The 81,029-nt window shown below is 45.9% G+C and carries 61 protein-coding genes; 32 read left to right on the top strand and 29 right to left on the bottom strand.

The annotated features are described in order from the left end of the window. Nucleotides 1–77: 77 nt before the first annotated feature. A complete protein-coding gene (locus Q5691_RS10915; RefSeq protein ID WP_333211504.1) occupies nt 78–515 on the bottom strand; it encodes a VOC family protein in 438 nt (145 codons plus the stop codon). A gap of 232 nt (nt 516–747) precedes the next feature. After that, nucleotides 748–1,257, bottom strand: a complete 510-nt coding sequence (locus Q5691_RS10910; protein ID WP_333211502.1) for a TIGR02652 family protein — start codon at nt 1,255–1,257, stop codon at nt 748–750. 106 nt (nt 1,258–1,363) lie between these two features. On the opposite strand from Q5691_RS10910, the gene Q5691_RS10905 reads away from it, so the two are divergent. The 4 genes from Q5691_RS10905 to Q5691_RS10890 all read left to right on the top strand — a co-directional run bounded on the left by Q5691_RS10905 (nt 1,364) and on the right by Q5691_RS10890 (nt 6,979). After that, nucleotides 1,364–1,909 carry a gamma carbonic anhydrase family protein gene (locus Q5691_RS10905; protein ID WP_333211500.1) on the top strand — a complete coding sequence of 182 codons (546 nt, stop codon included), beginning with the start codon at nt 1,364–1,366 and terminating at the stop codon, nt 1,907–1,909. A gap of 41 nt (nt 1,910–1,950) precedes the next feature. Then, a complete protein-coding gene (locus tag Q5691_RS10900) occupies nt 1,951–2,556 on the top strand; it encodes a Uma2 family endonuclease (protein WP_333058342.1) in 606 nt (201 codons plus the stop codon). A gap of 196 nt (nt 2,557–2,752) precedes the next feature. Further along, nucleotides 2,753–5,266, top strand: a complete 2,514-nt coding sequence (locus Q5691_RS10895) for a GH116 family glycosyl hydrolase (protein WP_333344815.1) — start codon at nt 2,753–2,755, stop codon at nt 5,264–5,266. 285 nt (nt 5,267–5,551) lie between these two features. Continuing rightward, nucleotides 5,552–6,979, top strand: coding sequence for a protein adenylyltransferase SelO family protein (locus Q5691_RS10890; protein ID WP_333344813.1), 1,428 nt, complete (start codon nt 5,552–5,554; stop codon nt 6,977–6,979). Nucleotides 6,980–7,059: 80 nt separating this feature from the next. On the opposite strand, the gene Q5691_RS10885 is transcribed toward Q5691_RS10890, so the two are convergent. Together Q5691_RS10885 and Q5691_RS10880 are read right to left on the bottom strand one after the other, a co-directional pair. Then, nucleotides 7,060–9,474 (bottom strand): tetratricopeptide repeat protein, encoded by a 2,415-nt coding sequence (locus tag Q5691_RS10885; protein ID WP_333211496.1) that lies wholly within the window; start codon nt 9,472–9,474, stop codon nt 7,060–7,062. Then, nucleotides 9,431–11,629: a tetratricopeptide repeat protein gene (locus Q5691_RS10880; protein WP_333211495.1), complete on the bottom strand. Its 2,199-nt coding sequence runs from the start codon at nt 11,627–11,629 to the stop codon at nt 9,431–9,433. Before Q5691_RS10880 ends, Q5691_RS10885 begins: the two co-directional genes overlap by 44 nt. A 636-nt stretch (nt 11,630–12,265) precedes the next feature. Between Q5691_RS10880 and Q5691_RS10875 the strand changes: the two genes are divergently transcribed. Both Q5691_RS10875 and mnmE read left to right on the top strand, forming a co-directional pair. Beyond that, nucleotides 12,266–12,475 carry a hypothetical protein gene (locus Q5691_RS10875; protein WP_333211493.1) on the top strand — a complete coding sequence of 70 codons (210 nt, stop codon included), beginning with the start codon at nt 12,266–12,268 and terminating at the stop codon, nt 12,473–12,475. Nucleotides 12,476–12,525: 50 nt separating this feature from the next. Further along, complete coding sequence (mnmE, locus tag Q5691_RS10870) at nt 12,526–13,911, top strand: tRNA uridine-5-carboxymethylaminomethyl(34) synthesis GTPase MnmE (protein ID WP_333211491.1); 1,386 nt, start codon at nt 12,526–12,528, stop codon at nt 13,909–13,911. A 198-nt stretch (nt 13,912–14,109) separates the two neighbouring features. Here mnmE and Q5691_RS10865 read toward each other — a convergent pair whose 3' ends face one another. Continuing rightward, nucleotides 14,110–15,648, bottom strand: a complete 1,539-nt coding sequence (locus Q5691_RS10865) for a SagB/ThcOx family dehydrogenase (protein ID WP_333211489.1) — start codon at nt 15,646–15,648, stop codon at nt 14,110–14,112. A gap of 227 nt (nt 15,649–15,875) precedes the next feature. On the opposite strand from Q5691_RS10865, the gene Q5691_RS10860 reads away from it, so the two are divergent. From Q5691_RS10860 to Q5691_RS10845, 4 genes are all read left to right on the top strand, one after another. Continuing rightward, nucleotides 15,876–16,397, top strand: coding sequence for a pentapeptide repeat-containing protein (locus Q5691_RS10860; RefSeq protein WP_333211488.1), 522 nt, complete (start codon nt 15,876–15,878; stop codon nt 16,395–16,397). Nucleotides 16,398–16,603: 206 nt separating this feature from the next. Further along, nucleotides 16,604–16,936 (top strand): hypothetical protein, encoded by a 333-nt coding sequence (locus Q5691_RS10855; RefSeq protein ID WP_333211487.1) that lies wholly within the window; start codon nt 16,604–16,606, stop codon nt 16,934–16,936. Beyond that, on the top strand, nt 16,933–19,044 hold the full coding sequence (locus Q5691_RS10850; protein ID WP_333307821.1) for a dynamin family protein: 2,112 nt from the start codon (nt 16,933–16,935) through the stop codon (nt 19,042–19,044). The genes Q5691_RS10855 and Q5691_RS10850 overlap by 4 nt, the downstream gene beginning before the upstream one ends. A 14-nt stretch (nt 19,045–19,058) precedes the next feature. Further along, the gene (locus Q5691_RS10845; RefSeq protein WP_333211483.1) at nt 19,059–20,741 is read left to right on the top strand and encodes a dynamin family protein; all 1,683 of its coding nucleotides are present in this window, start codon (nt 19,059–19,061) and stop codon (nt 20,739–20,741) included. Here Q5691_RS10845 and Q5691_RS10840 read toward each other — a convergent pair. Beyond that, complete coding sequence (locus Q5691_RS10840) at nt 20,708–22,000, bottom strand: endonuclease/exonuclease/phosphatase family protein (protein ID WP_333211482.1); 1,293 nt, start codon at nt 21,998–22,000, stop codon at nt 20,708–20,710. The genes Q5691_RS10845 and Q5691_RS10840 overlap by 34 nt on opposite strands. A 111-nt stretch (nt 22,001–22,111) precedes the next feature. Then, nucleotides 22,112–22,498, bottom strand: coding sequence for an SMU1112c/YaeR family gloxylase I-like metalloprotein (gloA2, locus tag Q5691_RS10835; RefSeq protein WP_333211480.1), 387 nt, complete (start codon nt 22,496–22,498; stop codon nt 22,112–22,114). Nucleotides 22,499–22,806: 308 nt separating this feature from the next. Between gloA2 and ilvC the strand changes: the two genes are divergently transcribed. Beyond that, complete coding sequence (gene ilvC, locus Q5691_RS10830; protein WP_333211478.1) at nt 22,807–23,856, top strand: ketol-acid reductoisomerase; 1,050 nt, start codon at nt 22,807–22,809, stop codon at nt 23,854–23,856. 850 nt (nt 23,857–24,706) lie between these two features. Here ilvC and Q5691_RS10825 read toward each other — a convergent pair. The 3 genes from Q5691_RS10825 to Q5691_RS10815 form a co-directional block, all read right to left on the bottom strand. Further along, nucleotides 24,707–26,365, bottom strand: coding sequence for an alpha/beta hydrolase (locus Q5691_RS10825; protein ID WP_333344811.1), 1,659 nt, complete (start codon nt 26,363–26,365; stop codon nt 24,707–24,709). Between the two features lie 641 nt (nt 26,366–27,006). Continuing rightward, nucleotides 27,007–29,010, bottom strand: coding sequence for a cation:proton antiporter domain-containing protein (locus Q5691_RS10820; protein WP_333307828.1), 2,004 nt, complete (start codon nt 29,008–29,010; stop codon nt 27,007–27,009). Nucleotides 29,011–29,277: 267 nt separating this feature from the next. After that, nucleotides 29,278–30,675, bottom strand: coding sequence for an amidase (locus Q5691_RS10815; RefSeq protein WP_333307830.1), 1,398 nt, complete (start codon nt 30,673–30,675; stop codon nt 29,278–29,280). Nucleotides 30,676–30,980: 305 nt separating this feature from the next. Between Q5691_RS10815 and Q5691_RS10810 the strand changes: the two genes are divergently transcribed. Then, the gene (locus tag Q5691_RS10810; protein ID WP_333211472.1) at nt 30,981–32,252 is read left to right on the top strand and encodes a type IV pilus twitching motility protein PilT; all 1,272 of its coding nucleotides are present in this window, start codon (nt 30,981–30,983) and stop codon (nt 32,250–32,252) included. Between the two features lie 197 nt (nt 32,253–32,449). After that, nucleotides 32,450–33,250 (top strand): circadian clock KaiB family protein, encoded by an 801-nt coding sequence (locus tag Q5691_RS10805; RefSeq protein ID WP_333211470.1) that lies wholly within the window; start codon nt 32,450–32,452, stop codon nt 33,248–33,250. Between the two features lie 336 nt (nt 33,251–33,586). Here Q5691_RS10805 and Q5691_RS10800 read toward each other — a convergent pair whose 3' ends face one another. The 5 genes from Q5691_RS10800 to Q5691_RS10780 form a co-directional block, all read right to left on the bottom strand. Continuing rightward, a complete protein-coding gene (locus Q5691_RS10800; protein WP_333307832.1) occupies nt 33,587–35,227 on the bottom strand; it encodes a thioredoxin-like domain-containing protein in 1,641 nt (546 codons plus the stop codon). 179 nt (nt 35,228–35,406) lie between these two features. Then, entirely contained in the window at nt 35,407–36,405 is a 999-nt protein-coding gene (locus Q5691_RS10795) for a type II restriction endonuclease (RefSeq protein WP_333211466.1), read from the bottom strand. Further along, nucleotides 36,386–37,810, bottom strand: coding sequence for a site-specific DNA-methyltransferase (locus tag Q5691_RS10790; protein ID WP_333307835.1), 1,425 nt, complete (start codon nt 37,808–37,810; stop codon nt 36,386–36,388). The genes Q5691_RS10795 and Q5691_RS10790 overlap by 20 nt, the downstream gene beginning before the upstream one ends. A gap of 256 nt (nt 37,811–38,066) precedes the next feature. Next, nucleotides 38,067–39,035, bottom strand: coding sequence for an arsenosugar biosynthesis arsenite methyltransferase ArsM (gene arsM, locus Q5691_RS10785; RefSeq protein WP_333344808.1), 969 nt, complete (start codon nt 39,033–39,035; stop codon nt 38,067–38,069). Nucleotides 39,036–39,118: 83 nt separating this feature from the next. Then, entirely contained in the window at nt 39,119–40,747 is a 1,629-nt protein-coding gene (locus Q5691_RS10780) for a hypothetical protein (RefSeq protein WP_333344806.1), read from the bottom strand. A 649-nt stretch (nt 40,748–41,396) separates the two neighbouring features. Between Q5691_RS10780 and psaA the strand changes: the two genes are divergently transcribed. From psaA to Q5691_RS10760, 4 genes are all read left to right on the top strand, one after another. Next, complete coding sequence (gene psaA / locus Q5691_RS10775; protein WP_333057330.1) at nt 41,397–43,691, top strand: photosystem I core protein PsaA; 2,295 nt, start codon at nt 41,397–41,399, stop codon at nt 43,689–43,691. A gap of 110 nt (nt 43,692–43,801) precedes the next feature. Next, nucleotides 43,802–46,030, top strand: coding sequence for a photosystem I core protein PsaB (gene psaB / locus Q5691_RS10770; RefSeq protein WP_333057331.1), 2,229 nt, complete (start codon nt 43,802–43,804; stop codon nt 46,028–46,030). Between the two features lie 164 nt (nt 46,031–46,194). Beyond that, nucleotides 46,195–47,550, top strand: a complete 1,356-nt coding sequence (locus tag Q5691_RS10765) for an AAA family ATPase (RefSeq protein WP_333344805.1) — start codon at nt 46,195–46,197, stop codon at nt 47,548–47,550. A gap of 1 nt (nt 47,551) precedes the next feature. Further along, the gene (locus Q5691_RS10760) at nt 47,552–48,088 is read left to right on the top strand and encodes a hypothetical protein (RefSeq protein ID WP_333344803.1); all 537 of its coding nucleotides are present in this window, start codon (nt 47,552–47,554) and stop codon (nt 48,086–48,088) included. A gap of 47 nt (nt 48,089–48,135) precedes the next feature. Here the strand turns inward: Q5691_RS10760 and Q5691_RS10755 are convergent, their stop codons facing one another. From Q5691_RS10755 to Q5691_RS10745, 3 genes are all read right to left on the bottom strand, one after another. Continuing rightward, a complete protein-coding gene (locus Q5691_RS10755; protein ID WP_333211449.1) occupies nt 48,136–48,330 on the bottom strand; it encodes a hypothetical protein in 195 nt (64 codons plus the stop codon). A gap of 158 nt (nt 48,331–48,488) precedes the next feature. Continuing rightward, nucleotides 48,489–48,701 carry a helix-turn-helix domain-containing protein gene (locus Q5691_RS10750; protein WP_006631308.1) on the bottom strand — a complete coding sequence of 71 codons (213 nt, stop codon included), beginning with the start codon at nt 48,699–48,701 and terminating at the stop codon, nt 48,489–48,491. Between the two features lie 87 nt (nt 48,702–48,788). Further along, the gene (locus Q5691_RS10745) at nt 48,789–49,001 is read right to left on the bottom strand and encodes a helix-turn-helix domain-containing protein (protein ID WP_242717445.1); all 213 of its coding nucleotides are present in this window, start codon (nt 48,999–49,001) and stop codon (nt 48,789–48,791) included. 183 nt (nt 49,002–49,184) lie between these two features. Between Q5691_RS10745 and Q5691_RS10740 the strand changes: the two genes are divergently transcribed. Then, nucleotides 49,185–49,655: a hypothetical protein gene (locus tag Q5691_RS10740; RefSeq protein WP_333344801.1), complete on the top strand. Its 471-nt coding sequence runs from the start codon at nt 49,185–49,187 to the stop codon at nt 49,653–49,655. 41 nt (nt 49,656–49,696) lie between these two features. Here the strand turns inward: Q5691_RS10740 and Q5691_RS10735 are convergent, their stop codons facing one another. The 8 genes from Q5691_RS10735 to Q5691_RS10700 form a co-directional block, all read right to left on the bottom strand. After that, the gene (locus Q5691_RS10735) at nt 49,697–49,903 is read right to left on the bottom strand and encodes a hypothetical protein (protein WP_172190588.1); all 207 of its coding nucleotides are present in this window, start codon (nt 49,901–49,903) and stop codon (nt 49,697–49,699) included. A 319-nt stretch (nt 49,904–50,222) separates the two neighbouring features. Beyond that, nucleotides 50,223–51,545, bottom strand: coding sequence for a CO2 hydration protein (locus tag Q5691_RS10730; RefSeq protein ID WP_333228735.1), 1,323 nt, complete (start codon nt 51,543–51,545; stop codon nt 50,223–50,225). 177 nt (nt 51,546–51,722) lie between these two features. Then, nucleotides 51,723–53,276, bottom strand: coding sequence for an NADH-quinone oxidoreductase subunit M (locus Q5691_RS10725; RefSeq protein WP_333211444.1), 1,554 nt, complete (start codon nt 53,274–53,276; stop codon nt 51,723–51,725). 111 nt (nt 53,277–53,387) lie between these two features. Further along, nucleotides 53,388–54,107: a carbonic anhydrase gene (locus tag Q5691_RS10720; RefSeq protein WP_333211442.1), complete on the bottom strand. Its 720-nt coding sequence runs from the start codon at nt 54,105–54,107 to the stop codon at nt 53,388–53,390. Between the two features lie 104 nt (nt 54,108–54,211). After that, nucleotides 54,212–56,071, bottom strand: coding sequence for an NAD(P)H-quinone oxidoreductase subunit F (locus Q5691_RS10715; RefSeq protein ID WP_333307848.1), 1,860 nt, complete (start codon nt 56,069–56,071; stop codon nt 54,212–54,214). 334 nt (nt 56,072–56,405) lie between these two features. Then, on the bottom strand, nt 56,406–57,389 hold the full coding sequence (locus Q5691_RS10710; protein WP_333211438.1) for a glycosyltransferase: 984 nt from the start codon (nt 57,387–57,389) through the stop codon (nt 56,406–56,408). Between the two features lie 331 nt (nt 57,390–57,720). Beyond that, a complete protein-coding gene (mraY, locus tag Q5691_RS10705; RefSeq protein WP_333344799.1) occupies nt 57,721–58,836 on the bottom strand; it encodes a phospho-N-acetylmuramoyl-pentapeptide-transferase in 1,116 nt (371 codons plus the stop codon). Between the two features lie 129 nt (nt 58,837–58,965). Continuing rightward, the gene (locus Q5691_RS10700; RefSeq protein ID WP_006631296.1) at nt 58,966–59,205 is read right to left on the bottom strand and encodes a DUF3134 domain-containing protein; all 240 of its coding nucleotides are present in this window, start codon (nt 59,203–59,205) and stop codon (nt 58,966–58,968) included. Nucleotides 59,206–59,616: 411 nt separating this feature from the next. Here Q5691_RS10700 and Q5691_RS10695 point away from each other — a divergent pair, with 411 nt between their 5' ends. The 10 genes from Q5691_RS10695 (at nt 59,617) to Q5691_RS10650 (ending at nt 72,695) form a co-directional block, all read left to right on the top strand. Further along, entirely contained in the window at nt 59,617–61,293 is a 1,677-nt protein-coding gene (locus Q5691_RS10695) for a glycosyltransferase family 4 protein (protein WP_333344797.1), read from the top strand. A gap of 140 nt (nt 61,294–61,433) precedes the next feature. Next, nucleotides 61,434–62,018, top strand: a complete 585-nt coding sequence (locus Q5691_RS10690; protein ID WP_333211432.1) for a PAP/fibrillin family protein — start codon at nt 61,434–61,436, stop codon at nt 62,016–62,018. A 321-nt stretch (nt 62,019–62,339) separates the two neighbouring features. Beyond that, nucleotides 62,340–62,600 carry a hypothetical protein gene (locus Q5691_RS10685; protein ID WP_333211430.1) on the top strand — a complete coding sequence of 87 codons (261 nt, stop codon included), beginning with the start codon at nt 62,340–62,342 and terminating at the stop codon, nt 62,598–62,600. 123 nt (nt 62,601–62,723) lie between these two features. Further along, nucleotides 62,724–63,392 carry a Uma2 family endonuclease gene (locus Q5691_RS10680; protein WP_333307856.1) on the top strand — a complete coding sequence of 223 codons (669 nt, stop codon included), beginning with the start codon at nt 62,724–62,726 and terminating at the stop codon, nt 63,390–63,392. A gap of 169 nt (nt 63,393–63,561) precedes the next feature. Next, nucleotides 63,562–63,864, top strand: coding sequence for a DUF433 domain-containing protein (locus Q5691_RS10675; RefSeq protein ID WP_333211427.1), 303 nt, complete (start codon nt 63,562–63,564; stop codon nt 63,862–63,864). Next, entirely contained in the window at nt 63,861–64,226 is a 366-nt protein-coding gene (locus Q5691_RS10670) for a DUF5615 family PIN-like protein (protein WP_333307858.1), read from the top strand. Before Q5691_RS10675 ends, Q5691_RS10670 begins: the two co-directional genes overlap by 4 nt. A 185-nt stretch (nt 64,227–64,411) precedes the next feature. Then, nucleotides 64,412–65,227, top strand: a complete 816-nt coding sequence (locus Q5691_RS10665) for a PD-(D/E)XK nuclease family protein (protein WP_333307860.1) — start codon at nt 64,412–64,414, stop codon at nt 65,225–65,227. 214 nt (nt 65,228–65,441) lie between these two features. Continuing rightward, nucleotides 65,442–67,997, top strand: a complete 2,556-nt coding sequence (locus Q5691_RS10660; protein WP_333344795.1) for a DHH family phosphoesterase — start codon at nt 65,442–65,444, stop codon at nt 67,995–67,997. A gap of 351 nt (nt 67,998–68,348) precedes the next feature. Further along, complete coding sequence (locus tag Q5691_RS10655; protein WP_333307863.1) at nt 68,349–70,652, top strand: serine/threonine phosphatase; 2,304 nt, start codon at nt 68,349–68,351, stop codon at nt 70,650–70,652. An 801-nt stretch (nt 70,653–71,453) separates the two neighbouring features. After that, nucleotides 71,454–72,695: a protein kinase domain-containing protein gene (locus Q5691_RS10650; protein WP_333214738.1), complete on the top strand. Its 1,242-nt coding sequence runs from the start codon at nt 71,454–71,456 to the stop codon at nt 72,693–72,695. A gap of 151 nt (nt 72,696–72,846) precedes the next feature. Here the strand turns inward: Q5691_RS10650 and Q5691_RS10645 are convergent, their stop codons facing one another. After that, the gene (locus Q5691_RS10645; protein ID WP_193973492.1) at nt 72,847–73,065 is read right to left on the bottom strand and encodes a DUF4327 family protein; all 219 of its coding nucleotides are present in this window, start codon (nt 73,063–73,065) and stop codon (nt 72,847–72,849) included. A gap of 638 nt (nt 73,066–73,703) precedes the next feature. Between Q5691_RS10645 and Q5691_RS10640 the strand changes: the two genes are divergently transcribed. After that, nucleotides 73,704–74,684 carry an aspartate carbamoyltransferase catalytic subunit gene (locus Q5691_RS10640; RefSeq protein ID WP_333214740.1) on the top strand — a complete coding sequence of 327 codons (981 nt, stop codon included), beginning with the start codon at nt 73,704–73,706 and terminating at the stop codon, nt 74,682–74,684. 137 nt (nt 74,685–74,821) lie between these two features. Here the strand turns inward: Q5691_RS10640 and Q5691_RS10635 are convergent, their stop codons facing one another. Continuing rightward, a complete protein-coding gene (locus Q5691_RS10635) occupies nt 74,822–75,223 on the bottom strand; it encodes an SH3 domain-containing protein (RefSeq protein ID WP_333228709.1) in 402 nt (133 codons plus the stop codon). 636 nt (nt 75,224–75,859) lie between these two features. On the opposite strand from Q5691_RS10635, the gene Q5691_RS10630 reads away from it, so the two are divergent. The 3 genes from Q5691_RS10630 to Q5691_RS10620 all read left to right on the top strand — a co-directional run bounded on the left by Q5691_RS10630 (nt 75,860) and on the right by Q5691_RS10620 (nt 77,864). Next, nucleotides 75,860–76,351, top strand: coding sequence for a molybdenum cofactor biosynthesis protein MoaE (locus Q5691_RS10630; protein ID WP_333214744.1), 492 nt, complete (start codon nt 75,860–75,862; stop codon nt 76,349–76,351). Between the two features lie 107 nt (nt 76,352–76,458). Further along, the gene (locus Q5691_RS10625; protein WP_333214787.1) at nt 76,459–77,118 is read left to right on the top strand and encodes a sigma-70 family RNA polymerase sigma factor; all 660 of its coding nucleotides are present in this window, start codon (nt 76,459–76,461) and stop codon (nt 77,116–77,118) included. Between the two features lie 140 nt (nt 77,119–77,258). Beyond that, nucleotides 77,259–77,864 (top strand): zf-HC2 domain-containing protein, encoded by a 606-nt coding sequence (locus Q5691_RS10620; RefSeq protein ID WP_333214746.1) that lies wholly within the window; start codon nt 77,259–77,261, stop codon nt 77,862–77,864. 168 nt (nt 77,865–78,032) lie between these two features. Here the strand turns inward: Q5691_RS10620 and Q5691_RS10615 are convergent, their stop codons facing one another. Then, a complete protein-coding gene (locus Q5691_RS10615; protein WP_333344793.1) occupies nt 78,033–80,474 on the bottom strand; it encodes an NACHT domain-containing NTPase in 2,442 nt (813 codons plus the stop codon). Nucleotides 80,475–81,029: the final 555 nt, after the last annotated feature.

The following is an 81,029-nucleotide window of genomic DNA, read 5'->3' as shown; positions in this document are numbered from 1 at the left end:
ATATTTGCCCAAATGGAATTATCGAGCCGTACCCCAACCTGAGTAATTCATTAAGTTATTTATTTTTCATTCCTTAATTAGCTATTCATCCGTCGGATAAACTCTAAGGGCAAACCGTCTGTATCGGCAATAAAAGCTACTTCGTAAACATTTTGCCCGATCGCCTGTTGAGTCGGTTCTAACAAAACTTTCAAAGCTTGAAACTGATTGGGTTGCTCTTTAACTGCTTCCTCAAACCGTTCTTTCAGAGACTGCAACCAGCTAGGCAAGTCAGTTGTCGCCTCAGTTAAATCGAAAGATAAATGATAATATCCAACATAATGCTCGTCTCCGAAAGCATCCGGTGCGGGTTTTGGTTCCGGGATCTGAATTAGTTCGATGCGTCCGTTGAGACCTTCCATCCAACAGGCTAGGGTGTAACCTGTGGTAAAGCGATCGCTCACAGTAAATCCCAACTGTTCGTAAAAGGCGATCGCCCGGTGTATGTTAGCAGTGCGAATCGAGGCGTGGTGCATTCGATTTTAGATTTTAGATTTTAGATTTTAGATTGGGGAATTGGGAATTGGGAATTGGGAATTGGGAATTGGGAATTGGGCATTGGGAATTGGGCATTGGGCATTGGGCATTAGGCATTAGGAATAGGAACTAACTAATGACTAATAACTCATGACTAATAACTCATGACTAATGACTAATGACTAATGACTACTGACTACTGACTACTGACTACTGACTACTGACTAATAACTATTCAAACAACCGAAAATACGGATATCTAATCGGCTGTCCCGGCTCTTTTTCCAAATCAAAATTAATCACTTCCCAACAAGGGTCGTCTTGAGGATCGGGGCTAAAATCCACAGGCAAACCGTACAGTCTCGGTCGGGGCGATTCCGCTTGCCCGCGCCAAGGCGTGCTGCGTTCCAAATAAGCGCTGATTAAGTCGCGATAGCGTTGAGCAACGATCACGCGAGTTGCTCGGTAGCCTTGAGTATAAAGTCGATCGAGCGCTTCGTGAATTTCAAACCGAATCCCGTCGGGGTGTGTGTGCTGGCGATACCATTCATTCTCCCAGCGGCGCCAGTGCCGCCCAGACTGAAGGTGAACCAGTTCCCCCGTTTTTGGATCTGCCTCAAATGCCCCGTGACGCGGACACAAATAGGTATCCGTGAGCGTTAGAGCCGGAATTGTTTGGCGACAGTGGGGACACTGAATTTCCGGGCCAAACATCGGGTATTGCAAGGCAACTTCAATCATTTATTTGCGTCCCAGCATATTTTCTCTGCAAAAGTCCCAAATACTTTTATTATATCCCGTATCAACAACCAGCTAATCTGCTAGAAGTATAACGATCGACCTACAAATGAGCAATCTCAACGAATCTCTGTCTGCACTTCCTTCCTCTTGGCCCTTGCCCGATCTATCCCAAGCGGCTTTTATCGCTGAAGGCGCTATTGTCATCGGCAGGGTAGAGGTGGCAGCGGGCGCTAGTATCTGGTACGGGGCGGTGGTGCGGGCGGATATAGAGCGAATTGCGATCGGCTCAAGTACCAATATCCAAGATGGAGCAATTCTGCACGGCGATCCGGGAAAACCGACTGTTTTGGAAGATTTCGTGACCGTCGGACACCGAGCTGTGATTCACTCAGCTTACATTGAACGGGGCTGCCTGATCGGGATTGGGGCGATCGTCCTCGATGGAGTGAGGGTGGGCACAGGCTCTATCGTCGGTGCAGGGGCGGTTGTCACCAAAGATGTTCCCCCTCACACGCTAGTGGCGGGAGTGCCTGCCAAACGCCTCCGGGATGTCTCTGAGGAAGAAGCCGCCGAGTTGGTGGAACACGCTAAGCGTTACGAAAAGTTGGCTCTGGTTCACGCGGGGAAAGGTTCTGAGTTGGGATTTGGTTAGTTGATAGAATAAGATTTTAAGCAAAAAACTATTAGTTTCCAATGGCTTACACCGCGCAAAAAATCCTAACTTTTGAAACATTCCTCGATCGATATTGTGACAACTTCCGCTACGAGCTCGCTGACGGAGAATTAGTTGACATGGAACCCACAGGCCCCCACGAAACCGTCAGCGGTAAACTAGCAACTCAAATCGGCATCGCCATCGCAGCCGAAAAACTACCTTGGTTCATTCCCCGCACTTGTTTGATCCGTCCATTTTCAGATGCAGCTACCGCCCGCCGTCCCGATATTGTCGTGTTAGATGAAACTGCTATTGTCAGCGAACCTCTTTGGGAAAGAGAACCTGTGATTACGCTGGGACGATCTATTAAATTGGTGGTAGAAGTCGTCAGCACTAACTGGGAAACAGATTACGCCCGAAAAGTTGAAGAATATGCTATTTTAGGGATTCCAGAGTATTGGATAGTTGATTATCGCGGATTGGGAGGCGTGGCTTTTATCGGTAAACCAAAACAACCTACTATCACCGTTTGCCAACTGATTGACCAAGATTACACGCAGCAACAATTTCGCCTCGGCGATCGGATTATTTCTCCTTTGTTAACCAGCTTGCAACTGCGGTTAGATGATGTTCTACCGCGTTAGGCGATCGACCAACAAATTTTAGATTTTAGATGTTAGATGGGAGAATTGATTAATCTGGCAGCCCTGAACCCAATTGCTTTTGGCCAACAATCAACCGTCAACAATCTTCGGAAAAATTGGGATTTGTTCGAGCGATAAAACTTTAAAATTCACTAAAGAAAATTGTAAAGCTCGATCGAGCGCTAAGATTAATCACATGAATAACGATCGCACCTCCAATCCAAACATCCCCCCGCACACATGGAAACGTCCCATCGGCATCGGTTGGGAGAATCCCTATACAGTCCGCTACGCAAGCAATCTCGACGACGGGCCCTGGCACGGAATGCCTCTGGGCGGGTTCGGTGCCGGCTGCATCGGGCGATCGTCCCGCGGCGACTTCAACCTCTGGCACATTGACGGTGGCGAACACATTTTTCGCAGTTTGCCCGCTTGTCAGTTCAGCGTTTTTGAAGAAACTCAAGGCAAAAAACAAGCTTTTGCACTCTCCACTGAACCGCCTACAGATGGTAGTTTATCTAGTTGGAAATGGTATCCATCGGAAGGAAGTTCGGCAACGGATTCTGTAACGGATGTAACGGATGGAATTCTGAAGGCAGACGGAAGAAGGGAAGAGAAGGAAAAATTTCAATCTTCGGGGACTTATCATGCTTTGTATCCGCGCAGTTGGTTTGTATACGAAAATGTATTTAAGGCTCAATTAAGCTGCGAGCAATTTTCGCCAATTTTGCCGAACAATTATCAGGAAAGCAGTTACCCAGTTGCCATGTTTGAATGGGTGGCGCACAATCCTACAGATGCGCCGATTACTCTCAGCATCATGCTGACTTGGGAGAATATTGTTGGTTGGTTTACTAATGCCAACAAGTCGCCGAAAGTGATGGTTCGAGATGATGGTAGTCCATTTTATGACTATCAACCCAGGTGGGGAGAAAGTGCCGGAAATTTGAATTTGTTGGTGGAAGATTTTCACCGCATCGGTTGCGTGATGACGCGGTTGACTGCTGAGGACGAACCGCAAGAGGGGGATGGACAATGGGCGATCGCCACTATTACTAATCCGGCGGTAGAAGTATTCTATCAAACTCGTTGGAACCCGGCGGGGAACGGTGACGATATTTGGCGCAACTTTTCTGCTGAAGGTTTCTTGTTGGATGACAAAGATGAGACAGCCGCAGCAGCAGGAGAACAGTTGGCTTGTGCGATCGCAGTTCGCTTTACTATTCGACCGGGAAAAACTCGCAAAATCCCCTTTATTATAGCTTGGGATTTGCCCGTTACTGAGTTTGCATCGGGAGTTTGGTACTATCGCCGCTATACGGATTTTTTCGGCCGCAACGGCAAAAATGCTTGGCCGATTATTCGCACTGCAATGAAGCATTCGGATACTTGGCGCGAAAATATTGAAGCTTGGCAAAAACCCATTTTAGAACGGAAAGATTTGTCAGACAGTTTTAAAATGGCGCTGTTTAACGAGTTATACGCCCTGACAGATGGCGGTACTCTTTGGAGTGCGGCTGACGAACGCGATCCGAAGGGTCAATTTGCGGTTTTGGAGTGCATTGATTACCGCTGGTATGAAAGTTTAGACGTGCGGCTTTACGGTTCTTTTGCTTTGTTGATGCTGTGGCCGGATTTGGAAAAGTCGGTGGTTTTAGCCTTCGCTAGGGCAATTTCAGCCGGAGACGATACGCCGAGAATTATTGGCTGGAATCAAGCTTCGGCTATTAGAAAAGCTGTCGGTGCAACGCCCCACGATTTGGGTGCTCCTAACGAACATCCTTGGGAGAAAACGAATTATACTAGCTATCAAGATTGCAATTTGTGGAAGGATTTGCCTTGCGATTTTGTGTTGCAGGTTTATCGGGATTTCCTGTTGACTGGCGGCACAGATTGTGAGTTTCTGCAAGAGTGTTGGCCGGCAATTGTTGAGGCTTTGGCTTATCTGAAAACTTTTGATGAGGATGGGGACGGAATTCCTGAGAATTCGGGAGCACCGGATCAGACGTTTGATGATTGGCAAATGCGGGGAATCAGTGCGTATTGCGGCGGTTTGTGGTTGGCGGCGCTGGAGGCTGCGATCGCGATCGGCGAAATCTTGGAAGATGCAACACCGGAGATAATTCCTAACCCTCAAGCAAAGATAGCATTATATCACAGTTGGCTGTTACAAGCAAGACCGAGCTATCAAGAAAAACTGTGGAACGGTCAATATTACCGTTTGGACAGCGAGAGTAATTCCGAAGTGGTGATGGCAGACCAATTGTGCGGTCAATTTTACGCGAAACTGTTAGGATTGCCGGATATTGTGCCGCCGGAATGTGCAGTTAGTGCTTTAGAAACTGTGTACGATTCTTGCTTTTTGAAATTCAACGATGGCGAGTTCGGTGCGGCGAATGGGGTAATGCTGAATGGTTCGCCGGAAAATCCGAATGCGACTCATCCTTTGGAAGTTTGGACAGGGATTAATTTTGGGTTGGCGGCTTTTTTGGTACAGATGGGGATGGAGGAGAAAGCTTTTAAATTGACGGATGCTGTGGTGAAGCAGATTTATGAAAATGGGTTGCAGTTTCGGACGCCGGAAGCGATTACGGCGGGGGGAACTTTTCGGGCGAGTCACTATTTGCGGGCGATGGCGATTTGGGCGATTTACGGGGTGTTGACCAGTTTTAAAGAGGGGATTGGTATATTAGCTGGTGAATCTGACTAAAATTCAAGCCTTAAAATCGCTTTTTAGCAAGGAAAACGGTTAATTCAACTATCAATAAAATTGACCGTAAAAACTTTTTCTCTTCGAGGAAGACATTAATTTTTCATGCTCAAACTTCAGCTTGGCTAAAATTTGAGCATGAAAAAGCCCGGAGATGTGAGGGGATCGAACTCGGCTATAAACGAGAGAGAAAAAGGGTCTGAGGCAATTGTTGACACCAATGCAGTCCGCACCTTACTTGTATATAATTTGGAGCGATCGCCAATTTCAAGATAAAATAGAAAAATGTCAAATCCTTTGCTTTCCCTCAACTACGAACCAGCCCTCGAATCCCTCGGCGGCGACTATTTTGATGAAGTTCCCGCAGCCGACTTTCCGCAGCATATTCTCCGCTTCCGCAATGACCAATTATTGCTAACATTGGGTTTAGATCCCGCGCAAGTAACCGACCAACATTTCATCGAAGCGTTCGGCAAATTTCACTGCGTCCGTCCCTTTCTCGCACTCCGCTATCACGGCTATCAATTCAACGCATATAACCCCAATTTAGGTGACGGTAGAGGCTTCTTATACGGCCAAGTTCGCGGCACTGATGGCAGACTTTACGACTTCGGCACTAAAGGTTCCGGCCGCACTCCCTACTCGCGGGGCGGTGACGGTAGACTTACTCTCAAAGGGGGAATTCGCGAAGTTTTAGCCGCCGAAGCTTTGCACCGATTGGGAGTGCGGACATCTCGCTGTTTTAGTTTAGTTGAAACTGGGGATGCTTTGTGGCGGGGCGACGAACCATCTCCGACACGATCGTCCGTAATGGTGCGTTTCAGTCATTCTCACATTCGGTTTGGAACTTTTGAAAGGTTGCACTATATCCGCCGCCCGGATTTAACTAAAAAACTTTTAGATTTTGTTATTGAATATTACTATCCAGAACTGCATTTAGAAGCAAGCAAAGCTAGTTTTTCTGCCCCGGACAAATATGCGCTATTTTATGCAGATTTAGTCCAGCGAGTAGCTGAATTAGTTGCTCAGTGGATGGCAGCAGGATTTTGCCATGCCGTGCTGAATACTGATAATATGTCGATTACGGGAGAAAGTTTCGATTACGGGCCTTTCGCTTTTATCCCAACTTACAAACCGGAATTTACCGCCGCTTATTTTGACTATTCTGGTCTTTATTGTTACGGGAATCAACCGTTGATTTGTAGGGACAATTTAGAGAAGCTCCAGGAACCGCTAGCAGCGGCGATTCCTCAAGCTGATATGGATGCGGGTTTGGCAAAGTTTGGCGATTATTATAATGCAGCTTATCGGCAGTTAATGCTAAATAGATTGGGATTTGAGGATTTGCCAGAGGCGGAGGGAGATGAGTTGTTGAAGCTGACAATTAAAATGCTGGCGGATTCTCAAGTTGAGTATCACGATTTCTTTTGGGAATTGCGAAGGCAGTTCGATCGCACTTGGCGAGATGATGCTAGTCTAATTTTTGCTGAGGCGGAACCCGCAAACTTGATCGCACCTTGGCGACAGTTTTACTATCACGTTTTGCAAAGTTTGTCTACGGATGATATGGATCAAATGGCGGACAGGTTGCGGAAGCACAATCCCGAACAGTCGCTCTTGAGACCGACAATTGAGGCTGTTTGGGAGCCCATAGCTATTGAGGATAATTGGGAACCGTTTTATGAGTTGGTGAAGAGACTTCAAAACTCTTAAAGGGAATTGGGCAGGGGGCATTGTTGACTGTTAACTGTTGACTGTTGACTGTTGACTAACAACTAACAACTGACTAATAACTACTTGAGCTTTTCAATCTCAAATTGTGCATCTTTGTAACCGCCGGTAAGTCCTTGATCGAGAAACATTTTGCCGGCTTTTTCTAAATCGCTAATTGCTCCTGCTTTGTCTCCCAATGAGCGGCGAACCATGCCTCTACCGTAGTAAGCAGCAGCATAATTCGGACTGATCCGAATAGCTTGCACGTAATCTGCGATCGCACTATTGTAATTCTTTAACTCCTGATAAATCTTAGCCCGATTGGCGTAAGCTTCCGCATTGTTGGGATTGAACCCGATTGCTGCTGTAAAATCTGCGATCGCCCCCTGGGCGTCACCCCCGGCGCTGCGAGCTAAACCACGATTGTTAAAAGCATTAAAATCATTCGGATTTACTGTTAGCGCTTGAGTGCAATCGGCAATTGCTTTCGGATAATCCTTCAAATTTAAATAAGCAATGCAGCGATTGTTGTAAGGAACCCCATCCTCCTCACTCAGCGAAATTGCCTGAGTGCAATCGTCAATTGCCGCTTGATGCGCTCCCAAATTCAACTGCGTGCTGCAACGATTAGCGTAAGCATCTGCACTCTTTGGATCGATCGCAATTACCTGAGAATAATCCGCCAAAGCTCCCTGATAATCTCCTAGGTGAAAGCGAGCTCTCCCCCGACTGTAAAAAGCATCAACATTCTTAGGATCAAGTTTAATGGCCTCAGTATAATCTCCAATTCCCCCCTGCAAATCGCCACTCCCAGCACGAGCTAACCCCCGCGAATGATAAGCTTTAACAAGGTTCGGCTGCAGCCGAATTACTCCGGTAAAATCCTGAATAGCGGCCTTGTAATCTTGCAGTTCTAAATAACCAACTCCTCTTTCATAATATGTATCAACATCGTTTGGCTGGAGATTCAAAGCTTGAGTGTAATCCTCAATCGCTCCCCGTGTATCGTTAAAATCGTGACGGGCTAGGCCGCGGTTAAAATAAGCCTGAACATATTTAGGATTGAGAGCGATTGCCTGAGAATAATCTGCAATTGCTTCTTCATACTTTTGTAAATCATAATTAGCATTACCGCGCTGGTAAAAACTTTCAGCATTTTTAGGATTCAATTGAATTGACTTATTAAAAGCCTGCAAAGCTGCATCCGCATCTTTATTGCGAGACTTTTCCACTCCCTGTTCGTAATATTCCTTAGCTTTAATCGGATTTGGGCGGCTCCAATAACTAAACAGAAATACCAGAACTATCGCTGCCCCGACGCCCGCCAAAATCAGCAACCAAAATCGACTTCCCAAACGTGAATAAAAACTATCAGAAGATACTAAGCTGGGAGCAATACTTTTCTTGTTAGCCGTATTCACAGGCTCTTGGCGGTGTCTCAACTTGCTGAGAGCTACCAAAACTTCCTCGGCAGATTGATAGCGTTTGCCAAATTGGTGACAGACCATTTTGTCAATTATATTGGCTAATCCCACAGAACATTGAGCTCGGTTTCGCCAAACAATTTCCCCCGTATGAGAAGGACTCGGATCTTGCAATTTGGGCAAATCCGTACCGGGTAAACCAGTGATAGCTTGGACTGCCATCATCCCGACTGCATAGAGGTCGCTGCTAAATTGCGGGTTGCCTTGAAATTGTTCGATCGGCATATAAGCCGGAGTTCCAGTAGCAATGGTGCGCGGAAACTCTGTATCGTGATCGCTGACGTGACTGGCAACTTCTTTAACCGAACCAAAGTCAATTAAAACTAATTTGCCGTCTGGTTTGCGGCGGATTAAGTTGGAGGGATTAACATCACGGTGAATCACTCCCTGAGAGTGTACGAAGGCGAGAACTTGTAACACTTCTTGCAACAGATCCAGCACTCGTTCTTCTCGCCAAGGTTGACCGGCCACAATTTCCCTATTTAGGGCGTGTCCGGGCACAAACTCTTCGACGAGGTAGAATTGATTGGCTTCTTCAAAATAAGCTAGTAAAAATGGAATTTGATCGTGTTTTCCCAGCTTTTCTAATATTTCTGCTTCTTGTTTAAATAAGCGATAAGCTGTTTTGAGAACTGTGGAAGTGTTGCTGGGAGGGCGCAGTTGTTTGACTACACATTGAGGATGGCCCGGCCGGCGAGTATCGACAGCTAAATAAGTTTGTCCAAAAGCTCCTGAACTGAGGATTTGCACTACGCGATAACGCCTGTCTAAAAGTTGACCAACCATGTTCATATCTATAATTGAGAATTGGTAACGGGGAGTTGGTAATTGGGAATTTGTAAGGGGGAGTTGGTAAGGGGGAGTTGGTAAGGGGAAGTTGGTAATTTGAGCTTCTTCCTTTTTCCTTCTTCCTTCTTCCTTCTTCCTTTTTTCTTGTTTTTTTAACATCTGAATGGAAACTAAGAGTTTATTTAGGGTCGTTGATTTGTGATTGTGCGTTTTGGAAACCATCGGCTCTTCCTTGTTCTAGAAACAAGGTTGCAGCTTTCTGAAAATCCTCGATCGCCCCAGCACGGTCTTTGAGTTGGCGGCGGACGAGGCCTCGGCTATAAAAAGCGCTAGCATTGTTGGGGTTGAGCCGCAGCGAGTGAGCGAAATCCTCAACCGCTAAAGGGTAATTTTTTAGTTCTGAGTAAATAGTACCGCGATTGCTGTAAGCTACTGCATCGCTGGGATTGAGCCGAATTGCTTGAGTAAAATCTTCTAAAGCTCCCTGCTTGTCTCCCGAAGCCGATCGAGCTAATCCTCTATTGCTGTAGGCTTTGGGATTGTTGCCGTTGAGTCCGATCGTCAAACTGCAATCTTCGCTGGCCTTTTGATATTGTTTTAAATTCAGATAAGCAATGCAGCGGTTGTTGTAAGCTGCTTCATCTTTTGGATCGAGGCGAATTCCTTCGGTGCAATCGGCAATCGCTTTGTCGTAGGTGGCCAAATTCAAGTAAGCGCTGCACCGATTGGTATAAGCATCAGCGATATCTGGTTGCAATTCGATCGCCTTAGTATAATCTTCCATCGCTCCTTGATAATCTGCCAGATTAAACCGCGATCGACCACGACTGTAGTATACGCCAGCTTGTTTGGGACTAATTTGAAGGGCTTGAGTAAAATCTGCCATTGCTCCTGTTTTGTCGCCTGCAGCCGATCGAGCTAAGCCCCGATTGCTGTAAGCTGTAGCATCGTTGGGACTGAGCCGAATTGCTTGAGTGTAGTCTTCAATTGCCTGGGCGTAGTCGCCCAACTCGTAGTAAGCTAAACCCCGCTGCGAGTATGCCTCACCGTCGCTGGGATTCAGTCGCACGACTTGGGTGAAATCTTCCACGGCCCCCCGCTTGTCCCCGATGTCGAGGCGGGCCATACCTCGATTGTAGAGAGCTTTGGTGTGGCTAGGATTGACTTTAATTGCTTGCGTGTAATCCTGTATTGCTTGCTCGGTTGCCCCCATGTCGTAGCGAGCGTTTGCCCGCTTGTAGTAAGTTTCCGCATCGGTGGCATTCATGGCGAGCGCTTGAGTATAATCGGCGATCGCGCCTGTTGTGTCACCTTGCTGCGCCTTGGCCACGCCGCGGGCTAACAATTCTTTTGATCTCGCCGGACTTTGACTCTGCCAAAAGTAAGTTATCAGTGCCGTCAAGATTAAAGCTGCCGCTGTTGCAGCCAACAGCAGCAGTTTGGTTGGGCTTTGTCTTCGCGGTTGACTCATAGCGTGCGTGATGATTGTGGCTGGCGGCGGCTCAACCTCCAATTTTACGGCGATTTGTTTGAGGTCTGCTAAAACTTCGGCGGCCTCCTGATAGCGCTCCTCGCAGTCGGGGCGCACCATTTGCTCGATAATATCTGCTAGGGCTGCCGAACAAGTTGCTCGGTTTCGCCAGGGAATTTCGTTGTTGTTGTTTTTTAAGGCACTCAGTTCGTTGGGTGAGAGTCCCGTGACGGCAAGCTGGGCGATCGTACCTAGAGCGTAGATGTCGCTATTGTAACGGGGGTTGCCGCTCAATTGTTCGATCGGCACGTATAACTCCTGGGCCGCCAAATCCTGTTTTTTTGCCTCATGCCGTTTAACAGAGTTCGGGGAAGTTTGCGACAACAAATGACAGTTAGCAAGTTCCGGGTTAATTTCTTTGTCTAAGCTAAAGTCTACCAATACAAATTTGCCGTCAGACTCGCGCCGGATCGCTCTGTCTGGTTGAATTCTGCGGTGAATAAAACCCTTCTCGTGTATGAACACCAAAATTTCTAATATTTCTGATAGCAGACCAATTACTTGATCTTCATCCCAAGGTTGACCGGGTATTAGTTCTTGACTTAAAGGTGAACCGGCAATAAATTCTTCAATTAAGTATAAACTTTGATTTTCCTCAAAATACGCCAATAATTCCGGGATTTTGTCGTGTTTTCCCAACTTTTCAATTATTTCGGCGTTTCGTTGAAATATAACTTTGACTAATTCTGGAGTTTGTGAACTTGTGCCGGGGAGTCGCATTTCTCTAACCGTGCATTGCGGATACCCAGGACGGTGAGTATCTGCTGCTAGATAAGTTTTTCCCACTTCACTTGAGTCTGTGACTTTAATGATGCGGTAACGTCTGTCTAGAAGTTGACCAATCATACTTTGCCCTCTACCCTGTCAATCGATTTTAGATTTTAGATTTTAGATTGAAGCATTGACCCAGCCCAAAAACGGATACGCTGCCACGTACAGGAGTCGTGGAAAGATAAAAATTTTCGACCCTAGTTCAAGCTCCCAGATTTATCTGTGGGGTAAATCGAGAATCGAAAATCGAAAATCGAAAATCGACTGACCCCACAGATAAATTCGGGGGGCAAGTTTCATCGGATACAGGTTTTTTATTTCTGGACGGATGAATCACGTGGCGGGTATCCTGGATGCTTGATTGTCAATTTTCCATTATCGCATGAAATCAGAATAGCCAAAATATGTGGCTGAGTAATTTAAGTTCGATCGAGCCGTGACTCCTACCCAAAAACGGATAGTTGCTTTCCCACAGGAGTCGTTAGCCTCCCAAAATTTTAGACCCTAGTTGAAGCTACCCGATTCTTTTGTGGAGTCAATCTAAAATCTAAAATCTAAAATCGACTGACTGGACAAACGGGCGATCGGATTGGCTCGCCAAGTCCCTCGCTGTTGCCACGCTCTTCTAATATTTTAGAAAAAAAATGCTGAAATTGTTTATCCTGTCAATGAGATATGTATAATTTAACAACCAAGCCGGAGGTCAGTCAAATGAACGTACAACTGGTTGAATCCCTAATTCAAGTTATCTGGTCTCTCGCAGCCGACGAGCAATTAGCGACTCTAGGGAAAATATTACCAAATATCTCCTACGCTTCGACCCGGAAACTGGTGCATTTTGCCCTAAAGGGCGGCTATTTTAATTTTTTGAATGACAAACTAGAGATTTATACTCTCAAATATCGACAAGCAATTGCCTGATACTCAAAAACAGGATATTGAAAGAACTTTTGAATGTGTGAATAATAAAAATGTCTGAATCATTAACCAAAGGAGGAACGATCGCAGCGATCGCCACTGCCATAGTTCCCCAACAAGGCAGCGTCGGCATTGTGCGAGTTTCCGGTTCCGCAGCCTTAAAAATTGCCGAAACTCTGTTTCGCACCCCAGGACGGCAAATCTGGGAGTCTCACCGCATTCTTTACGGTCATATCCGTCGCCCCAAAACTCAAGAATTAGTCGATGAAGCTTTATTGTTAATCATGAAAGCACCGCGTTCTTTTACTCGCGAAGATGTGGTAGAATTTCACTGTCACGGCGGCATTATGGCTGTGCAGCAAGTCTTGCAGTTATGTTTGGAAAATGGGGCGAGATTAGCGCAGCCAGGAGAGTTTTCGCTGCGGGCTTTTTTGAACGGGAGGCTGGATTTAACTCAAGCTGAAAGTATCTCAGATTTGGTGGGAGCAAAATCGCCCGCTGCTGCACAAAGTGCTTTGGCCGGTTTGCAAGGAAAATTAGCGCAGCCAATTCGCAAATTGAGAACAACTTGTTTGGACGTACTGGCAGAAATTGAGGCAAGAATTGATTTTGAGGAAGATTTGCCGCCTTTAGATGAAGCTAAAACTTCTTTGGAAATAAATCATGTTTTGGAGGAATTGTCAACAATTTTGGCGACTGCCGATCGCGGAGAATTGTTGAGAACAGGTTTAAAAGTAGCGATTGTTGGGCGGCCGAATGTGGGAAAATCGAGTTTGTTGAATGCGTGGAGTAAGAGCGATCGCGCGATCGTCACGGATTTGCCCGGTACGACGCGGGATGTCGTAGAATCGCAGCTAGTTGTGGGCGGCATTCCGGTGCAGGTGCTCGATACTGCGGGCATTCGAGAAACCGAAGACAAGGTAGAAAAAATTGGCGTTGAGCGATCTCGCGCAGCAGCAAAACAAGCCGATTTAGTGTTGTTGACAATTGACGCAGAATCTGGTTGGACAGAGGAAGACTCGGAAATTTACGAACAAGTAAAGCACCGCCAGCTAATTATAATTATCAACAAAATAGACTTAGTAAACACCATTACCGAACTACCTTTTTCCTCAGAAATTCACCCAATTGTTGCCGCAGCCGCCGCCCTCGATCGAGGGATAGAAGACTTAGAAACAGCAATTTTAGATGCCGTCAGCGGGGGAAATTTGCAAGCAGCAAACTCAGATTTAGCAATCAACCAGCGACAAGCAGCGGCGTTAACCAGAGCTAAAATTTCTCTGGAACAGTGCACAGATACTATGAGCAATAAATTGCCTTTAGATTTCTGGACAATAGATTTGCGCGGGGCTATTCAAGCATTGGGGGAAGTTACGGGCGAAGAAGTGACAGAATCAGTGCTCGATAGAATATTTAGCAGATTTTGCATTGGCAAATAGCAATGGTAGGACTTACGTAAAACCTCTCTATTACAGGTTTGCAATCCTCACTTTACCGCTATCACTTGAAAATTCAGAAGATTGACTGACTCGCTTGTTTCATTGTTGGCAGATTGAGTAGTTCATACCATAAATCAGCAACGCCAATTCTTCAATCTAAAATCTAAAATCTAAAATCTAAAATCGATTGACTTATTCTTACGATCGAGGTCTTCCAAGACTTGTAATATAAAGCACAGCCTCACCCGCAGGAATACCGAGAACGTCATTGACGCGATCGTCAAAAAAGCCCCCGATACCGCTGACACCCAAACGCAGTTGCATAGCTGCTAAATTCAACCGCTGGCCCAAATGACCCGCGTCCATGTGCAAATAGCGGTAAACTCGATCGCCATATTTTGCTACAGCCCTGTTCAAATCCGCCGTGTGAAACAACAGCGCCCCCGCATCTCTGCCCAAGTCTTGCCCCAAACACAAAAAATGCAGTTCCCTGCGGAAATTTTTAAACCGAATTTGTCGCAATTCTTGAGCTTTCGGAGCGTAATAGTAACAGCCTTCTTCTAACCCATTTACTCCCGAAACAGCAATAAAAGTCTCGATCAAACTTAGATCGAAATAGTCGGGATAACCGTCTAATCCTTGGTCGATATAGTGCTGGGGCTGGTAAGTAAAATCCAGCATAGCTAGCAGTTCGCCCAAGCTCAAAGAAGCACCTGTATAAGCACGGGTCGAACGCCTTTTGAGCATAGTGTTTTCTAAATTTTCCAGGTTCACTCCCCAAGGAATCGAAGGAGTGACAGTCGAAACTTTACTACAAAATGGAAAGTTGTATTTATCCTCTAATTCCCCTTCACTTTCATCAATTTTCCAGCCATCAGCTCCGGTAGGGTCTGATTCTAAATGCGTCGCTTTGTGAAGGTATTTTAACAGTTGACCTTCGGAAATTTTCGGGTAATCAGTGGTGGTGTTTCCGGGCAAAGCTGTTTTAAATTTAGGCAAGTTTTGGTCAATATCTAGCAAGTCGGCTAAAGCAACTATACAAATCGCTCCTTCTTGCTCCGAGTCAATGTAAAGTAATTCATTGACAGCTTCGTCGGCGAATCCTCCAATCAGGTGAGGTCGGTAATCGTTGACGGCGCAAGCTAACTCAATATTACTCAATAAATGCCCAGTGTCTAGAAAAATTCGCCGATAAGCTCGGTCTTCATAACGCCAAGAAGAACGGAAAAAAACAGTGGTAATGGCGATCGCCAATTGGGTATTTTCTAGCGCTGGCGACTGGAAACAAGCTGCTTGCAATGTCGGCCAAACTTGACTGTCCCAAAAATGAACAAGTGAATGAGTTCTGCACTGATAGTTGTAGAGTCCGGCCGGCAACTGGGCAGTGCCACGGGAGATTAAATAAACCTCTGCTGGGTAGAGTCCACCCGCCGACGGTGCAGAGCGCAAATACAGGTAGCTATCGTCTACCGTCTGCACTTTCGCCGTCAACCCGTAGCTGCACAGCAACAAGCTAGATAACCGATGCCACCAAGCGGCATCGGGATCGGCATCGGCATCCTCCGAGGGATCTTTTAGATAAGGCTTGAGGTCAAAATACGCTCCAATTTTATATTCTTTGAAAGGCACAGGTTGCTCTGTCCAATCTAGCTGTTTGCTTTTAGCAGCAATGGTTTCAGGGTCGTATTTGGTGCGTTCGTGGTAGTGCTCAGCAATGGAGAGAGGATGTTCTGGCATATTTCAGTAGAGGATTGGCTTTGGTTTCTCGATCGATCTTGACATTACTAACCGCTTACTGGTCGAGTAAGGCAGAAATTTACAAATATAAAAAAAATCTTAGAAAAAATGCGACTGTTGTTACACAAGCTTAACATAAGAATATGCCTAAGTATAAATACGCAGAATAATAACCATTAATTACTGTTATGGATTGGCTGCAGTAGCTGTCGTCATGAGGAGTGAAAATGCAAAAGCTAAGCGCTGAGGAATTGCTTGCTCAGTATGCTGAGGGCCAGCGAAACTTTAACGCCGTTGACTTAAGTGAAAATAACTTGTTTCAAGCAGATTTGACAGAAATAAATCTTTCTGGTAGCGTTCTGAGGCGAGCTTATCTGCCCTACGGAAATTTGACGCAAGCTAATCTTTATAAAACTGATTTGCAAGAGGCTGAATTGGGCGACATTCAACTTTATCAAGCTAACTTGTCGGAAGCAAGTTTATCAAGAGCAAACTTATCAAGAGCAAATTTGCGTCACGCCAATTTGCAAGGTGCTAATTTGCAGAAAGCTAATTTGCAAGGTGCGGATTTGTACAATGCAGATTTGACGAATGCCGATTTGAGATATGCGGATTTGAGTCGAGCTAATTTGGAGAAAGCAAAGTTAAGCAAAGCTCAATTAGCGGGCTGCAACTTATTTCGATCGCGCTTGGGTGATTTGTCGGAAGCCGAGTGCGATCGCACTACTATCGGGCCCGAAGGCTATTGATGATTTGCAGCGGCTAGTCTAGGGCCTAGGGCGATCGGCTTAATTAGTCGTGAAGCGTAGCTATCCCGTAGGGAATCGCTCTTTTTAAAATTTCTTAACATTTCTCGACATGGGGGAAAAGGTGAGTTACAGTCGTAGAGAACTTATGGCTCCGCAACATTGACAATAAATAACACATTTTTCCAGCGGAAAACAGGCTAAAATTTATGAATTCTCCAGACAACAAATCCCGAGAACTCCGGCGTAAAGAACAAGAACTGCGGAAGCGAGAACAAGAAATTCGGCTCCGCGAACTAGAAGCCGAAATCGACCGCTCAGTGCCCGAACATCTAACAAGCAAGTACCAAGAACCAGACAGCCAAGTTAACGGCAAACTCAAACAGTGGCGCCGAAAAATTATAGCAGCCGCTCAATTTACAGGCATTGTCATTGCTGTTATCGTTGCAGTTCGCATAGCATCTTGGCTGGCAGCCGCGCTGATAGTGGGAGGCATTGCTTTCATAGCTTACAAAATGTTTATTGAAGAAGACAGAAGTTGAAAGCTCAAGCAGGAAACTATCAGGAAACAGCCATGAACCTTAAAGTAGAAACTAGCAACTTTCTCAACGATTTAGAGCGCGTAGCCGCCGTCCGCCGAGAAATTGCCGATCGCCTCAGCAACATCGCCACAGCCATCAACCAATCAGAATTAGCAGCAGGAGAAGCATCGGGAAAACTCGGTTTAGAAACAGACAACGCTGACATTGATGTCGCCAGTAAAAACTTGCGCCAAGGAGTCTTTCGCCTGTTAGTGCTAGGTGATATGAAACGCGGAAAAAGCACTTTTCTCAATGCGTTAATCGGCGAAAACTTACTGCCCAGCGATGTAAATCCCTGTACAGCTTTGTTGACGATTTTGCGCTACGGTTCAGAAAAAAAAGTTACCGTTTATTTCAATGACGGCAAAAGCCCCAAACAGCTAGATTTTAAAAGTTTTAAACAGAACTACACAATTGACCCCGCTGAGGCAAAACGTTTAGAAGAAGAAAAGAAACCAGCATTTCCCGATATCGATTGTGCCGTAGTAGAATATCCCTTACCTTTGCTGGAAAAAGGCATAGAAATAGTAGACAGTCCCGGACTGAACGATACAGAAGCCCGCAATGAATTATCTCTGGGTTACATCAACAACTGCCACGCTATTTTGTTTGTGCTCAGAGCAACTCAGCCTTGCACAATGGGTGAAAGACGTTATTTAGAAAATTACATCAAAAATCGCGGATTAAGCATTTTCTTTTTGATCAATGCTTGGGATCAGGTGCGGGAAAGTTTGATTGACCCGGATGATCCTGAAGAATTAGCAGAAGCAGAAGGGAAACTGCGGCGGGTTTTTCAAGCTAATTTGGCTGAATATTGTTTAACAGAAGGACACGATATTTACGACGAGCGAGTGTTTGCAATTACCTCAATTAAGGCGCTCAGGCTGCGGATGAAAAACCCGGAGGCGGATTTGACAGGAACTGGTTTTCCCGAGTTTATGGCGGCACTGAATACGTTTTTGACCCAGGAAAGGGCGATTTCGGAATTGCGCCCGGCGAGGACTTTGGCGCGTCAAATTTCTGCTCGTGTCCGCGAAGCTGTTGGGCGCAGATTACCATTACTCGATCGCGATGTCAATGAGTTGAAGGAAAAAATTAATTCAGTTGAGCCGGAGTTTAAGAAGCTGACTCAAATTCGGGATGAGTTTCAACAAGAAATTATCGAAGTTAGAGATAGTAAATCGCGGGCGATCGCAGATTCTTTCCGCGCCTACGTTCTCAACTTAGAAAACACCTTTGAAACAGACTTTTTGCGGTATCAACCGGATCTAAAATTTCTGGATTTCTTCAGCCAAGGCAAGCGAGAAGCCTTTGAAGCATCGCTCAAACGAGCATTAGAGCAGTACATCAATGACAAACTAGCAGCTTGGACTCTCACCGCAGAACAAGAGATGAATTCAGCATTTTCGCAGCTATCGAAAAGTGCGGCAAATTACGGAGCATCTTACACGAAAGTGACTGAAAAAATCACCGAAAAACTGACCGGGCAAAAAATACCAGCAGCAGTCAGCAACTCGAACGAAGATAACTCGCCAGCTTGGGCAAAATGGGCGATGGGATTGTTCTCGTTAACGACCGGAAATCTGGCGGGCGTAGCAATGGCAGGAGCTGGTTTTGACTGGAAAAATATCCTGCTTAATTTAATCACTGTGTTGAGCGTCAGTACAATTTTTGCTAGTTTGACCGGGGTTGTTTTGGGGCCGCTATATTTAGCTTTGTTGGGGATTGGTGTTGGCGTTTTGCAAGCAGACGGAGCTAACAAACAGTTGGTTAAAGCGGCAAAAAAAGAGTTGGTGAAATATCTGCCGCAGGTGGCTCAAGAGCAGTGGCAGCCGATTCACGATGCTGTGAAAGAGTGTTTTGATGTTTACGGGCGAGAAGTGGGCGATCGGATGAATGCGGATATTAATTCTCGGAAAGCTGAGTTAGATAATTTGCTGGAACAAAAGGAATCTCGCGAGATTAATTGTCAGGCTGAATCGCAGCGGTTGAAAAAATTGGAGGCTGATGTTTCTGCCGAGTCGCAGAGTATTGAATCGCTATATCAAGGTTTCCTAGCATCCGCTTAAAATAAAACAACAATATGCAACAACCCGCAATTTATCAAGACCTGACAGACTATCTCAAATCAGCACTCGGTATTCTCGAACTTGATAAAAACTCCCAACTGTATCGAGATACCACCTCAATTTGCGACTATCTCGCCAAACCAACTTTTCAAATTGCTGTCTTTGGCCCGTTTAATTACGGCAAGTCAACTTTGCTCAATGCAATGCTTGGAAATCGTGCTTTGCCGATCGACCTTGTGCCCACTACAGGTGCTGCCATTTATGTCAACTACGGCGAGGAATTGCACGCAAAAATTACCCTGAAAGACGGCACGGAAATTAGCGAACCGGGGACTGATGTTTTGAAACGCTATGCCATCCTTGACGACGCGAGACAAATGCGGGATGATGTGGCCGCCGTTAATGTTTATTGTCCCCATCCATTCCTGAAAACGGGTGTGGAATTGCTGGATTTGCCGGGAACCAACGATCGGGAACAACAGGATAATTTGGTTCGGGATAAATTGCTAACGGCTGATTTAGTTGTGCAGGTTTTAGATGCTCGCAAATTGATGACTTTAGGCGAACGGGAGAACTTGAGAGATTGGTTGAGCGATCGCAACATCAACACAGTCGTCTTTGTTGCCAATTTTCTCAATCTACTCGAACCAGACGACCAAAAACAAGTATACAATCGGTTGTTGTTTGTTGCCGAAAGTTTTCGCTCGAACTTGCCGAACAATATCAGCAATATCTACCGCGTCGATGCTTTGCCGGCTTTGAGGGCTAGGCTAAAAGGAGATGTGGCCGCAGCCCAAACTACAGGAATTGCTACGTTTGAATCGGCTTTGCAAAGTATTGTGGCAGCTCAACAGGAACAACTAGCAGTTAAGTTGCCTAGAATTGAAGCTATAGCTACTAAAATTTGCCAATCTCTCCGAGCCAAAGCTGAAACTGTCACCGCAGAAATAGCCGCAGCTCAAAAGAAGCATAAAGACAAAATTGAAATTAAACAAAAAGCCGAAAAATTGATATCAAAAGGCTTTCAAGCCAGCGTTTCCGATTTCGAGATTTGGCTTTACCAGCCCACACTTTTGCAGCGGTATCAATCGGAAATGGCGCTGTCGCTCCAGGAAGGAAGTTTTGACGCCTGGAAGCTAAAATTTGAGAGAGAGGTCTTACATCAGCAGCAAACCATCGCAGAATGGGTAAATAAAGCTTGCGAATTCTTTGAGAAAGAACAGCCGATCGCACTTTTGATTTCCTTTCCTCCATCCCCGCAAGTCAGTTTACCGGAGCCGCCACCACCTCCAGCTCAAAAGTCGATCGAGGGCGAAGTGGCTCCAGTGGCGATCGCCACAGGCTTAGGTTGGCTATTGGGCGGGCCTGTGGGAGCTGCAGTAGTCGGCGGTGCTAGCTATATTTTGAATAAAAGAACTGGGTATGAGAAGCCGCCTGAATCGTCAGAAGCTTATCTAAATCAAGTAAAGGAAATTTGCAGTGAGGCTGCTAAAAACTATCTCGCTCGCTTCAGTACCGATACTTTTTCCATGCTGCAACACTACAAGGAAATCGCCGGAAAAGTTATCTGTTTTCAAGACAGCAAAGAGCCGCTACAGACTAATATTCAGCAATACCAGATACAGTTAATCAATAATTTGTTAGAAAATATCGAATCTTGGCTTCAAAGAACCAAATCTGTAATTAACGGCAAATGATCCGAACCGACATTGCGGCCAGTACGAATCTTCAAAACACCAATTTCTTTGCTGACTAGAAAGTGATCGATCGGAATATAAGCCAGCGGCATAAAAGTCGGCCAAGTCGGTAAAATGCCAAAGCCCGATCGCGCATTTCGCAGGTTTCCGGTTTTGACCATATTTTTATAGAAAGGCGACCACATTGTGGTATTGAAATCGCCAAGCACAATCACCGGATTTTTGACTTGGGCTGCATACTCGCCGATGCCTGCTAGCTGTCGATTGCGCTCGATAAAACTCTGCTGTTTGATCGGCACAGTGGGGTGAACAAGAATCAAAGAAATGATTTTACCTTGAAATTTCACATCCGCAGACAAGCTCTTTCTTCGCTTTGAAAAGGCTTTAATAGAAGCATTTTCTAAAGGCAGCTTGCTGTATATTGCACTGCCAAATCTATCAGATTCTTGCAGGTTGGAAGAGTAAGGAAAAATATCGCTTAAGACGGCTAACTCCTTCGCCCAAACTGTGCTGACTTCGACAAAAACCGCGATATCTGGTTGTTCTGCTTTTACCAGCGATATCACCTCAGAATAGCGTCGGTTATTCGTTAAAACATTTGAATGCAAAATCCGCAGGTTTTGTCCAGGAGTTGCTCCGGCAAAGGCGGCCGCTGGAAAATACCAAGGAACAATTTCCGCCAAATTAATGATAATGCAAAATGCGCTCACCAGCCACCATATTTTTTTTGAGCGCACGAGAGCGAAGAATATAAAAGTAGAGAAACCAACCAGCAGATATTGTAGTTTAAAATGAGAAGTCAATTCAAAAAAAATGTTGAATTCTCCCAAATAACCGACTATTGACAATACGGCATTTACAGTGGCTGCGATAATAAACCATTTTAAAATTAGGTGCTTCAAGCTAAGGCTTTTGTTGGTCATGCTGTGCATCACCGCCCATTTTAGCTTGATTTTGAGGTCGTTGGTAATCAGCAATTTATCAATTTCTGCTACCAGTTGTTCTGGCTGTTCCAACTCTCGCCGCTTTTGATAAAATCTCACCAGCAAGCTATCTACCACAAAATAACTAAAATAATTGGCAACAAATCCTGCAAATACCAACACACCTAAACCAATCAGCATACCAAAGGAACCGCCGACTTTAACCAAACCCGACCAAACGGCTGCGTCACCTGTTTTACCTGTAGCTGCTATGGCTATAAATAGCATTAAAGCAGGCAATCCGACCGTGATTGTGTTTCTGATGATATAGTCCATTATACAATTTTAGATTTTAGATTTTAGATTGGGAAGTAATCATGCAGTTTTTAGGGCAATGCACACCCCACCTATTGACTTAAGAGCGACTTTACAAAATCGGGATACTCCTTAAATTTCATAGATTTCTAAGGGTAAGTTGTCAGGATCTCGGAAAAAGGTAAACCGTTTTTCTGTAATCTCGTCAAGGCGAATTTTTTCTACTTCTACTTGTTGGGATTTTAAGTAAGCAACTGATGCTTCTATGTCCTCAACTGCAAAAGCTAAATGTCTCAAACCGCAAGCTTCAGGATTGTTAATTCTTTCAGGAGGATGGGTAAATGAGAAAAGCTCGATGGTGTCGCCGTTTCCGACTCGCAAATCTAGTTTGTAAGAATTCCTCTCGGTTCGGAAAGTTTCTTTGATAATGGAACATCCCAATACTTCTACATAAAATTTTTTCGAGGCTTCGTAATCCGAGCAAATAATAGCCACATGATGTATTGCTTTTATTTTCATCTGAAAAAAGTTAGTTAGTTGCGTTTTTCTGAGATGTTGCACCATTCTCAATAAGCTTTTTATGAACAGGCTTTTCTGCCTGTTCCACAACAAAATTCACTCTTTGTGGAACAGGCAGAAAAGCCTGTTCTTGAGAATGGCGCAAGATGTGAGTTTGTCCAAATGCACAGCACGCTATTGACAATTATATTTGACGATCGCAGACTCTGCCAGAAACCCTGCTAAATTCAGCGCGATCGCCCTTTATTTTCCCCCGTCCAAATCTTAATTTAAAAATTTCTGCAAAAAAAGTACCCTACTTTGATAAAATGAGAGTTTTGCAGTCAATCACCCAATTTGCATCTCAGGAGACAAGGATTATGGCCCGTATGTATTACGACACCGACGCGAACCTAGACCTCTTAGCCAACAAAACGATTGCTATCATCGGCTACGGTTCCCAAGGACACGCCCACGCGCTTAACCTCAAAGACAGTGGCATGAATGTCGTTGTCGGTTTGTATCCCGGTAGCAAATCTGCAGCCAAAGCAACCAACGCGGGTTTAACAGTTCACCCGGTAGACAAAGCAGCCGCCGCCGCTGACTTCATCATGATTTTATTGCCCGATGAAGTTCAAAAAACTATTTACAAAGAACAAATCGAACCGAACCTTTCTGAAGGAAATGTTTTAGCATTTGCTCACGGTTTTAACATTCACTTCGGCCAAGTTGTTCCCCCTGCCAATGTAGACGTAGTAATGGTTGCCCCCAAAGGCCCCGGACACTTGGTGCGACGGACTTACGAACAAGGGGAAGGTGTTCCGAGTTTGTTTGCAGTATATCAAGATGCTTCCGGTCAAGCGCGCGATCGGGCAATGGCCTATGCTAAAGGTATCGGTGGCACCAGAGCAGGCATCCTGGAAACAACTTTCCGCGAAGAAACAGAAACCGATCTTTTTGGCGAACAAGTAGTTTTGTGCGGCGGTTTGAGCGCCTTAATTAAAGCTGGATTTGAAACTTTAGTTGACGCCGGATACCAACCGGAATTAGCTTATTTTGAATGTTTGCACGAAGTTAAACTTATCGTTGACTTAATAGTAGAAGGAGGCCTCGCCAAAATGCGCGACAGCATCTCCAATACCGCAGAATACGGCGATTTAACTCGCGGCCCCCGCATCGTCACGGATCAAACCCGCGCCGAAATGCGTAAAATTCTCAGCGAAATTCAATCCGGCCAATTTGCCCGCGAATTCGTTCTGGAAAACCAAGCTGGCAAACCAGGTTTTACCTCCATGCGCCGTCAGGAAGCAGAACATCCTATTGAAGAAGTTGGTAAAGATTTGCGAGCTATGTTTAGCTGGTTGAAAAAGCAAGCCTAATCAATTTTAGATTTTAGATTTTAGATTTTAGATGGGAAGACCAATCTAAAACAGCCCTAGAGGCATAACCTCTATCTGTAGGGTGTGCAATGCACACCTTACCGCTGGGAGGAAAATCTAAAATCTTAAGTTTAATCGATTACAGATTAGAGAGTGGATAAAAAATCTCTAATCTACAATCCAAAATCTAAAATCGTACTGTTGGGTTTCGCTTCGCTTAACCCAACCTACAATACTACAAGAAAATGGCTAGGTATTATTAGAGAAACCGGGTTTATCCCTGGTAGCTCAAAACTATCGACTCGGGCTAGGGCTTTTTTGCAATTTATCAATATCCTGTTGCCTTTGCTCGTTGAAATCTCTCGGCCTCAACCAATTTGGCCACAACCCGACGAAGAACTTTCGGCTTGCTACGCTAGTATCTCTTACAGGTTTGGGGAGAAAAGTTAAAGTGTCACCGTAAAGGGTAAACAGGGCTGCCAACAGAAGCAATAGCGGGATAAGATTTTTTTTAGGCATTGCAGTTTGGGAGTAGAGTTTGTGGAAGCAGTTTGTTATATTTTGCCCTTGCACGGACAAAATATATCAGAAACAGCTTAAGAAAAAAATACACCCTTCGGGGCTAAGCGGCAGCCCATACAAAAGGAAAAGCTGCTAGTCGTAATATCGTTTCCGCTGACATCGGAATCATAATTTTCCCAATGCAGTGGTAGCTTCCCGTGTGGCTCCGTGCTCTCAGGAGCGACCGAGAAGACGCACTCAAGTATAATTTTCATGTCACCTTATTTGATATTGCTACAAGTCTTAATAATTAGTTATTAGCTAATGACCAATTATTAATTACTAATCACTACTTATTCCCTTGAAGAAAAGTTTGCACTACTGCATTAGTTTCCGGGGAAATTTCTGTTACTAGCCGCACCGGGATTGCCGATGTGGAAGCAAATTGCGCGTATTCTGGTGTTAGAAAAACTGCATATTTATCAGCTTCAGCAGTTAGTTGCGCGGCGGTAGCCAAACTTACAGCTTTAATATAATTGCGTATGCTAACAGCTTGGTCGCCGACAACTTCATCGCCGGTAATTACTGTGCTCGGCCGACGAACTTGGTTTAAAGTTGTACTCGGATCTTTGACACTTAAGTGGGTTCCTCCTACCAAACCAACTAGCCATTTAGGAGATGGAATTTTCGGAAAGCCGGCAATTTGTTCGGCTAAGGCGGGAGTTGTTTTGTCGGCAGAAGATGCTACTATTAAGGTGGGAATTTGAATGGCACTTAAACCCGTTTCTCCAAATAATAATGATGTGATCGGATTCATGGCGATCGCTCTTTTAATCCTCCCATCCCGCAATTGATACCGTTCTTCGGGCAATCCGGCCGCCGCGCACTGAATGCCTTCGCCTAAGCTGAACCCAATCAAATCCCCCTGACACCTTTGTTTGAGTGCGCTCAATTGCAGTTCGGCGCCGGCCAAGGACAAGGCTGTAGCGCCGCCAAATGAATAGCCAATTATTACCCATCGGTCGATCGCAATTTTCCCCTGCAAATTATCATCAGTTTGGTTCAATTTTGTCAGTTCGTCGAGTACAAAACTGATGTCTTTGGGACGCTCTAAAAACTCTTGAGGAGCTAGCAAGGGACACTTCCCCGCCATCGCAGCATTGGTATTCGTCTCGTTGCTGCCCGGATGTTCTAAAGCTGCTACTACATAGCCGTGAGACGCCAAATGCTCGGCTATGTAGCGCAAATCGGTGCGGACGGAACCCAACCCGTGAGAAAAGACGATCGTCGGTTTGTCGGCTGTCGCAGCTTCCGACCAATACACATCAACTGGAATAAGTCGATTGCGGGCACTATCGTTCAAATCTAGCGCCCGTACCTGCACGACATTAGCGCCGGGCTGGGTTGGATCGAAAGGCAGCTTAAACGCGGGTTTAACCGCTGCTAACTGAGGTGCGATCGCCGCCATAAAGCGCTGAGTTTGCCAAAAACTGGCGTTCATATTTCCCAAAACTGTGAAAGCTCGATCGAGATCCACCACTACTCGCGAGCTCGGATAAGATTCAATGAAAGTCAATACCGATAAGCCTTCCGGCGCGTTTGCTCCCTGCACCAAAGCGGCTCGCAGGGCTTCCACACCCCCACCGCCACGCCTAGGTATGACTGTAGTCAAATCCGTCAGGATGGCAGTGCCGATGCCCGTGTTTAGCAAGTTACTCAGGCCGACTACATTTAGGGGAATTTTCGCTTGCAGCGCCCGAAAAATTTTACTCCGCTGTTCCTCAGACAGGAGATTTGCATAAGCTTGAAGTTTGGCGGGGACTTTTCCTGTTTCTGCGAGTTCGCGCAAATCCTCAACCGATATTGACGATTCTAAAATACCTTTGCGAACAACAACCGTTTCTGCAGCTTTTGCAGAGGATGTCGCGCCGCTGAAAGGATTAATCGAAATCGAACCCAAAATACTCGCCACCGAAGAAAACCATCTGAAATTTGGTCTGATGCTCATTTTTACCTTATTGAACTAGAGGGGGTAGATCACCATATTCTCAAAATTCTCCCAGATACCGAGAAATTGTCCTAGATGCCGAGAAATTGTCTCCATCGGGGTGTGATCGTCAAGGTCTCTACGCATATTTACTTGCCGAGCGCACATTCCGTACCTAAGTGCACTTCTTGTGCGGGTGCTAATGATGACGAGTTAAATGATGTTTTAATCGATCGCCCAAAAAATACAACCTTCACGAGTGAAAAGAGCGATCTAGTGTATTTACGAACCGCACAAAGGTGCGGAAATTTTGCTAGTAATTCCGTTGGGTTAGGATTAAATATAAGACTTACACAATTGTCACAAATAGGACTTAAATTTTAGGTATGTAGTTGCGATTGTGCGCTCTTAGTTAGGAAAGAGCGCACAATCGCAACTATAGCCGTTCTCAAGCGTTGTGAGGTATGGGGGCGAGCCCGATGCCCGATGCCCGATGCCCGATGCCCGATGCCCGATGCCCGATGCCCTATTCCCGATGATTACCTCATGTTACTGAGAAAGGCTATACATACCTTTGTTTAATTTGCCAGTTGGCTTTAGTCCTAAAATCTTAACCGCAGATGAATGCAGATTCATAACGTAATCTGCGGTTAAAATATTCCTCAAGATACAGGAAAATAAACAACAAGCATCGAAATATTTTGGTGAGTCCGGGCGATGGCTTCCGGTTCTTTGAGAGTTCCCGGTTTTTCCCACAATTTCTGTTGCTGAGAAAGTGTTGTTAAAATCAGCAAATCGTGTTCTAACAAATTCTGCGAAACTAGCTTGATAAAATTTCCCCGCACCCGATTTACTGGTATCTCAGAAAGAATTTCCACCTCCGCCGCACTTTTGTTGCTTTTTTCCCGTTGTGTCGCCACTAACAACACTTGCAAAGTCGCTTTGAGTTCGTCGGCTAAACTCTTAGCAATATCCACGGTTTCCTGAAATCCAAACCGAGTCAACTCGCTGTCAGTTATGGCCAAAATAACTCTGGCTGTATTCTGAAGAGGATCGGGAAATCGAGCAATCAGTACGGGTACGGGCGATCGCCTTACCACATTGTCAATGATGCTGCCAAAAAAATTGTCGCGCGTCGTAGAAAATCCCTTCCAACCGCAAACAATTAAACTAGCCTCGCGTTCGGTTGCACTTCGCAGAATTCCGCGATCGATCGCATCATCTATCCTCGCGATCGGTTCAACCGCACAAGCAGCCGCGTTAGCCACAGTTTCCGCAGCCGTCAAAAGTTGAGTTTGTTGCATTTTATCTGCCGGAGAAATTGCTTCCCCGCGATCGGACAAAATATGCAGCGGTAGCAAAGTTCCCTGAGATGTTTTGGCTAAAATCAAAGCCAAACGCAGCAAATTATCTTCCGTATTCGGATTAGCAACAGGGACTAAAACTCGCTCTCCCCATGAATGCTTTCCCGAAGTAGCAGTCGGCAAACTAGACCCCGGCGGCTGCATTTCTTGACCCCACCGAGATACAATCCAAGGAGAAGCGACACAAGTTACTAAAATCATGGCAATGATGCCGTTCACCGTTTCAGTATCGACCAATTTAATGTCAAAAGCAACCGTAATCGCAGCCAAAGTAGAAGCAGCTTGAGCAACAGAAAGACCGAACATTACCATAATGTTGGGAAACTCAAAACGAAATAATTTCCCCGGTAGCCAAGCTGCCAAAAACTTGCTCACCACCTCTGCTAAAATCATCACTGCTGCCACCAACAAAGACTGCGGCTGCTTCACCAAAATTAGCGGGTCAATTAACATCCCCACAGAAATCAGAAAAAACGGCACAAACAGCGTATTGCCAATAAACTCAATCCGATTCATCAGGGGACTCATTTTGGGAATAATTTGAGTTATGGCAATTCCCGATAAAAATGCACCAATAATTGCCTCAATTTCAATTAGTTCTGCTGCGTAAGAAACTAGAAATAGGGTGGCCAATACAAATATAAATTCGGCATTTTCGTCATGTCCAAATTTCTTAAAAAACCAGCGACCGATTTTGGGTACTCCCCACAAAGTAGCAAAAGTGTAGATAGCAAGAGATGGAATGAGAAACAGCCAAAATTCGAGAGTTAGATTTCCTTTGAAAGCTTTAACAACAATTGCCAGCACCAACAGTCCCAACACATTCGTAATTAAAGTCCCGCCCAAAGTAGTAGTAATAGTCTGAGTTCGCATCAATCCCAATTTGGTGAGAATTGGCAGCGCTAAAAGCGTGTGCGTAGCAAAACAAGAAGCGACTAAAATTGCAGCCAGCCAGCTATATCCCAACAGCAGCATTGCTCCTGTCCCCAATATCATCGGTAGCGAAAAAGTAGCCAGCCCAAATATGACAGCTTTGTCCGCATTGAGTTTGAGGTCGTCGAGGCTAGTTTCCAATCCCGCTAGGAACATTAAAAACAGCAATCCTACAGTACCTAACAAAACAATAGTAGCGTCTCGTTGCAGCAAATTTAGACCGTTGGGCCCGACAATTACGCCAGCAATAATTAAACCGACTATTCCCGGTAGTCGCAAGCGCTCAAATACCAGCGGGGCGATTAGCATGATTGCTAAAAGAACTAGAAAAACGGGAACGGGAGCGGTAATCGGGCCGGAAGTTAACATAAATTTCACCCTAAATATTGGCAGCGAACTGCTACCATTTTTAAAACAAAATAAGCACAATATCTATCAATCTAAAGAAGGATTCTCAATAAAATACAGCATTATTGGTAATAAGTATGACTGGGCGACCAACTCGGTTTATTGGTCAAATATGGGATGGCTGACTAGAAAATTCTGCAATAAACCGGATTTTTTGTTCGCCGCGCACAAGTCCTGATTCGGCATACCCATAAAAAAGGGAAACGTGCTTTTATTTCTTGCTCTTCCCTATTTAAAATCTAAAACCGGGAAAGGTTTCGCCGCTTCCATCTGCGCCGCTAAAGCAATTAAAGTGGCTTCCGCCGCCGGCCGCCCAATAATTTGAATTCCCACAGGTAAACCGTTGTTATCTAAAATGGCAGGAAGTGCGATCGCAGGCAAACCACTAGCATTAAACGGCGGACAAGGAGCAACCCAATTAATAATTCGCTGCAAAGTTTCTTCAAAACTCAAATCTGCCCACTCCCCAACCCGGATTGGCGAGTGCATATAAGTCGGCAAAACTAACACATCAAATTTTTCAAAGAATCCCACAATCCGCCGTGAAATCACCTGCATTTGATTCACCGCCCGCAAATATTCCCCAGCGGAAATAGTTCTTTCTAACAGCCAGCGATTCATCGGTTCCAAAGCAGGGCCTGGAATACCGCTTGCCGCCGCCCCAGACTGCCAAATTGCGATAAACGGTTCGATTAAACCCGTAAAATCAGGGCATCCCGGTTCGACATCGTGACCCAAATCAGTCAGTAACTTGACGGTTTCGAGTACCGCTTGCTGACAGATAGCCGAAGCCTCGCCCACAGGGGAAATACTGGTAGAAAAAGCAATTCGTAGCTTGCCTAACTCTTGAGTGGAAGCTTCTAAAAACGTCGGATTTGAATCGGGTAGCCAGTACGGATCGCCTGTTGTGTAGCCTGACATCACATCTAAAAGTGCGGCGGCGTCAGCTACAGTGCGCGCCAGGGGGCCGTTGGCAGAAATGCCGCTGAGGTAATCTCCGACGGGGGCCCAGGAAACTCGCCCCCGCGATGGTTTAATGCCCACTAAACCGCAGCAGGAAGCTGGGCCTCGGATCGAACCGCCGCCGTCTGAACCTTGGGCGATCGCGCATAAACCCGCCGCTACAGCCGCCGCTGAGCCGCCGCTGGAACCTCCGGGCGTATACTCTAAATTCCAGGGATTGCGCGCCCGCAGGAAACCTGGGGGTTCGGTGTAAGGCAATGAACCAATTTGAGAGGTTGCTGTTTTGCCCAGAATGTTAAATCCCGCTGCTTCGATCCGCCATACCACTGATTCGCTGTAGTTAGATATGTTATTCACCAAAGCTTGAGTGCCATAGGTACAGGGAACGCCGGCAACTGGTGTCAAGTCTTTAATCGCAATTGGTACTCCGAAAAAAGGTGGCAATTCCTGTGGCTTGTTTAAGCCGGCTAGTTGCTCGGTTTGAGATTTAGCCAGGGCGATCGCCCGATCGGCCGTTACTGTAAAATAACTGCCAAGCTGAGGGTTTAATCGATCGATCCGTTCCAAGTAAAGATTGACAATTTCTAAAGGCGACACTTCCAGGGCGCGAATCGACTTCGCCAACTCCAAAGCAGGAGTAAAAGCCCAATCGACAGAATTCATCCGTTTAACTCCTTAATAGTTGGACAAAGTATAATTTAATACTGTTGAGTTGCTGCAAACTCTTTTCCTTAAGAAATTTATCCAAAAAAGTCAAAAATTCATATTTGATCATATATCGAGAGTGATGGCATCCTCCAATTGGCAGAATATTTCCTTAGTAGTGCAGCATTACGACCCTATCTTGGGATAGACTGAGAACAACAGTTAAGCTTTTGTGCAAGAGACGCACAATGGCGATCGGCATTGTTCAACTCCCACAAATCATCTGTTCGAGTCAGCCTTCTCACCAACTTAAGGTAGCGCATATGACACAACAGCATCCGCCAGCTCCTCGCCCGCCCGTACCCGGAGCTCCCCCACCGCCAGGAATGCCCCGCCCTCCAGCTCCAGGGATGCCCCCCAGAGCAGCAGGAATGCCGCCAGCACCGCCGCCTGCCGCACCCGCACCAGCAGCGCCACCGGCACCAGCGCCGCAATCCTTCGCCACACCTAAAAGCCAGAGTTCTAGCAGCGGCGGAGTTCCGAGTTTGAAAGAGCTAGTAATCCGAGCCAAAGATGAAGGAGTATCCGACCTTCACCTGGGAGTAAACGAAGTTCCCCGCTTCCGCACCCGGGGCGAGATTGCCGACATCGGCTATCCACCGACCGATTTAGATACGTTTTTTGGCTGGTTGCGGGAGTGCATGAGCGATGAAGAAATTGAAATTTTCCAAAAAACCCTAGACTTTGACGGCGCTTTCGACTTCGGCTTCGTCCGCATTCGGATCAGTTGCATGGACTCCTTGGCCGGCCCGGCAATGGTGCTGCGGCTAATTCCTGCCAAAATAATGACACTGGAGGAATTGAAACTGCCGGAGGTATTTAGGAAAATATGTGGCTACCACAAAGGGCTGATTTTGGTGACAGGCCCGACAGGTTCGGGTAAGTCTACCACGTTAGCCGCGATGATCGACTACATCAATAAGAATAAAGCCTACAATATCATCACGATCGAAGACCCCGTAGAATTCGTACACGAAAGCAAAAAATCCTTGATTAAGCACCGGGAAGTCGGCAGGCACACCCTCAAGTTTATGAGCGCTCTCAAAGGCGCTCTGCGACAAGACCCGGATATGCTGCTAGTAGGAGAAATTCGGGACAGAGAGACGGTGGAAATCGCCCTCAAAGCCTCTCAAACGGGTCACTTAGTTGCAGGAACCCTGCACACCAACAGTGCGGTTAAGACCCTGAACCGGATTCTGGATATGTTCGGGGCGGAAGAACAGGATGCCATACGGGTCTCAATTTCCGAATCCCTAGTGGCGATTATTGCTCAACTGCTGTGTAAAACCACCGACGGAAAGCGGGCTGCTTTCCACGACGTTATGATCAATACCGACGTGGTTAAGGAATACATTCTGAAGGGCCAGAATGAGGAAATCAATCAAATCATGATCAAAGATACTTATGAAGGCATGACGACGATGAATAAGTCGCTCTACGGCCTTTATCAAGAAGGTCGGATTACTGAAGAACTTTGTGTAGAGAACTCGCCGTTTCCGAACGAAATGGCTCAGATGCTGCGAGGTCGAGTCTAAATAGTTGACAGTTGACAGTTGACAGTTGACAGTTGACAGTTGAAAACGAGGTTTTTAGGATGGGGATTTAAACAGTTGACAATTATCAAATATCAATTATCAAATGTTAAACCCGCTCATAAAGGTCAAATGTCAATTATTAACTGGTAAAAATCGAGTGTTAACTGTTAACTGCTAACTGTTATTGGTGTACTGAATTGAAAGTCGATCGCCCTATTTTGCCGGAATTTTTCAAAGGCATTGCGCTGTTTACACCAGGGGGAGACTTAATCTATTGCATAGACCCCCGCAAGCAAACTCGGTGGCATTTGCAGTTGTGCGTAGCTCTACAGGAGATCCTCGGTTTGTCAGAACCGCCGCATTTTCTGATACCTTGCTACACGGCAACCGTTGACTCCTGGCTCGATCCAGGCGATAGGCAGGTGCGGGTTGCTGCCGAGGCCTACCCCCCCGTGCTGCGACATCAAACACTGTTGAACGCCATTTTTGGGACTGGCGACTTAGTGTGGCATCCCCGTAGCGAAGAAATGTGCGAACCGATGGCGATTGCTACTTATCACGAACAATTCCCCGAACTTTGGGAAAATCACGACTTAGTTATACAGTATGCCAGCCCCGAAGCTCGATCGGACTGGAGCAGTTCCATAGTAACTCCCTTGGGCTTTCCGCAAGCGCAGCAAACTCGGCTTCCCAAACCAACAGAACTCACCCCACCGCCACAAACTCAAGGGTACGTTTTGCGTCTGTTTGTTTCCGGCAGCAACCCCAGCACCGAACGCACCCTAGAAACTTTACACCAGTTTTTAGAGCAATGCCTCGATCGTCCCTACACTTTAAAAGTAATTGATGTTTTGAAACATCCAGACCAAGCTGAGGCAGATCAGATTTCAGCAACTCCTACTTTGATTAAAATCTGGCCCAAACCCGTGCGACGAATTGTCGGGGAATTGAACGATGATGAAAAAATAGTGCGGCTGCTGAGTTATTCGGAATTTTAGATGGGGGCGAGGATTTTTGCGATTATTTAATAGGGGCGATCGCGGTTTTAGTAGCGATGGAATTAACAACATTTAGTAATTCAGTCATACGCAAAAAGTGGTTTGACGTTCTACTTTATCGGTCAGGTATTCTTGGGCCGTACACCCAAAATATAGAGGTTCTACATCCAGGAATGAACTGCGGGTGAGGCACTGCACTCACCGCGAATAATTAGGGTAACTTACTTGGCTTGAAAATTGTGGTAAGGTGCGCCGAAGAGCACCCTACTTGACCACAATCAATCGGGCAATCAGGAGAATTGAGAACCCTGGCTAATAGGAAAAAGGTCGATCGACTTAATCAGGAACACAAACCTCCGGAGCGCACAAACTGGGGAAATCCAAAGTTGTGACTTCCAGCGTATCCAACTCAACTTTCCGAATTACATGATTGTTCGTATCAGCAACAAACAAATGAGGCCCGATCGCACTCAACCCTGAAGGCTCAAAAAATCGAGCCTTGAGACCTTTAGCATCAACCAAACCTGCTGTACCATCTCCAATCATTGTTCTGCACGTACCGCCCCGGTGGTCTATCCGCTTAATTTTGTGATTATAAGTATCAGCCACCCAGAGGTAATTTTGAGCGTATTCAACACCCAAACAGTGCTGCAACCTTACCTCCTCAGCGCGACCATCTTTATCCCCAAAACCAAACAATTCACCGCTACCGCAAACAGTGCGAACCTTCGGGTCTTCATCTATACCCACAGCACGAATCGAACTAATTTCGCTGTCGGCAACAAACAACTCCGATCGATCCGTAGACAGGCCACTGGGCTGAGAAAAAGCAGATTCTGCAAGATTCCCGTCCACACAGGATTCTCGGCCAATACCCGCATAAGTGCCGATCGTGCCAGTGTCTAACTGCATTTCCCAAATTTGGTGGGAACCCGCCATTGCAATAAAAAGTCTATTTCCAACTCTTTCTAAATCCCAAGGCGAATTCAATTGCGTTTCTAAACCCTTGCCGCTGCGGGGTGAAATTTCGTGACTTTGTTCGCCCGTACCAGCAATTGTTTCTACCCATTGAGTCGTAAAATCAATCTTTCTGAGAGCATGATTTTCCGTATCAGCAACATATAGAATTTGACTTTCTGCATCAAAAGCCATACCTTGAGGTGCAAAAAACTCAGCCTCTTCAAAGTCCCCATCAGTTAAACCCGCCTTGCCGCTACCGATGACGTGCAGCACCTCACCTTCGAGGGTGCTGACAACAATCCTATTGTGGCCGGAATCGGCAATAAATAAGCAAGAACCGACTAAGTTTTGTATAACTGAATTAGCAGGCCCTGGCAATACAGTTTCATCTACAGATTCATTTTCCTGACTCATTTCGCCCAAAAGTGCAACCTGTTGGTGAAGATGTTTTGCCTCCGTTGCAGCGATCGCAAATGCCAGCACTTTTCCGGGAAAAGCCAATGGTGTTGATACAGGTTTGCGCTGTTTTTCTAAGCTAAAACGCAGTTCTTTAAAATTAAGCGCATTTTTATCTTTGTATTCAGCAATTAACTTGCCAACTAACTCGTCAAGTGCTTCTCTATTGCCTTCACCCGAAACAAAGCCAACGACATAACTTTCAGGATCGATCACCATTAAAGTTGGCCAAGCGCGAACGGCATAGCTTTGCCAAACTTTCATGCCGCTGTCAACGATTACAGGATGTTCGATATCGTAGCGGAGGATAGCTTGGCGGATGTTTTCTACTTCTTTTTCGTTTTCAAATTTAGCTGAGTGAACGCCGATAACCGTGAGGGAATCTTTATATTTTTGTTCGAGGTATTTTAAGTCGGGCAGGACGTGCAAGCAGTTGATGCAGCAGTATGTCCAGAAGTCGAGGAGGACGACGCGCCCTTTTAAGGATTCAATGGATAAAGGTTTTTCGGTGTTCAGCCAGGGGTAGTTTCCGGGGAATTCTGGTGCTCTGACGCGAGGCATGGCATCTCCTGGTAGGGGGTGAATGATTTTTTTACTTCTTTAATTTAGCGGGAAGTTTGGCAGGATGGGAAGGAAGCTGATTAAAGCAGGGTTTTTGGAGACAGCGAAGATGGCTGTGTCACAAGACGGGGGTCAGGGAGGATGTTAAAACAGACACGGAGTCAAAACGGTTTTTGCTTTTATAAATTACATAACCAACGACAAATAGATGCAACTTGATTCTCCTCATTCAGATTGGCAGCATTAGTGAGAGTCCGGTTTTCCAGTTGATGCCAAATTTCACCCGCCATCCTTGTCGCCACCGCTGAACCCACAAAGAAAGTCAGAGGTGAATGTCCAACCCGGAAAAAAGCTTCGCGTATGCGATTTAGTGCCGCTTGTGCCGTTTTCCAATGCTCATCTGCACCTGCAGGATCGATTCCGCCTTTAAGTTCGCCCAATGCAATAACATAAGGTGCCACCATAGATGGGTCAATTGCGCTGGATTGACTGGCTACCAACTCCGTCGGGGCAAGATTAAATAAACATAAATCCACATTGCTCCTGACTAGCGGAACAGTTAGGTTATAAATCAATGTGCGATTACCCAGCTCGCTCTCCCAACTTATCCCACGTAAAGACAACTCAATTTCTGTGTCATCATTTGTCATGGCTATCCACTTTTTTGTCTTTGAGTGTTGCCAGTAATATCTCTTACCAGCAATGGTGAGAGTCGAGAGGATAGCACGAGTTAGTTTTCTTTGTGCTAATGCTCCGCCAACATTACGCATTGAGCCACCAAGCGTGTCACCACGAGTCAGTAGAAATCTAAAGACCAATTCCTCCACAAAACTTGTGCCTGCTGGCTCAAGAAAATTCCTGATTAGACCATTGATAGCTTCAATTTTATCATTTGGCATCAAATGAGCAAGAGACTTGTCAGATAATCCTGCCGCAGTCAACAATCCCATTTCAATGCCCTTAACATTTAACAAATCAGCAGGACTCTCAGCTTGACCAGCAGCTTCTTGAAGTGCTCTTGCTTGGGCGACGTAAGGTGTAGCGCGTCGATTTTTTTCAAGGGCAAGTGCAACAAAACCCGCACGAGTGTCTTCATAGGTTGTGACAAGATCGTCACTGGATTGAAGATGGTTACGATAAACACGCATAGGTTTCGAGTTATTGTTTTTTCCATACATAAACGCACTTCCTCAAAGGAGCACGTCCATAATTTCCCATCTGTTGACTACTATTCCCCTTATCACCTGGTAAGACGAGAATATTTTCAGTAATAAAGCCTAGTTTTTCAGCAAAATCAGAAAGAATCATGTCCACTGAAATGCTTATACCTGCGTAGCGCACATTGTCATTAACCATAAACAAAAATGCCCCAGGTTTAAGGATACGAAAGCTTTCTTGTATTACGCAAGCCATTTCATAGAAATATCCTCTTACCATTCTTGGTATACCATTGTTATTCAATACGCCCTGTGACTTTTGGCTGTCCAAATATCTTAAGATAGCCTGCAACAGAGTTTGCGAATTAGCAATACTTAAAGCGACTTCCCAAGCCGGATTGATAGCCAATAAATCTTTGGGGTGATTTTCAACCGTACAACTTAGCATTTCCTGACGCAGATTAATTAATTCCTTTTCAGAAGTTCCTAGTAAAGCTAGCTCTAGTGCATAAGTACGAGTATAGTCATATCGATTGCAGTAGGGTGGAGATGTGATGATTGCATCGTATGTAGAGTCCGGCAAATCGGGCATTATCTTCAGACAAGAACCTTGATGCAAATTAATTTTGCCTTGATTATTCTGAGTTTGAAAAAGCTCAAGTTGTTGTGTAGGAGGTTCTAAGTCGTTAACAAGATCATTAAATTTTTGGGTAATAGCTTTACTGAACTCAAGAACCTCACCTTTATTGAAGGACTTCTTTGACTGGCCATGACCCGAACGGTAATCCCAACGAAGATACTGTCCATCTTTGCGTGTATAGCTTACGGATTCTAAAACACACAGTAAAGTCAAGACTAAAACTGATTGAAGCTTGGTATTTTCTTGATAACAAGCTCCAAGATATTGCTCAATTTCTATTTTATTTTGTTCGGAGTAAGCCCCTTTAGTGATCCTCAATTCTGGCAGAGTGACTGGGTTTTCAAATTGTTTCCATATTTGCAAATTAAACCATGTCTTTAGCCGTTGAAAATCATCAAGAGTAAAGGCAGTGTCTAAAAGGATTTTGGTATTAATTATTTGTTGCCCAATAGGTAATAATTCAATCCCCTCACCATCTATTCCCAAGTCGCTAGCAGCAAATAAAGCAGTTCCACTACCTGTAAAGGGATCTAAAATCTTGCCTTGAATGACTTGATATTTTTGGAATAAAAACTCTACCAGAGAAGCCGAGAAAGCTTCCTTATACTTGTACCACCTATAAATGGGTCTAGTTTTGTTAGCCTGAAAACTAACCAAAAGTCGCGTAAGCGAGGGCTGGACTACAAACTTGTCTTGAAAGCGATCGTGTAATTGCCTGTCAAGGTTATCAATCTCTCCCAGAAAGTCACTTTCCACTTCAGAGGCGATGTTGGAGATGCTTGACATATTTACCATGACTACAAATTATTAAATAACTAACTGTCGATCGTAGTATACCAGTATCTCGAATCCAAAAATGGGCTGATGTCGCCACCCTTGTAAATTTTCTTTGATAAACCAGAGAAATAACAGCTTCAGTCATTGGTTCCTCTTGCTTATCCCAAATTTTATCGTTGCTTTTCCCTGCAATTATTTTCCAGCATCACCAATACACCGTTAATTTTTTTGTGGCCGATCGCACTTGCGATCGGCCACAAAAAATCTAACAGCAACCGCCGCCGTTATAATGCCAAGTCGAATCAGTAATCAAAACCTTATCCGGCATTAATCCCCCCAACTTCCCAGCAGTTTTATCGCACACCGCCGCCGGAACTCCCCGCTGCAAAACGTGGCCTGCCCCGTCATCAAACAGCTCCTCAGACCCCGTATAAATCGCCGTCTTGCCAGTAAAAATGCAAGCTCCGTCATCCGGCACATCCACTTTGAAAGACACCGAATCAAGGCTTTCTAACAGCAAATCCGCATCCAATTGATAATTGTGTTTGTCCAGCAATCGGTAAGGACGGCGCGCCCGCACTTCGACTTGCCCAAAACCAACGTCTACAAGGTGTTGAACGTATTCTCCGTATGTCAAAGCGCCGGACAAACACAGGGCCCGCAAGCGTTGGTCTTCCTTCAAATGCTGCGGAATGGGGCGAGTTGCGATCGGATCGCTCATCAACAATCTGCCACCCGGTTTTAACACTCGATAAGTCTCTTTTAATGCTTTAGCTAAATCCGCAGGTTCAAAGATATTAAACAAGCAGTTTTGGGCCACAACATCTACAGAAGCATCCGGCACCGGCAACGCAAAAGCATCGCCTTCACAAATTTCTACAAAACTTGGATCAAACCAATCATTTTCGTGGGCGGCTATTTGCAAGTTTCGTGAAGCCGCCTCTCGCATTGCTGGAACCGGATCGACGGCAATAACCGCTCCTTTGTGTCTAGAAAAATATGCAAATTGTAGTGCTTCCAAGCCACCGCCTACACCTACATAAAGCACGAAAGGATTGCCGACGAGTTCGGCGGCGTGAACGGTTGTTCCGCAGCCGTAATTCATTTCTTGCATTTGTTGGGGAATTTTTAATCCTGGCAATTGCAAGGGGCTGCTTTGGACGCAGCAAAGCCCGATTTGGGGTGTTTCGGCAACATCGCTGTAGAATTTGGCGGCTGTTTCGAGGTAGGTCATTTTTTAGTGTCCTAATTTTTGATTTTTGACCGCAGATGGATCACGGGCGGGACGCCTATGCCACGAAGCCCAGAAAGTTTTTGTTAGGTGGCAAATTCGACTTTTTGTTCGGATTTTGGCTGATTTTCTGGTTGGGAAACTGTTGTTTCGGAAGGGTCTAATTCGCTAGTTGGCTGGCTAGCAGTTTCAGCGGCAACTGGTGGCGTTGGCGGTACAAGATTGGGAGATTGTTCTGGTATCGCGGGAGCGACTACTTTTGGTACTGGAGCTTTTTCTGTTATTTCTGGCAGGGCTGGTGGCTCTGAAGGATTAGCAGGTTGGGGTTCTTGATGTAGGAAGTTGCGGAACCGATTGTAGTATCCTTTATATTCCTGTTTTTTTGTTTGGGGAGATTCTGTTGGGGTCGGTTCTATTATTTGAACTGGTTCTACAATTTTAGGGGTTTCTAACTGTGGAGTTGCTGTCGGTGTCAGTTCTATTACTGGAACTGGTTCTACAATTTTAGGGGTTTCTAACTGTGGAGTTGCTGTCGGTGTCAGTTCTATTACTGGAATTGGTTCTACAATTTTCGGCGCTTCTAACTGTGGAGTTGCTGTTGGTGTCGGTTCTATTGCTTGAATGGGAGCAACTTCGGGAGCGACTGTTGGCTCTAAGTTCGGTTGGGTAACAGGGGTTTCTGGAAGCGTGGGTGAGGGTTGGACAACTGGTGTTTTTTCTAATGCAGGTGTCGGTGTCGGTTCGGGGGTTGGGGTTGGTGTGGGTGCGGGGGCTTGGTAGCTACGATCGACTATACCGCGAGTTTCTGCTGCTGTTAGTTCGCCCCGCACTAATTTTGAAAGAGGCTCTTGGCCGAGCGGTTGGAAATTTATCAGTCTGACTGTATTATTAAAGGCGTTTTTGACGATATTTCCCCGTTCGTCAATTAATTCTAGCTTTACCCAGTTTTTCCCTGGTTTGAATCCTTTAAGATATATAGGTTGCCACTGGTCGATCGCAAAGCTTTGGCCGTTGACTGTGGCTCGAATTTTCCAATCGAGTATTTCATCTTGGGAATTTTCTTGCGCCACTTCGTGCGGAGGGGCATTTGTCAAGTAAAAGTCGAGCAGGATGGGTTCTGCCCCGTAGCTGCCTTGGGGGCTGTTGTACGTTAATAGGGGTAATGTTCGATCGGGATTATTGTCGTCTGTTTTGGTAAAAACGTGAAAGGTGGTTTGAGCCGCGGCACCTTCGTTTTTAAAGCTTTCTTCCCAAGGGCGGGCGGCGAACACCTGCAGGGTATGGGTTCCGGGTTCTAAGTCGGAGAGCGTTAAAGGTTGGTTGATATCGTAAACTGCTGCATAAGGTTGGTTGTCTAATAAAACTTGCAGATGGGGGCCCAAACCCAAGTTTGCATCTTTGAAAATGGGCAAGTCCTTCACTTGGAACTCAACAGATACATTTATATCCTGAAGCACTTCGTCAGGTTTTGGATTCAAAATACTAATTTGAGGCTGGTAGATTTCTAGAGCCTGACGCAGTTGTTGAATGGCTTCTGGGGGAGAAACCTCTGAGATTCTGTTTACTGGGGCGGTAGCTGAGCCGCTCTTGTTCCCTGATTTGGGCAATTCGGGATGGCCCGCGCCACAACTTGCTAAACCCAAAATTAATACTGCTACTGCGAACAATGCCAGCAGCCTGCCCGCAACCGTTCTGTGCCAATTGATCCCAATCACGCAACCATACTCCTAGAAGCCTTCTCATAGGGAACTATAGCCCAAAAATGAATTTAGTATTGGGGAATTGCCGACTTCGGAATTCCAAAGCCGCGTAGGAACCCGGATTGAGGCAGCAGCGGGCAACCCATCGTCTCCTACTCTTAATTGCTGCAGCCTTTTTCCAAAACAAACATATATCTACAAATGAGTATTCCTAAATTACCTTATCTTTGAGTTTTGTAAAGTTAATGGCAGTACCCCTTGACTTTTTAGAGCGACTGTGGGATTTAAAGGCGTTATTACATCAAGAATAGAGGCTTTTTTAAGTATTGTTAACAAGCGATTAATACTCCTCTAGCAAGCTTATAATTCATAAAACTCCCTCAAAAGGAGCAGCCGTATCAAGTCTGAATCAAGGAGGCGATCGGCGACTCCAGATAGCGAGAAGAGTTAGCAGTACCCAGTCACATTGTTAGCGACACTGGGAAACTGGCTTCTTCACAGAAGCAAAATGCTTGGGGAAACGATGCACCTGCGTCTAGCTCTGCAAAGAGTAAAGTGCAGTGAAGTGTCGGCTTTTTCGAGAATCCCCCGCCTAATCAAGCGTGGGGAGTGTCCGGTACAGTGTTCAGTTCTCGTTCCTTGTCTTACCGAGAGGAGAGTCTTCATGACCATTAGTCCTCCAGAGCGAGAGGTAAAAGCTAGGGTAGTAGTCGATAAAAATCCGGTTCCAACTTCTTTCGAGAAGTGGTCAAAACCCGGTCATTTTGATCGCACTCTAGCTAAGGGGCCAAAAACCACCACTTGGATTTGGAACCTCCACGCTAACGCTCACGACTTTGACAGTCATACAAGTGACTTAGAAGACGTTTCGCGCAAAATCTTTAGCGCTCACTTCGGCCACTTGGCAGTAATCTTCGTATGGTTGAGTGGCGCATATTTCCACGGCGCTAAATTTTCCAATTACGAAGCTTGGCTGACAAATCCTACAGCCATCAAGCCCAGCGCTCAAGTGGTCTGGCCGATTTTTGGTCAAGAAATTTTAAATGCAGATGTAGGCGGCGGCTTTCACGGGATTCAGATCACCTCTGGTCTATTCCAATTGTGGCGCGCCAACGGCATCACTAACTCATACCAGCTATATTGCACTGCGATCGGCGCCCTGGTAATGGCAGCTTTGATGCTGTTTGCCGGTTGGTTCCACTATCACGTCCGCGCTCCGAAACTGGAATGGTTCCAGAACGTGGAATCGATGATGAACCACCACTTGGCAGTTTTGTTAGGCTGCGGGTGCTTGGGCTTCGCAGGACAACAAATTCACGTTGCTCTGCCGATCAATGCTTGCATGGACGCGATCGATGCAGGTGCACCGCTGACAGTCGGCGGTAAGCTGATCAAAACAGTTGCCGACATCCCCCTGCCGCACGAGTGGATTTTGACACCCGGCTTGATGGCTGACATCTACCCGAGTTTCGCTAAAGGTTTAACCCCCTTCTTCACCCTCAACTGGGGCGCATATACAGACTTCCTGACCTTCAAAGGCGGTCTGAACCCCACCACAGGCGGTTTGTGGCTGACTGATACAGCACACCACCACTTAGCTTTGGCAGTGCTATTCATCGTCGCTGGTCATATGTACCGGACGAACTGGGGCATCGGCCACAGCATGAAAGAAATCCTAGAGAACCACAAAGGCCCCTTCACTGGTGAAGGTCACAAAGGTCTCTACGAAATCCTGACTAATTCTTGGCACGCGCAACTGTCGATTAACTTGGCACTGATGGGCTCTTTGAGCATCATCGTCGCCCAACATATGTACGCGATGCCTCCCTATCCGTACATCGCGACCGACTACCCGACTCAGCTATCCCTGTTCACCCACCACATGTGGATTGGCGGATTCCTGATTGTTGGAGCAGCCGCTCACGGAGCAATCTTCATGGTTCGGGATTACGATCCCGCTGGAAATGTCAACAACTTGTTGGATCGCGTGATCCGTCATAGAGATGCGATCATTTCCCACCTGAACTGGGTTTGTATATTCTTGGGCTTCCACAGCTTCGGTTTGTACGTTCACAACGACACGATGCGCGCTTTCGGTCGTCCTCAAGATTTGTTCTCGGATACCGGGATTCAGTTGCGTCCGATATTTGCCCAGTGGGTGCAAAACATCCACGCTTTGGCTCCGGGCACAACAGCGCCTAATGCTACGGAAATCGTTAGCCACGCTTTTGGCGGCGGTGCAGTAGTAGTAGCCGGCAAAGTAGCGATGATGCCGATCGAGTTGGGTACGGCGGATTTCATGATCCACCACATCCACGCTTTCACCATTCACGTTACAGTCCTGATTCTTTTGAAAGGCGTGTTGTTTGCACGCAGTTCTCGCTTGGTTCCTGACAAAGGCAACTTGGGCTTCCGGTTCCCTTGCGACGGCCCCGGCCGTGGCGGCACCTGCCAAGTTTCTGGTTGGGATCACGTGTTCCTAGGCTTGTTCTGGATGTACAACTGCATCTCGATCGTGATTTTCCACTTTAGCTGGAAAATGCAGTCGGACGTGTGGGGAACAGTATCGCCAGACGGCACAATTTCTCACATTACCGGTGGCAACTTCGCACAAAGTGCGATCACGATTAACGGCTGGCTGCGGGACTTCCTTTGGGCGCAAGCTTCTCAGGTAATTCAGTCCTACGGTTCGGCACTGTCGGCCTACGGTTTGATGTTCCTAGCTGGACACTTCGTCTTCGCCTTCAGCTTGATGTTCCTGTTCAGCGGCCGCGGCTACTGGCAAGAACTTATTGAGTCGATTGTTTGGGCTCACAACAAGCTCAAGGTAGCTCCGTCGATTCAGCCTCGCGCTCTGAGCATTATTCAGGGTCGGGCTGTGGGTGTAGCTCACTACCTCCTAGGAGGAATTGTCACTACGTGGGCATTTTTCCTAGCGCGAATCATTTCGGTAGGGTAAACTACCCCTAGGTTTTGGATTCTCGATTTGGGAGGAATCTCAAATCGAGAATCCAAACTCCGAACCGAATCCCTTCAATTTTGTTCAGGATTCAGGATTAATCAAGGCTTATGGCAACGAAATTTCCAAAATTTAGCCAAGACCTTGCCCAAGACCCGACCACACGGCGGATCTGGTACGGGATTGCCACAGCACACGACTTTGAAAGCCACGATGGCATGACCGAAGAAAATCTTTACCAAAAGATTTTTGCTTCTCACTTCGGCCACCTAGCAATCATTTTCTTGTGGACATCGGGCAGCCTGTTCCACGTAGCATGGCAAGGTAACTTTGAACAGTGGATTAAAGACCCTCTAAACGTCCGCCCGATCGCTCACGCGATTTGGGACCCGCAATTCGGCGCTCCTGCAGTAGAAGCTTTCACTCAAGGGGGCGCTTCTAACCCGGTGGATATCTCTTACTCCGGTGTCTACCATTGGTGGTTCACCCAAGGGATTCGGACAAACGCCGACCTGTATCAAGGAGCTATCTTCTTGCTACTACTGGCGGCTGTCTTCCTGTTCGCAGGTTGGTTGCACCTCCAGCCCAAGTACCGCCCCAGCTTGTCTTGGTTCAAAAATGCTGAATCTCGCCTCAACCACCACTTGGCTGGTTTGTTCGGTGTCAGCTCTTTGGCTTGGACTGGTCACATGGTTCACGTTGCTATCCCCGAATCTCGCGGACAGCACGTAGGTTGGGACAACTTCCTGTCTACCCCACCTCACCCGGCCGGTTTGGCTCCGTTCTTCAGTGGTAACTGGGGCGTATACGCCGAGAATCCAGATGCAGCAAACCATGTCTTCGGTACTTCCGAAGGCGCTGGAACCGCAATTCTGACTTTCTTGGGTGGCTTCCACCCTCAAACAGAATCCCTGTGGCTGACAGACATTGCTCACCACCACTTGGCGATCGCAGTTCTGTTTATCGTTGCCGGTCATATGTACCGGACTAACTTCGGTATCGGTCACAGCATCAAAGAGATGTTGGATTCTAAGGCTGGTTTGGTCGGCGGCAAGAGTGAAGGACAGTTCAACTTGCCTCACCAAGGCTTGTATGAAACCTACAACAACTCGCTGCACTTCCAACTGGCATTTCACCTCGCTGCTTTGGGCGTAATTACCTCCTTGGTAGCACAGCATATGTACGCGATGCCTCCCTACGCTTTCATAGGTAAGGACTTCACGACTCAGGCTGCGCTTTACACCCACCACCAGTACATTGCTGGATTCATCATGGTCGGCGCTTTCGCCCACGGAGCTATCTTCTTGGTGCGGGACTACGATCCTGAAGCAAACAAAGGCAACGTGCTCGATCGCGTGTTGCAGCACAAAGAAGCGATTATCTCTCACTTGAGCTGGGTGTCGCTGTTCTTGGGCTTCCACACTCTCGGCTTGTACGTTCACAATGACGTTGTAGTAGCTTTCGGTACTCCTGAAAAGCAAATCTTGATTGAACCAGTGTTCGCACAGTTCATCCAAGCTGCTCACGGCAAAGCTCTCTACGGCATGGACGTGCTGTTGTCTAACCCCGACAGCATTGCTTCTACCGCTTGGCCCAACTACGGCAACGTATGGCTCCCAGGCTGGTTGGATGCGATTAACAGCGGTACTAATTCTCTGTTCTTGGCGATCGGACCTGGCGATTTCTTGGTTCACCACGCGATCGCACTAGGCTTGCACACCACCACCTTGATCTTGGTCAAGGGCGCTCTGGATGCACGCGGTTCTAAGCTGATGCCGGACAAAAAAGACTTCGGTTATGCTTTCCCTTGCGACGGCCCCGGCCGTGGCGGTACTTGCGACATCTCTGCTTGGGACGCGATGTACCTGTCTGTATTCTGGATGTTGAACACCCTAGCTTGGGTAACGTTCTACTGGCACTGGAAGCACCTGGGCATCTGGCAAGGTAACGTGGCTCAGTTCAATGAGTCTTCTACCTACCTGATGGGCTGGTTCCGCGATTACCTCTGGCTGTATTCTTCTCAGTTGATCAACGGTTACAACCCGTATGGTACTAACAACTTGTCAGTCTGGGCTTGGATGTTCTTATTCGGACACCTTGTTTGGGCAACTGGTTTCATGTTCCTGATCTCTTGGAGAGGTTACTGGCAAGAGTTGATCGAGACTTTGGTTTGGGCTCACGAGCGCACTCCTTTGGCTAACTTGGTTCGCTGGAAAGACAAGCCTGTTGCTTTGTCGATCGTCCAAGGTCGTTTGGTTGGCTTAGTTCACTTTACTGTGGGCAACGTCCTCACTTACGCGGCCTTTGTAATTGCCTCGACGGCCGGGAAATTCGGGTAACTCTGAACTCTGGTTTCTAGGTAATTAACTAAAATCCCCCGCCTTCTAGCGGGGGATTTTTTTGTATATGTTGTTTAACTGAAGCTGTTAATCAGGAATCTGAGGGCGATCGATCCTCTAAACCTCATTGTGGGTAATAATAGAGAAAAGCCTGAGTTTTCAACATGGTTCAACTGTCTTCTGACTGGAATAATGAGGCTTATGTGTCTCTGCATCTGGTTCAGACAATGCTGGAGATGGCGGGTTTGCCTCGCAAGAGTAGTTATTCTCACTGGATTCCAGAGTTTAAGGTTAAAGTACCTAGGCTGACTGCCAATAGTCCGATAGTTTGGACTCAAAAAGAGGTTGATTTCTTAGTAGAAGACTTGAGTCGGTATATTAACTTTCTGATTGAAATTAAGACGGCTAAAACTAGACTTGATGAAGCAGCTCGCACTCAGTTAGGAACGTATCTGAAATACTCTCATACAAGATTTGGGATACTAATTGACCCATTTTCAGTAGAGATTTACGAATATACACAAGGGTCAGTGACTCTAAAGTGCAAGCACAATATAGAAAACCCAGAACAAGTTCAACCAGTAGCAAATTTCGTTAGAAATTTTTTGGATACAGTTAAAATGCGTACAATTGCAATTTACACAGCTAAGGGTGGAGTTGGCAAAACCACCTTAGTCGTTAACATAGCTTATGAATTAGCCAAAATGGGTAATAGAGTTTTAGTTGTTGACTTGGATGATCAAGCTAATGCTAGTTTATCTTTAGGAGTTAATAAAGCTGATGAGTTAGATAATGCTACAAATTTGAAAGAGTTTGTCACAATTTTGGAGTCCTTTAAAGAGCGAAAAGAACTCATTGAATTTTTAGAATACTACTCAGCCAATTTGAGCTATAAGGAATGTATTCAGCCTTCATCTTTAAATAAAATTATCAGTATTGCTAATGGTACAAAGGGAAGAATAGATGTTATTCCAAGCAGTTACAAAACGACAGACAGTAACATTTTAAGATTAGGTGCTTTTTCGCATAAAAAACTTGACAATGCCCTTTGGAAATCAGGTTTGTCAAACGATTATGACTATGTAGTTATTGATACGCCCCCTAGCTTTACTGCTGTTACTCAGAATGGTCTCATTGCTGCTCAGTATGTCATTATACCTTCGCAAATGGAGTATCTCTCAGTATATGCAATTAGGAAACCCATAAAAGAGGCAAAAGAAATTCAAGACAATACCAATGGTACGAGAGGAAATATCTTAGGAATAGTTCCTATGATGGTTGAAAATGTCAAACTACATACTACTATAAAAGCTTTAGTTTCTAAGATATTCCGAGATATTCCTCTTCTTACAGAGATAAAGCGAGCTACCGCTGTTGGTCAAGCTTCTCATGCTCGCCAACCTCTTTCTTTATTTGCTGAGCAGAATAAAGCAGCGAGTAGTGTAGCAACACAATTTTCAACTTTGACCGAACAAATCGTCAAACAAATAGATCACTTAGAAAGGAATAGCAGTAAGTAACATGGTCAACTTTTACAAAAAACTTGAGAGCCAACCTGCTCTTTTATTCTTAAATCAGATAGAAGTTTCTCAAGAAAAGTCAGGCACTTCAACCTCACTCCTCAAAAAAGTTTCCCAATCTGTTAGAGATTGGAACTTTAACCTGTCTCTGCCTATTGTTTGTCTCACCGATGAAGAAGATCAATACCATTTACTCACAGGTTTACCGATTTATGAAGCAACTAAGGAAGCTAATCTAATCAGGCTGTGGGTGTTTGTGATTGCGACCAAACAACCAGAAGCAGAAAAGGCTATTGAACAAGCTGTTTTGCAGTCAAAGCTGAATGAAAGGGTTGTTGAGCCTCAAGATGTTACAGATTTCTTGGATTTTATTAACAATCCAAAATCTGACCTTACCTCAATCCCTGGAGTTAAAGATGGATACGCAAAGCTGATCCGCGATAAGCGTGTTTACAGTTCTCTGGAAGATATGCAGAAAAAACTAGGTGCTAAGCGGGGCTTAAATTGGCTAAGAGCATACAAGCAATCAAAAAGCTAAGCTCGCCAGTTCTTGAAGTTTTGAGAAGCGCGATCGCCCTTATCTCTTCAAATCTCCCCATTCATCTGCATTTGATGCACCTTGTCCGCCAACTCTTGGCGGCTTTCCTTATCGAGTGCATCAATTGCCAGCATTCCCAAATACACTACTTCTTTCTGAGTTAGTCTGGTCGCTAGCGCTTGTTTTTGAATGACTTCCTTGATCACGGAACTGACCGCGATCGCAGTATTAGTTTTAGCCACGAATAATAATCAACTATTAATAACAACTTTCCTTGATGTTACCATCCTCAATCCGATTAAGTGCAATAATGTTTGACTTACTACAGTTAATCATGCTATAGTGTAAAAAATAGAAAAAAGCGATCGCCCCCGGTCTGGACAACTTAATGCCGATCGACCTATTCCTCAATAATCTCCACCAAGTCCTCAATCATGACATCAAAAGCCCGCGCTAACTTGTACAGGGCGGTAAAGTCAACCATTGATATTTCTGAACGACGAGCATAGCTGGTTATGGTGCTGTAGATCACGCCCGATCGCTCAGCCACCTCCTTGAATGTCCAGCCCCTCTCGGCTGCTAACTCTCGCACTTTTACTCTAACTAAACCCATTTTTGATAAAAAATGCAGTTCCGTTTTAAGATAATTGCATCTGAAAAAGCTATCGCCCTCCGGTCTAGACAACTTAAGGCTGATCGACTATTCCTCTAAAACCTCAACTAAATCCTCAATCATCACATCAAAAGTGCGAGCTAACTTCCGCAGCAAAGTAAAGTCCACCGTTGTCAGCCCTGGACAACGGGCATAATGCTTGACAGTGTTGTACATTACCCCAGAACGTTCTGAAACTTCCTTGAATGTCCAACCTTTCTCTGCAGCTAGTTCTCTGACTTTAATTCTTACTAAACCCATGCTTGACAATGGGTGCTATAACACCTTAAAATAAATTCATCTAAAAAGCCGACCGCCCTCCGGCCTGGAAAACTAAAGAGCGATCGTCTGTAAAACCTAATCTGGACAGATTATTTCTTTCTATCAAAAAGTGCATTTGCCATATCCAGAAGTCTACTAACCATATCCAGAGGTGTACTAGCCATGATATCAGAAACTCCAGCAAAATCGCGAACGATCGCAGAATCGAGAATAATTCACAAATCGCCAATCCTGCATCCGCTGGCGAGATTCGTTACCGAAGAAACAGTTGCACTCCTGTTAAATATCTCAGCAGAGGAGATTTACCGCATAGAATGCTGTCACTACATGGTGTACGTACACGCTAAATGCATCAGCCGCTTTGTTAGCTACGCCGATTTTCCTCCTATTTTACAAGTACAACCGATCGCACTTCAAGATTTTGGCAGATGGTACAAACGCTGGAAAAGCAAGCAAGCACCAGCATTTTGGACTAAATTCTACACGTACAAGTTCAAAAAAGCTGTTTCAGTTGACAGCTTGCTAGAGTGGGGCCAATTGGTAGCTACTGTTAAATCGGTCATTTCTGGGGCCGCGCTGCAACAGCTACGAGATGTCTATACCCAAGAAAAAGATTTGATGGAGAAATTTTAAAGTGCGATCAACTTAATCCTACTTGAACTTTCAATTAAATTTTAAAACACTTCATCTTCGATTCCCAGCCACCATTCCCCCAGATTCATTAAATCTTTGTGAAGGTCAGTAAGTTCTGTCATATACTCTTCAGCAGAAATCTCCGATCGCCTTTCTTGCAATTTTTTCAGCCGCAGTTGCACCAACAGCCAAGGTTTAGAAATCCCGTCCTTTGCTTCGATATATTTGGCTAAATCTTTGCTGTCCATAGTTATTGGGGGAGGGGCATAGGGCATAGGGCATCGGGCATTGGATCTTGGACAATTTTACATTTTAGATTTTCGATCAACTGGTAATTTTAATCTAAAATCGGATGGGGCCTAGTAATCGGTAATCATTAAGCTGTCACGCATTTAAACCACTAACGAGGCTTGTAGGGTGCGTCAAGAGTGAACACTTACGCGAAGGATGCGGGAAACACTTCTGTACTGACTCACCCTACTATCGTCTTTTAAATGCCCAACAGCTTAGGAGTTTTTGCAATAACAAATTCCCGATGCCCGATGCCCCATTCCCAATGCGCGATGACTACCTATAATCCGAAGTCTGAATATTCTTGAGCTTCGCAGCATATTTCATACCGTATTCCGGGCGACAGAAGCGATCAAGCTGAGCCTCAAAGAATGCCCTATTTGCCTTCAAATGCTTCGGATTGGGGTCATCCAAAGGATACAAAAGAGCCGTCCGCAACGCTTGAAACACTGCCGAAGTAACGCAGTACATCGATCGCTGAAATGTCACTCCAATTTGATTGAGAATATCATCTTCGCCGCGACAGCGCTGTTTGTAGAAATCCATCAAATAAGGCGGCAGGAAATGCAGCATATCTTGTGCTAGCAAAGTCGGCGGAATCCCCGCCGTACCTACCGGGAATTTGTCTGCATACAAAACTCCGTAGTGGAAGTCTTTTTGGTCGTCAGGAACTTCCTTAGCTTGAGCATTGTAAGATTTGGTTCCTCGGAACGGTGAAGTGCGATAAAATACAGCTTCCACGTAAGGTAACGCTGCTTCATAAAGCCAAGTAAAACCCTTAGATTTGGGGATGATTTCGTAGGTTTCGCCGTCGATTTGAACGTGGTGGTAAATCGGGCGTCCGGCGATCGCAAATATGCCATTTACTAGGAAATCCATCGCCTGTGGGACTGTGGTAACTTTCCCTTCGTCGTACAAGTCGGAAACCTCAAAAAACACCGGCGCCATGACTTCCCAGAATAAACCGAGATTGCTGTAATAAGACATTTGGCGGCACTGTTCTAAAAACATTTCGGGAAATGCTTTGTGAAGTGCCAGCATGAACGGGTCTTTTTTGAAGTAAGCTTTAATTGCCCGATCGGCATTAGCCTTATATTCGTCACTGTCCAAATAAGGATCGAATTGATTGGTGGGCACGTACAAGCCCCGGTGCCAAAGCATTGACCTCATGCACTCTTCCGCAAATTCCATGTTAATGCGATCGTGCCACAAATGGTGAAACAGCCGCGGGAGTTTACCAGTTTCACCCTTCTCCATGAACTCCAAGAGTTCCGGGTGAACGCTGCCAGTCCCGCGCCAAATCCGCAAATCTGCACCGTCACCTGCATAGTGATTTTGTAAATCTAAATACTCTTGGGGTAAAAAGTATTTAAAGAAAGGAAGCGGGTGTAAAAATACCCGTTCGGCGATGTAAAGCAAGTCCCGCCAGTAAAAGTCCATCGGCACCGCGTAAGCTTTCCAAATAGCGATGATTTGCATCAGATTTTCCGGCGTATCTGGAATCATCGCACCGCCTGCTTCTAGCCTGTGAATTACTTCGGCAAATTCGTGTTTAGAAGGAGGTAGTTTTGTTGCTGGTTTATTAGGGGTTTGTACCATTGTTTCTTCCTTTGATTGAGTGAATCTAAATATTTTGAATTATTGCAAAAAGCTGCGATTCTTTAACTGGTTTTCCGGCTCTGCTTGGGAACCGATATCCAGGCCGGCAAGCCGGAAAATTGGAGGCAGAGCCTCTGGATCTGCGTTTCCAGGCTCTGCCTGGAAACAAGTAGATGCTTAGTCTGCGGAGGCGGACTTCGTTTGTGTAGACGCGATTTCCATATCCAAGTGCTCTAGGGGATAGCTAATAGCAACTTGGGTATTTCTGTCAGCTGGCAGAGTAGCAACGATCGCATTTGTAGTAGATTCGCTCCACTTGAGCAGCCAAGCAGGTTGAATTCCCAACACAAAAATGATGCCCGCCAAAACCAGCGCCGGCATATTTTCAGCAAACGTAACTGGAGGGTAGTAAGCCGTGGCATTGTCCAACTTCCCAAAACAGGTGCGGTTGAGCAGAATCACAAAGTAAACTGCTGTTAAACCCGATGCTAAAATGCAGAGTAAAGTTGGAATTGGAAAGATCGAGAAACTGCCTTGAAACACTAAAAATTCGGCAATAAAACCCACCAAACCCGGAATTCCGGCGCTTGCCATGCCACCCAAAACTAACAGGGAACTGGCAGTGGGTAAACCCCGCATCGGGTTCATCAAACCGTTAAGTACGTCCAAATCCCGCGTGCCAACTTTGGTTTCGATGATGCCTACCAAATAAAATAGCAAAGCTAAAATTAAGCCGTGGCTTACCATTTGCCCGACTGCACCGATTAATGCCAGCTTCGTACCCGCGGCGCAGGCAACGAGGATGTAGCCCATATGCCCGATCGAACTATAGGCTACCATGCGCTTGATGTCTTTTTGGGCGATCGCGCTCAAAGCCCCGTACATCACGCTCACAGTCCCAATAATCGCTAAAACCGGAGCTATAATCGACCAAGTTTCGGGAAACATCTGTAAGCCGAACCGTACTAAACCGTAAGTTCCCAACTTCGCCAGAATCCCTCCCAGCAAAATTGCTGTTGCTGGCGAAGCTTCGACGTAAGCATCCGGTAGCCAAGTGTGCAGCGGCACCAAGGGAATTTTAATTCCCAACCCAATTAGCAAAATTGTTAGCAGGATTAACTGCAAATTTCTCGGCAATTCTTGAGTGGTAATCGCACTGTAATCGAAATTTAAAGACCCACTCAGCCAAGCCACACCTAAAAATGCTGCCAGCACTAAAAGTCCCGAAACTGCCGTGTAGATCAAAAACTTCATGGCAGCGTATTCCCGCTGCTTTCCGCCCCAAATCGCAATCAACAGGTAAAAAGGAATTAATTCTACTTCGTAAAACAGTACAAACAGCAGCAAATTTTGAGACATCAAAGCTCCGGCAATACCAGCATTGATCAGCAAAATCAAAGCATAGTAAAGCTGGGGGCGCTCCATCTTTTCGCCGGTGCCGTAAATGACTAATAGCGTCAGCAAAGCGCTTAAAACCAGCAGCGGCAACGACAAGCCGTCAATGCCCAAGTTGTAGCTCAAACCTAATTGTGGAATCCAAGGCAAATATTCTTGAAATTGCAGTCCCGAATTGGCTGGATCGAATTGAGTCAACAGCCAGATATTCAAAATGAAAATAGCTGCCGCAAAAGCCGAGGCTATTGAACGCAGACGCATTCCATTGATATTTCCGGGCAGGAACCCGACTACCGCAGCGCCCAACGCGGGCAACCAGAGCAAGGCACTAAGCATAATGTGTGAAGTGAAGAGTGAAGAGTGAACAATCTATTTTGCAGCCTCTTGTCTTTGATAATTTGAGAGTTTAGATGTTAAACTTTTGCCAATTATCAATCCCAGTTTTCATCACGACTCAGAAAGAATAGTGACTCGACCCGTGTCTAAATCGTAATACCCACCAACAACTTTCAGTTTATTCTCCGCAATTAACTTAGAGATAACTGGAGAGGCTTTCAACTTGTTAGCTTGGAGCACAACATTGGCTTTTGAAGCATTTTCTAGCTTGTCGCCCGTTTGGTTTTTCGAGCTTTCTACAGCAGGCTTAATCGCATCGAGCAAACTGCCAATCTGGCCGGGAACTTGAGCTCCTTTAATGGTTGCGTCTACCGCACCGCAACGTTTATGCCCGATTACCACAAGCACTTTTGCTCCCAATACCAGGGTGCCAAATTCTAGGCTGCCAGTTTCTTCTGGAGTAACAACATTTCCGGCCACACGACAGACAAATAAATCTCCCAATCCTTGATCAAAGATAATTTCCGAAGGAAAGCGGGAATCTGCACAGCCGAGAATAGCAGCAAATGGTTTTTGAGATTTGGCAACTTCGGTGAGGCGCCCAAAGTCTTGGTGGGGGTTTTGGCGTTTGCTGTCAACAAACCGCTGGTTGCCGTCCATTAACTGTTTCAGAGCTGTGTCGGGAGTCAAGTCAGTTTGAGCAATTGCTGGTTCAGGTGCAGCGAAATCAGCGCCTGCTCCTACTGCAAGTATCCCTGTACCAATAGCACCTGCGACAAATTTGAGGGAATTGCGCCGGGAAAGATTGAATTGTCTGTGGTCTGAATTCATTTATGCTGCCTTATTTGAACGAGTTTGAAATCTTTGTTCAAGACTTCATGTTTTTAAGATTTTAGATGAAAACTGCCACCTAAAATCTTCAAGCTTATATTTCTTTACCCGCCCACAATCAGCGACAAGCGAGCTAGAAGTGGCCAGCTTATGAGCAGTCCCAAAACTGCCACTCCGAACAGAATTGTCAAGGCGTAAAACTGAGTTTGACCGTTAACGTTGTATTTGAGGCTTTGCCCGCCAAAAACCGTTGCAAAACCGATTAAGTTCACGAATCCGTCAACAATATTGCGATCGACCCAAGAGATAACTTGAGCAACTAGACCGACTGCAAATATCACTGTCACCCGGTAAAGTTTGGCAGTGTAAAAGTCGTAAGCAAAAAAGTCTTGCAGGGCTTGAGAACCAATTCGCACCGGTTTTTCCCATTTTTCGTTCAGGTAAACAAATGCTCCGGCACCGATGCCGATCGCCGTTGACAAAACTAGCAGTCCAGTGGCGGTATAATTCAAACTTGCCCCTGGCAATAAATGCCACGCAGCCAGCAAGTGCGGAACGTGCAAAGTAAAGCCCATTAAAACAGTCATCGGCAAGATAAAAGGCCAGTGAACTTCCGGCGAGCGTTCGGTCATTTGCTTTGGTTGGCCGCCAAAAACTAAACCAAAGACGCGCACCAAGCCAAAAGCAGTGACGCCGTTTACAAACAGCACTATTCCTAACAAGAAAGGGTGAGTTTCTGAAAGCCCGGATGTGAAGTCTTCTAAAGCCCAGAAGCAGCCGAAGGGCGGCAGTCCTACTAATCCAGCGCTACCGACAATAAACGATATGGCCGATATTGGCCGCTTTCCCCACAAACCGCCGAGAGAGCGGACATCCTGAGTGATGCTGTTCCAGACTACCGAACCGATGCTCATCACCAGCAAACCCATTGCCAAGCTGTAGGCAAATATTAATGTCAGGGCTGTCTGGGCTTGTCCGGTGCCGACGGCGATAAATACTAAGCCCATGTAAGAGCTGACTATATAGGAAAGCGTGCGCTTGATGTCAATTTGGGCGATCGCAATTAATGAAGCACCAACCGCCGTCGCAGCGCCTACAATAATAGTTGTCTTCAGTCCGATCGGCGACAAAGCAATCACTGGCTGCAACTTAATCAAAATCCAAGCACCAGTTTCCACAACTACGGTGTTCCGCAAAATTGTCGCCGGCAGCGGGCCTTCCATCGCCTCATCCAGCCACAGGTGCAAGGGAAACTGAGCGCACTTACCCATCGGCCCGGCAATCAAAGCTAAGCTCAACAGCGTCGCTACAGTAGGGTCAAGCTTTGCAGTCTGAGCCCAAACAGCCAACTCGTCAAAATTCCAAGTTCCAGCCAGCGGCAGAATTGCGACTACTCCCATCAGCAGGAATAAATCTCCCACCCGCTTGGTTAAGAAAGCGTCGCGGGCTCCTGTCACCACCAAAGACTGATTGAACCACAGCCCGACTAGCAGGTAAGTACCCAAAGTCAGAACTTCCAAAATCATGTAACTGAAGAAGAGAGAATTGCACAGTACCAAGCCGCACATCCCCGCTTCAAACAGCCCCATCAAGGAAAACAACCGAGCCCAGCCCCAGTCCATTTCCATATAACCGAAAGCATAAATCTGCGCTAGCAAGTTCAGTCCGGTAATTAAAACTGTCGCCCCGACGGTGACAGCAGAGATTTCAACGGGAATGGTTAAGTCTAAACCTGCTACATTCAGCCAGGGAATGAACTGGTGTTGCGCTGGTTGGTTCCAAATAGCTGTGAGGGCGATGACGCCGTGTAAGAAAGCGAACAAGGTTAAGATGGCGTTCACGTAACCGGATGGTCTTGGCCCCGTGCGACGGGTAATTGCCGGAAACCACAGCATCGACAGAACTCCACCGATGAGTGGATAGCAAGGTATAAACCAAACCGTCTGGAGTAAGATTTGAGCCATTGGCATTACCTGTAAAGGTTACAAAAATTTAAAATTCTGAGAATAATTACGATCGCGCTGACGACAGCACTGAAAAGCCAGAAGGCAGAATTAGAGGCTATTTTGGCGTCAGAATTCGAGTTACTCGTTGTTTTGAGACTAGGGGGAAAGAATAGACTTATTAATTTTATATTAAGTATTGCGTTAAATTATCGTATTTCTGATTCAGCATATTTATCGGTACCGATAAACTCTACTTATAGGTATATATAGGGGCGGATTGTGTACAAACGAATATTTGTCGATCGCAAGTGCGATCGAACAATGATTTATTGCTCTAAAATATTAAAGCCGATTAAAACCGCTCAATGTCCCAAGCTGATTCTGGAAGTTTGGCTTGGCGCTGCCCCATCGCCCTTGCCCTAACATTCAAAAAACCGATCGGCGTATTGAATAAGTCTACCAGCTCCGAAGAGCCGAGCGCACTTTTTGCCGCCGCAACCGGAAATTCCTTTAACAGCCACCTAGCCAGCCGGTAAAAATATTCGCCTGTTGTGAATTCTCGCATCAAATCGACACCGTGGAGTTCGTGCAAATATTTATTAGATTCGCCGTACCGATACCATTGACTTTGCAACTGTTTTATTGTAGAACGGTGGCGGTGTCGGACGATCGCATTTTGAGCAAAATGTAATTGATAGGATGTTTCCCGCAAAATCCGCCAACACAAGTCAGCATCGCCGCCACTGGTGAGGTGAGGGCGAAATAATCCTATTTGTTGTAAAACGAGCCTCCGTACAGCTAAGTTGGCGGTTTGGCCGTAGGGACAAAAAGGGTGAGCGAGTGTATGTTTTTGAGATAAAGTATTTTGGCGCTCGGCGTGTTGTTCTAAGATAGTTTTACCGGGCAATGCGAGTATTTCCCCAGCGCTAATTCCTACTTCTAAGTCAACAAAGGGTTTAACTAAATTTTCCAGCCAGTCAGATTCCGGGCGACAGTCTGCATCGGTAAATACAATGATTTCGCCTGTGGATGCGCGAATTCCTTGATTGCGGGCGGCGTAGGAACTTTGAATCTGATTTTCACTGAGGTGGCGAATGGTTATTGGATTGAAATTGCTTCCTCCCCCTACCAAAGGGGGGACTGAGGGGGGGTTAGAGGCTGCTGTTTCGAGAATTGCTGAAGTGCGATCGCGGCTGTTGTTGTCTACTAAAAGATATTCTACTCTGTGTGGCGGATAAGTTTGCGATCGCAGGCACTCGATCAACTCCGGCAAATCCCTCTCGCCGTTGTAAACAGGCACAACCACCGAAACCTCCGGTAAAAACGTTTTAGTCATTCAGAAACAACCGTAAACGATAGCATAACTAATATTGAGTAAGATTAAACGAACCGCGAAGGCGCTAAGGAAGATAAATAAGCAAATGTAGTTCTTCCTTTGTCCTAGAACCCTCTTCGCGGTTATTCAAATAATTAAAAAGTGTTACTAATTTCCATTGCATTAACTGAGGATATCAATTCTCAAAATTATAACTTCCGAGCCTTAAACAGGCAAGATGCCTGTTCCACAACTGCATTCAGTTATTGTGGAACAGGCATCTTGCCTGTTTCTATGAAATAGTAGAAAATATCTCTTACATCCCCTGTGCAATCCGTCACGCAATCTCTTCTCAAATGTTGCTAGTTAACATCAGAATCATTAACACTAACGCCCCGTTAGTTAAATAAAAAATGCCAACAACCTGAGTTTCCAACCAGCCACACAACTCTAGATGATGGTGCAGTGGAGCCATTCTTAATAGACGCTTGCCGATGCCATCAGGCCCTTTTGTAGCTTTGTAATAACCTACTTGAGCAATTACTGACAGCGTTTCTACAAAGAAAATCCCGCTGATAATTAATAATATCCAAAGGCTATTTGTTAATAAAGCTACCGCACCCAACGCACCGCCCAAAGCTAAAGCACCTGTATCACCCATAAACACCTTGGCTGGATTGCGGTTGTGTGCTAAGAAACCGAAACAACTGCCACTGATGCAAGCGCAAAAAATCATTAATTCTGGCGAAGTTGAGGCTACAGATGCACCTAGTCCCAAAAGTGCGATCGCCCCCAAACCTCCCATCAACCCGTCAACACCATCGGTAAGATTAGTAGCATTGCTTTCGGCAACTAGCACAAAAGCGGCCAGCGGCCAGAACAGCAAACCTAATGGCAATACCCAACCGAAAGGCAAAGCAACATTGGTAGAAATTGCAGGTTGATGAAACATAAGCCACAGACAAAATAGAGCAGCAAAACTTATTTGCAAAGCCAATTTCATCCGAGGTGAAATACCTTTGTTCGACTTACGTCGCAGAATTTGCCAGTCATCGAGCCAGCCAATGAAACCGTAAGCTAGAGTTAAAGCCGATACGGCAACAACATCTGAGTTAAACTTAGACCAAAGTAAAGCGACTGCTACCCCTGCGGGTATAAAAAAGATGCCTCCCATTGTCGGCGTTCCCGCTTTTTTCAAATGGGCTTGGGGGCCGTCTTCGCGAATAATTTGTCCTGCTTTTAGTTGCTGGAGTACGGGCACAACTGCATAGCCCAACCCCGACGCAACTAAAGCACAAACAACTAGCGGCATAAATAGCGATGTAGGTAAATTCAAAAATCTACCCGCTACTACATCTAAACCGATCGCTACAGTGCCGAGCCCCAAACCCAGCAGCAGGAATAAATTCTTGCCTGTAAGTTTGAAAGGCAGACTAAAAGGGATTTTCTCATCCAAAAAGTTATCCATAACACTCCTCACCACACACTATTTGAGAATAAGCAATTGACAATGGGGAATAGGGTGCGATACAGGAGATTGAGAAATCTCTGAGTTTTTCTTCCCTGTTTCCGGTTGATTTATTCACCCTTCTACCCGTTATTCTTCGCCTACACTCACATCCTCTTCTACTTCCTCTTCTAAATCATCGTAAGGACTGTCGTCAACTGCCATAAGTTCAGAAATTTCTTCTTCGTGCAGATAGTCGGGTTCTTGGACATCCCTTGCTAACAGGCGGTTGTTAGATTCCAACCAGTCTAAAAGAGAAGATTGCTGTTTTAATGGAATTACATCCGCAGGTAAGTGGCGAGGAATTTGACGCAGAGATGGGTTGTACATGATTATCGGTTTTTAAAGACAAAGACGCGATCGAGTGAAGTAACGTTTTGCCGACGAACTACTAATTTGATCAAGCACTTGCAAATCGGGCATTTAGCAAGGCTAAAGCATTATACCACAGGCACTGTTTGGTTCCGGATCGGATAAGATGGGAGACCCAAAAGGCGATCGCCCCCAAGCATGGGCATGAGGATAACACTAAAATCCGCTCTTGCCAATCCTTCTTTAGCCGTAAGCATTGTAATCTGAGACGATCGTCTTTAAGATATCGCGGGACACGAGGCGATCCTATTGTGCAAGTTTCCCTAACGGCAAGGGTTTGATTCACAACAGTCTCCTGGATTTTCATCAAAGCCTGAGCCCGAATGCCCTCTGGCTTTTTCAGTCAACTCTCAAGCAATAAATCTCAGAATGGATATAACGGCAGCGGTTTTATACAACAAAGAGGGATACCACACCGGAGGCAAAAAACTTCTGGGGCGTCATTCAGCCGGAGAAGGGTTTCTCAAAAGCTTAGTCCAACACGGAACCGCCGACTCTCTCTACTGTTGCGCCGATAGCGAAACAACCTTTAAGGAGTTTTGTTCGCACATCCAACCTTGGCTGCAAAAACCTCGGAAAGTTCGCTGGATTCCGATGGAACGACCGGATTTGCTATCTCAACCGGGCACAATTTACCGACCCGATCCGGTTCTGTCGCAGATGGTGTGGGCGCGCAGATTTGTCGATCAGCGGGCCTACAGCGTTTGTGGCGTTACTCACACGATCGGTACACAATACATCATGGAGGCGATCGGCGATTTGATAACCGCACCCATGCAGCCTTGGGACGCCCTGATCTGCACCTCTGCAGCCGTGAAAACAGCAGTAGAAGGAGTTATGACGGAGTGGTCTGAATATTTAGCCCAGCGCAACGGCGGTAAACCGGAAATTTTGGTCAAATTCCCCGTTATTCCCCTCGGAGTCGATTGCAGCGCGTTTCCGCAGGGTGTGGAAGCAGTTAATAGTCGCCACCAAATACGGCAAGAACTCGGCATTTCTCCCGAAGATATAGTTGTGTTATTTGTCGGTCGATTGACTTTTTCTGCAAAAGCTCATCCGGTACCCATGTACATCGCCCTAGAACGGGCCGCACAACAGACAAAAGCCAAAATCCACTTAATTCAAGCCGGTTGGATAGAAGATCCGAGAGAAAAACCCGACTTTAAAAATAGCGCACAAATATTTTGTCCCTCCGTGAATGCTATTTTTTTAGATGGGAGACAGCCGGAAATTAGAATAAATATTTGGTCGGCGGCCGACATTTTCATTTCGCTGTCCGACAACATTCAAGAATCCTTCGGACTGACGCCAATTGAAGCTATGGCGAACGGACTCCCGGCCCTAGTCTCCGATTGGAACGGATACAAAGAATCTGTACGCCACGAAATAGACGGCTTCCGCATTCCCACACTCATCCCGCCCCCGGAATCTTGTTTAGATTTAGCCTTAAATTATCTTGACGGCAGCTTAAATTGGCCGACTTACATGGGTCACACCTCCCTCGCCACAGCAGTTGACATTGATGCTTGCACCCGCGCGTTGTGCCAATTAATTGAAAACCCAGAAGTGAGAAAGCGGATGGGGGAAAATGCCAGACAAAGGGCGAGGGAAATTTATGATTGGAAAGTAGTAATTGCTGCTTACGAACAATTGTGGCGGGAATTAGCAGAAATTCGCCAGGGGGCATCGGAGTCCGCACCTTTAAAACCTGGGAAGCCGCCTTATCCCCTAGGCGACGATCCGTTTCGGGTATTGGGTAATTATGCGACTAGAAGTTTAAGCAATGAGATGATACTGAGTCTGGGGGCGATCACCACACCAGAACTTTTAAAGCAGGTACAGACAATTAGGTTTACCAGTTTTGGTGAAGATAGGAGAATATCTGTTAACATTCAGATGGAGATATTGGATACAATTAAGCAGGAAGGTGCGATCAGCGTGGGGGAAGTTATCCGACGCTACGTTAAAAACGAGCAAGAATTAGCATACCTATATCGGACGATGCTCTATCTGGTGAAATTTGGTATCTTAGTTATTAGTCATTAATCAATGTAGGGTGCACACTGGACACAGACAAACCCAATAATAAGCGCGCTAAAAACGACTTGTCGCGTAATTTATAAATAATATTGAACGCGAACTCAAGAATAATTTTTCCTTCTTCATCCCTCTTCCTAAAAAAATATATGCTGAGAAAATCTGCACTCTTAGAGATAATTGCTGGTAAGAATCGCGGTTTGCTGGCGACTCCCAGCGACAAACAAGCAATTTTAAGTGCGATCGCCCAATTGGAAGATTACAACCCCACATCACGCCCTGTCGAAGCCGGAGAGCTTTTAAATGGTGATTGGCGGTTATTGTATACCACCAGCCGCGAACTGCTGAATCTCGACAGTTTTCCCTTGGTAAAATTGGGTCAAATTTATCAATCTATCCGCGTCAAAGAATCTAAAATTTACAACATTGGCGAACTTTATGGCTTGCCTTATTTGGAAGGAATTGTCAGTGTAGCAGCGAGATTTGAGCCAACTTCCGAACGGCGAGTGCAGGTGAAGTTTGAGCGGTCTATAGTAGGTTTAAGCAGGTTGATTGGCTATGAATTTCCGGGGAAGTTTATCGATGAGATTGAGTCGGGGAAAAAGTTCGCGGCTGTAGATTTCGGGCTGGATACTCGCGAACAGCAGGGATGGCTTGATATCACTTATTTGGATAAAGATTTGCGGATTGGACGGGGGAATAAAGACAGTGTTTTTGTCTTGACAAAAGAGTGATTTTGTGATGTGTGATTAAGTGCGATCGCCCCTTAACTCATTCTCAATTTATCTTTCTTTCATCCGCGTTTATCCGCGTTCATCTGCGGTTAAAAATCAAAAATATATCACTTATGCAAACGATTCAACACTTACTAAAACCCTCAAATCCATAGCCGATACAAGCTTCAGATAGGATAACCGTTAAAACTTAGCGTTAAGAATTGACAATTGACAATTCTTGTGATATGTGCTTGAATTTTAATGGAAAAGGCGTTAGTACATTCCCGCCAAGAAACTTACTAACGCCTTTTGTGTACTCCTTACGAATACAACACGATTATGCCACAAAACGGTTATCAACAGGGATTCGCAGCGAATCCTAGTGCGATCGCGTACCAAAAACGCCTTTACCCTTGGGCGATCGCCAAACTCATGCCCAGTATGCAGCGGGCGATTGTGGGGCGATTTCGCAGTCGATCGGATGCTGACGGACACTTGCTGTGTCTGCGTCAACTGATGCCTCAAACAACGCTTGTCGTAGTCTTTGACTTGCAACCAGACTTAGAAGTACCAATTGCGGCGCCCACAGCAATTCGATAAGCACAAGGATCTGATCCCCCCCTTAAAAAAGGGGGGCTATAAAAATTGACAAATACCAATTACCACGACAGATAAATATCAACCTAAGTTAGGATAATTTTATCCTCAATTTGCTTTTAAATCATGACTTCTACAACTGCCAAATTCATCGTGTCTCAAGTGGGAGAAATTCCCCAATGGCAAGCCGCGACATGGGAAGATTATGTAGCAGCCTGCGAAGATCCATCTTTGGAGAAAGCCAGAATATTTTTTTATGAAGGATATCTTTGGATAGACATGGGTAATGAAGGGCCTCAGCACGCCAGATTTAACGATCTGTTTACTATCATATTTTTCGTGTGGTTTACTACCAAAATAGGACAAACTTTTGATTCTCTCAGCGGTTGTGTAATTGAGAAACCTAAAGTGGGAGCGGGTGCCCCAGATAAAGTTTTATACATCGGCGGAGATTTCCACCAATGGCAAAAAGGGAAACCCCGCCGAATTAATCTGAATCAGTCGCGAGTTCCCGATTTAGTCGGGGAGATAGCCGATACTACTTTGGCCAGCGATTTAGATGAAAAAAAGCGGTTGTATGCTGCTTTGGGAATTCCTGAGTATTGGGTAGTAGATATTAAGGGCGAGAGAGTTTTGGCATTTCGCTTGCAGGAAAACGGGAAATATCAAGAATGCGAAATTTCCGGTGCGCTTGAGGGATTGCCAATTGCTTTGCTGTCGGATACTCTGAAACTTTTGGGTGAGGGAAATGGGACGGCGGCGATGTGGTTTGCTCAACAAATTGGGAAGTTGTAGAGAAGTGGGCGAAAAGTGCGATCGAGCGTAGCTATCCCGTAGGCAATCGCCCTTAATGCTTCTAAATCTTGTACGCAATTATCGCTTAAATAGAACCCTCAAGGGCATAAACAGTTACACATTTTTAGAATAAATCTATATAATCAAGTTAAGTGACTTGAGAAAATGTATGACAACAACTGTAGTAGACATCGGGACTTTAATTATCCGCAATCCCAACCTTCGAGGCGGCCGTCCGATTATTGCTGAAACTGGTACTTCTGTCCGCCGCATCGCCGTTTTGTACAAGCAGGGTAACAGTGCGGAAGAAATTGCTAGGCTGATGACTCACTTATCGATCGCACAAGTTTATGCAGCTTTAACGTATTATCATGCTAATCGAGAAGAGATTGATACAGATTTAGCTGAGGAACAAGAAGCTTACGAACAGTTAGCAGAGTTACACTACAAAAACCTCAAGACAAATTCATGAGCATTATTCTACTGCTGCTAGACGAAGATGCGATGAATTCGGCTCTGCTAGATGCTCTACGCCTGCGGAGTGTTGATGTTATTTCTGTGGCAGAAATAGGAATGCTGTCTCGCAGCGATGAAGAAATTTTGTATTGGGCTCATGAAAATCATCGAGTAACCTCTAGTTTTAATACTAGGGATTTTTATCGATTGCATACTAATTTTAGCACGCAAGGGGAAGAACATATGGGGATAATCTTGGGACAGCAGAATTATTCAGTTGGGGAACAATTGCGTCGCTTGCTAAAAATTATAGCTAGTAAATCCGCAGAGGAAATGTACAATCAAGTCGAGTTTTTAAGTGCTTGGGGTGAAGGATAAGCGATCGCACTTGGAAAAAAGTGCGATTCCCTACGGGATAGCTACGCTCGCGCGTACTCTCCTCTAAAAACGCGATCAAAATTATCGGCGTCCATCTCCGTCCATCTGCCTCAATCTGCGGTCAAAAAAAGATTAATAGCCTCGCTTACCAGCCCAAAAAATATAAAATCTAAAATCATAAAAAAATGCTCCGACTCTCCCAAACCCAACTCAAAATTCTCGAAGAATGCCCCCGCAAATTCCAACACAGCTACCTCGAACTACTCGCCACCACCGCATCCCCAGAACACAAAGAAAAACTCACATGGGGAAGCCACTTTCACCTATTAATGCAGCAGCGAGAACTCGGACTTCCCATTGAATTCATCATCCAACAAGACCCCGAACTGGGACGCTGTGTAGCAGCATTTATCAACACAGCACCCGAACTTTTCGCCAATTCAGAAAATAGCGATAGAATTTTCCGCCAAGCCGAACACCCCCGCACCCTAATTTTCCAAGACTACCTATTCACCGTTATCTATGACTTGCTAATAGCCGAACCAAACGCCGCCCAAATTCTCGACTGGAAAACCTATCCCCGCCCTCAAAAATCAAAATGGATAGCCGAAAGTTGGCAAACTCGCCTCTATTTATACGTCTTAGTAGAAACCAGCGACTATTCCCCCGAACAAGTTTCTATGACATACTGGTTCGTACAATTGCAAGGAGAAGAACCGCCGCAAAAACTCACGTTTTATTACAACCAAACAGAACACGATCGCACCAAACAAGATTTAACCCACCTATTACAGCAGCTAACCGACTGGCGACAGCGCTATACCGAAGGCGGCGAATTCTTACCCCAAGTAGAAATTAGTTCCAATCTTTGCGATTCCTGTCAATTTGCCACTCGCTGCAACCGCACAACAGACACAAAAACTCCCTCAGCAGATCTTCTCGCAGAAACTCCCACAGATTGGCTACCAAATCTTGCTATAATCGACGAAATATTTATTTAATATATAAACAAGCCCCCATATTTTACTCGTTACTAGGCTCTGCCTCCAATTTTCCCGATCGTAAGTGAGGCAGAGCCTCTGGAAATGGGTTCCCAGGCAGAGCCTGGGAACCAGTTACCAGTTACTCGGTTTAAGTTTTATTTAACATACAAACAAGCCCCTAGATTCATCTGTGGTCACAATCTAAAATCTAAAATCTAAAATCTAAAATCGAATGACAGAACTACTTCAAAATTTACCAACTCAACCCCTATCCGAACCCCCAGATTGGCTGCTCCAAGCTGTCAGAAACCATGCACCCGAACTACCCGGAAACTATGCCGCTACACTTCTGTGGTATAGAGGAATTCACAACCCCGAACAAATACCCGGTTTCTTAAATCCCCAACTTTACCAACCAGCAAGTCCCTTTGAATTCGGGCTAGAAATGAACTGGGCGATAGAAAGAATCCAGCAAGCACGAAACAGCGGCGAAAAAGTCGCTATTTGGGGAGATTTCGACGCCGACGGCATTACCTCAACCTCCGTACTTTGGGACGGACTGGGAGAATTTTTTGCTCAAAACGACCAACTAACTTATTACATTCCCAACCGCTTAACCGAATCTCACGGACTCAATATCCCAGGAATAGATGCCTTAGCAAAAGCGGGAATTAGCTTAATTATTACCTGCGATACGGGCAGTACAAACATCGCCGAAATCGAATACGCCACCAGCTTAAACATCGATACAATTGTCACCGACCATCATACATTACCTGAAGCTCGCCCGCCAGCTACAGCCATTATCAATCCCCGCTACTTCCCCCCAAACCACCAATTATTTAACCTTTCAGGAGTTGGAGTAGCTTACAAATTAGTTGAAGCACTATATCACACATTACCGGATATTCCGCAGCGCCCGATCGCAGATTTATTAGAATTAGTAGCGATCGGCTTAATTGCCGATTTAGTCCAACTCACAGGAGACTGCCGCTACCTAGCACAACTCGGAATCGAACAACTGCAAAAACAACTCACAAATCCCACCCGCCCAGGAGTTGCAAAATTGCTCGAACTGTGCAAAAGATCGGGCGATCGCCCAACCGACATTTCCTTCGGGCTCGGCCCCCGAATCAACGCCGTCAGCCGCATTCAAGGTGACGCTAGCTTCTGCGTAGAACTCCTCACCAGCCGCGACAAAAAACGCTGCGAAGAACTAGCAAATTTAACCGAAATTGCCAACTCCCGGCGCAAATCTTTACAAAAAGATGTTGCCAAAGATGCCGCCACCAAATTAGCCAAACTCGACCTCTCAACTACTAGCGTCATCGTCCTCAGCGACCCTCAATGGCCCGTAGGAGTATTAGGATTAGTAGCGGGACAAATCGCCCAAGAATATGGCCGGCCCGTGATTTTATTCAGCACAGAAGGAAGTGAACAAATTAATAAAAATTCCCCGGAAACGCAATTTACATCCTTATTAGATTCAGAATCACCAACACTTTCCCCATCCAAAATTGCCAGGGGTTCCGCCCGTTCCGCCAATCAAATTGACCTTTACCAATTAGTCAAAGACCAAGCGCATTTATTGCACAGATTTGGTGGTCATCCCTTCGCCGCCGGATTAAGTCTCGCAGTTGAAAATATCCCCCTATTTACCGATGCGGTAAATCAGCAACTGCGACAACAATACAGTACCGATAGTTTAACAGCCGCCCCCGTTCAAGCCGACCTAAAAATTACTGTCTCCGAGTTAGGCAAAGACTTATTTCAAGAACTAAAATTGCTCGAACCGTGCGGTATGGGCAACCCCGCACCCAAATTGCTGATTGAAAACTGCTGGTTTGACAATCTCTGGAATCAAAAAATTAAGGATTTGAAAGGGGAAAAAATAGAATATATCAAAACAGAATTTATAATTAGGGATGAATCGATCGATACGGGATTTCCCGGCATTTGGTGGGGACACAATCAAAACGAAGTTCCCCAAGGCCGCTGCGATGTTACGGTAGAACTCGATTTTAATACTTACAAATCGCGGTATGAAGTGCGTCTCGTAGCAGTGCGGGAACGCACGGAAGACAGCCAAATAAATTCTCAGACTAAAATAGATTGGATCGTAGACTGGCGCAATAGAAATAACGATGAAGAGTTGTTAGCTGCTAGCACAAACTTAGAATCTCCAATGCCGATCAACAATCTAGTTTACAATTCCGAAAAGGTCGATCGCGAAAACTCGATCGTCCTCGAAGAATGCCCCGCAAGCTGGGACGAACTGCGGATCTGGTTTCGGCAAGCACAGCACACTCAGAAAAAACTCGCGATCGCCTATACTTTACCTCCACTCGTACCCCCACAGCAAATCTGCCAACAGCTAATCGGCATCGCCAAATACCTCAGCCGCACCAACAAACCCGTCACCAGACAACAACTCCGCCAAAAACTAGGTATCAGCGACACATCGCTGCAACTAGGGTTCAAAACCCTAACATATCTCGGTTTTAAAATCAATTATCGCGATCGAGCTTTCCACATCACCAGACAACCCGAAACCGCACAGCGTCAAGACGCGCCCGATCAAATCCCCAAACCCTTATTAGATAGCCAATCCCTTCAATTCTCAGTGCCAAATTCCCCGATTGCTGCCCGTTTTGCAGCGCAATTCCTAGCAGCCGTCTCCGAAGAACAATTCCGGCGGAAATATTTCTGTGAAGTACCCCTTTCGACCATTTTGTCGATCGCGCGAGAAACCGTTTTCCAAGAAGATTCTATAGCAATTCCCTTCTAACTGAGATATTGCACCATTGTTAAGAACGGAATCTCCGGCCCGTTCCACTCATGAGATAACTTTGCTTATGGGTTACACACGCTGTTACCACTGGTGGGGCTGGCTTTTGGTCTCCTGAAGCGAGAGAAATTTTTGTCGGTCTCGCTTAAGAGGTCTATTCCTGACACGGAGGCAACATCTCAGTTCTAAGAAATATCTTAGTTCTGAATTCATCCCGATAAAATAAGGCATAGGGCAATGCGAGTTATCCGTTGCGAGTCAGGCCCAAAACTCATAACTCCTAACTCACAGCCCAAAACCCAAAACTCCCCACCGCCAAACTCGCTCGCCCATCTCTCATTTAAAACCCCTATGCTTCTGTGTCCCCGCTGCCAATTTGAAAATCCCAATCCAAACAAGTTTTGTCAACAGTGCGGAAATTCCCTAATTTACAAACCTTGCCACGAATGCGGTGCCCAAGTCGCTTTTAGCGCCAAAGAATGTCAGAATTGTGGCGTCGCAACAGGTCAAGTGTGGCGGGCCATTATCTGCGGTCGATCGAATTTTCCAGCAGTCGAGCCAGACGAGTCAACCCTACCCCCAGCCGAGTTTCCGCAAAAACCAGAGATGGTTCCAGAAATCGCATCGCCCCAAAACTCTCCTGAACCAATCACAGACGCCATTAAAACGGAAATCACCACCCCACCCGAACCCCAAACAGCAGTCGCACCAACTTCTCCACAGACCGAAGCCGCCGAATTCAGCAGCGCAGAAATAGACGCTGTGGTAGCCGTGGGGGCGATCGCACCAGCCTCCTTGCAAACAACAGAAAAAAGCTCTACTACAGCACCAGAGCGCGAAATAACCCCATCTGAACACAATTTTACAACCGCACCACAGCCTCAACAAATCCAGGAAGCAACCGAGAACCCCCACAGCCCAAACATAGCTGACACCTCCCCTCCATCTCCAGAAGTCCCCATCCCCAATTCAGAATATTTAATCCCTTCCCAGCCAGCCGGAGCTTATTTAGACACTCAGCAGCGCTACCAACTCCTAGAAACCGTGCCGCCGAGAAAACGCTCAGACACAGTAGAAGTAACAGTATTGGACTGTCAGCCACTGGAAATGTCACCCCTCAAAGCCATGCTAGCAGCCAACTCTGCCAGCGTCGCCAGACGAACATCCCCCTATACCGCAGCAATCAAAGGCGGAGAAAATTCAACCAATCCCGCCTTAGCAGAGCTTTGCCAAGGCATAGCTGAACCTTACCTGGCACTCCGGTGGCAATTCTCTCAAAACCTGCCAGTCATTCACGATAGCTGGTCAGACAACGAACAGGCAGTCCTGCTCCTAGAAGACTGCTCCCAATGGCCGCTGCTGGTAGAACGGTGGAATCAGCCCGAAACTTCCATCCAGCAAATTTTATACTGGCTGCACGAAATGACAGAACTGTGGGCTGCCCTAGAACCCTGGCGCTGTCGGCAAAGCTTGTTGGAACTGACAAATTTGCGAGTCAACCCCGACTCTTCCTTTTCCTTGGCTTCTTTGCGGCTGCAATACCTCTATCCCGAACCCGCCGGCTCAAACCTGCAATTGGTAGATTTGGGGCAATTGTGGCAGGTGATATTTAGCCAGTCCGATCATCGCACTCAGTTTGGCGCCTTGCTCGAACTGCTGCAACAAATGTACAGAGGCGAGATTAACACAATCGAAGAATTGCGATCGCGCCTAGAAACAGTTCCCCTCGAACTCCAGCCCGCACCTTCACCAAGCTCAACCCCGACACACAGGCATTACCGCAGTCCCGACGAGTCGCCCCCCGAGGTGGGCGAGGTCTTAACCCAGCCCATGCCACTTCAGATTTACAGCTTAGAAGACGCAGGTCTCACCGATGTTGGCCGCACGCGCGACCACAACGAAGACTTCTTCAGCATCTGGACTCAGCTCAACAAACTCGAAAGCTCCTTCGGTCGCATTTTTCAAACCAAAGGGCTTTACATTCTCTGCGACGGCATGGGCGGACACGACAGCGGAGAAGTAGCCAGCCAACTAGCGGCTGAAACCCTCAGAGAATTCTTTCAAACCCGTTGGGAAAATCAACTACCTCCGGCAGACACCATTCGCGAGGGAGTGCTGCTAGCCAACAAAGCCATCTTTGAAATCAATCAAAAGGACGGACGCTCCGGCAGCGCCCGCATGGGCACAACTCTAGTCGCAGTCTTAGTTCAAGACACCCACTTCGCCGTTGCCCACGTCGGCGACAGCCGCCTCTACCGACTGAGAAAGGGACAAACCCTAGAAAAAATCACCTCAGACCACGAAGTCGGGCAGCGCGAAATTAAGCGCGGAGTTGACCCGGAAACTGCTTATGCTCGTCCCGACGCCTATCAACTAACTCAAGCCCTCGGCCCGCGAGACAGTAATTTTCTCAAGCCTGACGTGCAGTTTTTAGACTTGTGCGAAGATACCTTATTAATTTTGGCTTCCGACGGCCTGACAGATAATGATTTGTTGGAAAGTCACTGGCAGAACACTCTCGAACCCCTGTTCAATCCCCAAGCTGATCTCGACCAGGGAGTTACCCAGTTGATTGAACTCGGTAACAAACGCAACGGTCACGACAATATCACGGCAATTATCATTCGGGCGCAGGTAGGCGCATTTCGATTTTAGAATGTGGATGCTGCCAACTTTTTCAAAGGTGGCGTCTTTCCTACGTGACGCCCTGGGCTAAACCTGCAATTCTTGCAGAGAAAAAAACAGCTTCTGCCGTTTCCGGGCAAGGCTTTACTGCTCGCTCTGTTCTTAGCTATCTGGTGTTAAAACAGCTTCGGTTTGAGTGATCAAAAACTGATTACAGACCCATACTATTGCAGACAAGCTGTAGAGTACCAACCATTTATCCGTAGCTTTAATTTTGAGACTCTGTTCAGGGAATCTACCGGAAAAAGTTGCTTGAGAGTAAGTGGATTCATCATAGTTGAAAGAGCTTTTACTTACAAAAATAGTTGGTCTAATGAAAAAAAATCCACTAAAATGAAGTGAGTCCGCAGGCTGGCTAATGCGAAATCTGTTTTATACTCGATCGCTATCGGGGCAACGTGGGAAGTGTCTGCTCTACATATATATGTGGGGCTGACATCACAATCTGCTGCTACATCAAATTTACGTAAAAGTTTAGCGATTGTTTACCTAGTTTTTGTTGTTGCAATTTTTAAATTGATAGACTGTGTTTTAAGGAGCGATCGACTCCTCAGAATTTTTACGAATAATTGTTCCCCAAAAACTATTGATCACTTATTGTTTATGAAATCTTTAATCATAATCAGGATATTATAAAGTTTTCCTGAAAAAAACGTCTGAAGCTCATAATTAATTTTTAATTTCTAATTTTTTAAAGCCCTACGCCCCAAATCTGTAAATTTCCGCCAACTCTCACTGCCACATCAGGGAGTTCAACCACATCAATCGAAAATGCTGCTGACTCTTTTAGATCCAGAAAAACAGACCCCCCTGCAACAGTGGAGTTTCGAGAGCGAATCCATTATTCGCATCGGCCGCTCTCCAGACAATCACGTTGTGATCCCCAATGCTCTAGTGTCGCGGCAACATCTGGAATTGCAAAGAGTTAATAACGGGAGATCCAGTCAGTGGTACTTAGTCAATTCGGGGACAAATGGCACTTTGGTAAACGGTATTCTCATGTCTCAGGGTTGGATATCCGACGGTGCCCTGATCCAGTTGGCACGAGGCGGCCCTATTCTGCATTTCCAAGTTATTAATATTGAACTTGGCGGCAAAATTGAGGCGAACCCCACTGTCAATCTCGCGACCCCGAGGTGTACCCATGCGGGAAACCCGCCGGGGAATTTATTCTGCATCCACTGCGGCGAACCGATTAAAGTCGATCGCACGGTGCGTCACTACCAAGTGCTGCGAACTTTGGGCCAAGGCGGTATGGGGACAACGACTTTAGCCTGGGATCGAGATAAAGCGAAAGCTCAACAACCCGGAATTTCCCCCGCTGCTTCTCTGGTAGTCCTCAAGGAAATGAATGCTGATATGGCTCAAATCGCCAAAGCTCAAGAACTGTTTGAACGTGAAGCTAAAACTCTCAAAGCCCTCCACCATCCGGGAATTCCTCAGTTTTTTGACTTTTTTGTGGAAGGGGGTAAAAAATACTTGGTGATGGAAATGCTCCACGGCGAGGATTTAGAAAAACGCATCTATAACCGCGGGCCAGTTGCTCCCCAACAAGCAATAGAGTGGATGATCCAAACCTGTGAGGTTTTGGACTACATTCACTCTCAAAAACCCCCGATCGTCCACCGGGATATTAAACCAGCTAATTTGCTGGTGCGCCACCGCGACAATTGCATTACAGTGCTGGATTTTGGAGCCGTTAAAGAAATCGGCACTCCACCAGGGACTCGCATCGGCGTTGAAGGCTACACCGCACCAGAACAAGACCGGGGACAGCCTCTCCCTCAGTCGGATTTATATGCCATTGGGCCTACTTTGATTTTTTTGCTGACGGCCCAAAGCCCTCAAAACTTTTACGGGAAAATAGCTGGAGGTTACGGGTTTAAGATCGAAAATATTCCGACGATCGCCCCCAAGCTGCGGGACACCATTTTGCGAACCACGGCAGCTAAGCCTGGGGATCGTTTTCAAACTGCTCAACAATTAGCTCGAGCTTTAGCAGCTTCCCTTTAAATAGAAGTCAGAATTCAAAACTCAAAAGCCAAAAGTCAGAATTGATTAGGAAGAGGGAAGAGGGAAGAATTTAGCAACAGAAATTTATGAAAGAAAATTTACCGATCGCCTCGAAATTTCTCTCCGACACCCCAGTCCTCCGTCTTCTCTGTTATTCTTCGTCCCAAGCTTCTACAGCTATCAACTCGCTCACGGGGTCTTGCATAGAAAAATCAAACTCTAGCAATTGCTGTTTCCAGTACGGCCATTCGTCGCCGTAAAGCAGAGCAATTTTCCAAATACTGTCTGTCGGTTTGATAATGTCAGACGTGACAAGAGAATGCACCTGACGCTGGAACTTAACCATCGGCTGTATAACCTTCTGGCTCATAATACCTCTTGAATTGTTTAAATTTTGTGAATTACCACTTCCGATCTCACACTTTTTACCGCAGTTTCGCCAAGAACAGTCTCGCCAAGATACGTGTAGATTTTTGTCGGGAAGCTACATATTCAACTTGTATCTTAACACAGTTCGTTTTGACAAGGGCCTATAAGCAGGACTGAAGAGTCAAGACCGACTTCAAAGAATTAATCATCTTTAAAATGTCCCGCTATATGCTGTCGATCGACAGTGGGAGGTTTGCCACCTCGATTGTTTCCACATAGTGGCAGATGCAAGAGCTGCGTTCGGCTTGTTCTTGACAAGGCTGAGTTTGGGTAGGAGAAACTGCAACTACTGCGCTTTCGCTGCTACAGCGTAATTTCCGCTTTCCTGCGGGTAAACCACACCTGTTTCACCTTCGACGCTGGGTTCGCTGTGAGAGTGGGATGTGAACTACATAAACTGATTATAGCTCTACTCACCGCAAAAGCGATCAAAAATTGTTGGATACTGTTGATCGCCACCCCTAAATGTCGATCGAACATTCAAAGGCGACAGCAGGGCGGGCGTACAAGCAAGTTCCCAACCCATCGTCCGTCCTGATTGAGTCAATCTAAAATCTAAAATCTCAAATCTAAAATTGTATGACTTGGACAAGGCGACACATTCTCACTCTGGCTGATTTTACCTCGGACGAATACGATACGGTGCTGCAAACTGCAGCCAGTTTTCGGGATGTGCTCGGCCGCCGCACGAAGAAAGTGCCGGCCCTGCAGGGTCAAGTGGTCGCGAATTTGTTTTTTGAACCTTCTACCCGGACTCGCAATAGTTTTGAGTTGGCGGCGAAGCGGCTGTCAGCGGATACGCTGAATTTTACCCCTGGAAGTTCTTCTCTAACGAAGGGGGAGACTATTCTGGATACGGCTAAGACTTATCTGGCGATGGGAACGGATTTGATGGTAATCCGGCACGAACAAGCTGGAGTTCCGAGCACAATTGCTTCGGAAATGGATCGCTTGGGTTCGAGAGTCAGCGTTCTCAATGCTGGAGACGGCCAGCACGAACACCCATCGCAAGGTTTGCTAGACTTATTTACTATTTGTGCTCTGTTAGATACCGAACGTCCGCGGCTGGAACTTTTAGCGGGTAAAAAAATTGCTGTGGTGGGGGATATCTTACATTCGCGGGTGGCTAGGTCTAATATTTGGAGTCTAACGGCTTCTGGGGCAGAGGTTCATTTGGCCGGGCCGCCAACTTTGCTACCGCTGTTGTTTGCTGAGTGTGGCGATGGTAGGGAAGGCAAATTATTTTTGCATTGGCAGCTTGAACCGGCTTTGGCCGATGCTGATTTTGTGATGACTTTGCGGCTGCAAAAGGAACGGATGAGCGACCATTTGCTGCCGAGTTTACGAGAGTACCATTCTTTGTACGGGATTACGCGCGATCGGCTCAAACTCTGCAAGCCGGATGTGAAGGTGTTGCACCCTGGCCCAGTTAACCGTGGCGTGGAAATTAGTTCGGATTTGATGGACGATGCCCAGTTTAGCCTGATATCTCAGCAAGTTACCAGCGGCGTGGCGGTGCGGATGGCATTACTTTATCTAATCGGCGGCGGTAAAGTTTAGGCTGTTAGTTGTTAGTCATGAATTTCGGATATTTGATTATTTTCACTCTCCATCGCCTCTTTACAAGAATCGTTACCCGGTCTGACCGGGTAACGATTAAAACTCTTTCTAGAAATGTAAAGTGATCTAGTTAAGAGTTAGGAGAGCCAGGACGCAGATACCCAGCCGCCACCTTTGAGTTGGGCCCAGCCATTTTTGTAACGACCGGTCAATTTGATGTGGTCTCCATAATATAACTTGCCGATTACACCAGAACAGCTACTGGGGCGGTGGCGGATATTCAGTCGGCCGCCATTGGTGACAACTTTGGCGTAGCTGTGATGGCTGTGATGGGCGCGATGGCCACACTTGCGGTAGCAACCTGCAGCCTGGGCTTCGCCACCGACACTCAGAACAGATAGAGCTACTGCCATACCTGCAACGCCTATCCATGCAGAATTAGGAATTTTCAAGCCCAGTTGGTCTAACGACTTGACCTGGAGTTCGGACTCTGGAGATTCATAAGCAACAAAAGAGTGGCTCAATGCTAGTGCTTCCATAGTTTCCTCGTGATTGTTGTTAACCTTTCTTGGTGCAGACTCAGGTCAAAACCTCAATTAACAGCCCAAATTATTAACTTATGTTTCATAAAAGCCACAAAAGGGCGTTAAGGTCTTGCTTTTGCCGAGTATTGGCTAATGTTCCTGAACTCTGCACAGGTATATCATGTCATTTATGTAGCTTTCCGGAACAAAAAAATAAATAAAGTTTACATCTGCTGCTAAAAATTTTGCCGACGCGGATTAGAACTCCGGGCAGAATTAAACTTAACTGTGTCATTAAAAAGGGAACGAAGTTATCGATTGGGGTTGGGAATTGCTTGTACTGAGTTGCGAATGACACTACTTGTTTTGCTACTTATTTATTGAATTGCTACAGCAAGATGGGCAGTTAATTCGATCGAACAAGCATCCGGCTCGTCTTCAAGCACAATCTTAATTTGCTTCGGGTCAGTCATAGTGTAGCCGATCGCACTCGTGCAGAAGTTCGGGGCGATGGCGCCGGGCCCTCGGCAGTGCTACAAGATGGGTCTCAAGATTAGTCGCCCTATGTCCCCGACAAGAATGTAAGACAAATCCATCGCGACTTGATTTGTGTCAAGATCAATTAACTTCTCCAGCACCACTTCTTTCGCAATGAACTCCTTCGCTACACTTTCGATCGGCACAATTCCTCAACGCCATGAATCAGACAGCTTCGCCATTACCTTAGCGCCGTTGTCTGTAGAGGAAATATACGCTTTGGCAGATGACCCCGCGAACGGAGCCGTGGTAATGATGAGCGGTACAGTCCGCAACCAAACTGACGGTCAAGCAGTAATTTCCCTAGAATATCAAGCCTACGAACCGATGGCAGTGCGAGTATTCCAGGAAATTGCTACTGAAATCCGCCGCCAGTGGGCCGAGGTCAATCGGGTCGCTATTCACCACCGTGTCGGACACTTGCAGGTGGGCGAAATCAGCGTAGTGGTGGCTGTTGGCTGCCCCCACCGGGACTCAGCCTTTGCAGCTTGCCAGTACGCCATAGATACGCTCAAACACAATGTACCGATTTGGAAAAAGGAACATTGGGCTGACGGTTCTAGCAGTTGGGTTAGTATTGGAGCGTGCGAGGTTGTCGGGCATTAGTCAAGGGATTTAAGATTTGAGATTTCAGATTGGAGATTGCAGAGGGGAACTTGTTACGAGCCCCTAACGTCAAAAAGTGTGGAATGTTCGATGAGCCAATTCCACCGATGAGCGACTTTATTTCCGTGTCCTGGTCTGCGGTTGTGGCGACCGTTCAAAGAGTGCAATTGCCAGCCGAAAAACTCTCTAATTATGACTTGGTGTTGCGGTGTCAGGAAGGAAATCGACCTGAGACCACGGCCTTTTCAGAACTGTTGAAGCGGTATCAGTCCCACGTAGACAGGGTTCTCTATCACTTGGCCCCTGACTGGCAAGACCGAGCAGACTTGGCTCAGGAAGTGTGGATTCGGGTCTACCGAAATATTAACCGTTTGCAAGAGCCTGTTAAATTTCGGGGCTGGCTGAGCCGCATCGCCACTAATTTGTTTTACGATGAGTTGCGGAAGCGCAAACGGGTGCGAACTCCGCTGTCGCTGGACGTACCCCGTACTCTGGAAGATGGCGAGGTTGATTGGGAAATTCCGGCAGACAGTCCGGGGCCTGATGAAGATTTGACAACTAGAGAATTTTACGACCAGTTGCGGGTGGCGATCGCAGATTTGCCTGAAGTATTCCGCACGACAATTATTTTAAGAGAAATTGAAGGTTTAGCCTATGAGGAAATAGCCGAAATGACGGGAGTTTCTCTGGGAACTGTCAAGTCGAGAATTGCTAGAGCTCGCCAAAGATTGCAGTTGGAATTGCAAAAGTATCTCGATGGTAATTAACAAGAGTAATTTCAGAGGTGGGTTAAGAAGATTTGGTGATGTTTGCTGTGACATCAAAACTTCTCTTTTAAAATATAAATAAGCAGTAAATCATTCTAATAGCGAGTGCGTGATTCCCCAATTAGAGCAAGTCTGAAATTATGAATAATAACTTTGAATCGGATAAAAATCAGAATCAGCAAGGTGTTGGGGATTCACTCGCTGAAACTCAAGTTAACAACAATTATGCCCAGGGCAATGTAACTACTATGATGCGCGATCGCTTTGAATTGCTAAGTGCCTACCTAGACGGTGAAGTGACGGCGACAGAACGCCGGCAAGTTGAGGAGTGGCTGACAAATGACCCCACTACGAGGCGTTTGTACTCGCGACTGCTGATGATGCAGCAGAGTTTTCAGGCAATGCCGGTACCTGCTGCGGAACAATCTGCCGAGGAGTTGGCGACGAAGGTTTTGCAGCGGGTGGAACGCAAGCCGAAACAAACTTGGATTTTGGGTGGAGGTGCGATCGCAGCTTTGTTGGTTGCGGTGGTGTCCGGTATCGGTGGCGATCGCCAATTGTTTGCTCCTCAGTTTGCTCGATCGCCCGTTCCTGCTGAATCTGACGGTTTGATTATGGCTTTAAACGAGCCTCTGGTGGAGATGGTTAATCCCAACGATTTGATGCTTGGGGTGAATGCACCGATCATGGATATTCCCAAAGTTGGTGTAGCAACCCCTCAAAAGTCATTGCCAAAGGCGCAGTAGAATTTCTGTTTTGATCAATAACGCCAGTTGCTAAGCTCCCTAAAAAAGGGGGCTTTTGCCGTTTTTCCCAGTTTTTCAAGGTGGATAGATCCTTTGACACTTCCCTGGCTTTGAATGACGAATTGTGGGGCGATCGCATCTTGATATCGGAGTAGGTAGCGAGTGGAATTAGACCGGGCGAGCGCACTTGTCATCGGTTTTTTGCAGATTTGCGATCGGCAACAGCAATGTTCCTTCAATTTCCTGCCGCACAGCAGGAGATACGTTACAACCGCTATTGAGGCAACATACCAGCAATTTATTAGCATTGTAATACTTCCTCAGCAATGACTTCTCCTCTTCGCTGAACTGCCAAACGCGACCCAGATCGCGATACAAAATCATCATTTGTCTTAATCGCTTATCCCAAGCCTGACCGTTATCTTGCCACCATTTTGCAAATATCTCTTTGTCACTTTTTGGATCGGGCAGTTGTTGCAAAAGTTCTTGTATCGCTTGCCTTTGTTCAGGCTTAAGGGAAGGTACAAGGTGGCAGTCAAGAACAAGGTCAAGGTTAGGGACGAGGGTACGTTCAATGGTAAGGCGGATGTAACCAAGAGTAGGCTCAAGCGCATCCTTAAGGACGGTATTCAGGGCAAGGTCAAGAGCACCTTCAAGCGCAAGGTTAAGAACCTGTTCCAGAGCTTGTCCCACAACTTTTTTCAGATAAGGGTCAAGAGAAAGGGCAAAGCCACAGTCAAGGAGGGGATATTCAAGGGTAAAGTAAAATGCTCTAACTGCCGCAGGTTTGTAGGGAAAATCAACAGAAAGGGATTTTTTGTTGACCCAGAGTAGGAATTGCTGTAACTGCTCATCGTCAGCGACGAGTGCATCAACTTGCTGTTTTATTAACAGCAATAAGTCATCAGCTTTTTCCAACATCCCAATTGCTAACAACAAGACTTCTCGCCAACGCTTCTCGGTTAGGTGGCTGACCAGTTTTTCCAAAACTTGTGGATCGGAATTGTTAACTATTTCTATAGCAGTGAAATACTCTTGAAATGTTAGATGAGAAAACGAATAAATCCCTCTTGCCCTCTCCACTAATAATCCATGTTGTGTCTCGATCGCCTTCAGGACAACCTCACTATCCATTTCTAAATGAACGCGGTCAGTTGTGGCATCGGGTAAGTTAGCCAGATAGTCGGCAATCAATTCCTGAACAGTATTTTTTTCAAAAAAATAATCGCCATGCTCAAAAGTAATAGCGGCCACAAAAGCAAGTAAATGTTGTTTGCGGGAATAATTCAAATCTCGATAAACTTCATCCCGTTGAATGCCTCTAGTTTCATCCCATTTTCTGAGCATAATTTCCATTCCTTCCTCATACAACTTGGCTCGGTTGGATGGAAAATCTGCTTTGGCTTGGAATACCAAACAAGTCAGATTAAGCAAAATTGGCGTTACTGCTAGTTCTCGAATTTGCTGATTTTTTTGCAGTGTCAGCGTCTCTATAAATTGAGAGGCTAAAGCTTTCCCTGCCTCAAGATTCTGGGAAAATGCTGCAAACCAATTTTTAGCAAAGGCAGCGGTTTGCTCGCAAGTAAAATCCGCTACCTCAACACAGGTAAAGGCTTCGTCGTGAAATCGGTACTTAGCAGCGGCAATTCGACAGGTAATAATAAACTGATTGTTGTAATACTTTTGGACAAACTGACGAATCTGTCTGACGACTGCATCGCTATCAGATTCGGGCAATTCATCTAAGCCGTCCAATAAAATCAAACCTCGGCCTTGACTAAGTACAGATTCAGTTTGCGATCGCGCCTCAACTCCGCAACTGGCAAATTCGTCGCTGATATATTCTAATAAGTCAAGATTAGCGATTTCAGCAAAGGTTTTCAGAGAGATAAAAATCGGTATTTTGTGTGCTTCAAATTCTGAGCGATCGCACTGAATGGCAATGTGTTTCAAAAAAGTAGTTTTACCGGAACCAGGTTTGCCGAGTACCATCAGTTTAGAGTGATATTTCACCGCATCCAATCCTGATACTCGTTTCTGGCGTACTTTGCCTAAACCCAAGCGGTTAAAGTTATCTGCATCTGGGTTGAAGTCTCTCAGTAAGTCGCTAATTTCTCCCGGCTGCCAACTGGTAATTTCCTCCAAAATGTTGACTTCAACGTAGAGGTTGCTGACATCAACGGGCTGTGCAATATCTAACAGTTGCATTTTGCTGTAAAGCTGTTGGATTTTGCTGTGGCATTTTTGCCGTATCTCTTCCACTACCGCATCAATAGGCTGTTGGCAACAATCTCTAACCTTCCCAACCCTCCCTTGGTAAGAGGGGGCTACAGGAGGACGATCGACAATTTCTTCCCAATTCAACTGTAAAACCGTACAAAAAGCCTTGAAAGCATTAGCTTTAATGGGTTCTCTTCCTGCTAAAAAGCGCCTCCAAGTTGGCAGCGACAGGCCATCGGCATAGGGGCCGGCCTCTGTCCAAGTTCGATCGGGTTCTAATTTTTGACTAGCTTCTACTAACCATTTGGGGTCTTCTATTGTCGAGCCCCTTTCTCTTCTCGCTTGCTTAATTTTTACTAATCCCTCCTCAGAGGCTTTGAGGGTCGTCATTATATAATTTACTTCTCTAATTGTCAATGTCAATTTTAGATCAGTTTAGCGATCGCAAACTGAGTTTGTCAAGACCCCAGCAACAAAGAGAAAATGATCCTGACAACAACTGCAGGGCATACGGGAAAAGTCAGCCATAAATCAGGCAAAATTAACCTTGCAGAATGCAATTCTGTTGTGTCTCTAAAAATTACCTATTAAATAATGAGAAAGGATAGCAACATGAGAAATAGTATAAATGATCTTCCCTCCTGTGGAATAGGCATAAAACTTATTAGCAAAATTGCCGATAAGCTAAGCTATACACGCACTTCTGACGAGCGAAACTGTCTATTAATTGTGAAATATTTTCATCCAGGTATAATACCACCCCAACCTCCGCCTCAATCTGGTTATTTAAAGCGGGTAGTTGATTTGTGGAATGCCTTTATTTTGGGGTGGCAAAAGCAACGAAATTACCAATCTTGTCAAACTTATAACTGTAGTTTAGACTAAAAAATCAGTGCAGCTAAAAGTAGCAGCCTTTTAGCAGAAGGCAAGCTGTTGCTCAAAAAC

It is taken from the genome of Microcoleus sp. w1-18aA5, assembly GCF_036701705.1.
Lineage (GTDB): Bacteria > Cyanobacteriota > Cyanobacteriia > Cyanobacteriales > Microcoleaceae > Microcoleus.
The sequence above is the reverse complement of the archived record's forward strand: the minus strand, read 5'-3'. Positions and strand labels throughout refer to the sequence as shown.

Coding starts and splice junctions, on each gene's coding strand:
- Q5691_RS10915 (WP_333211504.1), bottom strand. CDS start 515: ATGCACCACGCCTCGATTCGCACTGCTAACATACACCGGGCGATCGCC.
- Q5691_RS10910 (WP_333211502.1), bottom strand. CDS start 1,257: ATGATTGAAGTTGCCTTGCAATACCCGATGTTTGGCCCGGAAATTCAG.
- Q5691_RS10905 (WP_333211500.1), top strand. CDS start 1,364: ATGAGCAATCTCAACGAATCTCTGTCTGCACTTCCTTCCTCTTGGCCC.
- Q5691_RS10900 (WP_333058342.1), top strand. CDS start 1,951: ATGGCTTACACCGCGCAAAAAATCCTAACTTTTGAAACATTCCTCGAT.
- Q5691_RS10895 (WP_333344815.1), top strand. CDS start 2,753: ATGAATAACGATCGCACCTCCAATCCAAACATCCCCCCGCACACATGG.
- Q5691_RS10890 (WP_333344813.1), top strand. CDS start 5,552: ATGTCAAATCCTTTGCTTTCCCTCAACTACGAACCAGCCCTCGAATCC.
- Q5691_RS10885 (WP_333211496.1), bottom strand. CDS start 9,474: ATGGTTTCCAAAACGCACAATCACAAATCAACGACCCTAAATAAACTC.
- Q5691_RS10880 (WP_333211495.1), bottom strand. CDS start 11,629: ATGATTGGTCAACTTCTAGACAGACGTTACCGCATCATTAAAGTCACA.
- Q5691_RS10875 (WP_333211493.1), top strand. CDS start 12,266: ATGAACGTACAACTGGTTGAATCCCTAATTCAAGTTATCTGGTCTCTC.
- mnmE (WP_333211491.1), top strand. CDS start 12,526: ATGTCTGAATCATTAACCAAAGGAGGAACGATCGCAGCGATCGCCACT.
- Q5691_RS10865 (WP_333211489.1), bottom strand. CDS start 15,648: ATGCCAGAACATCCTCTCTCCATTGCTGAGCACTACCACGAACGCACC.
- Q5691_RS10860 (WP_333211488.1), top strand. CDS start 15,876: ATGCAAAAGCTAAGCGCTGAGGAATTGCTTGCTCAGTATGCTGAGGGC.
- Q5691_RS10855 (WP_333211487.1), top strand. CDS start 16,604: ATGAATTCTCCAGACAACAAATCCCGAGAACTCCGGCGTAAAGAACAA.
- Q5691_RS10845 (WP_333211483.1), top strand. CDS start 19,059: ATGCAACAACCCGCAATTTATCAAGACCTGACAGACTATCTCAAATCA.
- Q5691_RS10840 (WP_333211482.1), bottom strand. CDS start 22,000: ATGGACTATATCATCAGAAACACAATCACGGTCGGATTGCCTGCTTTA.
- gloA2 (WP_333211480.1), bottom strand. CDS start 22,498: ATGAAAATAAAAGCAATACATCATGTGGCTATTATTTGCTCGGATTAC.
- ilvC (WP_333211478.1), top strand. CDS start 22,807: ATGAGAGTTTTGCAGTCAATCACCCAATTTGCATCTCAGGAGACAAGG.
- Q5691_RS10825 (WP_333344811.1), bottom strand. CDS start 26,365: ATGAGCATCAGACCAAATTTCAGATGGTTTTCTTCGGTGGCGAGTATT.
- Q5691_RS10820 (WP_333307828.1), bottom strand. CDS start 29,010: ATGTTAACTTCCGGCCCGATTACCGCTCCCGTTCCCGTTTTTCTAGTT.
- Q5691_RS10815 (WP_333307830.1), bottom strand. CDS start 30,675: ATGAATTCTGTCGATTGGGCTTTTACTCCTGCTTTGGAGTTGGCGAAG.
- Q5691_RS10810 (WP_333211472.1), top strand. CDS start 30,981: ATGACACAACAGCATCCGCCAGCTCCTCGCCCGCCCGTACCCGGAGCT.
- Q5691_RS10800 (WP_333307832.1), bottom strand. CDS start 35,227: ATGCCTCGCGTCAGAGCACCAGAATTCCCCGGAAACTACCCCTGGCTG.
- Q5691_RS10795 (WP_333211466.1), bottom strand. CDS start 36,405: ATGTATGGAAAAAACAATAACTCGAAACCTATGCGTGTTTATCGTAAC.
- Q5691_RS10790 (WP_333307835.1), bottom strand. CDS start 37,810: ATGTCAAGCATCTCCAACATCGCCTCTGAAGTGGAAAGTGACTTTCTG.
- arsM (WP_333344808.1), bottom strand. CDS start 39,035: ATGACCTACCTCGAAACAGCCGCCAAATTCTACAGCGATGTTGCCGAA.
- psaA (WP_333057330.1), top strand. CDS start 41,397: ATGACCATTAGTCCTCCAGAGCGAGAGGTAAAAGCTAGGGTAGTAGTC.
- psaB (WP_333057331.1), top strand. CDS start 43,802: ATGGCAACGAAATTTCCAAAATTTAGCCAAGACCTTGCCCAAGACCCG.
- Q5691_RS10765 (WP_333344805.1), top strand. CDS start 46,195: ATGGTTCAACTGTCTTCTGACTGGAATAATGAGGCTTATGTGTCTCTG.
- Q5691_RS10760 (WP_333344803.1), top strand. CDS start 47,552: ATGGTCAACTTTTACAAAAAACTTGAGAGCCAACCTGCTCTTTTATTC.
- Q5691_RS10750 (WP_006631308.1), bottom strand. CDS start 48,701: ATGGGTTTAGTTAGAGTAAAAGTGCGAGAGTTAGCAGCCGAGAGGGGC.
- Q5691_RS10745 (WP_242717445.1), bottom strand. CDS start 49,001: ATGGGTTTAGTAAGAATTAAAGTCAGAGAACTAGCTGCAGAGAAAGGT.
- Q5691_RS10740 (WP_333344801.1), top strand. CDS start 49,185: ATGATATCAGAAACTCCAGCAAAATCGCGAACGATCGCAGAATCGAGA.
- Q5691_RS10735 (WP_172190588.1), bottom strand. CDS start 49,903: ATGGACAGCAAAGATTTAGCCAAATATATCGAAGCAAAGGACGGGATT.
- Q5691_RS10730 (WP_333228735.1), bottom strand. CDS start 51,545: ATGGTACAAACCCCTAATAAACCAGCAACAAAACTACCTCCTTCTAAA.
- Q5691_RS10725 (WP_333211444.1), bottom strand. CDS start 53,276: ATGCTTAGTGCCTTGCTCTGGTTGCCCGCGTTGGGCGCTGCGGTAGTC.
- Q5691_RS10720 (WP_333211442.1), bottom strand. CDS start 54,107: ATGAATTCAGACCACAGACAATTCAATCTTTCCCGGCGCAATTCCCTC.
- Q5691_RS10715 (WP_333307848.1), bottom strand. CDS start 56,071: ATGGCTCAAATCTTACTCCAGACGGTTTGGTTTATACCTTGCTATCCA.
- Q5691_RS10710 (WP_333211438.1), bottom strand. CDS start 57,389: ATGACTAAAACGTTTTTACCGGAGGTTTCGGTGGTTGTGCCTGTTTAC.
- mraY (WP_333344799.1), bottom strand. CDS start 58,836: ATGGATAACTTTTTGGATGAGAAAATCCCTTTTAGTCTGCCTTTCAAA.
- Q5691_RS10700 (WP_006631296.1), bottom strand. CDS start 59,205: ATGTACAACCCATCTCTGCGTCAAATTCCTCGCCACTTACCTGCGGAT.
- Q5691_RS10695 (WP_333344797.1), top strand. CDS start 59,617: ATGGATATAACGGCAGCGGTTTTATACAACAAAGAGGGATACCACACC.
- Q5691_RS10690 (WP_333211432.1), top strand. CDS start 61,434: ATGCTGAGAAAATCTGCACTCTTAGAGATAATTGCTGGTAAGAATCGC.
- Q5691_RS10685 (WP_333211430.1), top strand. CDS start 62,340: ATGCCACAAAACGGTTATCAACAGGGATTCGCAGCGAATCCTAGTGCG.
- Q5691_RS10680 (WP_333307856.1), top strand. CDS start 62,724: ATGACTTCTACAACTGCCAAATTCATCGTGTCTCAAGTGGGAGAAATT.
- Q5691_RS10675 (WP_333211427.1), top strand. CDS start 63,562: ATGACAACAACTGTAGTAGACATCGGGACTTTAATTATCCGCAATCCC.
- Q5691_RS10670 (WP_333307858.1), top strand. CDS start 63,861: ATGAGCATTATTCTACTGCTGCTAGACGAAGATGCGATGAATTCGGCT.
- Q5691_RS10665 (WP_333307860.1), top strand. CDS start 64,412: ATGCTCCGACTCTCCCAAACCCAACTCAAAATTCTCGAAGAATGCCCC.
- Q5691_RS10660 (WP_333344795.1), top strand. CDS start 65,442: ATGACAGAACTACTTCAAAATTTACCAACTCAACCCCTATCCGAACCC.
- Q5691_RS10655 (WP_333307863.1), top strand. CDS start 68,349: ATGCTTCTGTGTCCCCGCTGCCAATTTGAAAATCCCAATCCAAACAAG.
- Q5691_RS10650 (WP_333214738.1), top strand. CDS start 71,454: ATGCTGCTGACTCTTTTAGATCCAGAAAAACAGACCCCCCTGCAACAG.
- Q5691_RS10645 (WP_193973492.1), bottom strand. CDS start 73,065: ATGAGCCAGAAGGTTATACAGCCGATGGTTAAGTTCCAGCGTCAGGTG.
- Q5691_RS10640 (WP_333214740.1), top strand. CDS start 73,704: ATGACTTGGACAAGGCGACACATTCTCACTCTGGCTGATTTTACCTCG.
- Q5691_RS10635 (WP_333228709.1), bottom strand. CDS start 75,223: ATGGAAGCACTAGCATTGAGCCACTCTTTTGTTGCTTATGAATCTCCA.
- Q5691_RS10630 (WP_333214744.1), top strand. CDS start 75,860: ATGAACTCCTTCGCTACACTTTCGATCGGCACAATTCCTCAACGCCAT.
- Q5691_RS10625 (WP_333214787.1), top strand. CDS start 76,459: ATGAGCGACTTTATTTCCGTGTCCTGGTCTGCGGTTGTGGCGACCGTT.
- Q5691_RS10620 (WP_333214746.1), top strand. CDS start 77,259: ATGAATAATAACTTTGAATCGGATAAAAATCAGAATCAGCAAGGTGTT.
- Q5691_RS10615 (WP_333344793.1), bottom strand. CDS start 80,474: ATGACGACCCTCAAAGCCTCTGAGGAGGGATTAGTAAAAATTAAGCAA.